The organism is Paraplanobispora takensis, from assembly GCF_016863195.1.
GTDB classification, from domain to species: domain Bacteria; phylum Actinomycetota; class Actinomycetes; order Streptosporangiales; family Streptosporangiaceae; genus Planobispora; species Planobispora takensis.
On the sequence record NZ_BOOK01000034.1, the window covers coordinates 1 to 115,343 of the forward strand.

The 115,343-nt window shown below is 70.9% G+C and carries 98 protein-coding genes and 1 pseudogene (1 of these 99 running past the window's edge); 49 read left to right on the forward strand and 50 right to left on the reverse strand.

Annotated features, from left to right (window positions below):
* From Pta02_RS22865 to Pta02_RS22885, 5 genes and pseudogenes are all read right to left on the reverse strand, one after another.
* Positions 1-471, reverse strand: a pseudogene (locus Pta02_RS22865) (trypsin-like serine peptidase); the annotation flags it as partial.
* A 510-nt stretch (positions 472-981) separates the two neighbouring features.
* Entirely contained in the window at positions 982-2,610 is a 1,629-nt protein-coding gene (locus Pta02_RS22870) for a trypsin-like serine peptidase (protein ID WP_203876956.1), read from the reverse strand.
* Positions 2,611-3,113: 503 nt separating this feature from the next.
* Complete coding sequence (locus Pta02_RS22875; RefSeq protein ID WP_203876957.1) at positions 3,114-4,274, reverse strand: trypsin-like serine peptidase; 1,161 nt, start codon at positions 4,272-4,274, stop codon at positions 3,114-3,116.
* Between the two features lie 168 nt (positions 4,275-4,442).
* Positions 4,443-5,597: a trypsin-like serine peptidase gene (locus Pta02_RS22880; RefSeq protein ID WP_203876958.1), complete on the reverse strand. Its 1,155-nt coding sequence runs from the start codon at positions 5,595-5,597 to the stop codon at positions 4,443-4,445.
* A 244-nt stretch (positions 5,598-5,841) separates the two neighbouring features.
* On the reverse strand, positions 5,842-7,437 hold the full coding sequence (locus Pta02_RS22885; RefSeq protein ID WP_203876959.1) for a trypsin-like serine peptidase: 1,596 nt from the start codon (positions 7,435-7,437) through the stop codon (positions 5,842-5,844).
* 286 nt (positions 7,438-7,723) lie between these two features.
* On the opposite strand from Pta02_RS22885, the gene Pta02_RS22890 reads away from it, so the two are divergent.
* On the forward strand, positions 7,724-8,236 hold the full coding sequence (locus Pta02_RS22890; RefSeq protein WP_203876960.1) for an SSI family serine proteinase inhibitor: 513 nt from the start codon (positions 7,724-7,726) through the stop codon (positions 8,234-8,236).
* A gap of 173 nt (positions 8,237-8,409) precedes the next feature.
* Here Pta02_RS22890 and Pta02_RS22895 read toward each other — a convergent pair whose 3' ends face one another.
* The 4 genes from Pta02_RS22895 to Pta02_RS22910 all read right to left on the reverse strand — a co-directional run bounded on the left by Pta02_RS22895 (position 8,410) and on the right by Pta02_RS22910 (position 11,232).
* Positions 8,410-8,925 carry a DUF6461 domain-containing protein gene (locus tag Pta02_RS22895; RefSeq protein WP_203876961.1) on the reverse strand — a complete coding sequence of 172 codons (516 nt, stop codon included), beginning with the start codon at positions 8,923-8,925 and terminating at the stop codon, positions 8,410-8,412.
* A 185-nt stretch (positions 8,926-9,110) separates the two neighbouring features.
* A complete protein-coding gene (locus tag Pta02_RS22900; protein ID WP_203876962.1) occupies positions 9,111-9,446 on the reverse strand; it encodes a helix-turn-helix domain-containing protein in 336 nt (111 codons plus the stop codon).
* Positions 9,446-9,811 (reverse strand): type II toxin-antitoxin system RelE/ParE family toxin, encoded by a 366-nt coding sequence (locus Pta02_RS22905; RefSeq protein WP_203876963.1) that lies wholly within the window; start codon positions 9,809-9,811, stop codon positions 9,446-9,448. Before Pta02_RS22905 ends, Pta02_RS22900 begins: the two co-directional genes overlap by 1 nt.
* A gap of 305 nt (positions 9,812-10,116) precedes the next feature.
* Positions 10,117-11,232 carry a trypsin-like serine peptidase gene (locus Pta02_RS22910; protein WP_203876964.1) on the reverse strand — a complete coding sequence of 372 codons (1,116 nt, stop codon included), beginning with the start codon at positions 11,230-11,232 and terminating at the stop codon, positions 10,117-10,119.
* 556 nt (positions 11,233-11,788) lie between these two features.
* Here Pta02_RS22910 and Pta02_RS22915 point away from each other — a divergent pair.
* Together Pta02_RS22915 and Pta02_RS22920 are read left to right on the forward strand one after the other, a co-directional pair.
* Positions 11,789-12,676, forward strand: coding sequence for a hypothetical protein (locus tag Pta02_RS22915; RefSeq protein ID WP_203876965.1), 888 nt, complete (start codon positions 11,789-11,791; stop codon positions 12,674-12,676).
* Positions 12,677-12,801: 125 nt separating this feature from the next.
* On the forward strand, positions 12,802-13,758 hold the full coding sequence (locus Pta02_RS22920) for a zinc-binding dehydrogenase (RefSeq protein WP_203876966.1): 957 nt from the start codon (positions 12,802-12,804) through the stop codon (positions 13,756-13,758).
* Between the two features lie 251 nt (positions 13,759-14,009).
* On the opposite strand, the gene Pta02_RS22925 is transcribed toward Pta02_RS22920, so the two are convergent.
* The 9 genes from Pta02_RS22925 to Pta02_RS22965 all read right to left on the reverse strand — a co-directional run bounded on the left by Pta02_RS22925 (position 14,010) and on the right by Pta02_RS22965 (position 26,596).
* Positions 14,010-14,741 (reverse strand): PadR family transcriptional regulator, encoded by a 732-nt coding sequence (locus tag Pta02_RS22925; RefSeq protein WP_203876967.1) that lies wholly within the window; start codon positions 14,739-14,741, stop codon positions 14,010-14,012.
* Positions 14,738-15,535 (reverse strand): DUF4097 family beta strand repeat-containing protein, encoded by a 798-nt coding sequence (locus tag Pta02_RS22930; protein WP_203876968.1) that lies wholly within the window; start codon positions 15,533-15,535, stop codon positions 14,738-14,740. The genes Pta02_RS22925 and Pta02_RS22930 overlap by 4 nt, the downstream gene beginning before the upstream one ends.
* A gap of 77 nt (positions 15,536-15,612) precedes the next feature.
* Complete coding sequence (locus tag Pta02_RS22935; RefSeq protein ID WP_203876969.1) at positions 15,613-15,789, reverse strand: DUF6104 family protein; 177 nt, start codon at positions 15,787-15,789, stop codon at positions 15,613-15,615.
* Positions 15,790-15,870: 81 nt separating this feature from the next.
* Positions 15,871-19,533: a multifunctional oxoglutarate decarboxylase/oxoglutarate dehydrogenase thiamine pyrophosphate-binding subunit/dihydrolipoyllysine-residue succinyltransferase subunit gene (locus Pta02_RS22940; protein ID WP_203876970.1), complete on the reverse strand. Its 3,663-nt coding sequence runs from the start codon at positions 19,531-19,533 to the stop codon at positions 15,871-15,873.
* A 235-nt stretch (positions 19,534-19,768) separates the two neighbouring features.
* Complete coding sequence (locus Pta02_RS22945; RefSeq protein WP_203876971.1) at positions 19,769-20,434, reverse strand: B3/B4 domain-containing protein; 666 nt, start codon at positions 20,432-20,434, stop codon at positions 19,769-19,771.
* A gap of 5 nt (positions 20,435-20,439) precedes the next feature.
* Complete coding sequence (locus Pta02_RS22950) at positions 20,440-20,889, reverse strand: hypothetical protein (RefSeq protein WP_203876972.1); 450 nt, start codon at positions 20,887-20,889, stop codon at positions 20,440-20,442.
* A gap of 141 nt (positions 20,890-21,030) precedes the next feature.
* Complete coding sequence (locus Pta02_RS22955) at positions 21,031-22,743, reverse strand: GH39 family glycosyl hydrolase (RefSeq protein WP_203876973.1); 1,713 nt, start codon at positions 22,741-22,743, stop codon at positions 21,031-21,033.
* Between the two features lie 249 nt (positions 22,744-22,992).
* Positions 22,993-25,536, reverse strand: coding sequence for a glycoside hydrolase family 9 protein (locus Pta02_RS22960; protein WP_239131167.1), 2,544 nt, complete (start codon positions 25,534-25,536; stop codon positions 22,993-22,995).
* A gap of 166 nt (positions 25,537-25,702) precedes the next feature.
* A complete protein-coding gene (locus tag Pta02_RS22965) occupies positions 25,703-26,596 on the reverse strand; it encodes a glutathione S-transferase family protein (RefSeq protein WP_203876974.1) in 894 nt (297 codons plus the stop codon).
* 80 nt (positions 26,597-26,676) lie between these two features.
* Here Pta02_RS22965 and Pta02_RS22970 point away from each other — a divergent pair, with 80 nt between their 5' ends.
* From Pta02_RS22970 to Pta02_RS23000, 7 genes are all read left to right on the forward strand, one after another.
* Positions 26,677-27,729 carry an MBL fold metallo-hydrolase gene (locus Pta02_RS22970; protein WP_239131168.1) on the forward strand — a complete coding sequence of 351 codons (1,053 nt, stop codon included), beginning with the start codon at positions 26,677-26,679 and terminating at the stop codon, positions 27,727-27,729.
* 371 nt (positions 27,730-28,100) lie between these two features.
* Positions 28,101-29,120 carry an ABC transporter substrate-binding protein gene (locus Pta02_RS22975; protein WP_203876975.1) on the forward strand — a complete coding sequence of 340 codons (1,020 nt, stop codon included), beginning with the start codon at positions 28,101-28,103 and terminating at the stop codon, positions 29,118-29,120.
* Positions 29,121-29,191: 71 nt separating this feature from the next.
* A complete protein-coding gene (locus tag Pta02_RS22980; RefSeq protein ID WP_203877075.1) occupies positions 29,192-29,983 on the forward strand; it encodes an ABC transporter ATP-binding protein in 792 nt (263 codons plus the stop codon).
* Positions 29,976-30,989, forward strand: a complete 1,014-nt coding sequence (locus Pta02_RS22985; protein WP_239131169.1) for an ABC transporter permease subunit — start codon at positions 29,976-29,978, stop codon at positions 30,987-30,989. Before Pta02_RS22980 ends, Pta02_RS22985 begins: the two co-directional genes overlap by 8 nt.
* The gene (locus Pta02_RS22990) at positions 30,989-32,338 is read left to right on the forward strand and encodes an LLM class flavin-dependent oxidoreductase (RefSeq protein WP_203876976.1); all 1,350 of its coding nucleotides are present in this window, start codon (positions 30,989-30,991) and stop codon (positions 32,336-32,338) included. Before Pta02_RS22985 ends, Pta02_RS22990 begins: the two co-directional genes overlap by 1 nt.
* A complete protein-coding gene (locus Pta02_RS22995; protein ID WP_203876977.1) occupies positions 32,335-32,931 on the forward strand; it encodes an NADPH-dependent FMN reductase in 597 nt (198 codons plus the stop codon). The genes Pta02_RS22990 and Pta02_RS22995 overlap by 4 nt, the downstream gene beginning before the upstream one ends.
* Complete coding sequence (locus Pta02_RS23000) at positions 32,928-33,536, forward strand: flavin reductase family protein (RefSeq protein ID WP_203876978.1); 609 nt, start codon at positions 32,928-32,930, stop codon at positions 33,534-33,536. The genes Pta02_RS22995 and Pta02_RS23000 overlap by 4 nt, the downstream gene beginning before the upstream one ends.
* Before the next feature lie 88 nt (positions 33,537-33,624).
* Here Pta02_RS23000 and Pta02_RS23005 read toward each other — a convergent pair whose 3' ends face one another.
* Positions 33,625-34,683 carry an NAD(P)H-dependent amine dehydrogenase family protein gene (locus Pta02_RS23005; protein ID WP_203876979.1) on the reverse strand — a complete coding sequence of 353 codons (1,059 nt, stop codon included), beginning with the start codon at positions 34,681-34,683 and terminating at the stop codon, positions 33,625-33,627.
* Between the two features lie 238 nt (positions 34,684-34,921).
* Here Pta02_RS23005 and Pta02_RS23010 point away from each other — a divergent pair, with 238 nt between their 5' ends.
* The 6 genes from Pta02_RS23010 to Pta02_RS23035 all read left to right on the forward strand — a co-directional run bounded on the left by Pta02_RS23010 (position 34,922) and on the right by Pta02_RS23035 (position 42,100).
* A complete protein-coding gene (locus Pta02_RS23010; RefSeq protein ID WP_203876980.1) occupies positions 34,922-35,818 on the forward strand; it encodes an SDR family oxidoreductase in 897 nt (298 codons plus the stop codon).
* A 290-nt stretch (positions 35,819-36,108) separates the two neighbouring features.
* Complete coding sequence (locus Pta02_RS23015) at positions 36,109-37,614, forward strand: sugar ABC transporter ATP-binding protein (protein ID WP_239131170.1); 1,506 nt, start codon at positions 36,109-36,111, stop codon at positions 37,612-37,614.
* Between the two features lie 53 nt (positions 37,615-37,667).
* The gene (locus tag Pta02_RS23020; protein WP_203876981.1) at positions 37,668-38,771 is read left to right on the forward strand and encodes an ABC transporter permease; all 1,104 of its coding nucleotides are present in this window, start codon (positions 37,668-37,670) and stop codon (positions 38,769-38,771) included.
* Positions 38,772-38,862: 91 nt separating this feature from the next.
* Positions 38,863-39,930 carry an ABC transporter substrate-binding protein gene (locus Pta02_RS23025; protein WP_203876982.1) on the forward strand — a complete coding sequence of 356 codons (1,068 nt, stop codon included), beginning with the start codon at positions 38,863-38,865 and terminating at the stop codon, positions 39,928-39,930.
* Positions 39,927-41,093: a Gfo/Idh/MocA family protein gene (locus tag Pta02_RS23030; RefSeq protein WP_239131171.1), complete on the forward strand. Its 1,167-nt coding sequence runs from the start codon at positions 39,927-39,929 to the stop codon at positions 41,091-41,093. The genes Pta02_RS23025 and Pta02_RS23030 overlap by 4 nt, the downstream gene beginning before the upstream one ends.
* Positions 41,093-42,100 carry a sugar phosphate isomerase/epimerase family protein gene (locus tag Pta02_RS23035; protein ID WP_203876983.1) on the forward strand — a complete coding sequence of 336 codons (1,008 nt, stop codon included), beginning with the start codon at positions 41,093-41,095 and terminating at the stop codon, positions 42,098-42,100. Before Pta02_RS23030 ends, Pta02_RS23035 begins: the two co-directional genes overlap by 1 nt.
* Before the next feature lie 206 nt (positions 42,101-42,306).
* Here Pta02_RS23035 and Pta02_RS23040 read toward each other — a convergent pair whose 3' ends face one another.
* A complete protein-coding gene (locus tag Pta02_RS23040) occupies positions 42,307-43,143 on the reverse strand; it encodes a dioxygenase family protein (protein WP_203876984.1) in 837 nt (278 codons plus the stop codon).
* 252 nt (positions 43,144-43,395) lie between these two features.
* Here Pta02_RS23040 and Pta02_RS23045 point away from each other — a divergent pair, with 252 nt between their 5' ends.
* Positions 43,396-44,331: an AraC-like ligand-binding domain-containing protein gene (locus Pta02_RS23045; protein ID WP_203876985.1), complete on the forward strand. Its 936-nt coding sequence runs from the start codon at positions 43,396-43,398 to the stop codon at positions 44,329-44,331.
* Positions 44,332-44,484: 153 nt separating this feature from the next.
* Here Pta02_RS23045 and Pta02_RS23050 read toward each other — a convergent pair whose 3' ends face one another.
* From Pta02_RS23050 to Pta02_RS23060, 3 genes are read right to left on the reverse strand one after another with little or no spacing between them, the layout of a single operon-like run.
* On the reverse strand, positions 44,485-45,570 hold the full coding sequence (locus Pta02_RS23050) for an alcohol dehydrogenase catalytic domain-containing protein (protein ID WP_203876986.1): 1,086 nt from the start codon (positions 45,568-45,570) through the stop codon (positions 44,485-44,487).
* 12 nt (positions 45,571-45,582) lie between these two features.
* Positions 45,583-45,777 carry a ferredoxin gene (locus Pta02_RS23055; RefSeq protein WP_203876987.1) on the reverse strand — a complete coding sequence of 65 codons (195 nt, stop codon included), beginning with the start codon at positions 45,775-45,777 and terminating at the stop codon, positions 45,583-45,585.
* A gap of 10 nt (positions 45,778-45,787) precedes the next feature.
* The gene (locus Pta02_RS23060) at positions 45,788-46,261 is read right to left on the reverse strand and encodes a pyridoxamine 5'-phosphate oxidase family protein (RefSeq protein WP_203876988.1); all 474 of its coding nucleotides are present in this window, start codon (positions 46,259-46,261) and stop codon (positions 45,788-45,790) included.
* A gap of 77 nt (positions 46,262-46,338) precedes the next feature.
* Between Pta02_RS23060 and Pta02_RS23065 the strand changes: the two genes are divergently transcribed.
* Positions 46,339-46,986, forward strand: coding sequence for a class I SAM-dependent methyltransferase (locus Pta02_RS23065; protein WP_203876989.1), 648 nt, complete (start codon positions 46,339-46,341; stop codon positions 46,984-46,986).
* A 72-nt stretch (positions 46,987-47,058) separates the two neighbouring features.
* On the opposite strand, the gene Pta02_RS23070 is transcribed toward Pta02_RS23065, so the two are convergent.
* From Pta02_RS23070 to Pta02_RS23085, 4 genes are all read right to left on the reverse strand, one after another.
* On the reverse strand, positions 47,059-48,390 hold the full coding sequence (locus Pta02_RS23070; protein WP_203876990.1) for a DUF1702 family protein: 1,332 nt from the start codon (positions 48,388-48,390) through the stop codon (positions 47,059-47,061).
* Positions 48,391-48,540: 150 nt separating this feature from the next.
* Positions 48,541-49,590 (reverse strand): prenyltransferase, encoded by a 1,050-nt coding sequence (locus Pta02_RS23075; protein WP_203876991.1) that lies wholly within the window; start codon positions 49,588-49,590, stop codon positions 48,541-48,543.
* Positions 49,591-49,678: 88 nt separating this feature from the next.
* Complete coding sequence (locus Pta02_RS23080; RefSeq protein WP_203876992.1) at positions 49,679-50,392, reverse strand: class I SAM-dependent methyltransferase; 714 nt, start codon at positions 50,390-50,392, stop codon at positions 49,679-49,681.
* A 28-nt stretch (positions 50,393-50,420) separates the two neighbouring features.
* Positions 50,421-51,665 (reverse strand): glycosyltransferase family 4 protein, encoded by a 1,245-nt coding sequence (locus Pta02_RS23085; RefSeq protein WP_203876993.1) that lies wholly within the window; start codon positions 51,663-51,665, stop codon positions 50,421-50,423.
* Between the two features lie 307 nt (positions 51,666-51,972).
* On the opposite strand from Pta02_RS23085, the gene Pta02_RS23090 reads away from it, so the two are divergent.
* The 3 genes from Pta02_RS23090 to Pta02_RS23100 all read left to right on the forward strand — a co-directional run bounded on the left by Pta02_RS23090 (position 51,973) and on the right by Pta02_RS23100 (position 54,404).
* Positions 51,973-53,001 (forward strand): GDP-mannose 4,6-dehydratase, encoded by a 1,029-nt coding sequence (locus Pta02_RS23090; RefSeq protein WP_203876994.1) that lies wholly within the window; start codon positions 51,973-51,975, stop codon positions 52,999-53,001.
* A 386-nt stretch (positions 53,002-53,387) separates the two neighbouring features.
* Complete coding sequence (locus tag Pta02_RS23095) at positions 53,388-53,882, forward strand: excisionase family DNA-binding protein (protein WP_203876995.1); 495 nt, start codon at positions 53,388-53,390, stop codon at positions 53,880-53,882.
* A 219-nt stretch (positions 53,883-54,101) separates the two neighbouring features.
* Positions 54,102-54,404 carry a YciI family protein gene (locus tag Pta02_RS23100; protein ID WP_203876996.1) on the forward strand — a complete coding sequence of 101 codons (303 nt, stop codon included), beginning with the start codon at positions 54,102-54,104 and terminating at the stop codon, positions 54,402-54,404.
* 92 nt (positions 54,405-54,496) lie between these two features.
* Here Pta02_RS23100 and Pta02_RS23105 read toward each other — a convergent pair whose 3' ends face one another.
* Positions 54,497-55,114: a hypothetical protein gene (locus Pta02_RS23105; RefSeq protein ID WP_203876997.1), complete on the reverse strand. Its 618-nt coding sequence runs from the start codon at positions 55,112-55,114 to the stop codon at positions 54,497-54,499.
* Between the two features lie 199 nt (positions 55,115-55,313).
* Between Pta02_RS23105 and Pta02_RS23110 the strand changes: the two genes are divergently transcribed.
* A complete protein-coding gene (locus tag Pta02_RS23110; RefSeq protein ID WP_203876998.1) occupies positions 55,314-56,303 on the forward strand; it encodes a polyprenyl synthetase family protein in 990 nt (329 codons plus the stop codon).
* A 71-nt stretch (positions 56,304-56,374) separates the two neighbouring features.
* Here Pta02_RS23110 and Pta02_RS23115 read toward each other — a convergent pair whose 3' ends face one another.
* A complete protein-coding gene (locus Pta02_RS23115) occupies positions 56,375-57,580 on the reverse strand; it encodes a cytochrome P450 (RefSeq protein ID WP_203876999.1) in 1,206 nt (401 codons plus the stop codon).
* A gap of 444 nt (positions 57,581-58,024) precedes the next feature.
* Here Pta02_RS23115 and Pta02_RS23120 point away from each other — a divergent pair, with 444 nt between their 5' ends.
* The 7 genes from Pta02_RS23120 (at position 58,025) to Pta02_RS23150 (ending at position 65,711) form a co-directional block, all read left to right on the forward strand.
* Positions 58,025-58,867 carry a fumarylacetoacetate hydrolase family protein gene (locus tag Pta02_RS23120; RefSeq protein ID WP_203877000.1) on the forward strand — a complete coding sequence of 281 codons (843 nt, stop codon included), beginning with the start codon at positions 58,025-58,027 and terminating at the stop codon, positions 58,865-58,867.
* Positions 58,864-60,210, forward strand: coding sequence for an L-fuconate dehydratase (locus Pta02_RS23125; protein WP_203877001.1), 1,347 nt, complete (start codon positions 58,864-58,866; stop codon positions 60,208-60,210). Before Pta02_RS23120 ends, Pta02_RS23125 begins: the two co-directional genes overlap by 4 nt.
* Positions 60,203-60,949 carry an SDR family NAD(P)-dependent oxidoreductase gene (locus Pta02_RS23130; RefSeq protein ID WP_203877002.1) on the forward strand — a complete coding sequence of 249 codons (747 nt, stop codon included), beginning with the start codon at positions 60,203-60,205 and terminating at the stop codon, positions 60,947-60,949. The genes Pta02_RS23125 and Pta02_RS23130 overlap by 8 nt, the downstream gene beginning before the upstream one ends.
* A gap of 75 nt (positions 60,950-61,024) precedes the next feature.
* Positions 61,025-62,080, forward strand: a complete 1,056-nt coding sequence (locus Pta02_RS23135; protein ID WP_203877003.1) for a sugar ABC transporter substrate-binding protein — start codon at positions 61,025-61,027, stop codon at positions 62,078-62,080.
* Positions 62,080-63,600 carry a sugar ABC transporter ATP-binding protein gene (locus Pta02_RS23140; RefSeq protein WP_203877004.1) on the forward strand — a complete coding sequence of 507 codons (1,521 nt, stop codon included), beginning with the start codon at positions 62,080-62,082 and terminating at the stop codon, positions 63,598-63,600. Before Pta02_RS23135 ends, Pta02_RS23140 begins: the two co-directional genes overlap by 1 nt.
* Positions 63,601-63,727: 127 nt before the next feature.
* Positions 63,728-64,747: an ABC transporter permease gene (locus Pta02_RS23145; protein WP_203877005.1), complete on the forward strand. Its 1,020-nt coding sequence runs from the start codon at positions 63,728-63,730 to the stop codon at positions 64,745-64,747.
* A 31-nt stretch (positions 64,748-64,778) separates the two neighbouring features.
* Positions 64,779-65,711 carry an aldo/keto reductase gene (locus tag Pta02_RS23150; RefSeq protein WP_239131172.1) on the forward strand — a complete coding sequence of 311 codons (933 nt, stop codon included), beginning with the start codon at positions 64,779-64,781 and terminating at the stop codon, positions 65,709-65,711.
* 116 nt (positions 65,712-65,827) lie between these two features.
* Here the strand turns inward: Pta02_RS23150 and Pta02_RS23155 are convergent, their stop codons facing one another.
* The 4 genes from Pta02_RS23155 to Pta02_RS23170 form a co-directional block, all read right to left on the reverse strand.
* On the reverse strand, positions 65,828-66,502 hold the full coding sequence (locus Pta02_RS23155; protein WP_203877007.1) for a FadR/GntR family transcriptional regulator: 675 nt from the start codon (positions 66,500-66,502) through the stop codon (positions 65,828-65,830).
* A gap of 36 nt (positions 66,503-66,538) precedes the next feature.
* Positions 66,539-67,603, reverse strand: coding sequence for an MBL fold metallo-hydrolase (locus tag Pta02_RS23160; protein WP_203877008.1), 1,065 nt, complete (start codon positions 67,601-67,603; stop codon positions 66,539-66,541).
* A 17-nt stretch (positions 67,604-67,620) separates the two neighbouring features.
* Complete coding sequence (locus Pta02_RS23165; RefSeq protein WP_203877009.1) at positions 67,621-68,778, reverse strand: steroid 3-ketoacyl-CoA thiolase; 1,158 nt, start codon at positions 68,776-68,778, stop codon at positions 67,621-67,623.
* A 135-nt stretch (positions 68,779-68,913) separates the two neighbouring features.
* Positions 68,914-69,633 (reverse strand): TetR family transcriptional regulator, encoded by a 720-nt coding sequence (locus Pta02_RS23170; protein ID WP_203877010.1) that lies wholly within the window; start codon positions 69,631-69,633, stop codon positions 68,914-68,916.
* Between the two features lie 188 nt (positions 69,634-69,821).
* On the opposite strand from Pta02_RS23170, the gene Pta02_RS23175 reads away from it, so the two are divergent.
* The 6 genes from Pta02_RS23175 (at position 69,822) to Pta02_RS23200 (ending at position 76,716) form a co-directional block, all read left to right on the forward strand.
* Positions 69,822-71,666 (forward strand): AMP-binding protein, encoded by a 1,845-nt coding sequence (locus Pta02_RS23175; protein ID WP_239131173.1) that lies wholly within the window; start codon positions 69,822-69,824, stop codon positions 71,664-71,666.
* Positions 71,666-72,790: an acyl-CoA dehydrogenase family protein gene (locus Pta02_RS23180; RefSeq protein WP_203877011.1), complete on the forward strand. Its 1,125-nt coding sequence runs from the start codon at positions 71,666-71,668 to the stop codon at positions 72,788-72,790. The genes Pta02_RS23175 and Pta02_RS23180 overlap by 1 nt, the downstream gene beginning before the upstream one ends.
* Entirely contained in the window at positions 72,790-73,944 is a 1,155-nt protein-coding gene (locus Pta02_RS23185; RefSeq protein ID WP_203877012.1) for an acyl-CoA dehydrogenase family protein, read from the forward strand. Before Pta02_RS23180 ends, Pta02_RS23185 begins: the two co-directional genes overlap by 1 nt.
* A complete protein-coding gene (locus Pta02_RS23190) occupies positions 73,941-75,014 on the forward strand; it encodes a bifunctional MaoC family dehydratase N-terminal/OB-fold nucleic acid binding domain-containing protein (RefSeq protein ID WP_203877013.1) in 1,074 nt (357 codons plus the stop codon). The genes Pta02_RS23185 and Pta02_RS23190 overlap by 4 nt, the downstream gene beginning before the upstream one ends.
* Positions 75,014-75,421: a MaoC family dehydratase gene (locus tag Pta02_RS23195; protein WP_203877014.1), complete on the forward strand. Its 408-nt coding sequence runs from the start codon at positions 75,014-75,016 to the stop codon at positions 75,419-75,421. The genes Pta02_RS23190 and Pta02_RS23195 overlap by 1 nt, the downstream gene beginning before the upstream one ends.
* Positions 75,422-75,543: 122 nt before the next feature.
* Positions 75,544-76,716 carry a lipid-transfer protein gene (locus tag Pta02_RS23200; RefSeq protein WP_203877015.1) on the forward strand — a complete coding sequence of 391 codons (1,173 nt, stop codon included), beginning with the start codon at positions 75,544-75,546 and terminating at the stop codon, positions 76,714-76,716.
* Between the two features lie 33 nt (positions 76,717-76,749).
* Here Pta02_RS23200 and Pta02_RS23205 read toward each other — a convergent pair whose 3' ends face one another.
* Positions 76,750-77,133, reverse strand: a complete 384-nt coding sequence (locus tag Pta02_RS23205; RefSeq protein WP_203877016.1) for an STAS domain-containing protein — start codon at positions 77,131-77,133, stop codon at positions 76,750-76,752.
* A gap of 181 nt (positions 77,134-77,314) precedes the next feature.
* Entirely contained in the window at positions 77,315-78,871 is a 1,557-nt protein-coding gene (locus Pta02_RS23210) for an RNA polymerase sigma factor (protein WP_203877017.1), read from the reverse strand.
* 275 nt (positions 78,872-79,146) lie between these two features.
* On the opposite strand from Pta02_RS23210, the gene Pta02_RS23215 reads away from it, so the two are divergent.
* The 5 genes from Pta02_RS23215 (at position 79,147) to Pta02_RS23235 (ending at position 83,179) form a co-directional block, all read left to right on the forward strand.
* A complete protein-coding gene (locus Pta02_RS23215) occupies positions 79,147-80,250 on the forward strand; it encodes an ABC transporter ATP-binding protein (RefSeq protein WP_203877018.1) in 1,104 nt (367 codons plus the stop codon).
* A complete protein-coding gene (locus tag Pta02_RS23220) occupies positions 80,243-80,917 on the forward strand; it encodes an ABC transporter permease (protein ID WP_203877019.1) in 675 nt (224 codons plus the stop codon). Before Pta02_RS23215 ends, Pta02_RS23220 begins: the two co-directional genes overlap by 8 nt.
* Positions 80,866-81,585, forward strand: a complete 720-nt coding sequence (locus Pta02_RS23225) for an ABC transporter permease (protein WP_203877020.1) — start codon at positions 80,866-80,868, stop codon at positions 81,583-81,585. Before Pta02_RS23220 ends, Pta02_RS23225 begins: the two co-directional genes overlap by 52 nt.
* Positions 81,586-81,622: 37 nt before the next feature.
* The gene (locus Pta02_RS23230; RefSeq protein WP_203877021.1) at positions 81,623-82,549 is read left to right on the forward strand and encodes an ABC transporter substrate-binding protein; all 927 of its coding nucleotides are present in this window, start codon (positions 81,623-81,625) and stop codon (positions 82,547-82,549) included.
* Between the two features lie 150 nt (positions 82,550-82,699).
* The gene (locus Pta02_RS23235) at positions 82,700-83,179 is read left to right on the forward strand and encodes a flavin reductase family protein (protein WP_203877022.1); all 480 of its coding nucleotides are present in this window, start codon (positions 82,700-82,702) and stop codon (positions 83,177-83,179) included.
* 59 nt (positions 83,180-83,238) lie between these two features.
* On the opposite strand, the gene Pta02_RS23240 is transcribed toward Pta02_RS23235, so the two are convergent.
* Both Pta02_RS23240 and Pta02_RS23245 read right to left on the reverse strand, forming a co-directional pair.
* Complete coding sequence (locus Pta02_RS23240) at positions 83,239-83,427, reverse strand: hypothetical protein (protein WP_203877023.1); 189 nt, start codon at positions 83,425-83,427, stop codon at positions 83,239-83,241.
* A gap of 89 nt (positions 83,428-83,516) precedes the next feature.
* Complete coding sequence (locus Pta02_RS23245; RefSeq protein ID WP_203877024.1) at positions 83,517-84,356, reverse strand: sulfurtransferase; 840 nt, start codon at positions 84,354-84,356, stop codon at positions 83,517-83,519.
* Positions 84,357-84,475: 119 nt separating this feature from the next.
* Between Pta02_RS23245 and Pta02_RS23250 the strand changes: the two genes are divergently transcribed.
* A complete protein-coding gene (locus Pta02_RS23250) occupies positions 84,476-84,940 on the forward strand; it encodes a MarR family winged helix-turn-helix transcriptional regulator (RefSeq protein ID WP_203877025.1) in 465 nt (154 codons plus the stop codon).
* 114 nt (positions 84,941-85,054) lie between these two features.
* Here the strand turns inward: Pta02_RS23250 and sppA are convergent, their stop codons facing one another.
* The 6 genes from sppA to Pta02_RS23280 all read right to left on the reverse strand — a co-directional run bounded on the left by sppA (position 85,055) and on the right by Pta02_RS23280 (position 93,038).
* A complete protein-coding gene (gene sppA, locus Pta02_RS23255; RefSeq protein WP_203877026.1) occupies positions 85,055-86,755 on the reverse strand; it encodes a signal peptide peptidase SppA in 1,701 nt (566 codons plus the stop codon).
* Between the two features lie 30 nt (positions 86,756-86,785).
* Positions 86,786-88,876: a S8 family peptidase gene (locus Pta02_RS23260; RefSeq protein WP_203877027.1), complete on the reverse strand. Its 2,091-nt coding sequence runs from the start codon at positions 88,874-88,876 to the stop codon at positions 86,786-86,788.
* Positions 88,877-89,144: 268 nt separating this feature from the next.
* Entirely contained in the window at positions 89,145-89,891 is a 747-nt protein-coding gene (locus tag Pta02_RS23265; RefSeq protein WP_203877028.1) for a hypothetical protein, read from the reverse strand.
* 6 nt (positions 89,892-89,897) lie between these two features.
* Positions 89,898-90,473, reverse strand: a complete 576-nt coding sequence (locus tag Pta02_RS23270; RefSeq protein WP_203877029.1) for a signal peptidase I — start codon at positions 90,471-90,473, stop codon at positions 89,898-89,900.
* Positions 90,474-90,703: 230 nt separating this feature from the next.
* Positions 90,704-92,350, reverse strand: a complete 1,647-nt coding sequence (locus tag Pta02_RS23275) for a glycosyl hydrolase family 18 protein (RefSeq protein ID WP_239131174.1) — start codon at positions 92,348-92,350, stop codon at positions 90,704-90,706.
* Positions 92,351-92,687: 337 nt separating this feature from the next.
* Positions 92,688-93,038 (reverse strand): winged helix-turn-helix transcriptional regulator, encoded by a 351-nt coding sequence (locus Pta02_RS23280; protein WP_203877030.1) that lies wholly within the window; start codon positions 93,036-93,038, stop codon positions 92,688-92,690.
* Positions 93,039-93,086: 48 nt separating this feature from the next.
* On the opposite strand from Pta02_RS23280, the gene Pta02_RS23285 reads away from it, so the two are divergent.
* On the forward strand, positions 93,087-93,977 hold the full coding sequence (locus tag Pta02_RS23285; RefSeq protein WP_203877031.1) for an NAD(P)-dependent oxidoreductase: 891 nt from the start codon (positions 93,087-93,089) through the stop codon (positions 93,975-93,977).
* 68 nt (positions 93,978-94,045) lie between these two features.
* On the opposite strand, the gene glgB is transcribed toward Pta02_RS23285, so the two are convergent.
* The 6 genes from glgB to Pta02_RS23315 form a co-directional block, all read right to left on the reverse strand.
* Complete coding sequence (glgB, locus tag Pta02_RS23290; RefSeq protein WP_203877032.1) at positions 94,046-96,259, reverse strand: 1,4-alpha-glucan branching protein GlgB; 2,214 nt, start codon at positions 96,257-96,259, stop codon at positions 94,046-94,048.
* A 166-nt stretch (positions 96,260-96,425) separates the two neighbouring features.
* Positions 96,426-97,589: a copper amine oxidase gene (locus tag Pta02_RS23295; protein WP_239131175.1), complete on the reverse strand. Its 1,164-nt coding sequence runs from the start codon at positions 97,587-97,589 to the stop codon at positions 96,426-96,428.
* Positions 97,590-97,591: 2 nt separating this feature from the next.
* Positions 97,592-98,257 (reverse strand): hypothetical protein, encoded by a 666-nt coding sequence (locus Pta02_RS23300; protein WP_203877034.1) that lies wholly within the window; start codon positions 98,255-98,257, stop codon positions 97,592-97,594.
* A 141-nt stretch (positions 98,258-98,398) separates the two neighbouring features.
* Entirely contained in the window at positions 98,399-99,709 is a 1,311-nt protein-coding gene (locus Pta02_RS23305) for a maltokinase N-terminal cap-like domain-containing protein (RefSeq protein ID WP_203877035.1), read from the reverse strand.
* Positions 99,710-99,711: 2 nt separating this feature from the next.
* Complete coding sequence (treS, locus tag Pta02_RS23310) at positions 99,712-101,415, reverse strand: maltose alpha-D-glucosyltransferase (RefSeq protein ID WP_203877036.1); 1,704 nt, start codon at positions 101,413-101,415, stop codon at positions 99,712-99,714.
* Between the two features lie 100 nt (positions 101,416-101,515).
* Positions 101,516-103,663 carry an alpha-1,4-glucan--maltose-1-phosphate maltosyltransferase gene (locus Pta02_RS23315; RefSeq protein WP_203877037.1) on the reverse strand — a complete coding sequence of 716 codons (2,148 nt, stop codon included), beginning with the start codon at positions 103,661-103,663 and terminating at the stop codon, positions 101,516-101,518.
* A 346-nt stretch (positions 103,664-104,009) separates the two neighbouring features.
* Between Pta02_RS23315 and glgP the strand changes: the two genes are divergently transcribed.
* Complete coding sequence (gene glgP, locus Pta02_RS23320) at positions 104,010-106,592, forward strand: alpha-glucan family phosphorylase (protein WP_203877038.1); 2,583 nt, start codon at positions 104,010-104,012, stop codon at positions 106,590-106,592.
* Between the two features lie 137 nt (positions 106,593-106,729).
* On the opposite strand, the gene Pta02_RS23325 is transcribed toward glgP, so the two are convergent.
* The gene (locus Pta02_RS23325) at positions 106,730-108,727 is read right to left on the reverse strand and encodes an N-acetylmuramoyl-L-alanine amidase (RefSeq protein ID WP_203877039.1); all 1,998 of its coding nucleotides are present in this window, start codon (positions 108,725-108,727) and stop codon (positions 106,730-106,732) included.
* Between the two features lie 187 nt (positions 108,728-108,914).
* Between Pta02_RS23325 and Pta02_RS23330 the strand changes: the two genes are divergently transcribed.
* The 6 genes from Pta02_RS23330 to Pta02_RS23355 all read left to right on the forward strand — a co-directional run.
* Entirely contained in the window at positions 108,915-109,472 is a 558-nt protein-coding gene (locus Pta02_RS23330; protein WP_203877040.1) for a hypothetical protein, read from the forward strand.
* A gap of 107 nt (positions 109,473-109,579) precedes the next feature.
* Entirely contained in the window at positions 109,580-111,691 is a 2,112-nt protein-coding gene (locus Pta02_RS23335; RefSeq protein ID WP_203877041.1) for an amylo-alpha-1,6-glucosidase, read from the forward strand.
* 57 nt (positions 111,692-111,748) lie between these two features.
* Positions 111,749-112,855, forward strand: coding sequence for a glycosyltransferase family 4 protein (locus tag Pta02_RS23340; RefSeq protein ID WP_203877042.1), 1,107 nt, complete (start codon positions 111,749-111,751; stop codon positions 112,853-112,855).
* A gap of 52 nt (positions 112,856-112,907) precedes the next feature.
* Entirely contained in the window at positions 112,908-113,681 is a 774-nt protein-coding gene (locus Pta02_RS23345; RefSeq protein WP_203877043.1) for an enoyl-CoA hydratase/isomerase family protein, read from the forward strand.
* Positions 113,682-113,723: 42 nt separating this feature from the next.
* Positions 113,724-114,158, forward strand: coding sequence for a hypothetical protein (locus Pta02_RS23350; RefSeq protein WP_203877044.1), 435 nt, complete (start codon positions 113,724-113,726; stop codon positions 114,156-114,158).
* Positions 114,155-115,343, forward strand: the 5' portion of a protein-coding gene (locus tag Pta02_RS23355; RefSeq protein WP_203877045.1) for a DUF6395 domain-containing protein. Its footprint extends 35 nt past the window's final position; only the first 1,189 of its 1,224 coding nucleotides appear in the window; its start codon is at positions 114,155-114,157; its stop codon lies beyond the right edge, outside the window. The genes Pta02_RS23350 and Pta02_RS23355 overlap by 4 nt, the downstream gene beginning before the upstream one ends.

Genomic DNA, 115,343 nt, shown 5'->3' on the forward strand with positions numbered 1-115,343 from the left:
GAGGGTGTGGCCGTTGTTGGCGGTGTCGTAGACGCAGTGGCCAGCGGTGGCGACCAGGTTGCGGTACTTGGCCTGGATGGAGGTGGCCGAGCACCACTTGTAGTCGCCCTTGGCGTCGACGAAGAACACCTTGCCGATGGTCTTGGGCAGGTTGATGTTCTTCACCACGGAGGTGGTGGCCTTGCCCTCACCGGTGGGCAGGACCGCGCCGGCCTTGCCGTCGGGGGAGTAGGCGCCGCCGGACTTCAGAGCCGGAACGTCCTTCTGGTCCCAGTAGTAGGCGGTGGCCTTCTTCAGGGCGTCGTTGTTGGACGCGCTCCAGAACTGCGCGACCGACTGAGCCTCGGCGGTGTTCTTCGCCATCGGGTCGGTGGCCCAGTCCGGGGCGGCCTGGGCGGTGCCGGCCAGACCAGCGGCCAGCAGACCGGTGGCCAGAACGGCACCACCGGCGGGGAGGAGGATGCGCTTCAAGGTAACTCCTGTGTCAAAGACGTGCCTTGCGCTGATGCGAAACGCATCTTGCGTCCCATTCATCAGCAAAGGATGGCTAAAACATACAGGGGTGATCTTGAGGATCAATAGCCTCTTACGGAACAAATGCCCCATAAGATCCAATGAGACCTTCCCGTGACTTCTGTGACGTGTGGTGCAGAACATCACTGTTATCCGAGTTTCCGCAGATCAGGGCGGGCGTACGGCGGGCCGACCGGAGAGGGGGTGACGGCGTGGACGCGGTCGGTAGGAGATCCGATGTGACGAGGATCACGTGGAGATGAGGGCACCGATCCGGAGCGGTGTGCGTCAAAGGCGCTCCGTGCCCGGGTGGAGCATAAAGGCCGAAGCGCGGGAGAACGTCGAGGAGTTCGAGCAAGGTCCGGGCATGACAAAGGGACCCGGTCCGAAGACCGGGCCCCTTCGCTTGGAGCTGGGTCGAACTAGAGGTTTGGACCCCCTAGCCCGGGATCGTCAGATCCGTACGGCTTACTTGTACAGCTCGCCGTTGGCGCCGACGATGCGGCCCGACCACACGTTGGCGGCCTTGGCGTAGATGGCGGCGGTCTCGCCGTCGAAGTACGCCGAGGTGCTCAGGTCGTAGCGGCCGTTGGCGTCCTGGTCACCGAACAGGCTGGTGACACCGTTGACCAGGCCGAGACGCTTGGCGTTGTTGTACTTGATGAGCCACGGGGAGCCGTCGGCACCCGGGGTCATCGAGCACTTCAGGCCCACGTGCTCCTCGACCTTCTGGGCCGCGGAGACGTACACCTTGCCCGAGGGCTTGCCGTAGCACCACTTCGGCGTGACACCGGTGAAGGGCTTGTTGCCGTCACCGTGGGCAGCCGCCGGGTAACCGAAGATGTAGACCGGCTGGCCGGTCTTCTGGTTCCACGCGAAGCCCTGGCCACCGACGTTGTCACCCAGACGACCGGCGTCCTTGGACAGCTCGATGTGGTAGGTCTTCAGGTACCACTTGGTGGTGGAAACCGTGCTGGACTTGATCCACTTCTTGACGAAGTACTGGACCGAGTACCACTCGATGTCCACGCCGTTGGCCTGGACAGTCTTCAGCTCACCGAGGAACTTGCCGGCAGCCTTCTCAGCCTTGAGCTTCTCGTAGGTCTCCTTGCTGATGGACTCCCACTTGCCACCGAAGGGCAGAACGGGGTACTGCTCGCCGTTGTTCCACTTCTTCGAGTGCGGCGCGGCCTTGTCGTAGTCGTACTTGGTGACCTCGAAACGGATGAGCTTGACGTCCTTGTAGCCGTCCTCGTCCGTGTACTTGTCGATGTCGTTGCCGTTGAACTCGAGCTGCGGCGGGTTCACCGTCTCGACGTTGTTGGCAACGGTGGTCTCCGAGTAGTACGGGCCGTCGTCGCCGTACTTCGAGTGACCGGCCTTGCCCTCCTCGGCGGAGACTTCCTTGATGTCGATGTACTTCGGGCCCACGAACTTCTTGTACTCGTCGGCGGTGACGGTCTTGTCGCCGTTGTAGTGCACACCGTTGTAGACGGTGACGAACGCGTAGTCGCGGTCGTAGTCCTCGTAGACGTCGAAGTCGTAGTGCGTCCACGCCTGCTTGCCGACGTAGATGCCCCACGGGGTCTTGCCCTGGTAGTAACCGGGGACGAAGACCCACTTGTCAAGGGTGTGCCCGTTGTTCTCCACGTCGTAGACGCAGTGGCCGGCCGTGGCGACCAGGTTGCGGTACTTGGCGTGGATGGAGGTGGCCGAGCACCACTTGTAGTCGCCCTTGTTGTTGACGAAGAACACCTTGCCGATGGTCTTCGGCAGGTTGATGTTCTTCACCTTGGGCGTGGTGACCTTGGCCTCGCCGGTGGGCAGGACCGCGCCGGCCTTGCCGTCGGGGGAGTAGCCGCCACCGGAGACCAGCTTGGGCAGCTGCTTCTCGTCCCAGTAGTAGGCGGTGGCCTGCTTCAGGGCCTCGTTGTTGGACTTGGTCCAGAACTGCGCGACCGACTCGGCCTCGGCGGTGTTCTTCGCCATGGGGTCGGTGGCCCAGTCCGGAGCGGCCTGGGCGGTACCGGCCAGACCAGCGGCCAGCAGACCGGTGGCCAGAATGGCGCCACCGGCGGGGAGGAGGATGCGCTTCAAGGGAACTCCTTGGTCTGTCGTGGAACGCATCTTGCGTCCCATGCGTCAGTAAAGGGATAGCCAGGAACATACAGCCCGGATCTTGAGAAGTGGAAGCCGCTTCGGAGGTCCAGACGATCGCCCGGGACCCCGTGACCTTTCCGTTACTTACTTCGAGGTTTACGGCGACGCGGACATTGGTGGTGAACGCCACTTGTTTCCGCAGATCAACATGGACCCGGTGCGAGTGGTACCGATGTGACGTAAGTGTCATCACTCGGAACATCGGCCTCAGTGGTGTGACGCAGATCACATGGAACCGATGGCACCGATTCGGGCCGAGTCACGTCTAACGAGCCCGCACCGAACCGGACGTTGTTCCGAAACTGCGCAAAACAGGCGCTTCCCGCTCCGGGGGTTCCCGGCGCCGGAGGGGTTCCGGTCCGGAAAATCTCCGGAAAACGCGAACGGGACCCGGCCTGAGCCGGGTCCCGCGATCTACGTGAAGAGCCTGAGGGGTGCGCCTACTTGTAGAGCTCCCCGTTCGGGCCGACGATGCGGCCGGACCAGACGTTGGCCGCCTTCTTGTAGATGTCGGCCGTCTCACCGTCGAAGTACGGCGAGGTGACCAGGTCGTAGCGGCTGTTCTGGTCCTGGTCGCCGAAGAGGCTGGTCACGCCGTTGACGTAGCCCAGGCGCCGGCCGCTGCTGTACTGCGTCACCCACGGGCCGCCGTCGGCGCCCGGCGTGAAGGAGCCCTTGAGGCCGACGTGCTCCTCGACCTTGTGGGCAGAGGAGACGTAGACCTTGCCGGACGGCTTGCCGTACAGGTACTTGGGCGTCACGCCGGTGTAGGGCTTGTCGCCGTCGGGGTGCGGGGCCTGCGGGTAGCCGAAGACGTAGACCGGCTTGCCGGTCGGCTGGTTCCAGCTGAAGCCCAGCCCGCCGACGTTGTCGCCGAGACGGCCGGCGTCCTTGGACAGGCCGATGTAGTAGTGGCCGCCGCCGGTCCACTTGGGCCCGGTGAAGCCCTTGTACTCCGACGCGGTGACCTGCTTGACGCCGTTGAACAGCACGCCGTTGAAGACGGTGACGAAGGCGTAGTCCTTGTCGTAGTCCTCGTAGACGTCGAAGTCGTAGTGCGTCCACGCCTGCTTGCCGACGTAGATGCCCCACGGGGCCTTGCCCTGGTAGTAACCGGGGACGAAGACCCACTTGTCCATGACGTGGCCGTTGCTGTCCGGGTCGTAGACGCAGTGACCGGCCGTGGCGACCAGGTTGCGGTACTTCGACTGGACCGAGGTGGCCGAGCACCACCGGTACTCGCCGTTGACGACGAAGAACACCTTGCCGATGGTCTTGGGCAGGTTGACGTTCTTGGCCAGGCGCGGCGTGGGCTTCTCGGCGCCGGTCGGGGAGACCGTGCCCGCGCGGCCGTCGGGGTTGTAGCCGCCGCCGGAGTTCAGCTTCGGCCCGGTGATGTCGGGATAGAAGGCCGTGGCGCGCTTCAGCGCCGCGAAGTTGGAGGAGGCCCAGAAGTCGACGACGGAGACCGCGTCGGCGTTGTTCCTGGCCATCGGGTCGGTCGCCCAGTCAGGGGCGGCCTGGGCGGTGCCGGACAGGCCCGCCGCCAGAAGACCGGTGGCGAGTACGGCGCCGCCGAGGGGAAGAAGGGAGTGCTTCACGAGGTGCTCCTTGCACAGCAATGTTTCCCGATCAATCGGGAGATCGCGGGGAGAACAAGGAAAGAACCTACGCAGAGGGGCGGGGGGTCAAACGCGGTCTAAGGCTGACTTAAGGTCCATTTAAGGTTCCTTTAAGGTCTGCCTAAGGTTCGGCGGTAAACCTGAAGATCAGGGAGCGCGACGGGTGGACGCCCACTGGTACACCGTGTAGGTCGAGGCGACGAAGTACGGCGAGGAGAGCAGATCGTACTTCTTGTCGGTGTTGACGTCCCAGGTGAAGCTGTTGACGCCGTTCAGATAGCCGAGCGCGTTCTTGAAGTCGTAGTCGACCAGCCACGGGCCGCCGCTCGCCCCGGCGGTGAAGGTGCACCTGATCGCCAGGCCGTACTCCACCAGGCGGGTGGGCGCCGGGCGCTTGGTCGTGCGGTCGTCGCAGCGCTTGAGCTCCTGGCCGTTGTAGGGCCGGGTGCCGTCGACGTTGGCGGAGGCGGGATAGCCGAAGGCGAAGGTGAGCAGGCCGACGCCGCGCCTGGTCGTCAGGCCCTGCCCGCCGACGTTGTCCTCCAGGCTGCCGACGCTCTCCATCTCGTAGGTGCCGGCGGTCTTGCCGGGCTTCCAGTGGAAGCCGTTGTGCACCGAGACGAAGGCGTAGTCGTAGTCGTAGTCGCCCCAGCCGGGGAAGCGGTCGTGCAGGTTGATCGAGTGGCCGACGTAGATCCCGTACGGCGTGGCGCCCTTGTCGTAGCCGGGGATGAAGATCCAGTACTCGGCCGCCTTGCCCTGCTTGGGGTCGTAGGCGCAGTGGCCTGCCGTGGCGACCAGGTTGCGGCCGGCCGAGGCCACCGACGAGGCGGAGCACCAGTAGTCGGCGTTGCCGATCCTGAAGAACACCTTCCCGACGGTGATGGGGAAGGTGCCGGTGCCCGGGGCGCGCTTGGTGGGAAGCGAGGGCCGGACGGTCTGCAGACCGGTCTTCGCGGGGGCCGTCGTCGTTGTCGTCGTGGTGTTCTTGCCGCCGGAGGCCGTGGTGGCGGTACCCCCGCCCGTAGGCGTGGCGGAGGCGGTGGAGGAGTTGCCCTCGGTCGGCTTGACCTCGGGGGTGGCCGGGGTGTTGTCCTGGGCCTTCTGGAGCCGGGCCGGGTTCCAGTACTCCGCGATCCTCTTCATGTCCGCGCTGTTGCGGGTCAGCTGGATGGAGGTGACGCTGCCCGGCACGTAGTAAGGGCTGGCAGCGGCGCTCCCCGTGAACCCGGACACCGCCGTCGCGCAGGCAGCGATCATCGCGGCGAATGCGGCCGCGAGGCGCCGTGCGCGGGGGGGCATGGGGGAGATTCCTCTCAGGATCGGAAGACTATAGATAGTTGCAAGGGGTGATTTTTCCAGATCAACTTAGTTTTAGGCAGCTTGCCGTACGAACTGCTCTGACGTCATCGTCCGGTCCATCATGTCTGGAGATACGTAAGCACCCCGTCAAGAGGTCGAAGGACCCGAGAGGAATCTCGGGTCCTTCGACGTCATTCAGGGCTCACGGCCCGGCCGAGCCGGGCCGTGAGCCTCCTGGGAGCTCCTAGGAGACGGGGAACTTCCCGGTCCAGAGGTTGGCGGCGTACTTGTAGATGCCGTAGGTCTCACCGTCGAAGTACGGCGTGGTGACCCGGTCGTAGCGGTCGTTGCCGTCGCTGTCGATCGTGAGGCTCACGACGCCGTTGAGGTAGCCGGTCCGCTTGCTGTTCTTGTACTGCAGCAGGAACGGGCCGCCGCTGGCGCCGGGGGTGAAGGCGCACTTGATCGCCTGGTGCTCCTGCGCCTTGTAGGCGGGAACGTCCGGGGCGTTGGAGGTGGCACCGTAGCACCACTTCATGGTGTGGCCGCTGTAGACCTTGTCGCCGTCCAGGTGGGCGGAGGCGGGGTAGCCGAACGCGAAGACCTTCTTGCCGGTCTTCTGGTTCCACGCGAAGCCCTGGCCGCCGACGTTGTCGCCGAGGCGGCCGGCGTCGGCCAGGAGGATCACGTAGTAGTGGGTGAGGAAGTACAGCTCCTTCACCGTGGTCTTGACCCACTTCTTGATGAAGTACTGGGTCTTGTACCAGGCGATCTCGGTGCCGTTGACGTCCTTGACGGCCTCGAGCTTGCCGAGGAACTTCCCGGCGGCCTTCTCCTTGATCAGCGCGTCGTACTGCTCCTTGCTGATGCCGACCTTGCCCTTTTCGTCGCTGAAGCGCTCGAACTTGGCGTTGTTGTCCAGGCCGGTGGGAGCCTTGGCGTAGTCGTAGGAGGTGACCTCGACGGCGGTCAGCTTGACGCCGTTGCGGCCGTCCTTGATGTAGTCCTCGATGTACTTCTCGGCGTCGGCCGGCTTGCCGACCGTCTCCACGGTCGGGTCGGACAGCTTCTTCCAGTACGGGCCGAGCTGGCCGTACTTGGCGAAGCCCTTCTCGAACTCGTCCTGGGTGATCGGCTCGTCCTCGGTGTACTTGAAGCCCTTGGCCTTCTCGTACTCCGGACCGGTGATCTCCTTGACGCCCGTCTGCTTGATGCCGTTGTAGACGTTGACGAAGGCGTAGTCGCGGTCGTAGTCCTCGTAGACGTCGAAGTCGTAGTGCATGTTGACCTTGGCGCCGACGTAGACGCCCCAGGGAGCCTTGCCCTGGTAGTAGCCGGGGATGAACACGAAGTTGCTGTAGGGCTTGTTCGTGTCGGTGTCGTAGACGCAGTGACCGGCGGTGGCGACCAGGTTGCGGTAGTTCGACTGGACCGCGCTGCCGGAGCACCAGCGCTCCTGGCCCTTGTCGTCGAGGAAGAAGACCTTGCCGACGGTGATCGGCAGGTTCACGTTGCGGGACTTGCCGGCGGACTTGCCGCCCTCGCCGGTCGGGGCGACGGCGCCGGGCTTGCCGTCGGCGGAGGCGCGCGAGGCACCGGAGCGGAACTCGCCGGAGGCGGTCGACTCGGTGACGTAGGTCTTCGCCGACTTCAGCTTCGTGGGGGTCCAGTAGCCCGCGATGGCCTTCGCGTTACCGGACGAGGCGAGGGTGACCGACTTGCGGTCCGGGGCGCTCTGCTGGGCGGCCTCGGCGGTGCCGGCGAGGGAGACGCCGATCATGGAAGAGGCCACCAGGGCGCCACCGAGGGGGAGGGTGAGGCGCTTGGCTCGGGAGTTCAATGGAGCTCCTTCTTTGTCATGAGTCACTCGGGACGCAACTCACGCATGCGTAAAGAGACAAGAGGAGACCGTAGCCGGTAAAGAACCCCTAAAGAGGCATAAATCAGACATCCATGAAGACCGTTACGAATCCGTTACCAAGTTGGTGGAACCGGAGTCGGTCCGCCGACGTCTGATTTACCTTAGCTTGATCGCGTTTTGAGATTACCGTGCTGACCTGGGGAAACGCCGCAGCGGGTGATTGCCCCCGAGCCCCGGCCGGTGGAGCATTGGAACGGTCGACGTCATGCGAAAGCTGGGGGGCTCCATGCGACGTCTTTTCGCCCTGCTCACTGCCGGGCCCGTTCTGCTCGCCGGTACGGCACTCCTGTCGGGTACGGCCTCGGCCGCGCTCCTGTCGGATGCGACCGCCCGCGCGGACCGCCCGGGTTCCTGGGCCTCCGCGATGGGGACGAGCCGGCCGGAGGCTCAGATGCGGGCCTTCACCCTCGCCGTCGCCGAGGGCGCGACGCGCCTGTCCCCGATGACGTCCATGTCCTCGATGAAGCAGGCCGTCCTGCGCTGCCACCCGGACGGCGGCACCCACCCGCGGGCGGCCTCGGCCTGCGGCGAGCTGGAGCGGGTCGGCGGCGACCCCTCCGCGCTGGACCCGGCCTCCGTGATGTCGTGCACGATGGAGTACGACCCGGTGACCGTGCTGGCGGTCGGCACCTGGGACGGCCAGGCGTTCCGGTATGAGGAGACGTTCGGGAACCTCTGCTCGATGTACTCCGAGACGGGCAACGTCTTCGCTTTCTAGGAGAACCTGCGAGAGGCGGCTGCGCCGGGCGAGCCGCCTCCACCCACCCGTGGAGTACGCTTCTTGGCTGGGCGTCTGTTGCCCGCCCCTGCCCGTCCACGCCACTGGGCGACCAGAGGGCCGACGACCGCGCGGAATGCGGATCGCGCCGGCCCGGTCCGACCGGCGGCGGATCAGTAGTGTTCGAAGACGGCGTGGGCGGCCACGACGTCGCTGGAGGCGTCCGGCCGTACGCCGGTGACGCGCTCGGCCAGCTTCAGCGTGGCGTCGAGCCCGCCCTCGGCCTCTTCGCCGACCAGGCCGAGCTCCTTGCGGTCGGCCAGGTAGTCCTGCGGGAGGTCGTCCTCGTCGTCGGGGAGCAGCGGGTCGAAGGACAGGACCTCGCGGCCGTCGGCGTAGTGGACGAAGGACGACACCCTGTTCACGTTGACGAAGACACTCGCGGTGACCGTCCCGGCGGACAGAGGGCGCAGCACCTCGGCCAGCGTCCCGGCGAAGCCGTTGTCCTCACTCAGGATGGTGCCTCCCTCGGCCGGGCGGGCGCAGATGAGGCCATCCTCGAGCTCGCCCTCCTCGTCGTCGCCGTCGAACACCTCCACGCCCAGCCGGGCCAGCGCCTCCTGCGGAGTGAGGTCGCGCACGAACGTGGCGCAGAACGCCATGTCATCAAGCCAGTCGTAGTCGCTCATGGGAATCCTGCTCTCAGCGGGTACGGATCGCAGGAAGCTTGGCATGCGGGGCCGACGAAAACCGCACGCGACCCGGAGACGTGCCTTTCGGCAGGGTTCCGATGGCGGTCCGCAGGCATGTCACCGGCCACGAGCAGGATGCGCCGGTCGCGATGTCGCAGCCTGTACTGATCGCGAAGCCGTACTTACGCGGCGTGCGTGTCGGCGCCGCGCAGAATGTACGAGTCGTCGCCGAACACGGCGGCCAGCTGGATGTGTCCGCCCAGCGCCTGTACATAACGAGCGATGGCATCGATGGTGGACACCTCGCCACGTTCGATCTGCGATACGCGGCTCTTGGTGACGCCCATACGCTCGGCCAGTTCAGTCTGAGTGAGACCGCGTTCCTTGCGACGTTCGGCCAGCCGGTAGCCGTCGATGTAGGCCTGGTTGCGCTGCTTGGCGGCGGCAACGGCCTCCTCGCCACCCGAACGCTCAACAAGATCAGCACGAATATCCGACCACTTCGGGAAGTCTGTCATCAGCTCGTCTCCTCGGCCTCTCGTTCTTTCAGGTATGTCCTGTATAGCTCCTCGGCATGAGGTATGGCCTGGCGGTACCACCCTGACCAATCACCGGATTTGTCGCCGACCAGCAGGATGGCTGAACGCCAGGGATCGAATACGAACAAGATTCGGAGTTCGGAACGGCCAGCCGAGCCGGGGCGTAGCTCCTTGAGGTTATGGATCTCTGATCCTTCGACCTTGTCGACGAGCGGACGCCCCAGCGCGGGGCCGATCTCAGCTGGTCGGTCGATAGCGTCAATGACCTGCACCCTGGAACGCTCTTCCAAGTCGTAGATCCATTGCCGAAACTCGTCGGTGACGCGGATCTCCCACTCTTCCACTCGATAGAGTGGAGCAAATCCTTTACTTCGGTGACATGGATCTCTTGATGCGGCCGCTGCGCATCTTCGTTCAGGAGTCGCTTGAGGATTCTTCGCCGGCCCTCAGGTGCTCCGCTGGGCCGAATCGGCGTTTTCCGTGATCTCGGCTGTACGTACATCCATCCTGAGCGGAGCGAGGAGCTCATCGAACGCGGGAAGCCGTACGGCATGGGCGGGGGCCCGGTCCTCGGTGGACCGGGCCCCCTGGCCGGGGCGCCGACCGAATGGCCTGACAGCCGGCGATTCCCTACTGCTTGTGCATGTTCCTACTTGGTCCAGCGGTTGGCTGCGACCTTGTACACCTTGTAGGTGTCGCTGTTGAAGTACGGCGATGAGATCCTGTCGTAGCGGTCGTTCTTGTCGGTGTCCCAGGCGACGCTGTTGACGCCGTTGAGATAGCCGGTACGCGAGGAGTTCTTGTACTTCAGCAGCCAGGGGCCGCCGCTGGCGCCCGCGGTGAAGGCGCACTTGAAGCCGACGTGTTCCTGGATGTTGTAGCGCGGGGCGGCCGGCATGGCGCCGGTCGTGCCGTAGCACCACTTCATCGTGCGGCCGGTGTACGGCTTGTCGCCGTCGGGGTGGGGGCCGGCCGGGTAGCCGAAGGAGAAGACCTTCTGCTTCAGCTTCTGGTTCCAGGCGAAGCCCTGCCCGCCGACGTTGTCACCGAGCCGGCCGACGTTCTTGAAGACCGGCTTCCACTTGCCGCTGCTGTCCTTCTCCCAGGTCACCTTGAAGCCGGAGTGGACGTTGACGAACGCGTAGTCGAAGTCGTAGTCCTCCTTCACGACGAAGTCGTCGTGGGCGTTGAACCACTTGGCCGCGTAGATGCCGTAGGGGTTCTTGCCGTTCCAGACCTGGTCGCCGTCCCAGTAGGAGGGGATGAAGACCCAGTTGTCGTAGAACTGGTTGGTCTTGACGTCGTAGACGCAGTGGGCCGAGGTGGCCACGACGTTGCGGTACTTGCCCTGCACGGAGCTGCCGGAGCAGTACTTCCAGCTCTTCGGGTCCATCGGGTTGGACTTGGGCAGGGTGAAGAAGACCCTGCCGACCGTGTTGGGCAGGTTGACCTGCTTGCTCTTGGACGACTTGCCGCCTTCCTGGCCGATCGGCGGGACCGATCCCGGCTTGCCGTCGGGGCCCGCGGCCGGGGAGGCCTTGCCGCCCTTGACGCTCAGGTCGACGTCGCCGGTGGCGTCGGTGGCCTTGCGCATCCGCTCCGGCGACCAGAAGGAGGTGGCCTCGGCGGGCGTCTCCGAGGCGGTCGAGGTGACCACGTCGGGGGGTGTGGCGGCGCTCGCGCCGCCGCCGGTGGCGCCGATCGCTCCGGCGACCATGAGGAGGCCGGTGAGGGGGATCGTGAGGCGCCGTGCTCGGGAATTCAATGGAGCTCCTTTCGTTCTCGGCGCCGGGCGGGACTTCCCGTCGCCAGGAAAACGATCGGAACGCTACTGAATGGATCATGTATTCGGCCAGGAAACGACGTGAAAAAGTCTGGGACGGTTCCCTTTGATGCCGTCCCGTTATTGAAATAACCGCTGGTTATTATTTAACGAATAAGTATCCTCGCAGCTCACCCGGGTTGTACGGCGTGCTGTGAGGCACCTGGGGCATCACCGGTAACAATTACCACCAATGGTTTCTCCGGCATCCCGGGAAACTCTGGGCGAGAGCGTTGCCCGGCGTTCCCGCCGGATGGCCGCGAGGGCGGTGATCCTTGGAGGGCGATTCTTGAAGATCCGTGCAATCCCGGTGTTCCCGTCCGTTCCCGCCCGTCCCCACGCGCCGCCCGATTCGCCGCACCGCCCGGCCCGCCGTACGCGAATGTCGCGGTTCCGTGGCCGACCGATCCGAATTCGTGACCGGTGGGGCATGGATACTCCGGCGGGGAAGACCCGAAGATGGGCCAAAGCCCAACTCTCGTGTGAGGCGGCCGGGGACGTGGTCAGCGGTCGGTACGACATCATCGAGGCGGAGGAGCCGAAGGGGCCCCGGCGCTGGATCGGGGCCGTGGTGCTGGCCGCGCTCGTGGCCGTCCCTGTGGTCAGCATGCTGACCAGCAGGCAGCCCGCGGCGACCACGCCGTTCCCGACCTCGGTGCCCGTGCCGTCGGCGTCGATGGGTGAGCAGGTGCCCAACGTCCTGCATCCCCCCGTACGGCGCCGCGACGGCTGGGAGACCGTGCGCGCGGTCTTCCCCGACGGCGGCAAGGCCGAGCTCCGCTATCCCGCCGAGCTGCGCATCGCCCAGCTGGGCGTGCGACCGGCGCAGGGAGGCTGGCTGGAGGGCTACTTCGGCCTGTTCCGCTGGCTGACCACGCCCGGCGGCGGGGCGGCCGAGCTGTCCGGGAGGCGCCCGATGATCCGGGAGATGGGGGAGAAGGTGACCCTCTGGCCCGCCAGGAACCCGGACGACGGGCAGGTCATGGTGTTCGACTTCGCGCCCTGGTCGCTGGCGCTCCAGGACGGCCGGGAGGGCATGACCTTCGAGCAGCGCATGCTCTGGGCCGAGAACCTGAAGGGCAAGGTCACCAAGGACGGCTATCTGGTGCTCGCCCCCCGGCTCCCGGTACGGCTGGCCGCGCCGGGCCAGATCTTCGGCAAGGAGCTGGTCGGGCCGCAGCTGTGGTTCGGCGGCGCCCGGGAGACGCTGATCGTGCTCGCCCCGATCCCCGGCTGCGACATCACGTCGATCGAGCTGCCCATGATCGAGCAACGCCGCCGGTTCTCCGCGGAGATGTGCCAGAACGGGTTCTACGTCGCGGCCTCCGGCTCCCGGGGAAGCGTGGAGCAGATCATGGCCGGCCTGCGGGTCACCCCGGCGAAGTGACCGCCCCGGCGAAGTGACCGCCCCGGCGAAGTGGCCGCCCGCTGGACCCGCTGCCCGTGACGCGCTCACGGCCGCCCCGCCGGGGCGGTAGCGGCGGGCGGGCGGGGCAGGCGTAGGGTGCGGCCATGTTCGCCGTAACCGCAACGCAGACCGATCCCGACAACCCTCTGGCCGGGCTGACCCTCGGGGAGCACCCCGAGCCCAAGGTGCCGGACGGCTGGACCACCGTCACGGTCAGGGCCGCCGCGCTCAACCACCACGACCTGTGGACCCTCAAGGGCGTCGGCATCCGCCAGGACCGGCTCCCGATCGTGCTCGGCTGCGACGCCGCCGGGCTCGACGAGGACGGCAACGAGGTCATCGTGCACTCGGTGATCGGCACCGGGGCCGACGAGACGCTCGACCCGAAGCGGTCCCTGCTGTCGGAGACGCACGACGGCACCTTCGCCGAGCGGGTGGTCGTGCCCCGGCGCAATCTCGTGCCCAAGCCGGCCGCGCTGAGCTTCGAGGAGGCGGCCTGCCTGCCCACCGCCTGGCTGACGGCCTACCGCATGCTGTTCGAGAAGTCCGGGCTGGAGCCCGGCTCGACCGTGCTGGTGCAGGGGGCCGGCGGCGGGGTGGCCACCGCGCTGATCGCGCTGGGCCGGGCCGGCGGCTACCGGGTCTGGGCCACCAGCCGGTCGGAGGACAAGCGGGCCCGGGCGCTGCAGCTCGGCGCCGACCAGGTCTTCGAGCCCGGCGCGCGGCTGCCCGAGCGGGTGGACGCGGTGATGGAGACGGTCGGCCAGGCGACCTGGGACCACTCGCTGAAGTCGCTGCGGCCCGGCGGCCGGATCGTGGTCTCCGGCGCGACCAGCGGGGCGGTCCCCCCCGCCGATCTCAACCGCGTCTTCTTCCTGCAGCTGTCCGTGGTCGGCTCCACCATGGGGACCCGGGACCAGCTGGGCAGGCTCGCCCGCTTCCTGGAGCAGACCGGCCTGCGCCCGATGATCGACCGGACCCTCCCGCTGGCCGGGGCCCGCGAGGGGTTCGCGGCCATGCACGGGGGCGACGTCTTCGGAAAGATCGTTTTCACCCTGTGACGGGACGCCATCGGTTCACGCTGTGACGGTGCTTCGTCCCAGGGGATCCGGCTCCGGCGGGTCGGACTCCCGCGGATCCGGATCCCCGGGCGCGTCCGGCTGGGGCGCGAGGGCCACGGGCATGGCCGGCTCGGGCACGGGGACCACCGGCGCGGCCGGCTCCGGTCTGCGGGCGGGGGGTACGGCCGGCCCGGGCGTGCGGGACAGGGGTCCCGAGCGGAGGAGGGGCGGGCGCTGGCCGTACAGGGCGATCATCGCAGGGCTTCCCTGATCCGGCGGGCGGCGTCGTAGAGCGCGTCCTGGGCGGTGGCGAGGGTCTCCTCGGTCACCTGTCCGCCGGCCGCGTCCGTGCGCACCTCCTCGACGAACTCGGCCAGCATCTGCCCGAGCCGCGCGTCGCCCTCGGGAGACCAGTCACCGGTGAAGCCCTCGGCCCAGATGCGTTTCCACTCCTGCTTCCAGCGGCCGGTCTCCTGCTTCCAATCCGCCTGGTGCCGCTTCCACTCGGCCTTGTGCTCGCGCCAGGCCTCGCGCTGCTCCTGCTTGGCCCGCCGGAAGGACTCCTTGGCCTCGCGCTCGTCGTGCCTGGCGCCCTGGCGCACCTCCCTGGCCATCTGGGTGAGCTCCTCGCGCAGCGACTTGACCGTGTCGCGCACGTCCTCCTTGACCTCGCGGGCGATGTCGCGGACGGAGTCGGAGATCTCCTGCTCCAGCTCGGCCAGTTCGTCCATCCGCGCGTTCAGCTCCGCGCGGCCCCGGTCGGTGAGGGTGAAGACCTTCTTGCCGTCGACGACCTCGTGGGTGACCAGGCCCTCCTCCTCCAGCCGGGCCAGGCGCGGGTAGATCGTGCCGGGCGAGGGCGAGTAGACGCCCAGGAAGCGGTCCTGCAGCAGCCGGATGACCTCGTAGCCGTGGCGGGGGTTCTCCTCCAGCAGCTTCAACAGGTACAGGCGGAGTCGTCCGTGGCCGAAAACCGGGCTCATGCCGGCTCTCCTCTCAGGAGCGTGACGTCGGCCGAGAGGGTGGTGGCCGACAGTGAGGCCATGCCGCCGCCGATCCGGCCGGAGATCGTCTTCATCCCCGGCTGGCTGCCGATGGACAGTTCGGGGAAGGCCGAGCCGACCCTCCCCGAGGTGGAGCGGATGGTCACGTCGCTCTCCACCGTGTGCGGGAGCCGTACCACGATCTCGCCCGAGACGCTGTTCAGCGTGACGTGACCGGTCGGCGGCAGCTCCAGGTCGGCGGTGATCCGGCCGGAGACGGTGGAGGCCTTCAGCCGGCGGGGCGTGCCCTTGGCCACGGTCAGCTCGCCCGAGACGCTCTTGAAGGACAGGTCGCCGACCAGGCCGCGGCTCTCGACGTCGCCGGAGACGGTGTCGGCCTGGATCTCGCCGCTGACCCCGTCGAGCACGACCTCCCCGGAGACGCTCTTGACCGAGGTGCGGCTCTCGAACCCGGCGACGACGGCCGAGGCGGAGACCACCCCGGCGTTGACCGGGCAGTCCTTCGGGACGGTCAGCGTGAGCGTGGTACGGCGCCGCCCGGCGCGCAGCCAGCCGAGCAGGCCGTCCCAGGTCAGGTCCTTGTAGGCGACGGTGAGCGTGCCGTCGTCCTCGTGGGTCACCATGAGCGGCGGGTCGCTGATGTCGGTCACCTCCAGGGTGGCCGGGCCGTCACTGGCCAGCACCGCCAGCCTGCCCGCCACCACCCGGACGTTCAGCCTGCTCACCCCGTCGAAGACAAGCTGCTCGGGTTTGTCGATGGTCCATTGACGCATGTCATGACCTCCTCTGAAGACACGATATATCGCGTTGAAGGGAAGGTCAAGATATATCGCGTTCTAGGTGCGGAGGATCACTCGTCCTCGTCGTCGAGACGCGCCAGCCAGGTGGCCAGGCGCTCCACCGGGGTCTCGAAGTCGGGGTTCAGGTCGACGAACTCGCGCAGCCGCTCGGCCAGCCACGCGATGGTGACCTCCTCCTCGCCCCTGCGGGTGACGAGCTCCTCGATGCCCCGATCGGTGAAGTACATCGTTCTCCTTGTTCCTCATGCCTTATGACGAGGAAGTCCCCCGCAGATGTTCCTGCGGGGGACTTCCGGGGTGGTACGGGATCAGCCGAAGGCCTCGTCGAGGATCTTCTGCAGCTCGACCTCGTGCGCGGAGTGCGAGCCGGTCGCGGGCGAGGAGTTGGCCCCGCGGGAGACCCGCCTGATCGGACGGCCGCCGAAGCTGTCGGGCTTCTCGGCCAGCCTGAGCGTCAGGAACGGCCACGGGCCCATGTTGGCCGGCTCGTCCTGCGCCCAGATCAGCTCGATGCCGTCGCCGTAGCGGGACAGCTCGGCCGCCAGGGGGTTGGCCGGGAACGGGTAGATCCGCTCCAGGCGGACGACCGCCACGTCGGTGCGGCCCCGGGCGTCACGGGCCGCGGCGAGATCGTAGTAGATCTTGCCGGAGCACAGGACGACCTTGCGGACCTCCGCCGGGTTCACCGTGGTGTCACCGATGACCGGCTTGAACGAGCCCGAGGTGAACTCGCTGACCGCCGAGACCGCCGCCTTGTGCCGCAGCAGCGACTTGGGCGTGAAGACCACCAGCGGACGGTGCCGGTTGGACTTGGTCTGCCAGCGCAGCAGGTGGAAGTAGTTCGCCGGCAGGGTCGGCTGGGCCACGGTCATGTTGTCCTGGGCGCACATCTGCAGGAAGCGCTCGATGCGGGCCGAGGAGTGGTCCGGGCCCTGGCCCTCGTAGCCGTGCGGCAGCAGCAGGGTGACGCCGGAGCGCTGGCCCCACTTCTGCTCGCCCGCGGTGATGTACTCGTCGATGACGGACTGGGCGCCGTTGACGAAGTCGCCGAACTGCGCCTCCCAGCAGACCAGGGCGTCGGGGCGCTCCACGCTGTAGCCGTACTCGAAGCCGAGCGCGGCGTACTCGCTGAGCAGCGAGTCGTAGACGTAGAACTTCGTGGTGCCCTGGTTGAAGGTCTTGAGCGGGGTGTGCTCGGCGCCGGTGACCCGGTCGACCAGCACCGCGTGCCGCTGGACGAAGGTGCCGCGCCGGGAGTCCTGGCCGACCAGGCGGACCGGGTGGCCGTCGATCAGCAGCGAGCCGAAGGCCAGGGTCTCGCCCATGCCCCAGTCGATGCGGTCCTCGGTGACCATCTGGCCGCGGCGCTGGATGACCGGGAGCAGACGCGGGTGGACGGTGAAGCCCTCCGGCAGGTTGAGCTGGGTCTCCACGATCTGCTTGATGGTCTCCTCGGAGATGCCCGTCGGGGTGTCCTCGTGGGACCAGGGCACGACCTCGGGGTCGGACGGGCGCTGGAACTCGCCGGTCGGCTCCCTGGTCGCCCCGCGGGTCTCGGAGAAGGCGTTCTCCAGCTTGGCCTGGTAGTCGCGCAGCGCGCTCTCGGCCTCCTCGACCGTGATGTCGCCCCGGCCGATCAGCGCCTCGGTGTAGAGCTTGCGGGTGGACCGCTTGGCGTCGATCAGGTCGTACATCAGCGGCTGGGTGAAGCTCGGGTTGTCGGCCTCGTTGTGACCGCGGCGGCGGTAGCAGATGAGGTCGATCACGACGTCCTTGCGGAACGCCTGGCGGTACTCGAAGGCCAGGCGGCCGACCCGGACCACGGCCTCGGGGTCGTCCCCGTTGACGTGGAAGATCGGGGCCTGGATCATCCGGGCCACGTCGGTGGCGTAGACGGAGCTGCGCGAGGAGGCCGGCGAGGTGGTGAAGCCGACCTGGTTGTTGACCACGATGTGCACGGTGCCGCCGGTGCGGTAGCCGCGCAGCTGCGACAGGTTCAGCGTCTCGGCCACCACGCCCTGGCCGGCGAAGGCCGCGTCGCCGTGGATGAGCACGGGCAGGACCGAGAAGCCCTCCTCGCCGCGCTCCAGCAGGTCCTGCTTGGCGCGGACGACGCCCTCCAGGACCGGGTCGACCGTCTCCAGGTGGGACGGGTTGGCCACGACCGACGCCTTGAGCTTGGACCCGCTGGGCGAGACGAAGTCGCCGGTGGCGCCCAGGTGGTACTTCACGTCGCCGGAGCCGTGCGCCGTGCGCGGGTCGATGTTGCCCTCGAACTCGCCGAAGATCTGGCCGTAGGACTTGCCCACGATGTTGGCCAGCACGTTGAGGCGGCCGCGGTGGGCCATGCCGATGACGGCCTCGTCGAGATCCTCCTCGGCCGCGGCGCACAGCACCGAGTCGACCAGCGGGATCAGCGACTCGCCGCCCTCCAGCGAGAAGCGCTTCTGACCGACGAACTTGGTCTGCAGGAACGTCTCGAACGCCTCGGCGGTGTTGAGCCGCTCCAGGACGCGCAGCTGCTCCTCGCGGTCGGGCTTGGCGTGCGGGCGCTCCACCCGCGCCTGGATCCAGGCCCGCTCCTCGGGGTTCTGGATGTGCATGTACTCCACGCCGATGGTGCGGCAGTAGGAGTCGCGCAGCACGCCGAGGATCTCGCGCAGCTTCATCAGCGGGCGCCCGCCGAAGCCGCCGGTGGCGAACTCGCGCTCCAGGTCCCACAGGGTCAGCCCGTGCGACTTGATGTCGAGGTCGGGGTGCTTGCGCTGCTTGTACTCCAGCGGGTCGGTGTCGGCCATCAGGTGACCGCGGACCCGGAAGGCGTGGATCAGTTCGAGCACCCGGGCGGACTTGGCCACGTCGTCGTCGTGCGTGGTCGAGATGTCCTGGACCCAGCGGATCGGCTCGTACGGGATCCGGAGCGCTTCGAAGATCTCGTCGTAGAAGCCGTCCTCGCCCAGCAGCAGCCGGTGGATCTGGCGCAGGAAGTCGCCCGACTGGGCGCCCTGGATGATCCGGTGGTCGTAGGTGCTGGTGAGCGTCATGACCTTGCTGACCGCGAGGCGGGCGAGCGTGTCGGGGGAGGCGCCCTGGTACTCGGCGGGGTACTCCATCGCGCCGACGCCGATGATCGTGCCCTGGCCCTGCATCAGGCGCGGCACCGAGTGGACGGTGCCGATCGTGCCCGGGTTGGTCAGGGAGATCGTGGTGCCGGAGAAGTCGTCGACGCCGAGCTTGCCCGCCCTGGCCTTGCGCACGACCTCCTCGTACGCGATCCAGAACTGGCGGAAGTCCATCTCCTCGGTGGCCTTGATCGAGGGCACCAGGAGCTGGCGGGTCTCGCCCTTCTGGATGTCGATGGCCAGGCCCAGGTTGACGTGCTCGGGCTTGACCAGCACCGGCTTGCCGTCGATCTCGGCGTAGGAGTGGTTCATCTCCGGCAGGGCCTTGAGGGCCTTGACGACCGCGTAACCGATGATGTGCGTGAACGACACCTTCCCGCCGCGCCCGCGCGACAGGTGGTTGTTGATCACGATGCGGTTGTCGATGAGGAGCTTCGCCGGGACGGCGCGCACGCTGGTCGCCGTCGGCACCACGAGGCTGGACTCCATGTTGGCGGCCGTTCTGGCGGCCGCCCCCCGGAGTCGGACTTCCTCGGCACCGGCGGGCAACTGGATCTCCTGCTTGGGCTTGTCAGCCTGAGCCTGCTCGGCCTTCGGCGCGGGGGTGGTGGTCGTCGCGGCGTCCGGGGTTGCCGGGGCCGTGGCGGGTGTCGGGGGCGCGGCGGTGGCCGCCCCCTGGGCCGCGGCTCTGCCGGACCCGGAATCAGGGGTGTAGTCAGCGAAGAAGTTCCACCAGGCGCGGTCCACGGACTCGGGATCCTGGAGATACTTCTGGTACAGCTCGTCGACAAGCCATTCGTTTTGACCAAAGGCTGCCAGCGGGTTTGTCCGCGACGACTCAGACGACACGGCGGAAATCGCCCTCTTCCGCAGATCGGCGTTGATGATAGAGAACCTGTCCAAGGCTACTCTCCTGGACCCGGAGCTGCGCCCGTCTGGCCGCAGCTCCCCGCCCGATCCTCCCAGAACCCCTCAAAACGGTCTCCCCCGGGGGTCTGTCCGGGGGTGAGGGCGTGGTCACGGGGAGGAGATGTGACCGATCGCACACTGTCCGGGGCGGTCATCCGCCCCGATCGGGGCCCGCTCAGGAGGCGGAGACGACCCTGGACTCCACCCGGATGCCGGGGGTGACCTGCTCCAGCAGGGCGGTCAGCTCCTCGCCGGCCGCCTTCAGCTCCTCCATGGACATGGGCTCCAGCCGCTCCAGCAGGAACAGCGCGTCCACGGTCTCCTCGGTGATCCGGGTCCGCACGCACTGCCGCCAGTTCCACCGGCGGCAGGTGACGCCCCGGTCGTCGCGCCAGACCACCTCGCCGGCCTCCGGGTGGTCGATCGCGGGCTCGCCCTTGTCGATCACCTCGAACGTCTCGTCCCCGCCCGCGCGGACCAGCCGGGCCGTGCCCTCGTAGTGCGCCAGGTCCTCGCCGCCGATCGGCAGCCCGTGCCGGACGCTGACGGCGTTGTAGGCGTCGACCACCAGGTTGATCTCGGGCAGCGGCATCCGCCGCACCAGCGCGTCCACCGAGGGCCTGGTCCGCTGGGGCTTGGTCCCGAACGCCCGGTAGGCCTCCCGCCACGCCTCGACCTTCGGATGGTCGCCCGCCACGGCGTCCTGCGCCGCGGCGGCCAGCCAGGCCCGGGACCTGTCGTCGGTCGGGCCGTTGCGCAGGCCGTAGACCCCCATGGCCAGCACCGCGAAGTCCGGCCTGAGCGCGCTGACGGCGGGGTCGACCCAGATGTCCTCGATCACGGACGTCAGTTTACGGTTGCCCGCTGTCCCGCCGCGTACCGCGTGACGTACTGCGCGAGCCGGCCGTGGGCCACCACCGCCGCCGCGAAGGCCACGGTCAGCAGCGCGATGAGCGGCATCTGGCTCTCGTCGGCCAGCAGCAGCACCTTGGCGTCGGCGAACCCGTTGCGCGCGGCCCCCCATCCGGTCACGACCGCCGTCACCCACCGGCCCGCATGCCTGATCGCGGGCCGCGCGGTCGCGGTCGCGGCGGCCGGTACGGCGAGCACGGCGAAGGCGACGAGGACCCCCGCCGTGCCCCCGGCCGTGAAGGAGGTCGGCATGTCGACGGCGAGCAGGATGGCGCGCATCAGCAGCCGGGCCACGACGCCGACGACGATCCCGGCGGCCAGGGCCCCGCCGAGCACGGCCGCGACCAGGCGTACGATTCCACGCCGCTTTCCGGATTCCTGCACGACATCCCCCTATTTGCTCTGAAAGAGGGTTATAGGGGGATATGTCGGAACAGGGCAACGGCGGGCGCGTCCCGGAACCGACTCGTTATGTCGGCGCGGGCCGTACGGCCGTGCGCGCGGCCGGCCGGGACGCGGAGCCGGTCAGGAGCGGCCCCCGCTCTCCAGCAGGACCGGCCTGCCGTCCACGTTGATCGCGGTGGGCGAGGCGGTGCGGGAGCCGCCGGACAGCGGCTGCCAGCGGGTGACGCGCCAGTCCGCGGGGACCTTGAAGGTCGCGACGGCGCGCTCGTTCCAGACCAGCCGCGCGGCGGAGCCGCCGGAACGGGCGAGCGTGACCACGTGGGTGCCCGCGCCGTCCACCGTGTGGCCGGTCATCCGGGCCCCGCGCAGCCAGGTGACGGTCTTGGCGTAGGCCCTGCCGGCCGTCGAGGGCGTGCGGTCGTCCGCCTCGGCCAGATCGAGGACCTGCTCCCCGTGGCGGTCCCAGGTGTACCAGTCGAAGCCGGAGACGCCGTACGCCCAGAACAGCACCAGCGCGCGCGAGACCGCGCCCGCGGCCGTGCCGGAGGAGGCGCGGCCGAGCGGCGCCCCCTCGGTGACGCGCAGCGGCAGCTTCTCCAGGCCGTGCGCCTTCATGACGCCGCGCACGTTCCTGACCCGGGACAGCACGCTCTCCGGGCGCAGGCCGAAGTAGATGTGCGAGCCGACGACGTCGAGGTGCTCGCCGGCCCCGGCGGCGAGGTACTGGTCGAGCCAGTTCAGGCCGTTGGTCGTGATGCCGGGAGAGACGATCCTCGCGGCGGGGTCGGCCCTGCCGATCTCCTCGGCGGCCACCCGGGTCAGCTCGGCGAGCTGGGCGGGGGTGCCGTTCCAGAACTTGGCGTAGTCGGGCTCGTTCCACATCTCGTACATCCCGATGCGGCCCTTGTAGCGGGTGGCCACCGTCCGGACGTAGCGCCGCCAGTCGTCGATCCGCTTCGGCATCGCCGCGCTCCCCGGCCCGTAGGCGCCCTCCTTCTGGTTGGAGGCGGCCCACGAGGGAGGCATGCCGAGGGTGTACAGCACGGAGACGCGGTTGTCGGTGGCGGACTTCACGAAGTAGTCCATCATCTTGAAGTTCCACTCGCCCCTGCGGGGTTCGAGGTCGCGCCAGCGCACCCCGTTGTCCCACATCCGCCACAGGCCGAACCCCACGGACGGCCAGCTGTCGCCGTAGCACCCCCGGCACAGCAGGTGCATGCCGAAGTAGTCGGCCGGCACCGGGCCGGAGGCGGGACGCAGGTCGGGGGATCCGGCGGCGGAGACCTCGGTCAGGCTCGCGTCGTCCACCAGGACGGCGCCGGGCCCGCCCAGGAAGATCCGGAAGGAGCCGGACAGGTCGTGCGGGGCCGTCCCGACGGCCTCGATCCGCTGCCACTGCGTGCCCACCCGGGTCGTGTGGACCGCGAAGGCCTGGTAGAAGTCCTTCTTGAAGTCGTCGCTGCGCACCTGCAGGGTGACGGTGACCGGGGAGACGGCCTTCACCCACACGGAGGCGCGGTAGGTCCGCCCGCCGGTGAACCGGTGGGCCTGGACGAGGTGGACCCGGGAGGGCTCGGCGTCGACCTGGAAGCGCTGGGCCCGCCGCCCCCCGTGCGCCTGCTCCGTCTCCGGCGCGAAGCGCGCCTCCGGCGCGGGGGCGCCCCAGGAGTTGGACCGCCAGCCCGAGGCCACGGTGGCGTGCCCGCCCTCGAAGCCGGGGTTCCTCAGCAGTTCGGCGGCGGTCCCCGTGATCCCCGCCGCCGGTCCCTGCGGTATGACGGCCGCCAGCACCAGACCCGCGGTCAGTACGGCGGTCGCTCTTCTCCACACCATCGGAACCTCCAGCCCCATCGGTTACAGGTGCGAGTAAGGCAGCCATGGTGCTACAGGTGCGCGTGCCAGATCACCAAGTCAGGAAATTTGCGGCTTTGGGGGACATAAATGTCCGCATGCCGGCCGGATGCGTCCGCACACGAAGGCGCCGCCCCCTGACAGGAGAGCAGGGGACGGCGCCGGGGAGGGCGGCCACTGGAGGAGAGCGGCCGCCCCGGTCACGGGGTCACTCGCACGCAGTCGTGCCGATCACTTGCACAGCGTGCCGTTGAGCAGGAAGCGCTCCGGCTTGGGGTTGGGGCCGGGGGCCTCGGCGCCGAGGAAGCCGAGGGTGACCGAGCCGCCGGGCTTGATCACCCGGTTCCACCCCAGGTTCCCGGCGGTGACGGTCGCGCCGTCCTGGGACAGCTCGGCGTTCCAGTGCCTGCGGACCTTCTGCCCGCCGAGGAAGGACCACTTCAGGCTCCAGCCCTCGATGGGCTTCTTGCCGGTGTTGGTGATGGTGATCTGGGTGTTGAACCCGTCGGGCCACTGGCCGTGGTTGGTGTAGGTCACCTTGCACACGCCCGCGGGGACCGGGTCGGCGACGAAGGAGGCGATCCACGCCAGCGGGGAGTTCCAGTTGATGGTCAGCTCGTTGGTCGACCACGACTCGATGTCGTCGATGTAGCAGAACTGGGGCTTGCAGCCGCGGAGCTTGGCCTGGGCCACCGGGTCCTGGATGGCGGAGTTGGGGCCGCCGGACAGGGTGCCCCTCGGCGGGTTGGGCAGGGACGGGTCGAGCTGGCGGGCGTACCAGCGGCTGTGCTGGTTCTTCGAGGCGACCTCGCCGTAGCCGGTCACGTAGGACTGGTTGAGCGCGTTGCGGCCGAAGACGTAGTCGAGCCCCTCCAGCACCCCGTCGCGGTACTCGGCCCGGCCGCTGATGTCGTGCGCCACGGCCATCACGACCATGTTGTTCAGGATGAGGTTGTTGGAGCCCCAGTCGAAGTCCGGCGGGTTGTACGGCAGGCCGTACGGGTGGGCCTTCTGGATCGCCAGATACTTGTCCGCGCCCTCCAGCACCGACTGGCGCACCCGGGCCCGGTCGGGCAGGGCGTTGGGCACGGTCGCCAGCTGCAGCCGGCCCAACTGGGCGGTGTTGCCCCAGTCGAAGCCCCGCTCGCGCCAGATGTCGGCGGTGTGCTGCGGGGAGGCCAGGACGTAGTCCCTGAACTCCTTGTCACCGGTGGTGATGTAGAGCTCCGCGGCGGCCCAGTAGAACTCGTCGGTCACGTCGTTGTCGGGGTAGGCGCCGCCGCCCGTGCCGTCGGCCGGGTCGGCGTAGCGGGCCGGGTCGGCCTTGGCCGCCGCCCACGCCTTCTTCGCCGCCGCGAGGTTCCTGGCGGCGAACTCGGGGTCGTAGGGCGCGAACAGCCGGGCCGCCTGGGCCGCGGTGGCGGCCAGGTTGAGGGTGGCGGCGGTGGAGACCGGGTGCAGCTCGCGCTTCTGCGGGTCCAGGTGGGGCATGAGCGGCAGGCCGGTCCACGCGGCGTCGTGGATCTTGTGGTGGGCCATCCCGGCGTGCGGCTCGCCGTCGGGGACCTGCATGCTCAGCAGGAACTCCTGCTCCCAGCGGGCCTCGTCGAGGATGTCGGGCACGCCGTTGCCGCTCTCGGGGATGTTCAGGTCCCCGTCCTTGTGCGTGCCGTCGGTCTTGGCGCGTTCGAAGGTCGACATGACCTGGTGGGCGGAGATGCCGCCGTTGACCACGTACTTGCCGTGGTCGCCCGCGTCGTACCAGCCGCCCCTGACGTCGAGCGTGTAGTCGCAGACGCCGGGCTGGCACGGCACCTCGACGTCGCCCTGGTTGGGCGCGACGCCCACGTGGCCGGCGGGCCTGCCGTACCCGGGGCGCAGGCTGTCGAGGATCTCGATGCCGCTGCGCTGGGTGTAGTAGAACTTCAGCGCGTCGGTCTTCAGCTCGTCGTAGAGGTCGGCGCCGATGTCGAACGGGCGGCTGGTCTCACCGTCGGCCTCCAGCGTGTAGCCGGTCCCGGGGGCCTTGACCGAGCCGAAGTCGATCGAGTGCACGTTCTGGCCGGAGCTGGCGTCGACGCCGCGCGGGGTGGTCTCGCCCTTGGCGACGGTCTGCCCGTCGCGCCGGAGCTTCCAGGCGACGGGTTCGGTCTTCTCCGTCACCAGGGTGGCGTTCTTCGGGCCGGCCGGCAGATAGCCGACCATGTTCACCCGGACGCGGGGGCCGGTGTCGGGGACGTAGACGTCGGGTTCGGCGCCTCCCTTGAGAGAGACGTTGTCCACGCAGAACCTCCAGGGGGTCGCACTCCCGCCGACCTGGAAGGCCACCTGGGCGTTCGGCAGGTCCACGGGAGAGGTGAAGGTGTACGAGTAGTCGTTGCCGGACACGCTCAGCTCGGGGTTGACCGCCAGGAACTGGGTCCACGGATCCACCGGGAGCTGGATCAGCGCTCTGGCGACCCGGCCGGGGTCGGCGACGCCGAAGAACGAGAACTCGTACGTCTCGTCCTTGACCAGGGCGATGTCGTTCTGGCCGACGATGACGTCCCAGGGGTTGGCGGTGCCGCCCGGCACGTCGGCGCAGAGCCGCCCGTCGGCGACCTCCGGCGTGGTGTTGGCGGTGCTCCACCACGGAGCCGTACCGGTGTCGAAGGTGCCGTTGACGATCTGCTCGGGTCCCTCCGCCACGGCGGGGGACGACGGGGTCAGCGCGACCGCGGCGGCGGAGACGGCGGCCGCCAGGGTCAGATTGAACCAGGAGGGCGGTCTGAGCACGGGGGGTCCTTCTGGAAGGTGACGCAGCGATGTGGGAGCGCTCCCACGTCTGAGTGCGCCGATTGTTTCCAGGGGGTCGCCGAACCGTCAACGATCCGACCTCTGCGCCGCCGGTTCGACCAGCTGGATGTCCGATTTGTCCGATGAAACTTTCACGCCCCGGAGATCACGGGGCCGTCCAGTCCAGTTCCGGGCCCTTTGGCACGATCCCGGTCGGGTTGATGTTCGTCTGGGTGATGAAGTAGTGCCGCTTGATCTGGTCGAAGTCGGTGGTGTCGCGGAAGCCGGGGATCGCGTACAGCCGCCGGGCGTAGGCCCACAGCGCCGGATGGTCGACCAGGCGGCGGATCGAGCACTTGAAATGGGAGTAGTAGACCGAGTCGAACCGGGCGAGCGTGGTGTAGAGCCGCACGTCGCTCTCGGTGAGCGCCTCGCCGTGCAGGAAGGCCCGGCCGGCGAGCCGCTCCTCCAGCATGTCGAGCGTCGCGAAGACCCGGGTCACCGCCTCGTCGTAAGCCTCCTGGGAGGTGGCGAACCCGGCCTTGTAGACCCCGTTGTTGAGCCCGTGGAAGATCGTGTCGTTCAGCTCGTCGATCTCCCGGCGGAGCCCGGCCGGATAGAGGTCGGGGGCGCCCTCGGCGTGCCAGGGCCGGAAGGCGGTCTCCAGGGTGAGGGTGATCTGCGGGTAGTCGTTGGTGGCCAGGCGCCCGGCCGTACGGTCCCAGACGGCGGGCACGGTGTAGCGGCCCTGGTAGTCGGGGTCGCTGGTCAGATAGAGCTCCGAGAGGTACTCCGCCCCGGTCACCGGGTCGCCGCCCGGCATGCGCCAGCCCCGCTCGTCCCTGATCGGGTCGACGACGGTCACCCCGATGACCTCCTGGAGGCCGAGCAGCTCGCGCACGATCAGCGAGCGCTGCGCCCACGGGCAGGCGTAGGAGGCGTATATCTGATAGCGGCCGGGCTCGGGCGGGTGCTCGCCGCCGTCCTCGATGCGGGCGGTGAACCGGTTGGGCTGGCGGACGAAACGTCCGTCGCCGGCGATCTCGTTTCCCAGCTTCATGGACCCACGGTACGCGGGCCCCGAGTAGAACATGATTCGGTACAGGGGGCACAATCGGGGGCGTCGAAGGGAGTACGGGGATGACCATGGTGACGCCGGCCAGCGAGGCGCAGCGGGAGGCCTGGAGGAGCGGGGGGTTCCCCGAAGTGGAGCGGGTCAGACCCGGACTGTGGTCGATCCCCGTGCCGCTGCCGGCCATCCCGCTGCGGTACGTGCTGGTCTACGCCCTGGAACTGCCCGACGGGGTGGCGATCGTGGACGCCGGCTGGAACACCGATGAGGCGTACGGCGCGCTGGCCGCGGGGCTGAAGACCGCCGGATACGAGATGACCGACGTCAAGGCGGTCCTGGTCACCCACATCCACCCCGACCACTACGGGCTGGCCGGACGCATCCGCGAGGTCTCCGGGGCCTGGATCGGGCTGCACCCGGCCGACTCGCGCCTGCTGCGCGACCGCTACGACGACGACGCGGTGGACGCGCTGGTGGCGCAGGAGCGCACGCTGCTGGTGCGCTCGGGGGTCCCCCGGGAGACGCTGGACGAGCTGGCCGGGGCCTCGATGATGATCCGGCACTACGTGACCATGGCCAGGCCCGACCGGCTCATCGAGGACGGCGACCGCATCGACCTGCCCGGCTGGGACCTGCGGGCGATCTGGACGCCCGGTCACTCGCCGGGGCACCTGTGCTTCGTCGAGCCCGGGCGGCGCCTGCTGTTCTCCGGCGACCACGTGCTGGCGAAGATCACACCGATCGTGGCCGTGCACCCGCAGTCCGCGCCCAACCCGCTGGCCGACTATCTCGACGCGCTGGCGGCGGTGCGCAAGTTCGACGTGGACGAGGTGCTGCCCGCCCACGAGTACCGCTTCCTGGAGCTGGCCGAGCGGGTCGACCACGTGATGGCCCACCACGAGGAGCGGCTGGCCGAGATCGAGACGGCCGTCCGCGCGGCGGACGGGATCACCTGCTGGGACACGGCGACCGGGCTGACGTGGTCGCGGCCGTGGGAGACCATCCCGTCGTTCATGCGCCGGGCGGCCAACAACGAGACCCTCGCCCACCTGGTCTGGCTGGAGGCCCGCGACCGCCTCCGCCGCATCCCGGGCGAGCCCGACCTCTGGTACCCCGCGTAGCCGCCGCGCCCGGACGCCGGCGGGGGTCCGGGCGCCCGCGCGCTATTTTCCTTTAAAACCAGTAGGAAATATTGACTTAGTGGGCGGGCGGCCGTACCTTCGTGGACATGGGCCTTTACCTGACCCGGTGCGCGCACGTGGACTTCTGTCGCGTCGTCAGCGCTCAGTGTCGTTGATCGCGGATCACTGACCTCCGCCGTACCCCGGCGAGGGTGCGCGGCCGGACTCCCGCCGCGTCGTGAACCCTCGCGCCTTCTCTCCGCGTGGCCGACGGCGCCCACGCTCCCTTCGCGAAAACCGTTCATCTCCGGCGTGCCCGCCTCCGGCAAGGGGGCGCGTGAGCATGCCCTGCCTCCACGAGGACCACTTCCGTGATCAGAATCAGACATGCCCTCCTGGCCGCGCTCCTGGTGAGTTCCCTCACCGCGTGCGGCTCGGCCTCGGGATCCGCCAAGTCGGACGGCCCGGAGGTCACCGAGCTCCGCTACCAGGGCAGCGTCGGCGCCGTCACCTTCCCCGAGCTGGCCGAACACCTGGGCTACCTCGCGCCCGTCAAGCTCAAGTGGATCGGCAACACCATCTCCGGGCCGCAGGACATCCAGGCCGCCGCCACCGGTCAGACCGACTTCGGCGGCGCGTTCAACGGCGCCATCATCAAGCTCGCCGCGGCCAAGGCCCCGATCAAGGCCGTGGTCGGCTACTACGGCAGTGACGAGAAGAGCTACATCGGCTACTACGTCACGGAGGGCTCGCCCATCAAGGGCCCGCGCGACCTGATCGGCAAGAAGATCGGGGTCAACACCCTCGGCGCCCATCTGGAGGCCGTGCTCAAGGAGTACCTCAAGCGCGGCGGCCTGACGCCCGAGGAGATCGAGAAGGTCGAGCTGGTGGTCGTGCCGCCGGTCAACACCGAGCAGGCCCTGAGGCAGGGACAGATCGACGTGGCCGCGCTGTCCGGCGTCCTGCGTGACAAGGCGCTGGAGCGCGGCGGCATCGATCCGCTGTTCAAGGACATCGACCTGCTCGGCCCCTTCACCGCCGGCAGCGTCGTGCTCACCGAGCGGTTCATCGAGGAGAACCCGCAGACGACCAAGAAGTTCGTCGAGGCCTACTCCAAGGCGATCGAGTGGACCCAGACCCACTCCCGCGAAGAAGTGATCGCCGAGTACAAGAAGATCATCGCCGCGCGCGGACGCAACGAGGACGCCTCGACCATCGAGTTCTGGAAGAGCAGCGGCGTGGCCAACAAGGGCGGGGTGATCGACGCCAAGGAGTTCCAGACCTGGGTCGACTGGCTGGAGCGCGAGGGCGAGATCAAGCCCGGCCAGGTCAAGACGGAGGACCTCTTCACCAACGAGTTCAACCCCTTCAAGGACGGGAGCGCCTCGTGAGCCTGCAGACCGCCGGACACAACCTCCTGGAGGAGAGCGTCGCCGAAGCCGGCGAGGCCTCCGCGAGGCCGGTGAAGATCGGGATCCGGAACGTCGGCAAGGTCTTCCAGATCCGGGGATCCGACCGGCCGTTCACCGCGGTCCAGGACGTCAGCCTGGACGTGCGCGAAGGGGAGTTCCTCACCCTGGTCGGCCCCAGCGGCTGCGGCAAGTCCACCCTGCTCGACCTGATCGCCGGGCTCACCTCGCCGACCGGCGGTGAGCTCCTCATCGACGGCACGCCGATCGACGGCCCCGGCCTGGACCGGGGGATCGTCTTCCAGCAGTACGCGCTGTTCCCCTGGCGTACGGCCCTGGCCAACATCGAGTTCGGCCTGGAGGCGAAGGCCGTACCGAAGCGTGAGCGCCGCGAGCGGGCCCGCCACTATCTGGACCTGGTCGGGCTGGACGGCTTCGAGCACCGCTATCCGCACGAGCTGTCGGGCGGCATGCGCCAGCGCGTGGCCATCGCCCGCAGCCTGGCCTTCGATCCGGACGTGCTGCTGATGGACGAGCCGTTCGCCGCGCTCGACGCCCAGACCCGCGAGTCCCTCCAGGAGGAGCTGCTGCGCATCTGGGAGAAGACGAACAAGACGATCGTGTTCATCACCCACGGCATCGACGAGGCCGTCTTCCTGGGCCAGCGGGTCGCGGTGATGACCTCCCGGCCGGGCCGGATCAAGAGGGTCCTGGACATCACGTTCGACTCGCGCGAGGGCGACCTGCGCGCCGACCCCCGTTTCGGCGAGTACCGCCATCACATCTGGACCCTGCTGCGCGACGAGGTCGCCGCGGCTCAGGAGCAGGAGCGGACCATTGGCTGACGAGACCACCCTGACCGCCGCCCACCCCGCGCAGGAACGCACCGCGCCCCCTCCCGCCGGCCCGGCGCGGACAGCGGCGCCGGAGGCGGGACCGGGCCAGGCGGAGCCCTCGGGCGCAGCGACCGGTTCCGCGGTCCGGGGCGAGACGGGCGGGACGCGGACCGTGACGGCGGCGCGGGGGGACGCGCCCACCGACGACGACAGGGTCACCAACTTCTTCAAGGTCGCCGGCGGGAGGCGGACCTCGGCGGCCTCGCGGCTGGCCACGGTGGTCAAACGGTCGCTGGCGCTGGTGCTGCTGGCCGCGCTCTGGGAGGTGCTGCCCCGGGCCGGGGCGGTGGACCCGGTGTTCGTGCCGCCGCTGTCGGAGATCCTGGTCGCCTGGTACGACATGCTGCTCGCCGGGCAGCTGCCGGAGCACTTCCAGGCCTCGCTGGTCCGCTCGCTGTCCGGCTTCGGCCTGGCCATCGTGCTGGCGATCCCGCTCGGCCTGGCCATCGGCTGGTACCGGCCGGTGGCCGACTTCCTCAGCCCGGTGCTGGAGCTGTTCCGCAACACCTCGGCCGTGGCCCTGCTGCCGGTCTTCATCCTGATCTTCGGCCTGGGGGAGACCTCGAAGATCGTCTTCGTGTTCTACGCCTGCGCCTGGCCGATCCTGCTCAACACGGTCAGCGGTGTGAAGACCGTGGAGCCGCTGCTGATCAAGTCGGCCCGGTCGATGGGGCTCGGACCCGTCCGCCTGTTCCAGAAGGTGATCCTTCCGGCGGCCGTGCCGACCATCTTCACCGGTATCCGGCTGGCCGGCGCCTACTCCATCCTCGTGCTGATCTTCGCCGAGATGGTCGGGGCCAAGGCCGGTCTCGGCTATCTCATCCAGGACGCCCAGTTCAACTTCCGCATCCCCGACATGTACGCCGGAATCATCACGATCTCCGCCCTGGGGCTGCTGTTCAACTTGCTCCTGCTCAGCGTGGAGCGCCGCTTCTCGACGTGGAGGACCTCCTGATGACCACCCGCACCCTTCACCTGAACGCCTTCCTGATGGGCGTCGGCCATCACGAGGCGGCCTGGCGCCACCCGCGCACCGAGCCGGCCCGGCTCACCGACGTGCGGCACTATCAGCAGCTGGCCAGGGTCGCCGAGCGGGGCAGGCTCGACTCGCTCTTCCTCGCCGACGGCCTGGCCCTGCAGGGCGACGTCCGGCACAACGCGCTCGGCGGGCTGGAGCCGCTGACCCTGCTGTCGGCGCTGGCCACGGTCACCGACCACATCGGCCTGATCGCCACCGTCTCCACCACCTACAACGAGCCCTTCCACGTCGCCCGCAAGTTCGCCTCGCTGGACCACATCAGCGGCGGCCGGGCCGGCTGGAACATCGTCACCTCCGCCGCCGAGGCCGAGGCCCGCAACTTCGGCATCGAGCGCCCGGCGCACGCCGACCGCTACGCGCGGGCCACCGAGTTCCTGGAGGTCGTCACCAAGCTCTGGGACAGCTGGGAGGACGACGCCGTCGTCGGCGACCGCCGCGCGGGCCTGTACGCCGACGCCGGCAGGATCCACCCGCTCGACCACGACGGCACCCACTTCCGGGTCCGCGGCCCCCTCAACACCTCCCGCACGCCGCAGGGTCACCCGCTGCTGGTGCAGGCCGGATCGTCGCAGGACGGCAAGGAGTTCGCCGCCCGCTTCGCCGAGGCGGTCTTCACCGCGCAGCAGACCCTGGCCGAGGGCCAGGAGTTCTACGCCGACCTCAAGGGCCGCATGGCCCGCTACGGCAGGAACCCCGGCGAGCTGCTGGTCCTGCCCGGCATCTCGCCGATCATCGGCTCCACCGAGCGCGAGGCGCTCCGGCTGGAGAAGGAGCTCGAGGACCTGATCATCCCGGCGTACGGCCTGGCCCAGCTCTCCCACATGACGGGCATCGAGCTGTCGCACGACGACCTGGACCGTCCGCTGCCCGAGGTCTCCGTCGAGACGGAGGGCGCGCAGAGCCGCCGCAAGCTCGTCATCGACCTCGCCCGCCGGGAGAACCTGACCGTGCGCCGGCTCCTCGGCCGTCTGGCCGGCGGCCGCGGGCACCGGGTCGTGGCCGGCACCCCGGAGCAGATCGCCGACGAGATCCAGGTCTGGTTCGAGAACGGCGCCGCCGACGGCTTCAACATCATGCCGCCGACCCTGCCGGGCGGGCTGGAGGACTTCGTCGACCACGTCGTACCGGAACTGCAGATCAGGGGCCTGTTCCGGAGGGAGTACGAGGGCCGCACGCTGCGCGAGAACTACGGGCTGGCCCGCCCGGCCTCCCGCTACGCCGCGCCCGCGCGGGACGAGGAGCTGGACGCGGTGGTGGCCTCATGAGCACTCCGGTGACCGACGCACGGCAGAACGCCGGCACCCCGGTGGGCGGCGGATCGGCCGGCTCCATCGTGACGCTGGTCGGCAACCCCCGCGAGGGCTCCAGGACGCGGACCGCGGCCGTGGCCGCGGCCGAGGAGGTCGGGCGGCGGATCGGGCACGGCGGGTCCCACGAGATCGTGGACCTGGCGGCGCTCGGGCCGCACCTGCTGGCCCCCGGCCCGTCCGCGGGCGTCGAGGTGGCCCTGGAGCTGGTCACCGGGGCGAGCGTCCTGGTGGTGGCCAGCCCCACCTACAAGGGCACCTACACCGGCCTGCTCAAGGTCTTCCTCGACAAGCTGCCCTCCGGCGCGCTGACCGGGATCGTGGCGCTGCCGCTGCTGGTCATGGGAGACCCCGCCCACTCGCTCGCGGTCGAGGTGCACCTGCGGCCGCTCCTGGTCGAGCTGGGCGCCACCGTGGCGACCCCCGGCCTGGCCCTGCTCGAATCCCAGATCCCGCAACCGGAGCAGATCCTGTCCGCCTGGGCCGACCGGGTCGCCCCGCAGGTGGCCGCGGTGCTGGGCGAGGCGGAGAAGGGAAGGGCGAGGACATGACGGAGACCCTGCCCGGCAGGGCGGAGGCGGCGGTCGGTGGGATCCGGTCCGGGACGGACGCGGCGGGCGGTGGGATCGGGTCCGGGACGGACGCCGACGCGGTGAGCGGCGGGATCGCGTCCGGGGTGGACGCCGAAGGCTACCGGCGCGCCCTCGCGGTGCACGCCGCGGGCGTCGTGGTGGTCACCGCGCAGGCCGAGGGGATACCGGTCGGGCTGACCGCCACCTCCTTCTCCTCGGTCAGCCTGGAGCCGCCCCTGGTCTCCTTCTACGTCGACAGGAGCTCCACCACCTGGCCCTGGCTGAGCCGGGCCGACCGCTTCGCGGTCAACATCCTGACCGCGGACCAGGCCGACCTGGCCGCGCGGTTCGCCCGCAGGGGCATCGACCGCTTCGCCGCTCCCACCCGCTGGCGGCCGGGGACCCTGGGCACCCCCCTGCTGGGCGAGGTGTCCGCCAACCTCCTGTGCACACCCCACTCCACCATCGAGATCGGAGACCACTTCCTCGTGGTGGGCCTGGTCAACGAGACCCACCTCGGCCCGGCCACCCGTCCCCTCCTCTATCACCAGGGCCGCTTCGGCCGCTTCCTGCCGCACTCGTGATCACCGGCCCCCGGGAGAACCCCTCCCGGGGGCCTGCACGCGGGCACGGCCGTACGGCGGGCGGCGCCGGCCCCGCCGTACCGGACGCTCAGGCGAGGCGGACGGTGCCGTGGCCGGTGGCCAGGGGCAGGTCGAGCAGGGTGCGGATGCCGGGCGGGGCGGCGCAGACGGAGGGGATGGCGTTGACGGCGTGGGAGGCGGCGCCGGTCAGGCCGTGGGAGATCTCCTCGATGTTCAGCATCATCTGCGGGACGCCCTCGATGTGGATGGTGAAGCCGGGGACGGTCCAGCGGCGGACCTTGGTGGCGTCGGCCTTGTAGACGCACTCGACGGTCATGAAGGGCCGGCCGCGGACCAGGCCGGAGAACGTCCAGCGGGAGGCGCACACCGTGCCGGGACGCACCACGCCCGCGGCGATCTCGAACTCCTCGGACGCGATCTCGAACTCGTCGCTCTCCTCCACCTCGTCCAGCGCGACGCCGAGGGCGTCGGCCACGAACTGGACGCTCTCGGCGAACAGCGAGCGCTGGAAGGCCCGGAACGGGCGCACGCTGGCGGTGTAGTCCTTGGCCGAGCGGGTGAAGCCGAACAGGTCGACCACGATCTGCCGCGAGGGGTGACCCTTCAGGTCGGAGGACTCCCGGACGTAGAGATGGTCGATCCGGCTGGACAGCCCGGTCAGCGCGAGGGGGAGGAAGTCGCTGACGAACCCGGGGTTGATGCCGGTGCCGTGCAGGGACGTCCCCCCGGTCCGGCAGGCGCTCTCCAGGCGCTCCACCACGCCGGGGCCGTAGCACTTGGGATAGACGAAGCCGGTGGTGGTGATCACGTTCTTGCCCGAGGCGAGCAGGGCGCAGATCGTCTCGACGTCGCCGGCGTGGTCGTTGCCGAAGTAGGAGGCCGGCAGGGGCATGTGCAGCACGCAGTCGGCGTCGAGGGCGAGGATCCGCTCCACGTCGTCGGTGCAGGTCACCCCGGTCTCGGCCAGGCCGACGATCTGCCCGGCGTCCCTGCCCACCTTGGCCGGGTCGTAGACCAGCACGCCGGCGAGCTCGAAGTCGGGCCGGGTGATCAGGTTGCGGAGCGCGTAGCGGCCTACGGCGCCGGTGGCCCACTGAACCACGCGGAGCGGTCGGGAAAGGGGCATGCGGGGTCTCCAGCCCGGAATCGTGGGCGGGGCCGTACTGGAAAGTGCGTCGTCGTTGACCCACGCCAGGTACGAGTCAAAAACCCTAGCAGCAACATCCCCGGCTGATCACTATCCGCGACGACCCAATCTCCTGGCGTTCGGTCGCGGCCCGCATCACCCCGGCTCATGGCCTCGGAGGGGCGGGCAGGTTATCCTTCAGCAGACTAGAACTTTATTCTCGTGGAGAGGGTCGCTGATGTCAGAGCTGCGTTTCGACGGCAAGGTCGCGGTCGTCACCGGCGCCGGGCACGGTCTCGGCCGGTCCCACGCGCTGGCGCTGGCCGAGCGCGGGGCGAAGGTGGTCGTCAACGACCTCGGGGGCGCCCTGGACGGCACCGGCGCGTCCACCGGGCCGGCCGCCGATGTGGTCGAGCTCATCACCAAGAACGGGGGCGAGGCGGTCGCCAGCACCGACAACGTCGCCACCCCCGAGGGTGCCCGGGCGATCGTCCAGTCCGCGGTCGACGCCTTCGGGCGGGTCGACGTCGTCGTCAACAACGCGGGCATCCTGCGTGACAAGTCCTTCGGCAAGATGACGGTCGAGGAGTTCGACTCGGTCCTCGCCGTCCACGTCCGCGGCTCGTTCCTGGTCAGCCACGCGGCCTTCCCCTACCTCAAGGAGCAGGGCTACGGCCGGATCGTCAACACCTCCTCGCCCGCCGGCCTGTTCGGCAACTTCGGCCAGGCCAACTACTCCACGGCCAAGATGGGCCTGGTCGGCCTGACCAAGACCCTGGCCATCGAGGGGGCCCGGGCGGGCATCAAGGCCAACGCGATCGCCCCGATCGCCTGGACCCGGATGACCGAGGCGCTGTTCCCGGCCGAGTTCGAGTCCAAGTTCACCCCCGAGCGGATCAGCACGCTGGTGACCTTCCTGGCCCACGAGTCCTGCGAGACCACCGGCGAGGTCTTCAGCGTCGGCGCCGGCCGGGTCGCCCGGGTGTTCGTGGCCGAGGGCCCAGGCTGGAAGCGGGAGGGCCACACGGCCGAGGACATCAGGGACAACTGGGAGGCCATCATGGCCGAGCAGCCGTACCTGACCCCGACCACCCTCGGCGAGCAGGCGGGCGCCTCCATGAAGGCGATGTTCTGATCCCCCGGGTTCTGATCCCCCGGGTTCTGATCCCCCGGGTTCTGACCTCCCGGTTCTGATCGCCGGACCCTGAGCTCCGGGTTCTGGGCTCGGGGCTCTGGCCTGCGGGTTCCGGCGACGGAGGGCGGCCCCTCACCGCGACGCGGTGGGGGGCTTCTTCGTGGCCAAGACTTTTGCATAAATCGGCGAAAGTCTGTCGGTTCATCGATAAAAGGTCTTCCCAAAGCGGCAGAACAGAGTTAGCTTCTGCATCACCAGCTCCGAATCCGGATGTTGAGACGGAGGTTTCCGTGGTCGCAGACCCTCCTCTGCTGCTGATGCGTGGGATCGTCAAGCAGTTCCCCGGCGTCCGCGCGCTCGACGGCGTCGACCTGGAGGTGCGCCGCGGCGAGGTGCACTGCCTGCTCGGCCAGAACGGCGCGGGCAAGTCCACGCTCATCAAGATCCTGGCCGGCGCGCACCAGCCCGACGAGGGCGTCATCACCCTCGACGGCGAGGAGGTGCGCCTGGTCACCCCGACCGCCGCGATCAAGCTCGGCGTCTCCACGATCTATCAGGAGCTCGACCTGGTCGACGGCCTGAGCGTGGCCGAGAACATCTTCCTCGGCCACGAGCCCGGCCGGCTCGGCTTCATCCGGCAGAGCGACGCCAACCGGGCCACCCGCGACCTCATGACCAGGCTCGGGCACCCGGAGATCCGCCCGACCACCGAGGTCGGCCGCCTGTCGCCGGCCGCCAAGCAGGTGGTCAGCATGGCCAGGGCGCTCTCCCACGACACCCGGCTGATCATCATGGACGAGCCGTCGGCGGCCCTGGCGCACGACGAGGTGGCCAACCTCTTCCGGATCGTCCGCGAGCTGACCGCCCAGGGGGTCGCGGTCGTCTACATCTCCCACCGGCTGGAGGAGATCCGCGAGATCGGCGACCGGGTCACCGTCCTGAAGGACGGCCGGACCGTCGCCGTCGGCCTCCCGGCGAAGGAGACGCCCACCTCGGAGGTCGTCTCCCTGATGACCGGCCGCACCGTCGAGTACGTCTTCCCGCCCCGCCGCACCGAACCCGCGACCGGGCCCGAGGTGCTCCGGGTGGAGGGGCTGACCGTGCCCGGCGTCGTCGCCGACGTCTCCTTCGTGGTCCGGGCGGGGGAGATCGTGGGACTGGCCGGGCTGGTCGGCTCCGGCCGTTCGGAGATCATCGAGGCGGTGTACGGCGCGCGCCGGTCCTCCGGGAAGATCGTGCTCGAAGGCCGCCCGGTACGGCGCGGCACGGCGGACACGGTCAGACGCGGGATGGGCCTGGCCCCCGAGGAGCGCAAGGCGCAGGCGCTGCTGCTCGACCAGAGCGTCGCCCACAACATCACCCTGGCCGGGCTCGGCAGGTACGCCCGGTTCGGCTGGATCGACCGGCGACGCGAGGCCGCCGAGGCCCGCACGCTGATCGAGACCCTCGACATCCGCCCCGGCGACCCCGACCGCCCGGTCAAGACGCTGTCCGGCGGCAACCAGCAGAAGGCGGTGCTGGCCCGGTGGCTGGTCGACGACCGCAAGCTGCTGCTGCTGGACGAGCCCACCCGCGGTGTGGACGTGGGCGCGCGGGCCGAGCTGTACGCCGTCATCAGGAAGCTGGCCGACCAGGGCATCGGGGTGCTGCTGGTCTCCAGCGAGGTGCCCGAGGTCCTCGGCCTGGCCGACCGCGTGCTGGTCGTCCGCGAGGGCCGGATCATCCACCAGTCCGCCGCCGACGACCTGGACGAACACCAGGTCCTCGACATGATCATGGAGGGGAGCGCGCTGTGACCGAAGCCCGCGGGCCGAAGGCCCACGAGAGATCTCCCGCGGGAGCGGAACCGGTGGACCCGGCACGCCCCGCCGACCAGACGCCCGCGGAGGCGTCCGGCACACCGTCCGCCGGCGGGCACCCGCAGGCCGAGACGCCCGACGCGCCGCCCGCCGACGAGCACCTGCGGGTCGAGTCGCAGGCCCGCAAGCCCGCCGCGTCGCAGGGGCCGCTGGCCCGGTTCGGCCAGGCCCGGCACCTCGGCCTGGTGGCGGCGCTGGTGCTGCTGGCGATCGTCGGCCTGATCACCCAGCCCGACAGCTTCGCCACCGCCTCCAACCTGGTCAACATCCTGTCGCTGGCCTCCACCATCGGTGTGATCACCGTCGGCATGACCTTCGTGATCATCGGTGGCGGCATCGACCTGTCGGTCGGCGCCCTGATGGCGCTGGCCTCGGTCTGGGCCACGACGCTGGCCACCCAGTCCTACGGCCCGTTCGTGATGATCCTGTGCGCACTGCTGGTCGGCGCCGGGGCGGGACTGGTCAACGGCTTCCTGATCTCCTACGGGCGGATGGTGCCGTTCATCGCGACGCTGGCCATGCTGGTGGCCGCCCGCGGACTGGCCCAGCGCATGTCGGACCGCAAGACCCAGCTCATCCAGCAGGGCAACGAGCTGATCGTGGAGCTGTCCACGACCAGGGTGCTCGGCCTGCCGGTGCTGGTCTACATCTTCGCCCTGGTGGTGGCCGTCGGCTGGGTCCTGCTCAACCGCACGACCTTCGGCCGCCGCACCTACGCCGTCGGCGGCAACCCCGAGGCGGCCCGGCTGGCCGGCATCGACGTGCGCCGCCACACCCTGCTGCTGTACGCGCTGTCCGGCCTGTGCTGCGGCATCGCCGCCGTGCTCATCATGGCCAGGACCACCACCGGCTCCTCCACCCACGGAGACCTGTACGAGCTGGACGCGATCGCCGCCGTCATCATCGGCGGCACGCTGCTCACCGGCGGTCGCGGCACGATCATCGGGTCCATCCTCGGCCTGCTGATCTTCACCGTGATCACCAACCTCTTCATCCTCAACGGCCTCAACACCAGCGACCAGCTGATCGCCAAGGGCCTGATCATCGTCGTGGCCGTGCTGCTCCAGCGGCGCAGCCTCGAATCGAGAACCTGAGACCCGCGTCCCGCGGACCGGTCAGGGGCCCGCGGGACGCGCCCACCCCTCACGACACCTCTCCCTTCACGCCATCAGAAGGAGCACGGCCATGTCCAACCCACTCGCCCGCCGGGGATTCCTCGTCGGAGGCGCCGTCATCGGGGCGGGGGCCCTGGTCACCGCCTGCACGAGCAACGAGCCCGCCGCCCAGCCCACCGGCGCGGGCACCCAGCCCGCCAGCCCGCCGGCCGCGGGGAGCGACAACGACCAGCCGGGCAAGCAGATCACCATGGGCTTCTCCGCCCCGGCGGCCGACCACGGCTGGATCGCCGCGATCGCCAAGAACGCCGAGGCGACCGCGAAGCAGTACAGCGACGTGGAGTTCAAGCCGGTCGAGCCGACCAACGACATCAACGCGCAGATCTCGGCGGTCGAGTCGCTCATCGCGGCCAAGGTCGGCGTGCTGGTGATCCTGCCCAATGACGGTCAGCAGCTCAACCAGGTCGCCCGCCAGGCCACCGACGCGGGGATCCCCGTGGTGAACCTCGACCGGATCTTCCCCGACAAGCTCTCCTACCGGACCTGGATCGGCGGGGACAACTACGGCATGGGAGTCGCGGCCGGGCACTACATCGGCAAGAAGCTCAAGGACAAGGGCGTGTCCAACCCGGTGATCCTGGAGATCCAGGGCATCGCGACGCTCCCGCTCACCCAGGACCGCAGCAAGGGCTTCGCCGACGCGCTGAAGGCGTACGGCTTCAGCGTGACGGCCCAGCAGGACGCCCAGTTCACGGTGGAGACCGGCAACGAGGTCGCCAGCAACCTGCTCCAGGCGCACAAGAAGATCGACGCCATGTGGAACCACGACGACGACCAGGGCGTCGGCGTGCTGGCCGCGATCAAGGAGGCGGGCCGCAACGAGTTCTTCATGGTCGGCGGCGCGGGCTCGGCCAACGCGATGCGCGAGATCCAGTCCGGCGGCAGCGTGCTGGAGGCCACGGTGACCTACAGCCCGACGATGGCCTCCTCGGCCGTCCGGCTCGGCCGGCTCATCGCCCAGGCCAAGGGCATGAGCGACCTGGTGGAGAACCAGGTGCCGCAGTCGATCACCCTGGCCTCGGAGACCATCACCAAGGACAACGTCGCCCAGTACCTGCCGCTGGGGTTCGAATCGTGAAGCCGGCCATCGGGGTGGGCATGGTCGGATACGCCTTCATGGGACGGGTGCACTCCCAGGCGTGGCGGAGCGTCTCCGCGTTCTTCGACCTGCCGGTCGTGCCGTCCATGGCGGCGCTGTGCGGCCGTTCGCCGGAGCGCACGGCGGACGCCGCCCGCGAGCTCGGCTGGGCCGCGGCCGAGACGGACTGGAAGCAACTCGTCAAACGCGACGACGTGCAGATCGTGGACATCTGCACGCCCGGCGACTCGCACGCCGAGATCGCCATCGCCGCGCTGGCCGCGGGCAAGCACGTCCTGTGCGAGAAGCCGCTGGCCAACACCGTCGCCGAGGCGGAGGCGATGGCCGAGGCGGCGCGCGAGGCGGCGGAGCGGGGCGTGCAGGCCATGGTCGCCTTCAACTACCGCCGCGTCCCGGCCATCGCGCTGGCCCGCCGCCTGGTGGCCGACGGCCGGCTGGGCGAGCTGCGCCACGTGCGGGCGCAGTACCTGCAGGACTGGATCGTGGACCCGGAGTTCCCGCTGGTCTGGCGGCTGCGCAGGGACAAGGCGGGCTCGGGCGCGCTGGGCGACATCGGGGCGCACATCGTGGACACCGCCCAGTTCGTCACCGGGCAGAACCTGACGGGCGTCTCGGCCCTCACCGAGACCTTCGTCAGGGAGCGCCCCCTGGCCGAGGAGTCGGCGGGGCTGGGCGGCGAGAGCCGTACCGGCGAGAAGGGGACGGTCGACGTCGACGACGCCGCGCTGTTCATCGGGCGCTTCGAGGGGGGAGCGCTGGCCTCCTTCGAGGCGACCCGGTTCGCCGCGGGACGCAAGAACGCGCTGCGGATCGAGATCAACGGCTCGAAGGGGAGCCTGGCCTTCGACTTCGAGGCGATGAACGAGCTGTGGTTCCACGACCACACGCTCGACGGGGCGGAGGCGGGCTTCCGCCGGATCATCGTCACCGAGCCCGGCCACCCGTACGCGGGGGCCTGGTGGCCACCGGGGCACGGGCTGGGGTACGAGCACACCTTCACCCACGAGGTGAAGGACTTCCTGGAGGCGGTCGCCGCCGGGACCGCCCCGTCGCCGTCCTTCGAGGACGGCCTGCGGGTGCAGCGGGTCCTGGCGGCGGTCGAGGCGAGCGCGGCCGACGAGAGCCGCTGGACGGTGGTGTGATGAGCAGACCGATCACGTTGTTCACGGGCCAGTGGGCGGACCTCCCGTTCGAGGAGGTCTGCAGGCTGGCCGCGGAGTGGGGCTACGACGGTCTGGAGATCGCCTGCTGGGGCGACCACTTCGAGGTCGACAAGGCCCTGGCCGACGACTCCTACGTCGAGCGGAAGCTGGAGGTGCTGGCCAAGCACAACCTGAAGGTGTGGACGATCTCCAACCACCTCGTCGGGCAGGCGGTCTGCGACCATCCGATCGACGAGCGGCACAAGGCGATCCTCCCCGCCCGGATCTGGGGCTCCGGGGACGCCGAGGAGGTACGGCGGGCGGCGGCCGAGGAGATGAAGGACACCGCCAGGGCCGCGGCCAAGCTGGGCGTGAGCACCGTCGTGGGGTTCACCGGCTCGTCGATCTGGCACACGGTCGCGATGTTCCCGCCGGTGCCCGCGTCGATGATCGACGCCGGCTACCGGGACTTCGCCGACCGGTGGAACCCGATCCTGGACGTGTTCGACGAGGTCGGCGTGCGGTTCGCGCACGAGGTGCACCCGAGCGAGATCGCCTACGACTACCACACGACGGTGCGGACGCTGGAGGCGATCGGGCACCGGGAGGCGTTCGGTCTGAACTGGGACCCCTCCCACATGGTCTGGCAGGAGGTCGACCCGGTCGGGTTCATCCTCGACTTCGCCGACCGGATCTACCACGTGGACTGCAAGGACTCCAAGGTGCGCTGCGGCGACGGCCGGCGCGGGCGGCTCTCCTCCCACCTGGCCTGGGCGGACATGCGGCGCGGCTGGGACTTCGTCTCCACCGGGCACGGCGACGTGCCGTGGGAGGACTGCTTCCGCGCGCTGAACTCCATCGGCTACGACGGTCCCATCTCCATCGAGTGGGAGGACGCGGGGATGGACCGTCTCGACGGCGCCCCGGAGGCGCTGCAGTTCGTCAGGAGGCTGAACGCCATCACGCCCCCGGCGGCGGCCTTCGACGCCGCGTTCGGCGGGGAGTGAACGCCCGCGGGCGGTGAAGCCGTGCCGCGGCGGTACCGAGACCGTACCGCGGCCGTGCGAGGGGACGCCGGACGTCCCGCCGTCCGAGTAGGCGCCGGGCGGCGGGATCCGGCTCGCCGTCATCCGGTGCGCCGTCCTCCGGCGCGCGTGCGGACGGCGGCGCGCGTACGGGCAGCGGCGGGTCCGGGGTCAGGCGGGTCCGGGGCTCAGAGGCGCTGCCACAGGGCGGGGACGTTCGGGGGTTCCCAGCCGACCGCGGAGGTGTGCGCCTGCAGGCACCGGTAGGTCGCGCCGCCGTAGGTGACCTGGGCGCCGGCCGCGTAGAAGGTCCCGGCCCGCCAGGTGTCGCCCCCTCCGGTGGACGTCGGCGTGGGGGTGGGCGTGGGGGTGGGCGTGCCCGTGCCGGCGACGTCGAGCACGAAGTCGAACGTCCCCTCCCGCCCGGAGCCGACCGTGCGCACGTTCATCAGCAGCGACGGGTCGTAGATCGTGTCGGTGCTGTTGCGCGGCTCGCCCGGGAAGTAGAGCTGCGTGGTCAGGATCCGCTGCTGGCCCGGGGCCTGGAGCTTGACGTGGATGTGCCGGGTCCGGCCGGGATAGAGGCCGGGGACGACGGTGGTCAGCCGGTAGGACCCGTCGGCGCCGGTGTACAGGTGACCGCGCAGCCGGTAGCCGGTGTTGTCGTAGGCGCCCATGGTGTCGGCCTGCCAGAAGTCCATCAGCACCCGGGCCAGCGGGCGGCAGGCGCGGTCGAAGACGTGGCCGGTGACGACCAGGCGGACGCCGGACGTCCCGGCGGTCAGGTCGTCGCGCTGGGGCGAGTTCGGCTTGAAGTACGGCCCCTCCGTCTGCGCGACGGTGGTCCTGCCGGGAGTGCAGGCCAGCAGCTCGTTTCCCGGCGGGGCGGACGCGGCGTTCGCGGTGGCTCCCACCACGGCCGGGACGGCGAGGGCGCCCACCCCGACCGCGGTGATGAACTGCTTACGGCTGAGGCCGGGCTCCTCGCCGGGCACGTAGGGGCTCTCCGGGGGGTTCTCGGGCATGCGTGTGCTCTCCTTCGGACAGCGGAGGCCGGCCGCGCTGGGGGATCGGCGCGGCCCGTTCCGTCCTGACGTGTATATCCACGCCTCCCGCCGGAGACCTGACCGCGCGTGCCAGGCTCCGGGCACGCAGCGCCAGGTTGCCCGCCGTGCGGCGGCGGCGGGCATAACACGGTGCCGACGACGCGGATGAGATTTCCGCCGGGGCCGCCCGTGAGGGGAGGCTGGGGCCGTCATCGTGACGAGGAGACGGTCATGCCCACGTTCGTCAGCACGGCGGAACAGCCGGCCGAGGACCAGGCCGCGTTCTGGCGGCACCTGGTGTCACAGGCCTTCGGCCCGCTGGAGCTGCGGGCCGAGGAGGCCCGTGCGGGGTTCGCCGGCCGGATCGTCGGCCGCACCCTCGGCCCGGTCCAGGTGAGCGACGTGCGAGCCCCGGCCCACGTGGTCAGCCGGGCCGCGCGGCACGTCGTGCGGGACGGCCGGGAGCACTACAAGCTCTCCCTGGTGCTGCGGGGCTCGGGCGTGGTCGAGCAGGCGGGCAGGTACGCCGTGGTCACCGCCGGGGACCTGGTGCTCTACGACCTGGCCCGCCCGATCCGGTTCGCGCTGGAGGACCATCGCCTGCTGGCCCTCACGATCCCCCGGTCGGTGATCCCGCTGCCGCCCGCCCACGTGTCGGACCTGGTGGGCACGGTGCTGGGCAGCAGGCAGGGACCGGGCAGGCTGGCCGTGTCGTTCCTGAGCGCGCTGGCCGACGACGGCGACGCCGCGGAGGGACCGCACGGCGCGCATGTCGGGGAGGCGCTGGTCAACGTGGTGACCGGGGCGATGCGGGAGCGGCTGGACGGCCTGCCCCCGGTGGCGGGCGCGCACGCCGAGCTGTTCGGGCGGATCGGGGAGTGGATCGAGCGGAACCTGCACCGCCCCGACCTGTCCCCGGCGGTGATCGCCGGGGCCCACCACGTCTCGGTGCGCCAGCTCCACCGGATCTTCCAGGCGGCGGGCACGACGGTGGCCGCGCATGTACGGGCCCGGCGTCTGGATCGCTGCCGCAGGGAGCTGTCGGCGGACCCGCGGACCGGCCGGGTGGGCGTGATCGCCGCCCGCTGGGGGTTCGCCGACGCCACCTCCTTCAGCCGCGCCTTCCGCCGGGCCTACGGGATGGCGCCGCGCGACTATCGGGGCTGACCTCCGGGACCGACCGGCCGGAGCACCTGGGGGGTGGCCGGTCGGGTACGGCCCGCGGGTCCGTCATCCGGGATCCGCGGGCCGTACGGGACGCGAGGATGCCGACGCGGGCGGATGGCCACCCGTGCAGGCCGCCCGGCGGCATCTCGCGCGTCAGTCCATGACGACGACCTGACGCAGGACCTCGCCGTTGCGCAGCGCCGTCACGGCGTCGTTGAGGTCGGCGAGCTTGATCCGCGCACTGATCATGCTCTCCAGATCGAGCTTCCCGGCCTTGTACAGCTCGGCGAAGAACGGGAAGTCCCGCCGGACGTCCGATCCGCCGTACAGCGAGCTGAGGATGTTCTTGCCCTCGAACAGCAGCTGGAAGGCCGTCAGCGGGACGGTGTCGTCCATGGCGCCCGCACCGACGATGACCACGTCGCCGCCGCGGCGGGTCGCCTGCCAGGCGGTCATGATGGCCGCGGACTTGCCCACGGCCTCGAAGCCGTAGTCGAAGCCCTTGCCGCCGGTCAGCGTGCCGAGCGCGTCCATGAGCTGGTCGGGCGTGATCGCGTGGGTGGCGCCCACCTTCTTGGCCAGCTCGTGCTTGGACTCCAGCGGGTCGATCGCCAGGATGGTGGTCGCGCCGGAGATCCGGGCGCCCTGGATGATCGACAGGCCGATGCCGCCGGCGCCGACCACGGCCACGGTCGAGCCGGGGCGGACCTTGGCGGTGTTGAGCGCCGCGCCGACGCCGGTGGTGATGCCGCAGCCGATCAGCGCCGCCGCCTCGAACGGCACCGCCGGGTCGACCTTGATCGCGCCCTGCCAGGGCACGACGATCTCCTCGCTCCAGGTGCCGCACCCGGCCATGCCGAAGGCCGGGGTGTCGCCGCCGTAGCGGAAGCGGGCGTTGACGAAGCTGTCCATGACGTAGGTCATGCACAGGAACGGCTGGCCCACCAGGCAGTTCGGGCAGGAACCGCACGCCGGCGTCCAGTTGACGATGACGTGGTCACCCGGCTGGAGTCCGGTCACGTGGTCACCGACCTCGACGACCTCTCCGGCTCCCTCGTGGCCGGGGATCACCGGCAGGGGCATGGGCAGCACGCCGTTGAGCACCGACAGGTCCGAGTGGCACACGCCGGTCGCCCTGACCTTGATCCGGACGTCGGTCGGACTCATGGGGGCGAGGGTGAAATCATCGCGGATGTCGAGCTTGTCGTCGCCGACGGCATGCAGAAGCGCACCACGCATAGGGGGTCCCTTCTAGTTCTCCTCCAGGGAGAGGGCGGCTTTGGGGCAGGACCGGACGGCGTGCCGCACGCGGTCCATCATCTCGGGCGGCGGCTCAGGCAGCAGCAGGTGCAGCTGGTCGTCGTCGTCGAGCTCGAAGACCTCCGGGGCGAGACCGGTGCAGACGGCGTTGGCCTCGCAGACCAGATAGTCGACTTTGACTTTCATGTGAGCCTCCTCAACCGGGCTGGACCTGAGTGGCGAGCTTACGGTGATCCCAGGAGATCACCCGCGTCGGCTCCACCACGAAGGCGACCCGCTTGCGGCCGGTGTAGGTGACGTACTCGGTCAGGAGCTCGTCGGAGTCCGGCATGCCCGCCATCCGTCTGGCCACGTTCATGCCGACGTCGAGGATGCCCTCAGGGTCGTCGATCCTGCGCGCCACGCCGTACACCAGGACCCCGCGCAGGTCGGAGTACTCCTCTCCGGCCTCGATCAGGCAGCTCACCCTGGCGTCCCGCTCGATGTTGCGCGTCTTCTGGGCCTTGCCGTAGGTCCAGAACGAGATCCTGCCGTCGGTCAGCCCGTAGAACATGGTCACCATGTGAGGTGTGCCGTCCGGGTTGATCGTGCCGAGCTGGAGCTTCCGCGACTCGCCGATGAAGGCGGTGACTTCGTCGTCGGACATCACGATGCGGGCGCGCTGGTTCACGGTGCAAAGTAGAACACGTTCCATAAGGCCGGGCAAGGGCCGTACGGAATGTTGTTCGGGATGGGTAGTCTGCTCCGATGAGCAACGCCATCATGCCCCCCGACCTGCTGGGCGCCGCGCAGCGGGCCAAGGGGTTCATGCCCCGCGCCGAGGGTCTCGCCCTGTTCGAGACCGCGGTCGCGTACGGCCCGCGCGGGCCGATCTGCGAGATCGGGACCTACTGCGGGAAGTCCGCGGTCTATCTCGGCGCCGGCGCCCGCCAGTCGGGTTCCGTGGTCCTGACCGTGGACCACCACCGGGGCTCGGAGGAGATCCAGCCGGGCTGGGCGCACCACGACCCCACCCTGGTGGACCCGCGCTTCGGCAAGATGGACTCGCTGCCCACCTTCCGCGCCACGATCGCCTCCGCCGGGCTGGAGGAGGAGGTCATCGCGATCGTCGGCAGGTCCGAGCGGGTCGCCCGGTTCTGGAACACCCCGCTGGCCATGCTGTTCATCGACGGCGGCCACTCCGAGGAGCCGGTGACCCAGGACTACGAGGGCTGGGCCCCGCACGTCATGATCGGCGGCGCCCTGGTCTTCCACGACATCTACCCCGACCCCGCCGACGGCGGCCAGGCGCCGTACCGGGTCTATCAGCGGGTCCTCGCCTCCGGCGCGTTCAAGGAGGTCAGGCAGGAGGGCTCACTGCGGGTGCTGGAGCGCGTCGGCCCCGGCATCGGCTGAACCCGCGCGCCCCGAGGCCGGGGCGTGCGGGCCGGAGGTGATTTCCAGGCGCGGTCCGGGCGGGGCGCGGCCTCAGGTGGCGCGGTCGCGGCGGGCCCAGGTCTTGCGGATCCCGGCGCGCCAGGCCTGGTAGTGCTCGCCGCTGTGCGCGTTGTGGCCCAGCGCGATGAGCGCGGTGTCGGTCCAGCCCGCGGCCTCGTCCGCCTCCGCCCCGCACAGCACGGGAGCGGCGGCGGCGGTGTGCGCCGGGACGCCGCCGGAGATCAGCCGGACGGCGCAGGCGAACGCGCCCCCCTGGGCGAGGTGGGCGCGGAAGCCCTCCGCGGCCGCCGCCTCGGCCAGGCGTCCCAGGTCCTGCGGGGTCGCGCCCCCGGTGTAGGCCGCGGCCATGCCGACGCCGCTCCACAGGTCGGCGCGGCGGCCCGCGGGGAACTCGGCCAGGCGCAGTACGACGCCGTCCACCCCGGCGCACTCGTGCAGCCAGAGCGCCCGGCCCAGGCCCTGGTCGAAGATCGCCCACCGGGCCCGGTCCATCAGCCGGGGCGTGCGCTGCAGCCCCACGGTCCTGTCGGCGGCGAACACGCCCCGGTGGAAGCCGAATCCGTCGAAGGCCAGCCAGCGCAGCAGCGGATGGACCGCGCGGATGCCCCACATCGGCCGCAGCCGCAGCCGGGCGTAGGCGCAGCCCGCACCGGAGTGGATCAGATGCGGATAGCGCACGCCCTGCCCGCTGAGCAGTTCCCGCAGCCGCCGGCCGCCGGTCATCGTGAGCAGGTCCAGCGCCGCGCAGGCCATGCCCGCGCCCTCGTAGGCGAATCCGCGAACGTCCTCGTCGAGGTCGTCGATCCGCTCGGTCTCGCCCCCGACCACCGCGTTGAACCCCGCGAGGAACGCCACGAGCGAGGTCTCCAGATGCCCGCGTGCGGGGCCCAGCCGGAAGCGGAGCCTGCCGAAGTCGGCCCGGTCCGCATCCTGGCGCAGCGTGCCGTTCAGCCCCCGCAGCGCCGTCCTCAGGGCTCCGGTGAGGCCGGGCCCGCGGGTGTCCGCCGCGGCGGGGGAGGGGTGCTCCCGCGCCTGCGAGGGTTCGGTCTCCGGGCCTGCCGGCCGGTGCTCGGACTCGGACGCCTCCCGGTGCCCTCCGGGCGTCTCGGGGTCCTCCGCCGGCGCCTGGGGATCCTGTCCGGATGCTGCGTGGCCCCGTCCAGGTGTCCGACGGTCCCCTCCGGGTGCTCCGCGGTCCCGCGCGGGCGCCTGGGGGTCCTGTCCGGGCGACGGGCGCGCCGCCGTGGGGGCCTCGGGCGGTCCGAGAGCCTCGGATGCGGTGTGCTCCAGGCCGGAGACGGCCGGCGCCTGCTCGCCGCCGTCGCGCTGAGCCACTGTCTGGGTGCCCTCCGCGTTGCTCACGGGCCGACCGTAGCCAGCCGTACTCCGGCCCTCAAGCACCGCTTCCGGCCGCCCGGGCAAAGAACCGGGCAAGGAACCGGGTGAGGAGCCGGGCAGGAGGACACCGGCGGGCGGAGGCCGTACGGCACCCCTGAGAGCGGCGGGGCGCGGTCAGCGGGAGCGGGCGTGGCTGCAGCCGCAGGCGGCGGTGGGGCGGTCCGTCCGGTAGGCGCCCGCGTCCCGGAAGACGCCCGCGGCCGGGGTGCGGTCGCTCAGCGCGTCGGCGGCCAGGATGACGGCGGCGGCGGTGTAGGCCGAGCGCTCGTGCGGGAACCACTTCTCGTTCACGAACTGCCAGCCGGTCCAGTACGAGCCGTCGTCGTGCCGCAGGTGCTGCATGTCGGCGAAGAGCTTCAGAGCCCGCTCGCGGTCGCCGAGGGCGTCCAGCGCCAGCACCAGCTCGCACGTCTCGGCGCCGGTCACCCACGGCTGGTCGGAGACGCAGCGGATGCCCAGGCCGGGCTCGACGAAGGTGTCCCACTCCTCGGCCAGCCGGGCCAGGGCCGCCGGGCCGCGCAGCGCGCCGCCGAGGATGGGGTAGTACCAGTCCATCGAGAAACGGCTCTTGTCGGCGAACGCCTCGGGGTGGGCGGTCAGCACGTGGCCGAGCTGGTCGGCCGCGAGCTCCCAGTCGGGCTGCGGGTCGCCCAGGTGCTCGCCGAGCAGCACGCCGCAGCGCAGGCCCTGGTAGATGGAGGAGCAGCCGGTCAGCAGGGCGTACGGCGCCGGCCGCCCGTCGGCCGCGCGCTCCCAGACGATCTCACCGCGGGTGGTCTGCAGCCCGACCACGAAGTCCAGCGCGGAGCGGACGACCGGCCACATCTTCCCGGCGAAGTCCTCGTCGCCGGTGACCAGCAGTTCGTGCCAGACGCCGACGGCGACGTAGGCGGCGTGGTTGGACTCCCCGCCGTGCTCGACCGCCCGGCCGCCGACGAGCTTCATCGGCCAGGAGCCGTCGGCCCGCTGGGTGCGCACCAGCCAGTCGTAGCCCCTGCGGACCGGCTCGGACAGCCCGGCCACGCTCATCGCCATCAGGCACTCGACGTGGTTCCAGGCGTCCACGTGCCCCTCGGGCCACGGGATGCCCCCGTCGGGCTCCTGAACGGCCGCGATGCTCCGGGCGGTCTCGACTATCCGATCCCATTCCACTGGGTCGCTCACCGCTCCTCATTCGCTGCGCGGGCGGCCTCGTTCCTCGCCCGACCGCTACGCTCACTGCGTCGGGTTCGCTCCCACGGGAGGGGGAGACTCATGCGGGCTTCCGGACGTAGAGCACCACGCTCTTGCCGATGATCGGGTTGAGCAGGGCCTCGGCCACGCGGGTGGCGGCGGGGCGCTTCATGATGTCCCAGACCAGGATCTCGTGGTAGGCCTTGGCCAGCGGGTGCTCGTCGTTGTTGACGCCGACCGCGCACTTGATCCACCAGTACGGCGCGTGCAGCCCGTGGGCGTGGTGGTGCGGGCCGATGACGAACCCGGTCGACTTCAGCTTCGCGCTCAGCTCGGCGAGGGTGTAGATGCGCACGTGCCCGCCGGGGGCCGTGTGGTAGGCCTCGTCCAGCGCCCAGCAGATCCGCTCGGGCAGGAAGCTCGGCACCGTGATCGCGGCCTGGCCGCCCGGCTTGAGGACCCGGAAGATCTCGCGCATCGCCGTCATGTCGTCGGGGATGTGCTCCAGCACCTCGGCGGCGATCACCCGGTCGAAGCTCGCGTCCTCGAACGGCATGTCGAGCGCGTCCCCGGTCACGGTCTCGGCCGTCGCGCCCGTGGGCACCTCGCCGGCCTTGTCCATGGCGGTGAACATGCTCGCCACGCCCTCGAGCTCCTGGGCGTCCATGTCGAAGGCGACCACGTCGGCGCCGCGGCGCAGCACCTCGAACGCGTGCCGCCCGCCGCCGCAGCCAAGATCGAGAACTCGGTCGCCGGGCCCGACGGGCAACCGGCCGAAGTCGACAGTCAGCACGTGCCGCTCCTCGTGAGGGTGGTGGTGATCACTTTGCGCGCCGGGCCTCGATGGCCTCGCGGTAGGCCTCCACGGTGCGCTGGGCGACGACGTTCCAGGTGAAGCGCTCCATCACCCGGTCGTAGCCCTTGCGCCCGACGGCCGCACGCTCCTCGGGGGAGTCGTGCAGGCGGCGCAGTACGGCGGCCAGCTCCTCGGGGTCGCCCGGGGTGACCTGGATCGCCGCGTCGCCCACGACCTCGGGCAGCGCCCCGGTCCTGGAGGCGACCAGCGGGGTCCCGCAGGCCATGTGCTCGACGGCCGGCAGGGAGAAGCCCTCGTAGAGGGAGGGGACGACCGAGATCTCCGAGGTGGCGATCAGCTCGCCCAGCTCGTCGTCGGAGATCCCGTGCACGAACCGCACCCGGTCGTGCAGGGACAGCTCGGCGACCAGCTTCTCGGTCGGGCCGCCCGGGGTCGGCTTGCTGACCACGGTCAGGTTGACGTCGCGCTCGGTCGCGAGCTTGGCGACCGCGCGCAGCAGCGTCGCCACGCCCTTCATCGGGGAGTCGGCGCTGGCCACGGCGACGATCGAACCCGGCCGCTTGGGCAGCTCCGGGCGCGGGTGGAAGTAGCGGGTGTCCACGCCCAGCGGGATGAGCCGCATGTTGGCCTGGGGCACGTTGAAGTCGCGGTGGATGTCGGCCAGGGAGGACTCGCTGACGGTCAGGATCGGGTTCAGCCGCGGGGCGACCTTGGCCTGCATGCGCACGAACCCGTACCAGCGCCGCATCGAGAACTGCTTGCGCAGCGGCGCGGCCTTGAGCTCGATGCGCCGGTCCACGCTGATCGGGTGGTGGATGGTGCCGACGACCGGGAACAGCTTCTGGATGCCCAGCAGGCCGTACCCCAGCGTCTGGTTGTCCTGGACCACGTCGAAGTCGCCGACGCGCTTGGCCAGCTCGCGGCGGGCCCGCAGGCTGAAGGTCAGCGGCTCGGGGAAGCCGGCGGTCCACATGGTCGCGACCTCGAGCAGGTCGATCCAGTCGCGGTACTCGCCGAGCCGGGGGGTCCTGAAGGGGTCCTCGTCGCGGTACAGGTCCAGGCTGGGGACCTTGTTGAGGATGACGCCCTCGTCGAGCTCGGGGTACGGCTGGCCGGAGAACACCTCGACGCGGTGCCCGAGCGCGACCAGTTCACGACTGAGGTGGCGCAGGTAGACGCCCTGGCCACCGCAGGTCGGCTTGCTGCGGTAGGACAGCAGCGCAACCCGCAGCGAGTGCTCACCTGGCACGGCAACCCCTTCCTCACCCTGTCCGGATGAGGACAGGTACCGTGAAAGATGACCTTAGTCCTCGGACCCTACCATCCGGTAGTTCTTGCCTATCTAATGTGGAATTGTGCTCAATGCCACTTCTACCCGGCGCGAACTGCGGCGTTAGTCCGGCCGGGCGTCGCCTGATGGAACAAGTTCTACCGCCGCTGTGACGGGCGGGGTGCTCACATCGGGGCAGGGCGGTACATTCGCGAATCACACGGCACACTGTTCGGGTAGAACACCGTTCGGGTAAGGACTCCACCCGACGAGCGAGGAGGACGCGTTGGCCAGGCGCGCGCTGATCACCGGCATCACCGGACAGGACGGTTCCTACCTGGCCGAGCACCTGCTGAGCGAGGGCTACGAGGTCTGGGGCCTGGTGCGGGGGCAGGCCAATCCGCGCGTCTCCCGGGTGCGCAAGCTCCTGCAGGACGTCCAGCTCGTCCGGGGCGACCTGCTCGACCAGGGCTCGCTGATCTCGGCCGTGGAGAAGGTCCAGCCGGACGAGGTCTACAACCTGGGCGCCATCTCGTTCGTGCCGATGTCGTGGGAGCAGGCCGAGCTCACCGCCGAGGTCACCGGCATGGGCGTGCTGCGCATGCTGGAGGCCATCCGGGTCTGCTCGGGCATCTCCTCCACCCGCACGGCCAACGGGTCCGGCCAGATCCGGTTCTACCAGGCCTCGTCATCGGAGATGTTCGGCCAGGTCCGCGAGACCCCGCAGGCCGAGACCACTCCCTTCCACCCCCGCTCGCCGTACGGCGTCGCCAAGGCCTACGGCCACTTCCTGACCCAGAACTACCGCGAGTCCTACGGGATGTTCGCCGTCTCGGGCATCCTGTTCAACCACGAGTCCCCGCGCCGCGGCGCCGAGTTCGTCACCCGCAAGGTCTCCCTGGGCGCGGCCCGCATCAAGCTCGGCCTGGCCTCGGAGCTGCGCCTGGGCAACCTGGAGGCGCGCCGCGACTGGGGCTACGCCGGCGACTACGTGCGCGCGATGCACCTGATGCTCCAGGCCGAGACCCCCGAGGACTACGTGATCGGCACCGGCCGCACCCAGTCGGTGCGCGAGCTGGTCGAGGCGGCCTTCGGAGCCGCCGGCCTCGACTGGGAGCAGTACGTGGTCTGCGACCAGGCCCTGCACCGCCCGGCCGAGGTCGACCTGCTGTGCGCCGACCCGAAGAAGGCCCGCGTCCAGCTCGGCTGGGAGCCGTCGGTCTCCTTCGAGGAACTGGTGGCGATGATGGTGGAGTCCGACATCAAGCTCCTGTCCGAGGGCGGCGACCCCGACCAGGACTCCTCCTGGCCCTGAGTCTGTCGACGGCCGGGTCGGGCGGTGCCGGCCGCTCGTGACGGAGTGGTTCCAGGGCGCGTGGATGCGGGGTCGCGCCGGGGCCGTGGGGGCCTGGGCTGTGCCGGCCCACCCGTGAGGCGGCCGCTCCGGTTGGGCGCCCGTCGCCCACCCGGCTTCCGCCGTCGCGAGCACGTGGCGTCCCGGCGAGCCGGAGGAGGTCCGGCGGACCTGCCCGCATCAGCCGTACCCGCTGTTCAAAGGCCGGAATGCGGGTCTTGAAACAAGCTGGTGCAGCGGCGATCGCGGGCTCGCCCGGTGGTGCCGCGGTCCCTGCCGGCGGACATCACGGGAAGCTATTGCGTTTATTTCGTTCGTTGCGGATATTGCGATAAGGAGGTAGGGCGATGACGGATGTGCAGGCCAAGCGGGTGCGCCCCGGGAGCATCGATGCCGAGATGGCCGGTCGTGCTGTGCGTCGCATCAAGGACTACCTCATGCGGTCTCACGAGCAGTCGGCCATCCGTGTTGTCGGGGAACACGGTGCCGAGGACCCATTGATCCTGCCTCGGGAGGCTGTGAGCCTGTTGGCCTTCATCCTCGCCCAGGCGGCTGAAGGACGAGGGGTGACGGTCATCCCCTCTCATGCCGAGCTGACGACCCAGCAGGCGGCGGACATGCTGAATGTTTCGCGCCCCTACCTGATCAAGCTTCTGGAAGAAGGAGAGATCCCCTTCCGTTTGGTCGGCAAGCACAGGCGTGTCACGTGTGAGGACCTTCAGGAGTACAAACGTCGCGATGATGCCAGGCGCCGTACGGCTGCCGCGGCCTCGGTGGCGGGATCAAGAGTCAGATCGATCATGCGACAGCGTCGCACGCGGCGCCGAGCCGCTCGCCACTGAACCGGTGAGCACGTGCACCCGGCCATCCTCAGGATGCGGATCTCGCTACGGCCGGTGGAACCTGGTCGCGGTTCCCTCACCTCAGGGATCTTGGAGCTCGTGATGAGGAGTTCGGTTTCCTGATCGAGGAGACGGACCCAGTCGACGGCATCGAACGCTGGGCCGCCGACGCCGAGCTGATGCTGGGCGGTCCGGAGCTCCGGGTTAGCCTTGACGGTCATGTTCATCCTCGAGATCACCTATACCGCCCCCATCGAACGTGTCGACGCCGTTCTGGAGGACCATGGCGCATGGCTGGACAGGCAGTACGAGGCCGGAGTGTTCCTCGCCTCGGGGCGTAAGGTTCCACGCGACGGCGGGGTGATCGTCGCTGTCGGCGAGGACCGCGCTGCCGTCGAGGCCCTCGTGGCGACCGACCCCTTCAGCGTCGAGGGGGTGGCCACCTACCGGGTCATCGAGTTCCTCGCCGTCAAGACGGCCCCGGTCCTGTCCTCGTACCGCCAGGAGCTCCCGCCGGCCTGACACCGGACCCTGCCGGCCGTCACCTCGGACGGGCTCCACGGGTGGGGCCGTCACCGGCTAAGCGGGCACCGCCGTACGGAGAAGCGCGCCGGTCAGGAGCCGAGGATCAGGCCGGCGAAGCAGACCAGGAGGGACAGGGCCGACACCGCGAAGGCACCGATCACCGAGGCTCTGCGGCCGTGGCGGATGCCGAAGCCGTACAGCACCATGGCGGGGATGAAGGCCAGGCAGAGCGGGACGAGGGCGAGCAGGGCCACCGAGGTCCAGACGCCGCGCTCGCCGGTGGGCACGACCCGGTCGCCCTCGGGGGTGAGGGCGGCGGGGAAGACCTCGCCCGCCTCCGCGTCGGGGACGGTGTCGATGACGATCGGCTCGCGTGCCGGGTCGTCGAAGGTGAACCGGGCCTGGCAGTCGTAGCGTCCCTCGCCGAGGCTCTCGCAGGACAGGACCTCGGCGGTCCCGGGCGTGCCCCGGTTGCCGAGCGCGATCTCCAGGCCGGGACGGGTGGTGTCGATCACGGTGTAGGCCAGCAGGAGCATCAGGCCGATCAGGAAGAGCATCCCCACCGGCCCGCGCACCCGGCGACCGGGTTTGCCCGCGGGAGGCCTCGCGGCCTGCGTCCGCCTGCCGGCGGGCACGGGGCCTGAGGACTGCCGGACGGGCTTCTTCTTCGAGCGCCCCTTCCGGTTGGCGTGTGACATGCGCGTCATGCTCCTGACCGTGCCGGATGGCACTTGAGAACCGCCTGCAGCCTGTTTACAGGACGACGCCGCCCGAGCCGGGCCGATCGCCGTACCCGGGAGCCGGCCTCTCAGCGTGCGCTCAGGCAGGCTCAGCGTCTCCTCAGGCGGGGTCGGGCAGCGTGGTCCATGATCCCTCGCGAAGGGTCCTCGTACGGAGGAGTCCGTCATGCCCGTCCACGCCACACGTCCGCAGCACCCGGAGGAGCTCCTGGCCGGTCCGGCCCTCTCCGAAGGGCTGCGCCGGGTGGAGCGCCGCCTGAACCGGCTGAGCACCTCCTCGCGGCTGCCGCTCATCAACCGGGCGGCCGGGCGGATCACCGCGGCCGGGGGCAAGCGGCTGCGGCCCGCGCTGACCCTGGCGACGGCGCTCGCGCTGGGCGGGCGGATCGACCGGCGGACGGTGACCGCGGCGGCGTGCGTGGAGCTGATCCACGCGGGGTCGCTGGTCCACGACGACCTGATGGACAACGCCGCCGAGCGGCGCGGCGTGCGGACCGTCAACGCCGAGCTGGGCGGCGGCGGGGCGCTGGTCGTGGGCGACTTCATGGTGGCCAGAGCCTGGCTCGCCGCGCTGTCGTCGACCTCCAGGACGGTGGCCGAGGCGCTGGCCGCCACGCTGGTCGAGCTGGCCGAGGGCCAGTTCCAGGAGACGGCCGACCTCTTCGACGCCGGCCGTACCCCGGCCGACGCCCTGGAGTCGGTCCGCCGCAAGACCGCCTCCCTGTTCCGGACGAGCTGCGTGGTCGCGCATCCGGACGGGCGGGCCATGGCGGAGTACGGCGAGCGGTACGGCATGCTGTTCCAGGTCCTCGACGACCTGCTCGACCTGGCCTCCACCGCCGAGCGGCTCGGCAAGCCGGTCGGCAACGACCTGCGGCAGGGCGTCTACAGCTTCCCGCTGCTGACGGCGGTGGGCCGCGACTGCGAGGACCTGCGCCCGTTCCTCGGACGGCGGCTGACCGAGGAGGAGATCACCGTCGTCCTGGCACGGCTCAGGAACAGCTCCGTGGTCGACGACACGATCGAGTACTGCCGGGGCCTGGCCGCCGACGCGGTCGCCGCGCTGCCGGTGGTCGACCACCCGGAGGCGGCCGCCGTCCTGTACGGCCTGCCGATCGCCACCGTCGACCACGCGCGGGCGCTGCTGGCCGGGTGAGCGCGGTCGGATGAGCGGCCCCGCGCCGCGCCGTACGGGGACGGGGGGCGGGGACGCGCTCCCGGGCGGTCTCAGGTGAGCGTGACGGGCAGCTCCTTGATGCCGTTGATGAAGTAGGAGCGCAGGCGGCGGGCCGGGCCGGCCTGGGCGATCTTGGGCAGCCGGTCGGCCAGGACCTCCAGCATCACCCGCAGTTCGAGCTTGGCCAGGTGGTTGCCGAGGCAGAAGTGGGCCCCGCCGCCGCCGAAGCCGATGTGCGCGTTGGGGTCGCGGCCGACGTCGAAGACGTCCGGCGAGTCGAACACGGCCTCGTCGCGGTTGGCCGAGCTGTAGAACACCACGACCTTGTCGCCCTCACGCACCGGCTGGCCGCCGATGACCGTGTCGGTGGTCGCCGTGCGGCGGAAGAGGTTGACCGGGGAGACCCAGCGGACGATCTCGTCGGCCGCGGTGGCGGCCAGGGAGGGGTCGGCCACCAGCCGGGCCCACTGGTCGGGGTGCTCGAAGAGGGTGAGCATGCCGCCGGAGGCCGCGTTGCGGGTGGTCTCGTTGCCCGCGACGAGCAGCAGCAGCACGAACAGGTCGAACTCGTCCTCGCTGAGCGCCTCGCCGTTCTCGGCCGGCTGCAGGAGCTTGGTGATGATGTCGTCGCGGGGCTCCGCGCGCCGCCGGGCCGCCAGCTCGTTGGCGTAGGCGTAGACCTCCATGGCCGCGGCCTGGCCCTCGGCCGGGTCGGTGGCGTAGTCGGGGTCCTCGGCGCCGATCATCCGGTTGGACCAGGAGAAGATCTTCTCCCGGTCCTCGACGGGCGCGCCGAGCAGCTCGCAGATCACGTACAGCGGGAGCGGGGCGGCGATGTCCCGGACGAAGTCGGACGACGGGCGGCCCTTGGCCTCGTCCACCAGGTCGTGGCAGATGTCGCGGATGTGCTGCTCCAGCTTCCCGATGATCCGCGGCGTGAAGCCCCGGTTGACCAGGGAGCGGCGCCGGGTGTGCTCCGGCGGGTCCTGGTTGAGCATCATCAGCCGCTGCATCTCGCGCTCGGCCTCGGGGATCTCGTTGAACAGCGCGAGTTTGCGGCTGGAGGAGAACAGGTCGGAGTGCCGGGAGACGTGGACGACGTCGGCGTGCTTGGTGACCGCCCAGAAATCCGGCCAGTCGTTCTCGGCGTCGCCGTGGTGCCGGTAGACCGGGGCGTTGGCCCTGAGCCAGGCGAGCTGGTCGAGCGGGGGACCGTTGCGCGCGTACGAATCCTGGTCGACGAGATCGATGTTCATGAGCCCTCCTGCGTGAATCGTACGTGCCGGGGGGCGTGGACCGGGTCGGGCACGGCTCACGGCCAGGCACTTGATCAAGCGCTTGGTCGGATACGTTTCTGGAACATGTTCTATTGCGTGCGGGCGCAACAGTCAAGGGAACGGGTCGGTGGCCTTACCGAAACGCCCGGGCAACGCCGCTAGTAATCCGATGTATCACCTCCATCGACCGAGCCTGCGGGAAGCGGTACGGCCGTGCCCGGATGCCCACCTCCCGGCTGACAAAATCCGATGACTGACAGAAGAAGTGCGGCGTATATCCGAGAAATCGGTACAGCCTGCGCGTTCTTCCATCTAACAGATCGGATGTATCTCACGGTGAGGCATTGACAGGCGCCCATAGGTCCGCCAGCATCACGAGACAAGACATCCGATGTATGAGCTGTATGACCCAAAGGATGCGGTGTGAAGCTGCTGCGCGTTGGACCTGTCGGCCGGGAACGGCCCGCCGTGATGGACGAGGCCGGTGACCTCCGTGCGATCTCCGAGGAGATCGACGGGACCTTCCTCGCCTCCGGGGGAGTGGCACGCGTCCGCCAGGCGCTGGAGAGCGGGACGCTGCCCGTCCTCGACGCCGGGGGCCTGCGCGTCGGCGCGCCGGTCGCCCGGCCGGGGAAGATCGTGTGCATCGGCCTGAACTACCGTGACCACGCCGAGGAGACCGGCGCGACGCCCCCCGCCGAGCCCGTCGTCTTCATGAAGGCCGCCAACACGGTCGTCGGGCCGTACGACGAGGTCCTCATCCCCCGCGGCAGCGTGAAGACCGACTGGGAGGTCGAGCTCGCCGTGGTCATCGGCGAGACGGCCCGCTACGTGGAGACGCACGAGGAGGCGCTGGCCAAGGTCGCGGGCTACGCGATCTCCAACGACGTCTCCGAGCGCGAGTTCCAGCTGGAGCGCGGCGGCCAGTGGGACAAGGGCAAGTCCTGCGAGACCTTCAACCCCCTCGGCCCCTGGCTGGTCACCGCCGAGGAGGTCCCCGACCCGCAGGACCTGGGCCTGAGGCTGTGGGTGGACGGCGAGCCGTACCAGAACGGCTCCACCAAGAACATGATCTTCGGGGTGGCGGAGGTCGTCCGCTACCTCAGCCGGTTCATGGTCCTGGAGCCCGGCGACATCATCAACACCGGCACCCCCGCCGGCGTCGCGCTCGGCCTGCCCGGCACGCCGTACCTGCGCGAGGGCCAGGTCATGGAGCTGGAGATCGACGGGCTCGGCCGCCAGCGCCAGACGGTGGGGCGGGCATGAGCGGGTCCACGGGAGCCCGGGAGTACGCGGCCCCGGCCGGTACGGCGGGCGCCGGTTACCGGATCGTCTCGCTGGACAGCCACGACATCCGCTTCCCCACCTCGCTGGAGCTCGACGGCTCCGACGCGATGAACCCCGACCCGGACTACTCGGCCGCCTACCTGGTGCTGCGGACCGACGACGGGTTCGAGGGCCACGGCTTCGCCTTCACCATCGGCCGGGGCAACGAGGTGCAGACCGCCGCCATCAAGGCGCTGGAGCCGTACGTGATCGGCCGGGACGTCGAGGACCTCGGCGCGCTCTGGCGGGACATGGTCCACGACTCGCAGCTGCGCTGGCTCGGGCCGGAGAAGGGCGTCATGCACATGGCGATCTCCGCCGTGGTCAACGCCCTGTGGGACCTGAAGGCCAAGCGCGAGGGCAAGCCGCTGTGGCTGCTGCTGGGCGAGATGTCCCCCGAGGAGATCGTCGCGCTGGTGGACTTCCGCTATCTCACCGACGCGATCACCCCCGAGGAGGCCCTGAACATCCTGCGCGCAGCCGAGCCCGGCCGGGCCGCGCGGATCGCGTACCTGCGGGAGCACGGCTATCCGGCCTACACCACCTCGCCCGGCTGGCTCGGCTACGACGACGACAAGCTCCGCCGCCTGTGCAAGGAGGCGATGGACGAGGGCTTCACCCAGATCAAGCTCAAGGTCGGCGCCGACCTCCAGGACGACCTGCGCCGCATGCGCATCGCCCGCGAGACCTGCGGCGAGGACTTCCCGATCGCCGTCGACGCCAACCAGCGCTGGGACGTCGGCTCGGCGATCACGTGGGTGAACGCCCTGGCGTCGTTCCGCCCGCACTGGGTGGAGGAGCCGACCAGCCCCGACGACGTGCTGGGCCACGCCGCCATCGCCCGCGCCATCGCGCCGATCCCGGTCGCCACCGGCGAGCACGTGCAGAACAGGACGGTCTTCAAGCAGCTCCTGCAGGCCGGCGCGATCTCCTACCTCCAGCTCGACGCGGCCCGCGTCGCGGGGGTGAACGAGAACGTCGCGATCCTGCTGCTCGCGGCCAAGTTCGGCATCCCGGTCTGCCCGCACGCGGGCGGGGTGGGCCTGTGCGAGCTGGTGCAGCACCTGTCGATGTTCGACTACGTCGCGGTCAGCGGCTCGATGGAGAACCGGGTGATCGAGTACGTCGACCACCTCCACGAGCACTTCGTCGACCCGGTGGTGATCAGGAAGGGCGCCTACACGGCCCCCAGCCGGCCGGGCTTCGGCGCGGAGATGCACGCGGAGTCGATCGCCGACCACACCTATCCCGACGGCCGGATCTGGAGGTCCCTCGATGGCTGAGTTCGACGGTCTGCGCGCGCTGGTCACCGGAGGCGGCTCCGGGATCGGCCTGGCCGCCGCGACCCTGCTGGCCGGGCGCGGGGCGGCGGTGGCCTGCCTGGACCTCGACCCGCCCGGCGAGCCGTTCACGGGGCTGAAGGCCGACGTCACCGACGACGCGCAGGTCCGTACGGCGGTCGCCGCGGCGGCCGAGCGGCTGGGCGGGCTGGACATCCTGATCAACAACGCCGGCATCGGCGCGGCCGGGACGGTGGAGGACAACCCCGACGAGGAGTGGCGGCGGGTCCTGGACGTCAACGTGCTGGGCATGGTCAGGGTGACCAGGGCGGCCCTGCCGTACCTGCGCCGCTCGCGGCACGCGGCGATCGTCAACACCTGCTCGATCGCCGCCACCGCGGGGCTGCCCCAGCGGGCGCTCTACAGCGCCTCCAAGGGCGCCGTGCAGTCGCTCACGCTCGCGATGGCCGCCGACCACGTGCACGAGGGCATCCGGGTCAACTGCGTCAACCCCGGCACCGCCGACACCCCGTGGGTGCAGCGGCTGCTGGACGCGGCGCCGGACCCGGTCGCCGAGCGCGCGGCGCTGGAGGCCCGCCAGCCGATGGGCCGCCTGGTCAGCGCGGAGGAGACCGCCGCCGCGATCGCCTATCTGGCCAGTCCGCTGGCGGCCTCCACCACCGGAACGGTCCTGGCCGTGGACGGGGGCATGCAGGGGCTCCGGCTCCGGCCCCGATCGTGACGGGTCCCCGTGCGGGACGAGATGACTGGTCAGGCAATAATCACCCCCCATATGGTTCGAAACGAGGCAAAAGGCATGAAACTCGGAACCGCGGCGGCCGGCGCGGCGCTGCTCGCGCTCACTCTCACCCTCACCGCGTGCGGCACGTCGCAGGGCACCGGCGGCGGGACCACGTCCGCCGGTGAGACCGGGGCCGCCGGCGGCAAGGTCGGGATCGACTTCCCGCGCGCCGACTCCGACTTCTGGAACTCCTACACCAAGTACGTCCCGGACATGGCCGAGGAGCTGGGTGTCGACCTGATGCCCGGGACCAACTCGCAGAACGACGTGGCCAAGCTGGTGGCCAACACCCAGGCCCTCGTCGGCCAGGGCGCCAAGGCGATCGTCATGGCCCCGCAGGACACCGGCGCGATCGCCTCGACGCTCTCGAACCTCGAGAACAAGAACATCCCGGTCGTCTCCGTCGACACCCGCCCGGACAAGGGCAAGGTCTTCATGGTCGTGCGGGCCGACAACAAGGCCTACGGCACCAAGGCGTGCGAGTTCCTCGGCGAGAAGCTCGGCGGCAAGGGCAAGGTCGTCCAGCTGATGGGCGCGCTGTCGTCGATCAACGGCCGCGACCGGGCCGAGGCGTTCCGCTCGTGCATGAAGGAGAAGTTCCCCGGCATCACGGTCTTCGAGGAGCCCACCGAGTGGGAGGGCACCAAGGCCGCCTCCATGCTGCAGACCCGCCTGGAGCAGCACCCGGACATCAAGGGCGTCTACATGCACGCCGGCGGCGTCCACCTGGCCCCGACCCTGCAGGTGCTCAAGGCCAAGGGCCTGATCGTGCCCCCGGAGGACCCCGGGCACGTCTTCGTGATCTCCAATGACGGCATCCCGCAGGAGTTCGAGGCGATCCGCAAGGGCGAGATCGACGCCACGGTCTCCCAGCCCGCCGACCTGTACGCCAAGTACGCGCTCTTCTACGCCAAGGCCGCCGTCGAGGGCAAGACCTTCCAGCCGGGGCCGACCGACCACGACAGCACGATCATCCAGCTGCCGAACGGCCTGGAGGACCAGCTCCCGGCCCCGCTGGTGACCAAGGAGAACGTGGACGATCCCAAGCTCTGGGGCAACCAGGTCAAGTGATGAAATCTCAGGAAAAAGCGTCGGCGGCCGGGGGCGTCCCGGCCGTCGAGGCCCGTGACATCGTCAAGCGCTTCGGCCCGACGACCGCGCTGAACGGCGCCGGCATCGCCATCGCCGAGGGGGAGACCCACGCGCTGGTCGGCAGGAACGGCGCGGGCAAGTCCACGCTGGTGTCGATCCTGACGGGCCTGCAGCGCCCCGACGAGGGAGAGGTCAGGTTCGCCGGGGAGCCCGCGCCGCCGCTCGCCGACCGGGACGCCTGGCGGCGGCGGGTGGCCTGCGTCTACCAGAAGTCGACGATCATCCCCACCCTGACGGTCGCGGAGAACCTCTTCCTGAACCGGCAGACCGAGCGGGGCGCGATCAGGTGGCGGGCGCTGCGGACCCGGGCCGGGGACCTGCTGGAGCAGTACGGCGTGGCCGTCGACGCCGAGGCCATGGCCGGCGACCTCGGCGTCGAGCAGCGCCAGCTGCTGGAGATCGCCCGGGCCCTGTCGTTCGGCGCCCGGTTCATCATCCTGGACGAGCCCACCGCCCAGCTCGACGGTCCGGCCATCCAGCGGCTCTTCGAGCGCATGCGCGCGCTCCGCGAGCAGGGCGTGACGATGATGTTCATCTCGCACCACCTGGAGGAGGTCTACGAGATCTGCCAGAGCGTCTCGGTCTTCCGCGACGCCCGGCACATCGTCACCGCCCCGGTCGGCGAGCTCCCGCACCAGCGGCTCGTCGACGCGATGACCGGCGAGGCCACCGCCGCCTACGCCTACCGCTCCCGTACGGTGCCCGCCTCGGCCCCCGTGGTGCTCGCCGCCCGCGGGCTCACCCTCGCCGGCCGCTACGAGGCGGTCGACCTGGAGGTCAGGGCCGGCGAGGTCGTCGGCCTGGCCGGCTCCGGCAGCAGCGGGAAGGTCGGTCTGGCCGAGACGCTGGTCGGCCTGCGCAGGGCCGACGCGGGCACGGTGAGCGTCGGCGGCGCCGCGGTCCGGCCGGGCGACATCCCGGCCGCACTGGAGGCGGGCCTGGGCTTCGTGCCCCAGGACCGGCACCGCGAGGGCTTCGTCCCCCTGCTGTCGATCGCCGAGAACGCCACGATGCCGATCGCCCGGAAGCTCGGCCGCTACGGGGCGGTCTCCCCGGCGCGCAGGCGCGAACGCGGCGCGCGCATGATCGCCGAACTGGACATCAAGACGACCGGGCCCGACCAGCCGGTGGGGGACCTGTCCGGCGGCAACGCCCAGAAGGTCGTGCTGGCCAGGGCGCTGGCCGACGATCCGAGGGCGCTCGTCATGATCAACCCGACCGCCGGGGTGGACGTGAAGGCCAAGCACGCGCTCCTCGGCGCGGTCGAGGACGCGGCCGGCCGCGGCGCCGGCGCCGTACTGGTCTCCGACGAGCTCGACGACCTGCGGATCTGCGACCGGGTCCTGGTCATGTTCCACGGCAGGGTCGTCAAGGACGTGCCGCGCGGCTGGACCGACACCGAACTGGTGGCGGCCATGGAAGGTATCGAGGACCGATGACACGCCCGACTGCCGGGAGAGCCCCTATGAACCGCACCCGCCCCGTGAACCCGACGACGAACCCGGTGACCGGCCGGCGAGGCGAGGCCCCGGGCGCGACGGCCCTTCCGCTGCCGGGAGGTGCCCGGTGAGCACTCGGACCTCCCCGCCCCTGGCCGGGGCCGGCGCCGTACCCGCGCGGCGCGGGCTTCGCCTGGGCCGCTTCCGCGACCTCACGCTGGTCCCGGTGATCATCGTCCTGCTGGTCGCCGGATCGTTCGTCGACCCGGTCTTCCTCACCCCCGGCAACCTGACGAACGTGCTCCAGCAGCAGTCGGCGCTGGCGCTGGTGGTGCTCGCCGAGGCGCTGATCCTCATCGCGGGCAAGTTCGACCTGTCGCTGGAGTCCACCGTCGGCATGGCGCCCGCCGTGGGCGTGATGCTGGTGATCCCGACGGCGGCCGGCGGATTCGGCCTGGAGCTGCCCGCGGTGCTGGCGATCCCGCTCTGCCTGCTCATCGGCGGCCTGGTCGGCGCGTTCAACGGCTTTCTGATCATGCGGTTCCAGCTGTCGGCCTTCATCGTCACGCTGGCCATGATGATCGTCGTGCACGGCCTCCAGCTCGGCCTGACCCAGGGCAAGAGCCTGTTCGAGCTGCCCGAGTCGTTCCTCTACCTGGGCAGCGCCACCTGGCTGGGCATCCCGGCGGCCATCTGGATCACCGGCGCGTTCTTCGCCGCGGGCATCACCGCGCTCGGCTACTTCCGGGCCGGCCGCGCGCTGTACGCCATCGGCGGCAACGCCGACGCCGCCCGCGCGGCCGGCATCCGGGTGGAGCGGGTCGTCTGGGCCGTCTTCGTCATCGGCGGTGTGATCGCCGCCCTCGCGGGCGTGCTGGAGACCGGCCGGCTGGGCGGCATCAGCGCCAACCAGGGCGTCGGCTGGATCTTCATGGCCTTCGCCGCGGCCGTCATCGGCGGCGTCAGCATGGACGGCGGCAAGGGCACGATCCTGGGCGCCCTGACCGGTGTGCTGGTCATCGGCCTGGTGGAGAACATCCTGACCCTCAAGGGCGTGCCCGGCGAGTGGAAGCAGCTCGTCTACGGTTCGATCATCCTCGTCGCGCTGATGATCAGCCGCCTCGCGGGGGGCAAGGCACAGGATTGACGTTCTCGTGGAAGCGTGGAATGGAGCGCGTGTGGAGCTCAGCAGGTACGGCTTCGGCGGTGCCCCGATCGGCAACCTGTTCACCGCGGTGGACGACGCCACGGCGACGGCGGCGGTCGAGGCCGCCTTCGACGCCGGGATCCGGCTGTTCGACACCGCGCCGCACTACGGGCTCGGCCTGGCGGAGCGGCGGCTGGGCGCCGCGCTGGCCGGGCGTCCCCGCGACTCCTACGTCCTGTCGACGAAGGTCGGACGCCTGATCGTGCCCTCCCCGGGCGGAGGCGGCAGGGACGAGGAGGGCTTCGACGTCCCGGCGGACCTGCGCCGGGTGCGCGACTACTCGCGCGAGGGGGTACGGCGGTCGCTGGAGGAGAGCCTGGAGCGCCTCGGCCTCGACTCGGTGGACATCGCGCTGATCCACGACCCGGACGACCACTGGGAGCAGGCCGTCTCCGAGGCGTATCCGGCCCTGGCGGAGCTGCGCGAGCAGGGGGTCGTCAAGGCGATCGGGGCCGGGATGAACCAGTGGGAGATGCTCGCCGGGTTCGTCCGGGAGACCGACGTGGACGTGGTCATGCTCGCCGGGCGCTACACGCTGCTCGACCAGTCGGGCGGGCGCGAGCTGCTGCCCCTGTGCCTGGAGCGCGGCGTCCGGGTGCTGGCCGCCGGGGTCTTCAACAGCGGCCTGCTGGCCACCCACGAGCCGTCCGGCACCTACGACTACGCGCCCGCCCCCGGCTCCCTGCTGGCCCGCGCCCGCGGGATCGCCGCCGTCTGCGGGCGCCACGGCGTCACCCTGCCCCAGGCGGCGCTGGCCTTCCCGCTGCGCCACCCGGCGGTCGCCTCCGTGGTCGTGGGGACCCGCTCGGCCGGGGAGGTGGCCCGCAACGCCGCCCTGACCGCCCGTCCCGTGCCCGAGGACCTGTGGACCGACCTCGCCGCCGAGGGCCTTCTCCCCACCTGACCGGGTCCGATACGGCGGCCGCCGTACCCGACGGAAAATCGCACCGGACGGTCGCCGTACCGGACGGACACCGGGCCGGGCGGCCGCCGTACTCGACGGTCCCGGACCGGACGCGCTCAGGCCAGGGCGTTGCGGAGCCACTCCTCGACGCCGGCGATGTGGACGGTGGCCCAGGCCCGGGCGACCTCGGGCTGGCGGGAGGCGATGGCCTCGCAGATCGCGGCGTGCTGCTCGCGGGTCTTCTCCAGGGCGTTCTCCTGGGTGAGGCCGCGCCAGATGCGGGCCCGGGTGGTCGGCCCCGACAGGCTCTCCAGCAGCGAGCACAGCACCGCGTTCCCCGAGCCCTCGGCGATGCGCTGGTGGAAGCGCAGGTCGTTGGCGACGAGCTGCTCGACGCTGGGGTCCTCGGGCAGCGCGGAGAGGATCCCGCGCAGCTCGTCGATCTCGGGCTCGGTCATCGAGGTCGCGGCCATGGCGGTGGCGGCCGGCTCCAGGATCCGCCGTACCTGGAAGAACTGCAGCACCGTGTCGTCCTGGTGGAAGTCGACCACGAAGGACATGGCGTCCAGCAGCAGCCGCGGCTCCAGACTGGTCACGTAGGTCCCGTCGCCCTGGCGCACGTCCAGCACGTTGATCAGCGCCAGGGCCCGGACGGCCTCGCGCAGGGAGTTGCGCGACAGCCCGAGCCGCTCGGCGAGGTCGGCCTCCTTCGGCAGCCTGCTGCCCGGCGTGAGCTCACCCGAGAGGATCATCTGCTTGATCTTGTCGATAGCGGCGTCGGTGACCGCCACGCTTCACCATCCCGGGTTCGCTCAGACATCGGATGTCTAGGAGTGTAGGGCGAACCGGACAGGCTCCGTTCCCGCGTGAGTCCAGGACTCCGGCGCCGCCTCCTGCGACTCCGGCTCCGGAGTGCGGCGGACCACGCCGCGCGCCTCCAGCGCCCGCAGGTGCGCCGCCGCCTCCCCGGCGGCCATGCCGCGCAGCATCCCCGACAGCTCAGGCCAGGGGCGGTTCCACGTCATCCGCTCGGCGACCTCCCAGATCGTCAGCGGCCGGTCGGCCTCCGCCAGGAGGGCGGCCAGGTCCGTCAGCTTCTCCTCGTGGTGGGCGCGGATCTCCCGGGCCCGTCCGGCGGCGTCGGGGAAGGTCCACTCGTGGGCGGGCAGGGCCTCCAGCTCACCCAGCCCGGCGACCTTCTCCAGGGAGAGCAGGAAGTCGCCGAGCGGGTCGACGTCGGTGCGGTCGTAGGGGTAGACGCCGACGTGCGGGGTGATCCCCGGCAGCACGTGGTCGCCGGTGAACAGCCGGTCGGCGTCCTGCAGGCGGAGGCAGAGATGACCCGGGGTGTGGCCGGGCGTCCAGATCGCCCGCAGATCGCGCCCGGGCAGGTCGACGAGCTGCCCGTCGCGCAGTTCCCGGTCGGGCAGGGCGGGGGGACTGGGCCGGTTCGCGGTCACCTCCTCGACCTCGACCGCGCCGGCCCCCGCACGCCGGAGCATGCCGGCCTGGAAGTCCCGGTGCGGGCCGTCCCCGAACTCGCGCATGAGCCTGACCAGGGCCGCGTCCGCCTCGTGCATGGCGATCCACGCGCCGGACTCCTCCCGCACCCGCCCGGCGAGCCCGGCGTGGTCGGGGTGGAAGTGGGTGACCACGACGCCGCGCACCTCGCGCACGTCCACGCCCAGCGAGGCGAGCCCGTCGCGCAGCGCGAGCCAGGCGTCGGGGTGGTTCCAGCCCGCGTCGATCAGGACGGGCCCGGCGGGCGACTCGATGGCGTAGACGAGCGTGTAGCCGAGCGGATTGCCCGGGATGGGCACAGGAACGCTCCACACCCCGCCGCCGAGGTCGGTCGGGCGCTGCTCGCTGTACGGCCTGCGGCGGGTCTTCACCAGGGATTCTCCAGTGTTCAGAGGCGTTCGAGGATGGTGGCGGTGGCCAGGGCGCCGCCGGCGCACATCGACACCAGAGCGGTCGAGGAGCCGGACCTCTCCAGCTCGTGCAGTGCGCTGGTGATCAGCCGGGAGCCGGTCGCGCCGACCGGGTGGCCGATCGCGATGGCCCCGCCGTTGACGTTGACGCGGCTCATCTCCGGCTGGTGCACCGACGCCCACGACAGGACGACCGAGGCGAAGGCCTCGTTGACCTCGAAGCGGTCGACGTCGTCGACGGTCATGCCCGCGGCGGACAGGACCCTGGCGGTGGCGTCCACCGGGCCGTCCAGGTGGTAGTACGGCTCGGCGCCCACGAGCGCCTGGGCGAGGATCCTGGCCCGGGGGCGCAGACCGTGCCGGGCGGCGGCCTCCCGGCTCATCAGCAGCACCGCCGCCGCACCGTCGGAGATCTGCGAGGAGGTGCCCGCGGTGTGCAGGGCGCCCTCGCCCATCACCGGCCTGAGCGCGGCCAGCCCCTCGGCCGTGGTCTCCCGCAGCCCCTGGTCCCGGTCGACGGTGCGGGTCTCGCCGGTCGGCAGGCCGTCCTCGCCGAGGACCGGCGCGGTCACCTTGACGATCTCCCGGTCGTAGCGGCCGTCGGCCCAGGCCTTGGCGGCCAGCTGCTGGGAGCGGGCCCCGAACCGGTCGAGCCGCTCGCGCGTCAGCCCGCGCCGTTGGGCGATGCGCTCGGCGGCGGTGAACTGGTCGGGCAGGTCGACCGACCAGTCGTCGGGCCTCGGGTTGGCCGGGAGCACGTTGCTGCCGAGCGGTGCACGGCTCATCACCTCGATGCCGCAGGCGACGGCGACCTCGACGACACCCGCGTCGATGAGGGCCGCGGCCAGGTGCACGGCCTGCTGGGAGGAGCCGCACTGCGCGTCGACGGTGGTCACGCCCGTCCGGTACGGCAGGCCGCCGTAGAGCCAGGCCTGCCGGCCGACGTGGCCGCCCTGCTCGCCCGCCTGGGTCACGCAGCCGGCGAAGACCTGGTCCACGATCGCGGGGTCGATCCCGGCCCGCTCCACCAGGCCGTTCAGCGCCGCGGCGAGCAGCGCCTGCGGTTTCAGGCCCGCGAGCAGGCCGCCCCGCTTGCCGATCGGCGTCCGCACGGCCTCGACGATCACTGCGTTCATCCGGAAATCCCCTCGTCGGGCGACGCCGAACCCCCGCCGGGGAGCGCACCGCCTGCGGGTCCGCTCCTCGCGGTCGCCCACGCGCCGCTCCAGAACATCGCTCCAGTCGCCTTCCGCAAGCGACTGTAACGCGTTCTATTTTGGTGCGGAAGGAGGGGCGTCGAAATCGGCGAGCAGGCGGGCGGAGGCGATCTCGATGCGGCGCTGGATCTGCTCGTGGGTGCGGCGCCCGCGCAGCATCTCCAGCAATTCCTGCACCCACACGCTGGACAGGGAGCCCACGAGGGCGAACTGCTCCTCGGTGGCGGTCCGCGCGGTGACGCCGCCGGCGGTGACGCGCAGCAGCAGATCGGTCATGCGGTCGCCGAAGGGCGTCTCCACCTCGGCCAGGATCAGGGAGCGGATGAGCGCGTCGGCCAGTTCCGGCTCGCGCATGAGGCCACGGGTGGCGCGCATGAGGACGTCCACGGCGCGGCCGGCGGGCGTGGTGGCGCTCGGCGGGCGGCGCTCGATGCTGCTCTCCAGGAGATCGATCTCCTCGCCGACCACCGCGACGACGAGATCCATCTTGGAGGGGAAGTAGCGGTAGAGCGTTCCCAGTGCGACGCCGGCGCGCTCGGCGACGGTGCGCATCTGCATGGCCTCCACGCCGCCGCGCGAGGCCAGGGCCGCCGCGGCCTGGACGATGCGCTTGCGCCGCTGGTGCTGGCTTCTCGTGCGGACACCGGTGGACGTCGTCTCGCTGTGCACGCCGGAGACCCCCTTGGTCGTGGACGGTCCGGCGGTGCTCGGAGCGGAGGTGCCGGCGGAGCGCCGGGTGGCGGGCGCCTCGGTGGTGGCATGCGGGATACGCATAAGAACACGTTATCTGATTTCTTGGTACTCCGGCTGGTTACTCATCAGTCACAAGAAGCCTGGTTTACGTGGCATATGCCGCATAACGCCATCTTCTGGATCGTTGATTCTGGACGTAGTCTGGACAAAGACTAGAATCCGTTCTAGTTTGCGGGCGGCTGACCTGAACACCCCCACCGGGAGGCGCGATGCCGCGGGAAGACTCCGGGGAGACACTGGCGGACCTGCTGGAACGGCGTGCCGGTGACGACCGGCCCGGCCTGCTGTCCGAGGACCGGGTGTGGAGCTGGCGTGAGTACGTCGCGGAGTGCCGGGAGCGCGCGGCCCGGATGGACGCCCTGGCCGTGGAGGGCGGGACCGGAGAGGGTCCGGCTGGAGAGGGCCGGACCGGGGAAGGCGCGACCGGAGACGGCCGGGCCGGGGACCGCCGGGCCCTGCACGTGGGCGTGCTGTTCGACAACGTGCCGGAGCTGCTGTTCCTGCTGGGCGGCGCCGCGCTGTCCGGTCACGTGATCGTCGCGCTCAACCCGACCCGGGGCGCCGCCGAGCTGGCCAGGGACGCCGACGCCACCGACGTCGACCTCATCCTCAACGACCCCGGCTACGCCGACCTCGCCGCCAGGGTCGCCGGCCTGCGGGCGTCCGCCGGAGAGGGCGGGCGGTCCGGGAGGCGGCCGGGGCCGGAGTCGCGCGGCGGCGCCGGGGCGCCGCCGGGGACCGGGCCCGGCGACCTCGTGATGCTCATCTTCACCTCCGGGACCTCGGGCCGGCCCCGGGCGGTGCGGGTCACCCAGCGCAAGATCGCGGTGCCGGGGACGAACCTGGCGGCGCTGCTGTCCCCGCGGGACGTCGTCCACTGCTCGATGCCGCTGTTCCACTCGGGCGCGATCATGGCGGCCTACGCGCCCGCCGTGGCCTCGGGGGCCGCGCTGGTGCTCAGGCGGAGGTTCTCCGCCTCGGGCCTGATGGACGACGTGCGGCGCTACGGCGTGACCTACCTGCACTACGTCGGCAAGGCCCTGTCCTACGTCCTGGCCACCCCCGCGACGCCCGGCGACCGGGACAACACCCTCAAGATCGCCTTCGGGAACGAGGGGAGCGCCGCCGCGACCAGGCGCTTCGGGGAGCGGTTCGGCTGCTACGTGATCGACGCCTTCGGGTCCACCGAGACGGCGATCGCGATCACCCCCGACCCCTCCGGCCCGGCCGGCTGCCTGGGCAGGCTCCCCGAGGGCGTCGAGATCCGCGACCCGGCCGGCGGCAGGTGCCCGCCGGCGGTCATCGAGGACGGCAGGCTGCTCAACGGGGACGAGGCCATCGGGGAGCTGGTCAACACCCGGGACCTGGGCCTGTTCGACGGCTACTACAACGACCCCGAGGCCGACCGGGAGCGGATCCGCGACGGGGCGTTCTGGTCGGGCGACATGGCCTACGCCGACGAGAACGGCTACGTCTTCTTCGCCGGGCGGGGCACCGAGCGGCTCCGCGTCGACGGGGAGAACCTCGCGGTGGCCCCGATCGAGGCGGCGGTCCGCGAGTTCCCCGGGGTGGTGGAGGCGGCCGTCTATCCCGTGCCCGACGCCGAGGCCGGGGACCAGGTCATGGTCGCCGTCGTCACAGGGCCGTCCACGGTCACAGGGCCGCCCGCCGTGACCGGGGAGGCCCAGTCATCCGAAGCCCTGTCGTCCGGGGGAGCCCCCTCCCCCGCGGGAGGTCGCGACGACACCGGCGGCGACTGGGACGGCGGATGGGACGCGGAGGCGGTGACGGCGTTCGCGGAGTTCCTCGCCGCCCGCGCGGACCTGAGCCGCAAGGCCCTGCCCCGCTACGTCCGCCTCAGTGCCGAGCTCCCCCAGACCCCGTCCCACAAGGTCGTCAAGCGCCTGCTCGTCGCGGAGGCGTGGCGGACCGGCGACCCCGTCTGGTGGCGCCCGCCCCGCGAGCCGGACTGGCGCCGGCTGACCCCGGAAGACGTCAAGCAGATCGAGAACGAGTTCGTCGCGAACGGCCGAGAACACCTCCTGGAGCGCTAGTGGACTTCAATCTTGACGAGACCCAAGACGACCTGCGCGAACTCGCGGCGAAGGTACTCGACCGCGAGACGACCACCTCCCGGCTCGACGCCCACGACGAGAGCGGCGCGCCGTACGACGCGGGCCTGTGGGGGTCCCTGGCCCAGGCGGGCCTGCTGGGCGCCTGCCTGCCCGAGGAGGCGGGCGGGGCGGGGCTCGGGCCGGTGGAGCTGGCCGTCGTCCTGCGCGAGAGCGGCCGGCACGTCGCCCCCGTCCCCCTCCTGCAGAGCCTGGTCACGGCGATGACCGTGGCGCGGTACGGCTCCCGCGAACAGCGCGAGGCGCTCGCCCCGCTGGCCGCCGGCGAGACCGTCCTGGCCTCGGCGCCGAAGGCGCCCGGCCGTGACCTCGGCGCGGCCCCGGCCGTCACGGCGCGGCGCCGGGACGGGGGCGGCGGGGACTGGGTGCTGGAGGGCCGTACGGGCACGGTGCCCTACGGGGCCGAGGCGGCGAGCGTGCTGGTGCCCGCGGTCACGCGGGCCGGTCCGGACGGCGCGGGGGGCGGCACCGGCGGGATCGGGCTGTTCCTGATCCCCAGGGGAGCCGCGGCCGTGACCGCCGTGCCGCTGTCCACCGGAGAGCCGGGGGCCGTGCTCACGCTGGAGGGCGTCCCCGGCGAGCCGGTCGGCGCGGCCGACGGCGAGGCGTTCCGCGGGCTGTGCCGGCTGGTGACGGCCGCAGCCGTGGCCACGGTCTCCGGCGTGCTGGCCGGCGCGCTCGCGCTGACCACCGAGCACCTGCGCACGCGCAGGCAGTTCGACCGGGCGCTGGCGGAGTTCCAGGCGGTGACCATGCAGGTCGCCGACGTCTACATCGCCGGACGGGCGCTCGACGTGGCCGTCTGGTCGGGGGCCTGGCGGCTGGCCGAGGGGCTGGTGGAGGAGGCCGAGGCGGACCTGGCGGTGGCCGCGCTCACCGCGACCGACGCCGCGGTCCAGGCGCTCTACACCTGCCAGCACCTGCACGGGGGGATCGGGGTGGACGTGAGCTACCCGCTGCACCGCTACTTCGCCTGGGGCAAGCACCACGCCCACCTGCTGGGCGGCGTGGAGGCCCGGCTCGACACGATCGGAGCGCTCGTCTGATGCTGATCGACCTGACCCCCGAGCAGAAGAGGCTCCGCGACGAGCTGCGCGAGTACTTCCGGGGCTGCCTGACCGCCGAGGACCGCAAGAAGATCGCCCACGACCCCTTCGGCGACGCCTACATGGAGCACTGCCGCAGGCTCGGCCGCGACGGCAAGCTCGGCATCGGCTGGCCGAAGGAGTACGGCGGCGGCGGGTTCGGCCCGCTGGAGCAGCAGATCTTCGCCAACGAGATCGCCAGGGCCGAGGTGCCCTACCCGATCATCACCGTGCAGACCGTCGGCCCCACCCTCATGCAGTACGGCACGCCGGCGCAGAAGGAGTTCTTCCTGCCCCGCATCCTGGCCGGGGAGTGCCACTTCGCCATCGGCTACTCGGAGCCGGAGGCGGGCACCGACCTGGCCTCCCTGCGCACCACGGCCGTCCTGGACGGCGACCACTACGTGGTCAACGGCCAGAAGATCTTCACCTCGGGCGCGCACTACGCCCACTACATCTGGCTGGCCGCCAGGACCGACCCGGAGGCGAAGAAGCACCGCGGCATCACGATGATGATCGCCGACTGCTCCGACCCCGGGTTCTCCTGGACGCCGATCGTCACCATGGACGGGCGGCACCACACCAACGCCACCTACTACTCCGACGTGCGCGTGCCGGTGGGCATGGTCGTGGGCGAGGTCGACAAGGGCTGGGACCTGATCGTCAACCAGCTCAACCACGAGCGGGTCACGCTCGGACCGGCGGGCAACATCGCGCACACCTACGACCGGTTCCTGCGCTGGGCGCGCACCACGGGGCTGATCGAGGAGCCCGCGGTGCGCCGGGCGCTGGGCCGGGTCTACGCCTGCTTCCGCACCAACGAGCTGCTCAACTGGCAGGTCGCGGCCAACATGGACCTGGGCTGGCTGGGCGCCCCCGACGCCTCCGCCACCAAGATCTACGGATCGGAGCGGATGCAGGAGGTCGGCAGGATCGTCGGCGACGTCCTGGCCCGCTTCGGCGACATGTCCGACCCGGAGACGGCGGAGTTCGCCGACCGGCTCGACCACGGTGTCAAGGGCGCGCTCGTGCTCACCTTCGGCGGCGGCGTCAACGAGGTGCAGCGCGAGCTGATCACCATGCTCGGCCTGAACCTGCCGAGGCCGCCCCGATGACGCTCATCACCGACCCCACCCTCCACGACCGGCTCATGGCCCTGGCCGAACGGCAGGCCGCGGCCGGCGAGGTCCGCGGGCCCGCGGCGGCCGACCCGGTCAACGTCCCGATGATCCGGCACTGGGCGGACGCCATGGGCGACGCCAACCCGCTCTACACCGACGCCGAGGCCGCCGCGGCGAGCGTGCACGGCGGGATCGTGGCGCCCCCGGCGATGATCCAGGTCTGGACCATGCCCGGGGTGAACCGCAGGGCCGGGCAGCGGCCCACCCCGGTCGACGAGGTGCTGGCCATGCTCGACGGCAACGGCTACACCGGCGTGGTCGCGACCAACTGCGAGCAGACCTACCACCGCTATCTGCGGCCGGGCGAGCGGCCGGTCCCGGCGACCCGGTTCGCCGGGCTGACGGGCCCGAAGCGGACGGCGCTGGGCGAGGGCTACTTCGTCACCTGGAACGTCACCTGGTACTGCGAGGAGGAGCCCGTGGCCGAGATGCTCTTCCGCGTGCTGAAGTTCCGTCCGCGCACGGGCCGCGCGGCCTCCGGGACGCAGGACGGCCGCGCGCGGGAGCAGGAGGCCGGGGCGCGGCGGGACTCCGGAGCGGGGGAGGGACCCGCCGGGGCGCGGCCGGACTCCGGAGCGGAGGAGGCACCCGCCGGGGCGCGCCCGCCGTACCCGCTCAGACCGGCCGTCAACGAGGACACCGCGTTCTTCTGGGAGGGGGCCGCCCGGGGCGAGCTGAGGATCCAGAAGTGCGCCGACTGCGGGCAGCTGCGGCACCCGCCCGGCCCGATGTGCCCCTCGTGCCGCTCGGCCGCCCGCACCTACGCCGTGGCGAGCGGGCAGGGCGAGGTCTACAGCTACGTCGTGCACCATCACCCGCCGGTCCCGGGGCGTCAGGCGCCTTTCGTGGTCGCTGTGGTCGAACTGCCGGAAGGGGTTCGCATCGTGGGCAACGTCGTGGACTGCCCGCCGTCGGAAGTGGGTATCGGTATGCCGTTGCGTGTGACGTATCGACAGATGGACGACGAACTCGTCCTCCCCATGTGGATCCCCCGGGAGTCGTGATGCGGACACTTACCGAGGACCAGGTCGAGATCGGATCATCCCTCCCCGAACTGTCGATCGAGCTGACCCCCACCGCGATCGTCTCGACGGCGCTGGCGACGATGGACTTCACCCCGGTCCACCACGACGTCGAGGGCGCCAGAGCGCAGGGCTCGAAGGACATCTTCCTCAACATCCTGACGACGATGGGTCTCGTCGAGCGCTACGTCACCGACTGGGCAGGTCCCGAGGCACTGGTCCGCGGGATCAACGTCAAGCTCGGCGTGCCCGCCTACGCCGGTGACACGCTGACCTTCACCGGCACCGTCGTCGGCCGGGAGGCCGGCGAGTTCACCGTCGAGGTCCGCGGCAGGGTCAGCCTCGGCGACCACGCCTCGGGGACCGTCCGCTTCGCCCTGCCGGAATAGCCGCCCGGAGCGCCGGAGCAGCCGCCCGGACCGCCGGCGGCCGGCCGGGGCCCGGGTTCCCGGCCGGCTCCTCACCGTCTCCGTCACCGTTTCCAGCCTTCACCCACGAGAGGTGCAGACACGTGTCCTCACTTTCCGGCCGTACGGCCGTCGCCGGCATCGGCGCGACCGAGTTCTCCAAGAAGTCCGGCCGGTCCGAGCTGCGGCTGGCCGCCGAGGCGGTGCACGCGGCGCTGGACGACGCGGGTCTGAGCCCGGCCGACGTGGACGGGATGGTCACCTACACCCAGGACGCCAACCAGGAGATCGCGGTCGCCCGCGAGGTGGGCATCGGCGACCTGTCGTTCTTCTCCCGCGTGCACTACGGCGGCGGGGCGGCCTGCGGCACGGTGCTGCACGCCGCCATGGCCGTGGCCACCGGGGTCGCCGGGACCGTGGTCTGCTATCGCGCGTTCAACGAGCGCTCCGGGCGCAGGTTCGGCCAGCCCGACGCCCGGCTCGGCGGCGAGCCGTCGTCCCAGGGACTGGAGATGAGCTGGCACGTGCCGTACGGGCTGATGACCCCGGCGGCCTGGGTGGCCATGTTCGCCCGGCGGTACATGCACGCGTACGGCGCCACCTCGGAGGACTTCGGCCGGGTGGCCGTGGCGATGCGCCGGCACGCGGCCACCAACCCCGCCGCCTGGTTCCACGGGCGGCCGATCACGCTGGAGGAGCACCAGGCCTCCCGGTGGATCGTGGAACCGCTGCACCTGCTCGACTGCTGCCAGGAGAGCGACGGCGCGGTGGCCCTGGTGGTCACCTCGGCCGAGCGGGCCCGCGACCTGCGCCGCTCGCCCGCGGTGATCCGGGCCGCGGCCCAGGGCTCGGGGGCGGGCCAGATGATGATGACCAGCTACTACCGCGACGACATGACCGGCCTGCCGGAGATGGGCGTCGTCGGCCGCAGGCTCTGGGAGCAGGCCGGGCTGGGCCCGTCGGACGTCCAGGCCGCCATCCTGTACGACCACTTCACCCCGTTCGTCCTGACGCAGCTGGAGGAGCTGGGCTTCTGCGGGCGTGGCGAGGCCCGGGACTACGTCGCCGGCGGCGGCATCGAGATCGACGGGCGGCTGCCGGTCAACCCGCACGGCGGGCAGCTCGGGGAGGCGTACATCCACGGGATGAACGGCATCGCCGAGGCCGTCCGCCAGATCCGCGGCACCTCGGTCAACCAGGTGCGGGACGTGCGAAACGTTCTGGTCACCGCCGGGACGGGCGTTCCCACGAGCGGTCTGGTCCTGTCGGCCGGCTGAGCCGGGCGCGGCGGGAGCGTGTCCCGGCGGGCGTCAGTAGGCGATGTCCCCGAGCTCCGCCGCGGCGAGCTCGACGCTGGGATATGTCTGGAACGACCTGTCCAGCCCCGTCACGCGCAGCAGCCGGGTGAAGCGCTCGCCGACGCCGCTGAGGACCAGGCGCCCGCCGGCCCGCTTCACCTCGTTGAGCGTCTTGACCATCAGATTCAGGCCGGAGGAGTCGCAGAAGCCGAGACCGGCCATGTCGACGACCAGGCGGGGCGGGGAGATGAGGCGGGCGGCCTCCGACAGCTGCAGGTGCAGGCGGGGGGCCGTGGCCATGTCGAGCTCGCCGGACAGGTGCACGATGACGACGTTGCCGTGCAGGCCCATGCTGGCGGAGAGGGCATCGAGTTGGTCGGGATCAATCGATCGCATCGCCGTTTCGCCTCTGCTCGCGCCCCTGAAGCGCGATATCGACTCCGCTCCGTGACCGTCCCGTCACCAAGCGCTTACCATATTTATCATCGCACACGGCAAAGGGGCAGCACGAGGGGGTCACGGGAGATCATTGCGCGGAACCCCGTTCGGGCCCGCGGATCCACGGGCCCGCGCCCGCTCACGGGGTGACGATGGTCGGGACCGCGAAGAAGACGATCATCGCGATCACCAGGCAGATCAGGAAGCCGACCACTTCCCAGGCCCAGTCGTAGTGGTGCTCGCCGCGCTTGACCGGCTTGGGTCTGCGGCGGGTCCCGCTCTCCGCCCGCTTCGGGTGGGCGGTCTCACCGGAGGCCGCGTCCGGGCCGGATCCGGCGATCGGCCGGGCGTCCGTCCCGGTGTCCGGGTCCGCGGTCCCGTCCGTCGTCCGGGGTTCCGCCACGGGTCCGGCGGAGGCGAAGAGGCCGCCCGTCCCGAGAGCGCCGCCCGTCCCGAGAGCGCCGTCCGCTCCGAAGGCGCCGCCCGGCCGGGACTCCCGGCCGTAGGGAGGTGCCAGACCGCCCAGCTGGTCCACCGGCAGGGGCCAGTCCGGGAGCGGTGGCTCCTCGGCCTGCCTCCCGGCCCGGCCCGGGGCGCCGGTCTCCTCCGGCGCGGGGCGCGGGGCGCGGGCCACGAGCTTGTCGGTGTAGGCCAGGGCCGCCCTGGCCTCCGGGGTCAGGGGACGGAACAGGTCGCCGGGGATCGGATAGTCCAGCCGGGGCGGGTTGCTCTCCAGGATGTCCGCCGGGATCGGCGAGGACAGGGGCATCGCCACGCGGGGCCTGGGCCGCTGCGGCCGGGGACGGCGCGGCGGCTGCAGGGCCGCGTCGTCGAGGGCGTTCAGCACCGAGTCGCGCAGCTTGGGCATGGGCTCGGTGGTCGCCTCGTGGGCGGAGACGGCCTGCGGGTCGCGCGGGGAGAAGAGGTCGGGCCCGGCCTGCGGCGCGGACGGGGCGCCGGGGCCCACCGGCCGGGTGGAGGGGGCGCCGATCCCCGCCGGCGGCGTGGGGACGTCGAGCCCGGCCTCGGTCACGGGCGGCGGCCAGCTGCCGGCGGTCGGCCAGAGCGCCTTCACCGGGAGGGACGTGATCATGGGGGCGGGGGGCGCGCCGACACCCGAGGCGGTGAGCACGGCGGCGCGCAGGGCGCCGGGCGGGGCGGCCCAGGGGGCGCGGGCCAGTACGTCACGGATCGGGGCGACGGCGAGCGCGCCGAACACCTCCTCGGCGCCGGCCGGGATCCGGGCCGAGGCCAGGGCCGAGCTGAGCGACTGGGCGAAGCGGCGGCAGGCGCTCACGGTGAGCTCGTCGGCGGTGTCGGCGGCCACGTCGAGCACCCAGGACATCTCGACGGTGTCCATCTCGCACACGCCCGACAGGTACAGCACCTCGCGCTGGTGGGGGCGCAGCTCGCGCAGGACCCGCTCGACGAAGGCGGAGGCGGGATCGGTCACGGAGGGGGGCGGGGCGTAGACGACGTCGCGCCGGTGGATCTCGCGGCGGGCCAGGGCGTACAGCGCGGCGCGCGGGGGCTCCACGGAGGTGACCGCGGTGAGGACGGCCACGAGGGTCGCCCCGGCGGTCTCGGGATCACCGAGCTGGTCGTGGCAGTAGGCGAACAGACCGGAGGCGTGGCGGTCGTAGAGCTCGGCGATCAACTCGCTGCGTGATCGCTGACCGAGGAGCGGCTGGGTCACGGCGGGAACCGGTTCCTCTGGGTACGGACGGGGCGGTGCGGGGCGGGTGAAGAATGTGACGCGTGGTGCGCGAGAGGGTGTCATGCCCACGATATGGGCAATGATGCCAAGTCAACGAGACCCTTCGCATCATTGGATACCTATTTGATGTCGAAGCCGTTTGACTGGGGGTAAGGGGACAGATCTGAAGCGGTCGCCGTAGTCTGGTCCGCGATAGATCATGGGGCGGTTGTGGCAGGGGGGCCGCGGCCCTGCCGGAGAGCCAGGGGTAGTGCATGATCACATTTGACGGTGTCACCAAGCGGTATCCGGACGGGACCGTCGCCGTGGACGATCTCAGTCTCGAGGTGCCCACCGGGGAGATCACCGTTTTCGTGGGTCCGTCGGGATGCGGCAAGACCACGTCGCTCCGCATGATCAACAGAATGATCGACCCCTCGGGGGGGCGGATCCTGCTCGACGGCGTGGACGTGACGACGATCGACCCGCCGACTCTGCGGCGCGGCATCGGCTACGTCATCCAGCAGGCCGGGCTCTTCCCGCACCGCAAGATCGTCGACAACGTCGCGACGGTGCCGTACCTGCTGGGCTGGGACAAGAAGAAGGCCCGCGACCGCGCCATGGAGCTGCTGGAGCGGGTCGGCCTCGATCTCCGGCTGGCCGGGCGCTATCCCTTCCAGCTCTCCGGCGGCCAGCAGCAGAGGGTCGGCGTGGCCCGCGCGCTCGCCGCCGACCCCCCGGTCCTGCTGATGGACGAGCCGTTCAGCGCGGTGGACCCGATCGTGCGGGCGAGCCTGCAGGAGGAGCTGCTGCGCCTGCAGGCCGAGCTCAACAAGACCATCGTGTTCGTCACCCACGACATCGACGAGGCGATCAAGCTCGGCGACCGGGTGGCCGTGCTCAGGGTGGGCGGCCGGCTGGCGCAGCTGGCCGACCCGGCGACGCTGCTGGCCGAGCCCGCCGACGACTTCGTCCGCGAGTTCCTGGGCCGCGACCGGGGCATCCGGCGGCTGTCCTTCGTCCCCGGCGACGGCCTGCGCCTGCGCGGGGACCTGACCGTGCCGGCCTCGGCCGAGGTCTCCTCGGTGCGCGGTACGGCGGAGGCCTGGCTGGTCGTGGTCGACGACGACGGCGGGCCGCTGGGCTGGATCGCTCCGAAGGACCTGCCGGACTCCGGCACGCTGGCCGGGGTGCCGGCGGCGCCGTACGGGACCTTCGTCAAGGGCCGCGACTCGCTGCGCTCCGCGCTGGACGCGGCGCTGCTGTCCCCCTCGGGGAACGCGATCGCCGTCGACGGGTCCGGCCGGGTCGTGGGGGTGGCGACCCGCGAGGCGCTGGACGAGGCGCTGGCCCGGGTCGCGGACGGTGCCCGTGGGTGAGGAGCCGCTGGTCCGCTGGGACTGGATCGGGCGCAACTGGCCGGAGATCCAGGAGCTGCTGGCCGACCACGTCATCATGGCCCTGGTCCCGGTGGTCGTCGGGCTGCTGCTGGCCCTTCCGCTCGGGCTGGCGGGCGCCCGCTGGCGCTGGCTCTACCAGCCCACGGTCGGCACGATGAACGTGATCTACTCGCTGCCCTCGCTGGCGGTCTTCATCGTGCTGATCCCGATCACCGGCCTGGCCACCCGGGCGACCATCATCGTGCCGCTCACCTTCTACGCGATGGCCGTGCTGATCCCGGCCGTCGTGGACGGGCTGACCTCGGTGCCCGACCACGTCCGCCAGTCCGCGGTGGCCATGGGCTTCACCCCGCTGCGGCGGCTGCTGCGGGTGGAGCTGCCGATCGCGGTGCCGGTGGTGCTGGCCGGCCTGCGGGTGGCGACGGTCTCCAGCATCAGCCTGGTCAGCGTGGGCGCGCTGGTCGGCCGGGGCGGGCTCGGCTATCTGTTCATCGACGGCTGGCAGCGGCAGTTCCCCACCCCGATCGTCGTCGGCGTCGTGCTGACCGCGATCCTGGCCGCGGTGGCGGATCTGCTGCTGGTCGTGGCGCAGCGATGGCTGACCCCGTGGTCCACGGCGAGGTCGAGGGTGCGGGAGGCGGCGTGAACTGGCTGGTCGACTTCTTCGGGAACGCCGCCAACTGGTCCGGCCCCGACGGCATCCCGCTGCGGGTGCTGGAGCACCTGGTGTTCGCCGGGCTCTCGCTGCTGCTGGCGGTGGTGCTCGCGGTCCCGCTGGGGCTGTGGATCGGGCACACCGGCAAGGGCGCGGTGCTGGTGGTGCTCAGCGCCAACGCGGCCCGTGCCCTGCCGACCCTGGGCCTGCTCGTGCTCGTCGTGCTGCTGATGGGCGTCGGCACCCTCGCGCCGGTGCTGATCCCGCTGGTGGCGCTGGCCGTACCGCCCATCCTGGTCAACACCTACGAGGGCATCCGCGGGGTGGACCCGGAGCTGCGCGACGCGGCGTACGGCATGGGCCTGCGCGGACGCCAGGTCCTGGGCGGGGTGCTGGTGCCGGTCGCGCTCCCGCTGATCCTGCTCGGCATGCGCACGGCCGCGATCCAGGTGGTGGCGACCGCGACGGTGGCCGCATACGTGGGTCTGGGCGGCCTGGGGCGCTACATCATCGACGGTCTGGCGACCAAGGACTACCCGCGCGCGATCGGCGGGGCCGTCCTGGTGGCCGCTCTGGCGCTGGCCGTTCAGGGGTTGTTCGCACTGGTCCAGAGGGTCACGGTGTCCCCCGGGGTGAGCGGGCGCCAGAGGATCCGATAAAATATGCATTACCCCCCGTTTTAGAAGGGAAAGCACGATGAAGCGCTTCTTCGGCACCGCGGCCGTGATCCTGTCCGCGGCGCTCACTCTCAGCGCGTGCGGTGGCGGCGGAGACCCGCTCACCAGCGCGTCGGCGAGCCCCGCGGAGTCCGGCGCCGCGTCGGCGCCCGCGTCCGGGGGGAAGGTCGTCGTCGGCTCGGCCAACTTCCCGGAGAACGTCCTGCTGGCCGAGATCTACTCCCAGGCCCTGACCGCCAAGGGCGTGCAGGTCGAGGAGAAGCTCAACATCGGCAGCCGCGAGATCCTCTACGACCAGATCAAGAGCGGCGGCCTGACGATCCTGCCGGAGTACATCGGCTCGCTGCTGGCCTACGTCGACAAGGAGGCGACGGCCAAGAGCAAGGACGACGTCGTCGCCGCCCTGAAGGAGAAGCTCCCGGCCGAGCTGGAGATCCTGGAGCCCGCCGCGGCCGAGGACAACAACTCGCTGACCGTCGCCAAGGCCACCGCCGAGAAGGACGGCCTGACCACGATCGAGGACCTGGCCAAGGTCGCCAAGAACTACGCGGTGGGCGGCCCGCCGGAGTTCCAGTCCCGCCAGGAGAAGAACTTCCAGGACACCTACGGCCTGGAGTTCAAGGAGTGGAAGAAGACCGGTGACGCCACCGCCGACGCCATCAAGGACGGCACCGTCCAGGTCGGCAACGTCTTCACCACCGACCCCAAGATCGTGATCAACGACCTGGTCTCGCTGCAGGACACCAAGAACGCCTTCGCCGCCGAGAACATCACGCCGCTGGTGAACAAGGCCGCAGTGAACGACACCGTCAGGACCACGCTGAACGCGGTCTCCGCCAAGCTCGACACGGCCGGCCTCGTCGCGCTCATGAAGCGCGTCGCGGTCGACAAGGAGGACGCCGACGCGGTGGCCAAGGACTGGCTGACCCAGAACGGCCTGCTGTAGTCCCCGCGGCTCCCCGCGCGCCGTGAGCGGGGGCCGCGGAGGCCGGACGGAAGGGTCCCCACCCGGGGTGGGGGCCCTTTTCCATGTCAGGGGCCCGGGACGGGGGCGGCGGCCCGTGACTTTAAAGTGGTTCGGCGTGAGGGAGGTCGGATGAGCGAGTTCACCGAGGCGATGGCGCAGGTCGCCGGGGCGGTCTCGGTCGTCACCGTGCGGGACGGCCGTGACGACGTGGGCACCACCGTGACCACCTTCGCCTCCGTCTCCCTAGACCCGCCGCTGGTGATGGTCAGCCTGGCGAGCGGGGGATACCTCAACGAACTGCTGCTGCGCCACGACCGCTGGGCGGTGAGCGTGCTGTCGGCGGAGCAGAAGGCGATCGCCAGCCGCTTCGCCACCCCCGGCCGCCCCGGCGCCCGGCTGCTGCTCGCGGGCACCGCGCACCACCGGGGCGAGCTGAGCGGGGCCCTCGTCGTGGAGAAGGGCGTCACCGCCCTGGAGGCCGAGACGACCCAGGTCGTCCCCGCCGGGGACCACACCCTCTATCTCGCCCACGTCCTGGCGGTCGACTATGTCGACGCCGCGACCGTCCCGCTCGTACGGCTCCGCGGCCGCTATCGCCCCGTCGGCTGACGTCCGCCGGCATCGCGCCGGACCGCGCGGAGGGCCGGAGGGCGGAGCCGTACGGTCCGTCAGGCCTTCTCCATCATCATGACGATGATGAGGCCGACGAGGTGGATCAGCACGATGAACACCATCAGGGCGACGAACATCCACTTGGCGGGGCCGTGCTCGAAGTGCTTGCCCTCCTTCAGTGGAGGCCGCTGCGCCTGACGGTCGGCGATCCGCTCTTCCAGGCTCTTTCGCTTCTGACGTTCCATGACCGTTCCTCGGTGACCGGTGCTGTCGGGATTGGTAGATTATGTGGTCCCCTGCCCGAATAGCGGCAAGAGAACCTCGACGGGAGGGGTCAGCGCTCGACGGGCACGCCGACCAGGGAGCCGTACTCAACCCAGGAACCGTCGTAGTTCTTGACGGCCGGCAGGTCCAGCAACTGGCTGAGGACGAACCAGGTGTGGGCGCTGCGCTCGCCGATGCGGCAGTAGACGATGGTCTCGCGGTTGCCTTCGGGCTGAAGGTCGACGCCGGCCTGCCCGTACAGGGCGCGCAGTCGCTCGTCGGACTTGAAGGTGCCGTCGTCGTCGGCGGCCTGCGACCACGGGACGTTCTTGGCGGTGGGGACGTGCCCGGCGACCTGGGACTGCTCCTGCGGCAGGTGCGCCGGGGCCAGGATCTTGCCGGTGAACTCGTCCGGGGAGCGCACGTCGACGATGGTCGCGGTGCCGATGGCCGCCACGACCTCGTCGCGGAAGGCCCGGATCGAGGCGTCGGGCTCGGCGGCCCGGTAACGGGTGGCCGGGCGCCGGACGGGTTCGCCGGTCAGCTTCCGGCCCTCCAGCTGCCACTTCTTGCGTCCGCCGTCGAGCAGGCGCACGTCGCCGTGGCCGTAGATCTTGAAGTACCAGTAGGCGTAGGCGGCGAACCAGTTGTTGTTGCCGCCGTACAGGATCACGGTGTCGCCTTCGGCGATGCCCTTGCGGGACATCAGGTCCTCGAAGGCGTCCTTGTCGATGAAGTCGCGGCGGACGGGATCCTGCAGGTCCTCGCGCCAGTCGAGCTTGACGGCGCCGCGGATGTGGTCGATGTCGTAGGCGCGGGTGTCCTCGTCGACCTCGACGAGGACGATCCCGGGGGTGTCGAGGTTGGCCTCCACCCAGTCGGCGTCGACCAGGACGTCTGCACGGCTCATGCGTGTTTCTCCTCAGGCGGCGGGCCGGGCAGACGACTGCTTCGACCACTAACTATTAGTACACTAATCGTTAGGATACTAAATGGGATAACGTGGCAGTAGACGCTGTGGAGGTCTGCATGAGTGACATTGGCGACACCGTCGACCCGCTGTCTCTGGAGAACCAGGTCTGCTTCGCCCTGGCGGTCGCCTCGCGATCGGTGATCGGCCTCTACCGGCCGGTGCTGGAGCCGATGGGGCTGACCCATCCGCAGTATCTGGTGATGCTGGCGCTGTGGCAGCACGCGCCGTTGTCGGTCAAGGAGCTCAGCCGGCTGCTGCAACTGGAGCCGGCCACGCTGTCGCCGCTGCTCAAGCGCCTGGAGACCGCCGGGCTCGTCGAGCGCCGGCGCGCCGCCGCCGACGAGCGCTCCCTGGCGGTGACCCTGACCGAGTCCGGCCGCGCGCTGCGCGGGCAGGCCGAGAAGATCCCCGCGGCGATCGTCGAGCGGCTCGGCATGGACCTGACGGAGCTGCAGGAACTGCACCGGGCGCTGACCCGGGTGATCGCCGCGGCCGGCGAAGCCCACCCCGCCACGGGCTGATGCGCGTCCCGTGCCGCCGTACGGCCTGGGCCGTCCTCAAAACGTGTCCCACGGGTGGGCGGCGCCCGGCCGTCGGCACCGCCGTACCCGCTTTCAGCCTGAGGGCCCGTCCGGCTAGTGGATCGTCCAGGTGCCGGGCAGGATGAGCGGGCCGTACGGCGACAGGCCCAGCTCGCCGGAGAGCCGGGCCAGCGGGCCCCAGGCCTCCAGCCGGACCCGGGCCAGCGCGGCGGACCTGTCCTCGCTGGACTCCGGCGGGCGCAGGCGCTCCAGCGGGTGCAGCTTGGGATAGCTGCGCACGGGGGCGTCGGCCGCCAGCCCGGCCCGCTTGCGGGCCAGTTCGAGGGCGTCCTCCAGGCCGCCGATCTCGTCGACCAGCCCGCCGGCGCGGGCGTCGGAACCGGTCCAGACCCGGCCCCTGGCCAGCTCGTGGGCGCGGTCTCGGGTCAGGCCGCGGCCCTCGGCCACCTTGCCGACGAAGTCGTCGTAGATCCGGTCCAGCCAGGCGTTGACCCGCGCCCACTGCGCCTCGGAGAAGCCGTGCGAGGGAGAGAACATCGCCGCGTTGGCGCCCTCGCTCACGGTCTCGGAGGTCACGCCGATCTTGTCCAGCAGCTCGCCGATGACGGGCTTGCCGCCGAAGACGCCGATCGACCCGGTGAGGGTGCCCGGCTGAGCGATGATCACGTCGGCGGCCATCGAGATGAAGTAGCCCCCGGAGGCGGCCAGGTCTCCCATCGAGACCACGACCGGCTTGCCCGCCTTGCGCAGGAGCACGACCTCGCGCCAGATCGTGTCGGAGGCGACGTAGGAACCGCCGGGGCTGTCCACCCGGAAGACGACCGCCTTCACGTGGTCGTCACGGCGGGCCGCGCGCAGGGCGGCGCTGATCGTGTCGGCGCCCACCGCGCCGCCGCCGCCCAGCGGGCTGCGCCCGCTGCGGCCGAGCCGGATCGCGCCGCTGGCCTGGATCAGGGCCACGACCTGCTCGCCCGGGTGCGGGAGCTTCTTGACCAGGCCGCCGCGGTGGTAGCGGGCGACGTAGAGCAGCAGGGAGTCCGGCCCGGTCTCCCGCTTGACCTCGTCGTAGACCTCGTCGCGGTAGGCGAGGCGGTCGACCAGCCCGGCGTCGACCGCCTCGGAGCCGATGAACGGGCCCTGGTCGATGAGCTCGCGGACCTTGGCCGGGTCGATCCCGCGCCCCTCGGCGACGCCGGCCACGACCTGCTCGGTGACGGACTCGGCGATGCGGGCGATCGACTCGCGGTGCGGCTCGGTCATGTGGTCCTGGGTGAACATGTTCGCGGCCGTCTTGTACTCGTGCCGCTGGCCGAGCTCGTACTCCACGCCGAGCTTGCCGAGCGCGCCCCGCACGAAGCGCTGCTCCAGCGAGACACCGGTCAGCCCGACGTCGCCCGAGGGCTGGAGGTAGACCCGCTCGAAGGCGCTGGCCAGGTAGTAGGGCACGGTGCCCGCGCCGAACTCGCCGAACGTCTCGGCGAACACCACCGTCAGCTTGCCCGCCGCCCGGAACCGGACCACCGCCTGGCGCAGCTCCTGCACCATGGCCAGGCCGAGCGGGTTCGTGCCGATCTTGACGATGAGTCCCTTGACCCGGCTGTCCTGCCGGGCCCGCTTGAGGCCCGACAGCACGTCGGTCAGCCGCGTCTTGCGCATGGACAGGACCGCGCCGAGCGGATCGGTCGGCGGCCTGTCCGTCAGGCCCTCGGTGAGGTCGAGCTCCAGCACCAGAGGGGCGGTCCGTCGCTGCCGGATGCGGTCGACGGTCTCGGTGATCACCTTGGTCGCGTCCATACGCCTCACCCTAAGCGACGCGTCCCGGACTCAGGCGATACGGCGGGCGTTCACATACTTTCGTAGGGTCGAGGTGGACTTGATGAGAGATGTTCCCTTGAGCCGGCGCTTCTCGGCGGCGGCGAGGGCGGTCTTGACCGTGGCCGTGCCGCCGGCCTTCGCGGTGAGGTTGACCGCGCCGTTCGCCCAGTTCAGCCAGGCGGCCAGCAGCTCGCTGTCGAACTCGGCCTTCTTGGTGTCCGCGGTCTTCGCGCCCGGCCTGAGCACCCGGTAGGCCGTGCCCAGCGTGGAGGCGCGCGTCACCTCGGGGAAGACCGCGCTGGCCTTGCCGATCAGGCGCAGATAGCAGCCGAGCGTCTCGTCCGGCAGGCTTCCCTTACCCCGGGTGACCTCTGAGGCCCACTGGGCGGCGGTCAGGGTCCTGGCCGCCCTGCCCCGGACGCACACCGCCGGCGTGCCCGCGGGGGGAGTGGCGGTCACGGTCACGGTGACGGTCACCGTGGGCAGCGGGACGGGCGCCGGGTCCGCCGGAGGCGGGGTGTCCCGCGGGCCGGGGCTCGGCTGCGGCCCGGAGCTGGGCTCCGGGCTGGGGGTGCCCGGGGTGTCCTCGGACGGGTCGTCGGTGGAGTCGTCCCCGGGCTCGGGCTCCTGGCTGACGCCGGGCTGGGGCTCGCCGCCCAGGACCGCGACGCCCAGGTCGAGGCGGGGCGTGGTCGCCCCGGCGTAGGTGATCGGGCGGCCGGCGGTCTTCAGCCTGCCGAGGAGGGCGTCCGGGGCCTCGCCGGGGAACTTCCCGGCCATGAGCGCGAACGCGCCGGCGACGTACGGGGTGGCCATCGAGGTCCCGCTGTAGACCTGGGTGCCGCCGCCGGGGACGGCGGAGTCGATCTCCAGTCCCGGCGCGAACAGGTCGAGCGTGGGGCCGTGGTTGGACCAGGAGGCCACGTGGTCGTCGTCGCCGGTGGCGCCCACGGTCACCGCCCCGGAGAAGCATCCCGGGGCCCCGCCGCCGTTCACGCCGTCGTTGCCCGCGGCGGCGGCGACCGCCACGCCCTTGGCGCGCAGCGCGTCGACCTTCTCCCTCATCGACTGCAGCTCCGCGACGTCGTCGCAGGTTCCCTCGAAGAGGCCGCCGCCGAGGCTGAGGTTGGCCGAGACCAGGCCGGGACGGGAGTCCTTGAGCCGGGCGACGTGGTCGAGGGCCAGCAGGAGCGAGGACTCGTAGGCGGTCAGGCAGACCTCCCCGCCGCCGTCGCCCAGGCAGTCGTTGTCCCGGCTGAAGACCTGGATCGCCACGATGTCCGCGTCCGGGGCGACGGCGTGGGCGATGCCCGCCACGTGGGTGCCGTGGTCGCAGAGGTTGGCGCCGTCGTGCACGCACTTGGCCGTCTCGGCGTCGGCGGAGCCGGGGTCGGCCGTCTGCCCGTTGGGGCACAGGGACTCCACCGTCCCGTCCGCCGCGGAGAAGCACGCCTGCTCCACGACCTTGCCGTTCAGCGCGGGGTGGTCGGCGTCGATCCCGGTGTCGATGATCGCGATCGTCTGCCCGGCCCCCCGCACACCCGCGGCGTGGACCCTGTCCGCGCCGATCACCTGGAGGCCGGAGGCGAGCGAGGCGGGGGAGTAGGTGCGGTCGCGCCGTACCGACACCACCCGGGGGTCCTCGGCCAGCGCGGCCAGGGCCTCGCCGGTCGCCTCGACCACGATGAAGGAGGTGCCCTGCGGCTGGAGCAGGACCTCGGCGTCCGGCAGGGCCTGCGCCTGACCGGCCACCGGGGCGGTCTCGGCGGGGGCGGTCACCTCGACGATGACGCGGGTCCCGTCCGGGTCGGAGGCGAGCCCGTCCTCCAGCTTCGGCGCGTCCCCGGGCGGCGTGTCCCCGGGCGGCGGGGCCTCGGTCTCGGCGGGCGGGGTCTCGGCCGGCGGGGCCTGGGCGGGAGGTGCGCTCTCGGCCGGCGGGTCCCCGGCGCCCGGTGCGGGACTCTCCTGCGCGGCCGGGGGTGGCGCGGCCGGGCTCTCACTGACCGCCGGAGGCGGCGCGGCGGGCTCCTCGGCGAGCGCCGGCGCGGCCGGGACGAGGGTGAGTATGGTCGCCAGGGCCGCGAGGGCTCGAATTCGCACACGTCCTCCGAGGGATGAAACGGGCGATTCGGAGTCTAGGCAGACGATCCCACTTGGTGAATACCTCAGCCCCCATTCAGGGGATCTTCTCAGCGGGCCCTCAGGCCACGGCTCGGCAGGTGATCAACCGTGCGCGCCGGACGAACCCGGCCCGGCGGATGTGAATCCTGCCGGGCACGTGTCCCGTGAGCGGCGCGGAAGAGCCTTCGTCCGGCGTGGACGCCGGAGGGAGGCTCTCGATCTCGATGCAGAGGGCTCGCGCATCCTGTTAGAGGGCCTGGGCCTCCCAGATGTACTTGACCTTGGCGGTCTTGCCCTGGGCGTCGTTGCTCTCCGGGACGGCGGGAAGCAGCCACGACAGCCGGTACCACCTGCTGTCGCCGGGCTGGGCGGTCCACACGTCGGTGTTGCTGTCGGCGAAGTTGCGGGGCAGGTCGGTCATGTGGAAGTCGGCGTTGTTCGCGCTGCCGAACACGTAGGGCGCCTCGGTGTCGCGGACGTAGTTCTCGCACTCGGGGTCGGCCTGGGCCCAGCCCATGTCGGTCTCGACGCTGTTGGTCCCGTGGTCGACGCTCGTCAGCAGGTAGGGGGCCAGGTCGTCCTGCACGTCGGCGTACAGCTTGACGCGGGCGGTCATGGTTCCCATGTAGGTGACCTTGATGCACGTCGATCCGCCCGCGTTGGGCCTGTCGGTCGCGACCACGCCCGTGTCCTGCAACTGCAGCGTCGGGTAGATGTCAGAGGAGTTGACGTTGTTGACGGTGAACGCCGCCGAGGCGAACCGGTCGTTGGCGATCTCGACGCTGCCGGCTTTCCATTCGCTGGTGGAGTTGTCGGTCTGGTCGCTGAAGGCCGCCTGGGAGGCGTTCCAGACGATGGCGGCGCCTCCCACCAGGCCCAGGATCGGGAAGATGCCGATCAGTCCCCGGCTCTTGCGGCGTCGTCTGGGGCGGCGGTGGCCGACCGGCGTGCGGGTGTCCGGCGTCTGAGTCTCACGCTCAGTGATGATGTCCATACTCACTTATCGGCGGCGACGGCCCCTCCGGTAGGAATTCGGCTGGGGCTTCTTCGTCACGGAGGGTACGCACATCAGGCCCAGCCCCAGGAGCGCGGCCACGGCGACGAGGCCGTACTCGCGCTCGTGCAGCCAGACGGCGGGCAGCCCGATGTAGGGGACCAGCAGCCGGGGCAGGCCGATGACCGAGGCCTCCGGCACCGGAGTGGAGTCGGCCTTCTCGTTGGCGTCGCCCTTGGTGATCAGGGGTTTGCCGGGCACGTGCTCGGTCACCCGGTGGATCAGCGTGCTCCCGGGACGGGCCGGGTTGTTCACCAGCACCATCACCCCGGGCACGGCCTGGTCGGCTCCGGTCGGTTCGACGATCACCAGGTCTCCGGGGCGCAGGTGCGGCATCATCGAGCCGGTCATGACGACCTGGCTCTGCCAGCTGAACAGCACGGGGACGAGGGAGACCAGGAGGAAGAGGATGACCGTCCCGCGCGTGAAGCGTGCGGCGATGTCGGCCACCCGCCAGACGGCTCGGCCCAGCCTGCGCAGGCCGGAGGGGAAGGTGGCGACGGGCACTGTGCGCGTGGTCACGATTCAACCGTTCTTTCCGATGGATGATGCCGTCTTATCGGCCGCTGCGGCATCGATCTGAAGAAGGCCCAGAAAAGGCCCGGGAAAGAAAGGACCCCTCATCGGGGGTGCGGCGTCGTGCGGACCGTGCCGGACGGACGCGGCCGGTTCGGGGCGGGAGCCGTACGGCCCGCGGGAACGGCTCGGCCCCCCGCGGCGTGACGCGCACGGAGGGCCGAGTGCCGGAAATATTACTTGAGGCCGTTGGCGATCGCGGTGATCAGCTCACCGTTGGTCGTGTCGCCGCTGGTCTCCCAGAAGAAGGCGCCGCCCAGACCCTGGTTCTTGGCGTAGGCCATCTTGCTGTTGACGGTGGCCGGGGTGTCGTAGCTCCACCACTGGCCGTTGCAGAAGCCGTAGGCCGTGCCGCCGACGGTGCCGGTGGCCGGGCACTTGGTCTTGAGGACCTTGTAGTCCTCGATGCCGGCCTCGTAGGTGCCCGGGGCCGCGCCGGTGGCGGTGCCGCCCGGAGCCGACTGGGTCACCCCGGTCCAGCCGCGGCCGTAGAAGCCGATGCCCAGCAGGATCTTGCTCGCCGGGACGCCCTTGCTCTTGAGCTTCTGGACGGCGGCGTCGGAGTAGTAGCCGGCCTTCGGGATGCCGCTGTAGGAGTTCAGGGCCGAGTGCGGAGCGGTCGGGCCCTTCGCGTCCCAGGCGCCGAAGTAGTCGTAGGTCATCGGCATGAGCCAGTTGAGGTTCGAGACCGCGCCGGCGTAGTCGGCGGCGTCGATCTTGCCGCCGTCGGTGCCGTCGGCGGTGATCGCCGCGGTGATCAGGGCGCTGGAGCCGAACTTGGCGCGCAGCGCGGAGACCAGGTTCTTGAACGCGGCCGGACCGCTGGTGTCACAGCTCAGACCGCAGGCGTTGGGGTACTCCCAGTCGATGTCGATGCCGTCGAACACGTCGGCCCAGCGCGGGTCCTCGACCAGGTCGTGGCAGGACTGGGCGAACGCGGCCGGGTTGGCCGCGGCCTGGGTGAAGCCGCCCGACCAGGTCCAGCCGCCGAAGGACCAGATGACCTTGATGTTCGGGTAGGCCTTCTTCAGCTTGCGCAGCTGGTTGAAGTTGCCGCGCAGCGGCTGGTCCCAGGTGTCGGCGACGCCGTCGACGCTCTGGTCGGCGGTGTAGGCCTTGTCGTAGTCGGCGTAGGAGTCGCCGATGGTGCACTTGCCGCCGGTGGTGTTGCCGAAGGCGTACAGGATGTGGGTCAGCTTCGAGGCGGAACCGTTGGTGACCAGGTTCTTGACGTGGAAGTTGCGACCGTAGACGCCCCAGTTGGTGAAGTAGCCGACGACCTTCTTGCCCGAGGGGTTGGGGTCGACCGTCGGCGTCACGGTGGGCGTCGCCGTCGGCGTGGCGGTGGGGGTCACCGTGGGCTTGACGGTGGGCGTGGCCGTGGGGGTGGCCGTCGGCGTCACGGTGGGCGTCGCCGTGGGGGTGCCGCCCGTGCCGGAGCAGGAGGCGCCGTTGAGCTTGCAGTTCGTCAGGCCGCTCAGCCCGCCCGGAGCGCCGACGAACCCGAAGCTCAGCGAGGCGCCGGCCGCGATGCCGCCGTTCCACGACTTGTTGACGAAGGTGTAGTGGTTGCCGCTCTTGGTCATGTCGGCGTCCCAGGCCGACGAGAGCGAGGTGCCGGAGGGGAGATCGAACTCGACCTTCCAGCTGCTCAGAGCGGTGCTGCCCGCCTTGACGGTGACCTTCCCCTGGAAGCCGGAGCCCCAGTCGGAGTCGGTGGCGTAGGTCGCGGTGGCGGGGGTCGCGGCGTCGGCGGTGCCGAGTCCCAGCGGGACTAACAGCGCGGTGGCCGCGAGCAGAGAGCCGATGGTGATGCGTCGCAAGGGTCGCTCCAGGTCAAAGAGTACTTGGCCCCCGTACTCATAGGAAAGTTTCCTATTAGTTAAGGAGAGTAAGACTCTGTTCGCGCAACGGTCAATGCCCTTGGAGGCGCCATAAGACGGATTTAAGGTCCGGCTAATCCACCGGATAAGCGAAGGGCCGGTCATACATAGGGTGATCGGCCGTTCACGGGAGGGCAGCCGCTCCGGTCCCCGGGCATGGCCACCTTTTTGTGGGTACTTGCCGGGCGGGTACGGCGGGCCGAAGCTTGGTCGTGGGCGGGCGGCCGTCGGGGCCCGGGGAAGCGGGGAGGTGGGTCGTGCTCCGGCCGGAGGGGGCTCAGGGAGCCGGTTGGGAGGCGGCCAGCTTCTCCAGGCGGCGGTGGCCCCAGTCGGAGAGGGGCTCCAGGGCCTCGGAGAGGTCACGCCCGAACGGCGTCAGGGAGTACTCCGTCCTCAGCGGCCACGCGTCGTGCGCCTGCCGGTGGACCAGGCCGTCGCCCTCCATCTCCCGCAGCGTCTGAGTCAGCACCTTCTCGGTGAGGCCCGGCAGCCGCCGGAGCAGCTCGCTGGGGCGGTGCGGGCCGGATTCCAGCAGCCACAGCAGGATCGTCTTCCACTTGCCGTCGATCACGGCGATCGCGGCGGTCACCCCGCAGACGTTCGGGTCCTGGGCACGGCTGCGCGTCATCGTCGTCTCCTCTGTCAGCGATCACTCATTCTTCCAAGGAGCTGAGGCATGCCCTCGACTACCGAACAGTCTGCCGTCACCGTGCTCGGCCTGGGGCCGATGGGCCGGGCGCTGGCCGGCGCCTTCCTGGACGCCGGACTGCCGACCACGGTCTGGAACCGGACCCCGGGCAGGGACCGGGACCTGGTCGCGCGGGGCGCGAGCGGCGCCGTCTCACCGGAGGAGGCGGTCGCCGCGAGCGGGCTGACCGTGGTCTGCGTGGTGAACTACGACGCGGTGGACGCCATCGTGCGGCGCGAGGCGGTCACCGCCGCGCTCAAGGGGCGCACGATGGTGAACCTGACCGCCGACGTCCCCGCACGGGCCCGGGAGAGCGCGGACTGGGCGGCCGGGCACGGCATCGGGTACCTGGACGGCGCGATCATGACGCCGACCGTGACCATCGGGACGCCGGGGGCGGTCTTCCTGCACAGCGGCCCGGAGGAGCTCTACCGCAGGCACCGGGCGGTGCTGGACGTCCTGGGCGGGACCCACACCCACCTCGGTACGGAGATCGGCCGGGCGGCCGCCTACGACATCGCGTTGCTCGACGTCTTCTGGACCGCGATGGCCGGCTACGCGCACGCGCTGGCCGTGGCCAGGGCGGAGGGCGTCACCGCGCGGGAGCTGGCGCCGTTCGCCAAGGGCATCGGGGCGATCCTCCCGCCGATCTTCGAGCAGGGGGCGGAGGAGGTCGACGCCGGCACCTTCTCCGGCGAGGGCAACCCCATCACCTCGGCGGTGTCGTCCATGGCCCACATCGTCCACGTCTCGGAGTCCCACGGCATCGACGCGGGCGTGATGCGCGCCGCCGAGGGCCTGGCCCGCCGCGCCGTCGGCCGCGGCCACGGCGCCGACGGTTTCCTGCGGATCACCGAGCTCCTGAACCCCCGCCGGTGAACCGCCGGGCTGAAGCCTCCCCCGGCCCCGGGGGCCCGGATCGGGCTTCCCGGGACCGGGCGGGGTGATCACTCCACCTCGTCCTCGGCCAGCAGGGGCTCCGGGGCGGACTCCGGGGCGGGCGCGGGCGGGGTGTGGCGCAGCCAGAGGGTGGCCAGGGGCGGGACGCGCAGGTGGACGGAGTAAGGCAGGCCGTGGTGGGGTTCCTCGACGGCCTCGACGGCGCCCATGTTGCCCACGCCGCTGCCGGCGTAGTCGTAGGCGTCGGTGTTGACGACCTCCTCCCACGCGCCGTCGTACGGCAGGCCGAGGTGGTAGTCCTCGTGCGGGCCGCCGGAGAAGTTGGCCACGCAGGCCAGGGCGGAGCCGTCGGCGTCGTAGCGCAGGAAGGAGAAGACGTTGCCGGAGGCGTCGTCGGCGTCGATCCAGCGGAAACCCTCGGGGGAGTGGTCCAGCCGCCACAGGGCGGGGGTCTCCCGGTAGATCCGGTTGAGGTCGCGCACCAGCCGCTGCACGCCCTTGTGCCCGTCGAACTCGAGCACCCACCAGTCGAGCCCGCGCTCCTCCGACCACTCCGAGCCCTGGCCGAACTCCCCTCCCATGAACAGCAGCTGCTTGCCGGGGTGGGCCCACATGAACGCGAACAGCGCCCGCAGGTTGGCGAAGCGCTGCCACTCGTCACCGGGCATCTTGCCCAGCAGCGAGCCCTTGCCGTGCACGACCTCGTCGTGCGAGAGGGGCAGCACGAAGTTCTCCGAGTAGGCGTACATCAGGGAGAACGTCATCTGGTGGTGGTGGTACTGCCGGAAGACCGGCTCGTGCCGGAGATAGGCCAGGGTGTCGTGCATCCAGCCCATGTTCCACTTGAAGCCGAAGCCCAGGCCGCCGAGGTAGGCGGGCCGGGAGACGCCCGGCCAGGCCGTCGACTCCTCGGCGATCGTGACGATCCCGGGGGCCTCGCGGTAGGAGACGGAGTTCATCTCCTTGAGGAACTCCACCGCGTCGAGGTTCTCCCGCCCGCCGTACTGGTTGGGCGTCCACTCGCCCTCGCGCCGCGAGTAGTCGAGATAGAGCATCGAGGCGACCGCGTCCACCCGCAGGCCGTCGATGTGGAACTCGCGCAGCCAGTAGGTTGCGTTGGCGACCAGGAAGTTGCGCACCTCGCGGCGGCCGAAGTCGAAGATGTAGGTGCCCCACTCGGGGTGCTCGCCCCTGGCCGGGTCGGCGTGCTCGTACAGCGGGGTGCCGTCGAAGCGGGCCAGCGCCCAGGCGTCCATCGGGAAGTGCGCGGGCACCCAGTCGAGCAGCACCCCGATCCCCGCCTCGTGCAGCTTGTCCACCAGGTGGCGGAACTCGTCCGGCGAGCCGAAGCGGGACGTCGGGGCGTAGTAGGAGGTCACCTGGTACCCCCAGGAGCCGCCGAACGGGTGCTCGGCCACGGGCAGCAGCTCCACGTGCGTGAAGCCCATCTCCTTGACGTAGTCGACCAGCTCCGTGGCCATCTCCCGGTAGGACAGGCCGGGCCGCCAGGAGCCCAGGTGCACCTCGTAGATGCTCATCGGCCCTTCCAGGGCCCTGCGCGCGGGGCGCTCGATCATCCAGGCGTCGTCGTTCCAGGTGTAGTCCGACCGGTCGACCACCGAGGCGGTCGCGGGCGGCAGCTCGGTGCGGCGGGCCATCGGGTCGGCCTTGTCCCGCCAGATCCCGTCCGCGCCCAGGATGGCGAACTTGTAGCGCTCGCCCTCCGCCAGGCCGGGGATGAACAGCTCCCAGACGCCCGAGCGGCCCAGCGAGCGCATGGGGTGACCGGACCCGTTCCAGTGGTTGAAGTCGCCGATCACCCGGACCCCGCGCGCGTTCGGCGCCCAGACGGTGAAGGCGACGCCGTCGGTGTCCTCGTGCCGCGTCAGCCGGGCGCCGAGCGCCTCCCAGAGCCGCTCGTGGCGCCCCTCGCCGATCAGATGGAGGTCCACCTCGCCCAGGGTGGGCCAGTAACGGTAGGGGTCGGGGGTCTCGTGCGGCTCACCGTCGCCGTAGAAGGCGCGGATCCGGTAGTCGGGGATCTTGTCCAGCCCGGGGACCGTCACCGCGAACACCCCGTAGGCCATGTGCTCCATGTCGTGGGCCTGACCGTCCACGACCGCCTGGACCTTCTCCGCCATCGGCCGCAGCGCCCGGACGGTCACCCCGCCGGGTCCGGGATGCGCGCCGAGGATCGAATGCGGATCGTGGTGCGCCCCGCCCGCCAACCGGTTCAGGTCCAGGTCCAGGTGCACGTTCATGGATCACTCCCGATAGATGGACGATATCCCCTAACCCTGCCCGCTCGGCGGCGTTCAACCCACCCCATCCGTGGCCTGGTGGGAAAGATGTTCTCATCGTCTTACGCCGTTCTCCCGGAAACGGGAAGATCACCCGGGCCCGGGACCCCGGGTGGGATTCCTCCGCTCAGCGCGGGTTCTCCGCCGTCACGTCACGCGGGGTGATGCGGAAGCCCTGCCAGTGGGTGGGCATGGGGTCGGCGTCCTCGTCGCGGGCGACGTGGTGGTAGCTCACGCCCACCCAGACGACCGGGTCGGTGAGCCGCTCGCCGTCGACGTAGCGGTCGACGCTCTGCGCGCAGTCGGGGGCGGGGTTGGTGGTGGCCAGGCGCTCGCAGGCGCGGTACTGGCTGACGTAGAGGTCGGCGCGGGTGAAGGCCTCGTCGTCGGGGCCGCGGTACTCGGCGCTGTCGGAGTTGCCGATCTCCCAGGAGACGCGGTGCCCGTCGGCGTTGAGGGTGCCGGAGTCGGCCACCCGCCACCAGCGCGTCCGCCGGTTGACGGCCGCGGTCTCCTCGGTGAGCACCTTGCGGCTGAGCGCGCGCCTGGCCGTCCCGGAGCCGGTGAAGTCGTACTGCTCCACGACGTCGCCGCCCCGGCCGGCGACGTCGAAGTCGAGTCGCCAGAAGACGTTGTGGCTGTGGCTCTGCTCGACGTGCGTGCTGCCCCGCTTGGTCGGCCAGCCGTACTCGGGCGCGGCGGTGAAGCCGGACAGCGACCCCGTGGCGCCCACCCGCGGAGTGATCGCGCCGTCGTCGGAGAAGGCCCACTCGACCAGGTAGGTGTACCAGCCGACCTGGAAGGCGGCGTACACCACGAGCTCGCTGCCCTGCGCCGAGAGGTTCGGCTCACCGGGGCGCGGCTTCAGGTAGGCGTGGCCGCGCGGCCGTACGCCCACGCAGACGAACTGCTCGCGGCGCTCGCCGCCGGGGCAGTCGGCCTCCTGCAGCACGACGGCGTTCTCGCCGAGGGTGCCGATGTCGTGGAAGCGGGGCTCGCCGCTGTCGTAGGGCACGTGGATCTGGGCCAGCGCGGTGCTGCGCAGCACGCTGATCGGGGCGCCGCCCACCGGGGTGTAGACGACGTCGGCCAGGGTCAGCCCCTCGATGGTGCGCATCTCCCAGCACAGCCGCCAGGCGGCTCCGCCCGGCAGGGTCCGCTCGATCCGGTACGGCGCGCCGCACGAGGGCGCCTGCGCCGCGGAGGCGTGCGCCCCCGGAGGGACGTGCGCCGCCCCGGTGAGGCCGGCGACGAGCGCGGCGCAGGAGAGGATCAGCAGGGGGAGCCTCACGGTCACCATTCCAGGGTCAGGATCTTCTTGGCCGACAGGTCGACGACGGTCCGGGTGGTGTTCAGCCACGTGCCGTCCGGGAGCCGGACGAGCAGCCGGACGCACCGGTGGGACGCGCAGTCCCGGGCGGCGCGGTCCTCGGGACGCGGGTTGAAGATCAGCGCCCGCAGGCCCAGCTCGGCGGGGGAGCGCAGCAGCCTGCCCGTCACCCCGGCGTAGGCCGCGCGGACCGCCCGGCCGTGCCGCGGGTCGGCCAGCAGGAGCTCGGCGGCCCTGGTCTCCTCGCTCCCGGAGGGCGGAGCCTGCACGCCCCTCCCCGCTCTTTCGGCCACGACCCGGCCCGAGCCGAGATCGACGGTGCGCACGATGAGCCGGTTGGCGCCGTAGTCGTAGATGTAGGCGTCGGCCCGCCGCCGGCCCGCGGCGGCCTTGTCGTCGTCGCGTTCGACGTAGAGGAACTCCACCCGCCCGCTCGTCATGCGCGTCCGCAGCGTCGCCGAGGCGACCTTCTCCGCCCGGGTGACCTCCTCACCGGTCAGCGGGTCGCCCGGCAGCGGGGACCGCGCCGGCGCGCCGGCGGCCTGCAGGTCCTTCCCGCCGCCCAGCAGGAACAACGATCCCGCCAGGGCCGCGGCCCCCGCGATCGCCGCCGTCCGCCCTCGCCCCATGGGCGCTCCTTACTCTTCGCTTTCGTTTGTATGCGAAGAGTAAAGCCTTTCGGGCCCATAGGAGGGGAGAACGCCGGTGTTCGCAGGGTGTCGGAGGGATGAGCGGGTCGGTGCCGGTGTCGGAAGGCGCCCGGCGGGATGTCAGTGCTGGAAGGCGGCCAGCGGGATGGGCAGCCAGGACGGGCGGTTGCGCGCCTCGTAGCCCACCTCGTAGACGGCCTTGGCCAGCTCCAGGGCGCGCAGCAGGACGGCGTCCTCGCCGCGCAGGCGCCCGCCGCCGGCCGAGTAGCCGGCCAGGAACGACGAGCGGTTCAGCTCGGCCCACTCGGCGGCCTGCGGCAGCAGGTTCTGCGCTTCGGGATGGTCGGCCAGCAGGTGGCGGGCGGCGTAGTCGAACGAGCGGAGCATCCCGGCCACGTCGCGCAGGGGGGAGTTCAGCGCCCGGCGCTCGGCCAGGGGCTGGCCCGGCTCCCCCTCGAAGTCGAGGATGACCCAGTCCGTCGGAGTGCGCATGACCTGCCCGAGGTGGTAGTCGCCGTGGACGCGCTGGACGGGGACCTCGTGGGCCACCTCGCAGACCCGCCGGTAGGCCTCCTCGGCCACGTGGGCGTGCTCGGCGAGCTGGGGGACCTCGGCGACGGTCTGCTCCAGGCGGCGGAGGTACTCCTCCATCAGGCGCCTGACCTCCGGCGGATCCATCACGCCGGTCGGGAAGGCGTCGGCCAGTTCGTGGTGCACCTCGGCGGTGGCGGTGCCGAGCCGGAAGGACTCGGAGCTGAAGTCGCCGCCCGCGTCGGAGGCCGACTCCTGGGGCCAGGCGTACAGATCGCGCACGCTCGCCAGGGCCAGGGCCCAGCCGTCGTTGGAGTTGGCCAGGAACTCCTGCGTCATCGCCAGCGTGGTGGGCTCGCCGTCGAGGTCGGTCTCGATCCAGCCGTACGGCTGCGCGATGTGCGCGGCCTTGCGGGCGGCCAGCGCGTTGACTATCTCCAGCTCCGGGTTGACGCCCGGGATCAGGCGGCGGAACAGCTTGCAGATGTAGGCGTCGCCGTACACCAGTGAGGTGTTGGACTGCTCGACGCCGAGGACGAGGCTGCGCAGCGAGGTGTCGATGTGCACGTCGTCCAGGTGGCGGAAGCGGAGCGGGCCGATGTCGCGGCCCTCGGCCATCGCCTCCAGCAGCGTCGTGGTGAGGTCGGCGTCGTGGGCCGCGTCGTAGAAGCCCGAGCCGATCAGCGCGTGCCGGAACTTGTCGGGCACGTCGTCGGCGCAGCAGCCCAGCAGGATCTGGTAGCGGTCGTGCGTGCCGGCCTGGTGGACCGAGACGATGAGGTGGCGAAGGCCCCGGGACAGTTCGATGTCGGAGTCGATGTCGAGCTTGTCGATCGGTCGCCCCTTACCGGCGAACCACCGCTGATGTGCTATCCAGCCGGTAAGGAGCTCCGTCAGCATGGCTACGCCTCCTGGGTCGCGGGTGGCAGGGTGAACCAATAGAACCCATGCCCAGGAAGCGTCAAAAGATACGGAAGTTCACCAATCGGAGGAAATGGGACCCCGCCCATGGTCTCCACCGGGACGGATCCTTCGAACCTCCGCAGGTCGAGTTCGACCGGCTGCGGGAACCGCGAGAGGTTGTTGACGCAGAGCATGCGGTCCTCGCCGAGTTCGCGCACGTAGGCGAGCACGCTCGGGTTGGAGGAGTTCAGCTCGGCGTAGGAGCCGAGGCCGAAGACCGGGTGACGCTTGCGGATCTCGATCATCCGCTTGGTCCAGTGCAGCAGGGAGCCGCTGCTCTTCTGCTGCGCCTCCACGTTGATCGCCTGGTAGCCGTAGATCGGGTCCATGATGATCGGCAGGTAGAGCCGGCCGGGGTCGCAGTCGGAGAACCCGGCGTTGCGGTCGGGGTTCCACTGCATCGGGGTGCGCACGCCGTCGCGGTCGCCGAGCCAGATGTTGTCGCCCATGCCGATCTCATCGCCGTAGTAGAGCACGGGGGAGCCCGGCAGTGACAGCAGCAGCGCGGTGAACAGCTCGATCTGGTTGCGGTCGTTCTCCAGCAGCGGGGCCAGGCGGCGCCGGATGCCCACGTTGGCGCGCATCCGGGGATCCTTGGCGTACTCGGAGTACATGTAGTCGCGCTCGTCGTCGGTCACCATCTCGAGCGTGAGCTCGTCGTGGTTGCGCAGGAAGATGCCCCACTGGCAGTGCTCGGGGATCTTCGGCGTCTGGGCCATGATCTCCGAGATCGGATAGCGGGACTCCCGGCGCACGGCCATGAAGATGCGCGGCATCAGCGGGAAGTGGAAGGCCATGTGGCACTCGTCGCCCCCGGTGGCCGGGTCGCCGAAGTACTCCACCACGTCGGCCGGCCACTGGTTGGCCTCGGCCAGCAGCACCCGGTCCGGGTAGAGGCGGTCCACCTCGGCCCGGACCCGCTTGAGGTACTCGTGCGTCCTGGGCAGGTTCTCGCAGTTGGTGCCCTCCTGCTCGAACAGGTAGGGGATGGCGTCCATCCGGAACCCGTCGATGCCCAGGTCCAGCCAGAACCGCAGCACCTCCAGCATCGCGTCCTGCACGTCCGGGTTCTCGTAGTTGAGGTCCGGCTGGTGGTGGAAGAAGCGGTGCCAGTAGTACTGCTGGCGCACCGGGTCGTAGGTCCAGTTGGACGTCTCGGTGTCGATGAAGATGATCCGGGCGTCCTGGTAGCGCTCGTCGGTGTCGGACCAGACGTAGAAGTCGCCGAAGGGACCCTCCGGGTCGTGCCGGGAGGCCTGGAACCACGGGTGCTGGTCGCTGGTGTGGTTCATCACCAGGTCGGCGATGACCCGCATGCCCCGCTTGTGGGCCTCGTCCACCAGCTTCACGAAGTCCCCGAGGTCGCCGAACTCGGGGAGGATCTTCATGAAGTCCGCGATGTCGTAGCCGCCGTCCCGCAGCGGCGACTCGTACAGCGGCAGCAACCACAGGCAGTCCACGCCCAGCCACTGGAGATAGTCCAGTTTCTGGATGAGGCCGCGGATGTCCCCGGTGCCGTCCCCGTTGGAGTCGGCGAACCCGCGGATCAGCACCTCGTAGAAGACGGCGCGCTTGAACCAGTACGGATCTCGCGGCTCTTCCTCGTCGAAGGTGTTCGGGATGGGTTCGGACAGATGGCTCACGCTGCCTCCCTCCCCGACAGCGCTCGCAGACTGCCGTGCTCGGTGGTTCGCTGACTCACGTAGGACTCCCCGCTGCTCTGCCGGAGTGCGCCCGGCCGTATCACCTGTGGTTGGCCGCTCCGCGCACGGTGAAGACATGCGCGGGGTGGACGTGGGGATCGAGACGTACGTAGTTCGACTCCCGCCAGCGGTACGACTCGCCGGACAGTTCGTCGTCCACGACGAACTCGGCTTGCCAGTCGAGGCCGAGGGCGGGCATGTCGAGGGACACCGTCGCCTCGTGGGTGTGGTGCGGATCGAGATTGACCACTGCCAGAACGACGTCGCCCAGGCCGTGCCGTCGTGAGGCCGTGTCATGGGAGCCCGCCAGGCGCTTGGAGAAGCAGACCATGTTCGGGTTGTCGACGTTGTGGAACCGTAGATTACGCAATTCCTGGAGTGCCGGGTGGGCTCTTCGGAACAAATTCAGCCGCGTGATGAACGGCGCCAGGCTGCGTCCCTCTCGCTCCGCTTCGAACCAGTTGCGCGGTTTGTACTGATATTTCTCGCTATCAAGGTATTCTTCACTGCCGGGCCGAACCGGGACATTCTCTCCCAATTCATATCCCGCATAAACGCCCCAGGTCGGCGACGTCAGAGCTGCGAGGACCGCTCTGATGCGGAATGCCGGAATCCCTCCCTGCTGAAGATATTCGTGAAGGATGTCCGGCGTGTTGACGAAAAGGTTCGGCCGCAGGAAGTGCGAGGTCTCCCGGGAGAGCTCCGTCAAATAGGTCTCGACGTCGTACTTGGAGTTCTTCCACGTGAAGTACGTGTACGACTGGTGGAACCCGACCTTGGCCAGCGCCTGCATCATCGCCGGGCGGGTGAAGGCCTCGGACAGGAACAGCACGTCGGGGTCGGTGGAGTGGATGTCGCCCAGCAGGCGCTCCCAGAACGCCACCGGCTTGGTGTGCGGGTTGTCCACCCGGAAGATCCGCACGCCGTGGTCCATCCACAGCTTCACCACCCGCTTGACCTCGGCGTAGATGCCCTCCGGGTCGTTGTCGAAGTTGAGCGGGTAGATGTCCTGGTACTTCTTCGGCGGGTTCTCCGCGTAGGCGATCGAGCCGTCGGCGCGGATGTTGAACCACTCCGGGTGCTCCTTGACCCACGGGTGGTCGGGCGAGCACTGCAGGGCCAGGTCGAGGGCGACCTCCATGCCCAGCTCGCGGGTCTTGGCCACGAAGGCGTCGAAGTCCTCGAAGCTCCCCAGATCCGGGTGGATCGCGTCGTGCCCGCCCTCCTCCGAGCCGATCGCCCAGGGCGAGCCCGGGTCGTACTGCTCGGGCGTCAGGGTGTTGTTGCGCCCCTTGCGGAAGCTGTTGCCGATCGGGTGGATCGGCGGCAGGTAGACGACGTCGAAGCCCATCCGCGCCACGGCGGGCAGCCGCTCGGCCGCGGTCCGGAAGGTCCCGGACTTCGGGGCGACGCCCGGCTCGACGACCGCGCCCTCCGAGCGGGGGAAGAACTCGTACCAGGACCCCACCAGCGCCCGGCGCCGGTGGACCACGATCGCGTGCCGGGGCGACTTGGTCACCAGGTCCCGCAGCGGGTGCGCGCGCAGCAGCTGCGCCGTCTCGGGAAGCTGGACCGCCGCGAAACGGGCCCGCGGGTCGATGGCCTCGTCGCGCAGCTTGGCCGCCACCGACAGCAGCGCCGCGCGGTGCCCGCACGCGTTGCCGTTGCCCCGCGCGCCGTTGCCGTTCTCGCCGTGACCGTTCCCGCCGGCGTGGGCGGCGGAGGCCTCGGAGCCCTCCGCGCTCTCGGCCTCCTCCTCGTCCGCGGAGCCGTACCTGGCCGTGCAGTCGGCCACGCGTACGGCCTTGGCCGCGCGCTCGAAGAGCCGGGCGCCCTCCTCGCACATCAGGTCCGCGTCCATGTCCCGCGGGATCTTGATGCCCGCGTCGTGCATCCAGGTGGCGATGGGATCACTCCACGCCTCGATGCGGAAGTGCCAGGTGCCCTCGGCGGGCAGGGTCACCTCCACACCCCATCGATCAGTTCCGGGGGCCAGCTCGCGCATGCGGAGCAGCGGCCCGCGCGTGCCGTCCGGGCCGATCAGCACGGCTCCGGCGGCCACCGCGTCGTGCCCCTCGCGGAACACGACGGCGGTGATCTCGAAGGTCTCACCCGCGGCGGCCTTGGCGGGACGGCGTCCGCACTCGACGGCGGGGTGAATGTCCTGGATAGGGATTCGTCCGATCATCGCGTCTCACGGTAGCGACGGCACACCCGGTACCGTCGGGAGATTTCGGGCAAGAAAGACCCCTTGCTTCTTCAAGCATCCCTTTGAACGTCACCGGGGCAAGACGGCGGGGCCGCCCCGGTGCGGACGGCAGGATGCAGGGACGGGCGGCCACAGGTTGGGTTGCCCCAATAGTCGTCTTTCATGCCTGGGATCGGAAGAGTCGCGAGTCCCGCTCGTCAATCCCGCCGGGACGCGCGGCAGTCACCTCGGCGCGCCGTGTTTGGAGGCAGGTCATAGCGGTGAGGGGGAGACGCGTGAGCATTTTGGTCGCCCGCGTGGCGCTGAGTACATAGGGTCTGGCAGCGTGAGAGCTATCCGCAGGTTCACCGTCCGAACCGTTCTTCCTTCGGAGCTGGCCTCCCTCAGCGAGCTCGTGCACAACCTACGGTGGTCATGGCACCCCGAGACACTCGACTTGTTCTCCGAGGTCGATCCGGAGACGTGGGAGCGGGTCGGCCACGACCCCGTGGCCCTGCTCGGCGCCGTCGAGCCCGAACGTCTCAGGGAACTGGCCGCAGACCGCCGGTTCCTGCGTCGGCTCGCCGACGCGGCAGACGACTTGCGTGAGTACATGACCGCCCCGCGCTGGTACCAGTCCCTCCCGGACGCCGCGCGGGCCATCGCCTACTTCTCGCCCGAGTACGGCATCGCGGCCGCCCTCCCGCAGTACTCCGGGGGACTGGGCATCCTCGCCGGAGACCACCTCAAGGCGGCCAGCGACCTGGGCGTGCCGGTCCTGGCGGTCGGCCTCCTCTACCGGCACGGCTACTTCACCCAGTCCCTCTCGCCCGAGGGCTGGCAGCTGGAGCACTATCCGTCACTCGACCCGGGCGGCCTGCCGCTGACCCTCCTGAAGGAGGAGGACGGCACGCCGGTCAAGATCGCGATCGGCCTGCCCGAGCACCGCACGCTCCACGCCCAGGTGTGGGTCCTGCAGGTGGGCCGCGTCCCGCTGCTGCTGCTCGACTCCGACGTGGCGGAGAACGACCCCGCCGCCCGCGACGTCACCGACCGCCTGTACGGCGGCGGCACCGACCACCGGCTGAAGCAGGAGCTGCTGCTGGGCATCGGCGGCGTCCGGGCCATCCGCGCCTACTGCCGCATCACCGGCCACGCCGAGCCCGAGGTGTTCCACACCAACGAGGGGCACGCGGGCTTCCTCGGCCTGGAGCGCATCCGCGAGCTCACCGAGGCCCGCCTCTCCTTCGACGAGGCGCTGGAGGCGGTCCGCGCGGGGACCGTCTTCACCACCCACACGCCCGTCCCCGCGGGGATCGACCGCTTCCCCTCCGAGATGATCGCCCGCCAGTTCGGCGGCGAGAACGCCTGGCCCACCGTCCCGGTGGACCGCATCCTGGCGCTGGGCGCCGAGGAGGAGCCGGGCAAGTTCAACATGGCCGCGATGGGCATGCGGCTGGCCCAGCGGGTCAACGGCGTCTCGGAGCTGCACGGCGAGGTCAGCCGGGAGATGTTCCAGCGGCTCTGGCCGGGCTTCGACGTGGACGAGGTGCCGATCGGGTCGATCACCAACGGCGTGCACGCGCCCACCTGGGTCGGCCGCGAGATCATGGAGCTGGCCGGGCGGGAGCTGCCCTCCCTGGTGGAGAAGGCCCAGGGCTGGGAGGGCGTCAGCAAGATCTCCGACGAGGAGATCTGGAGCATCCGCGGCAAGCTGCGCGCTCGCCTGGTCACGGCGGCGCGGGAGCGCCTGCGGCGCTCGTGGCTCGACCGCGGGGCCTCGCGGGCCGAGCTGGGCTGGATCGACGACGCCCTCGACCCCGAGGTGCTGACCATCGGCTTCGCCCGGCGGGTGCCCTCCTACAAGCGGCTCACCCTGATGCTGAACGACCCGGTGCGCCTGCGCGGACTGCTGCTCGACCCCGACAAGCCGGTCCAGATCGTGATCGCCGGAAAGGCCCACCCCGCCGACGAGGGCGGCAAGAAGCTCATCCAGCAGATCGTGAAGTTCGCCGACCAGGAGAGCGTGCGCCACCGCATCGTCTTCCTGCCCGACTACGACATGGCGCTGGGCCAGCTCATGGTCCAGGGCTGCGACGTGTGGATGAACAACCCGCTGCGGCCCCTGGAGGCGTGCGGGACCAGCGGCATGAAGGCCGCGCTGAACGGCGGCCTCAACCTGTCGATCCGCGACGGCTGGTGGGACGAGTGGTACGACGGCACCAACGGCTGGGCCATCCCCACCGCCGACGGCGTCGCCGACCCCGACCGCCGCGACGAGCTGGAGTCCGCCGCGCTGTACGACCTGGTCGACCACGAGGTGGCCGACCGGTTCTACGACCGCCAGGGCGACGGCCTGCCCCGCCGCTGGCTGGAGATGGTCCGCCACACGCTGACCTCCCTGGGCCCCAAGGTCCTGGCCGGCCGGATGCTCCGCGACTACGTGGTGAACCTCTACGTCCCCGCGGCGGAGTCGGCGCGCACCCTGCAGAGCGGGACCTACGAGCAGGCCAAGACCTTCGCCTCCTGGAAGCTGCGGGTCACCCGGGCCTGGCCGGGCGTGCGGGTCGAGCACGTGGAGGCCTCAGGGCTGGGCGACACCCCCGAGGTGGGGGCCAGGCTGGAGCTGCGGACCACGATCGCCCTGGGCGAGCTGGAGTCCGGCGACGTCCAGGTCCAGGTCGCCTACGGCCGGGTCGGGGCCCATGACGAGCTGCTCTCTCCCGCCTACGCGACCCTGAGCCTGGAGAACAGGGGCGACGACGGCAGGGCCGTCTTCGGCGGCACGCTCCCGCTGGAGAGCACCGGGGCCTTCGGCTACACCGTCCGCGTCGTCCCGCGGCACTCTCTGATGGCCTCCTCCGCGGAGCTCGGCCTGGTCGCCGTGCCCGAGGAGCCCGCCGGCATGACCAACGGCACCCTGCGCTGACCGGGTCGCGGGCGACCCGCCCGCGCGGGGACAGGAACGACCGGCCGTCGTGAGGGCCGGTGCGGACCGGGTTCCGGGGGATCTGCGTCCCCCCGGAGCCCGGTCCGTCCCATGAGGCCGTTCCATCAGACCGGGACTCACGAGGCCGAGACGACCACGTCGTCCGCCCTGACGAACATGACCCGGTGGCCGAACTGGATCTGGTAGTACCGCAGCTCGCCGCGGACCACGACGTGCTGCGAGGCGTCGAAGGTCACCGCCCGGTAGTACTCCCCCCGGGCGGCGAGCCCCAGGGCGTACTTCTCGCCGGCCGAGAACGTGTACTGCAACGGCGTGATCGCCTGCACCGGCACGCCCTCCGGATAGGCCGCGGGCTCGGGGTAGGCCCTGCCGTACACCGGGACGGTCGCCAGACCCGTCCTGGGGGTGACCACCGGGCCGCGCGCGGGGACGGCCGTCGGCCGGTCGGCGGGGTTGTGGAACCAGGCCTTCTGGCCGAGGTACCAGATCGCCGTCCAGTCCCCCCGCCGCTCGGCGACCGCGTAGCGCTGGCCGGTGGCGGCGCGGGCGCTGTGGTCGTAGACGCTGTAGAGCGACTCCCCGCTCGGGTGTTTGCCGATGTCCCTGACGAGCGGGGCGTCCTCGCGCGGCTCGGTGCGCAGCCAGACCGACGACGAGCCGTGCGGGGGGCACGCCGCCTGCGGGGCGGCCGGGTCGCAGCCGGAGTAGTACGGCCGGTGCGCATCGTAGTCCGGCAGGATCATCACCGATCCGGCGTCCGGGCCGCCCCGGCCGTGCAGCGGCCTGCCGAGCAGCTCGAAGTAGCGCGCCCAGTCCCAGTAGGGCCCGGGGTCCTCGTGCATGCCGCGCACCGTGCCCGGCAGGGTGCCCGGCACGTTGTCGTGGCCGATGACGTGCGCGCGGTCCAGCGGGACGCCGTGCCGCAGGGCGAGATAGCGCACCAGCCTGGCCGAGGCGCGGTACATCGCCTCGGTGTACCAGGCGCCGCCCCGGCCCAGGAAACCCTCGTGCTCCAGGCCGATCGCCTTGGCGTTGACGTACCAGTTGCCCGCGTGCCACCCGACGTCCTCGGTCCTGATGTGCTGGGCGATGTGGCCGTCGGCGGACCGCAGGGAGTAGTGCCAGCTGGCGGGGCGCGCCGGGTCGAGCACCAGGTTCACCGAAGGCTGGAAGTAGCCCTCCATGTCGTGGATGACGATGTATTCGACCTTCTGGTTGCGGGGCCGGTCCGACAGGTCGTGGTTGCCGTAGTCGCCCTCGCCCAGGTCGGCGTACGGCGCGGGGATCCACTCGCACGAGACGGTGACCGGGCACTCGGCGCCGTCGCGGCGCGGCGGGCGCAGCCCCAGTCTCTCCAGCCGGCGGACGACCTTCTTCAGGCCGGGCACCGCCTTCAGGGTGACCTTCTGCCCGTCGTCGGTGACCCGCTCGGCGCCCTCCCGGATCACGGCGTAGACCTCGTCGGCGAAGACCCCGGCGGCCTCGGCCTCGGCGGCGCCCGAGTAGCGGGCCACCGCGCCGTACCACTCGGCGGGGTCGCCGCCGAGAGGGGCGCCGAGCCGCCGCTGGTGGTCGGCCAGCAGGGCCGCCCCGCCCCGGATGTTGACGGCGGGATCGGTGCGCAGCGCCTGACGGCTCGCGCCGGTGAGCTCGGCGGCCCGCTCCAGCGTCCTGAGCGGGGCGGGGACCTCGGCGGGCGGCTCCGGCACGGTCTTCCGGGCCGGGCCGGGACGGCTCTCGTCGCCGCGGGGATCCTCCTCGCCGTCGTGGTGACCGGTCGCCCGGCCCGCCGACTCCGCGGCCAGGGCGGCGGCGTCGGTGAGGTGCATCGGGCCGAACCCGGCGGAGTTGCTCGGCAGGCCCGCGTTGGCGTCCCAGCGCGACTGCAGGTAGGACACGCCGAGCAGGACACTCTCCGGCACGCCGTACTCCCCGGCCGCCTCGGCGAAGGCGGCCTGCCGCTCGCCGGGATCCACCCGTGTGCCGGGCGCCCCCGCGACGCGGCCGTGCGTGGTGGGATGCCACGCGCGGGCCTGGGCCGACGGGGCCGCGAGGAGACCGCAGGCGGCCACGATGAGCGCGGCCGAGACCCGGAACGGCGCCGATCGTCGCATGGACGCTCCTCGACTGGGGGACCCGTCCCCGCCAGCGTGCGAAGTGGAGATCGGCCTGTCAATGACTTTCTTCATATTTGTCGACGACCAGGAAAGAAATCTTCATCAGTGATCACGGGGACGGCCGGTGTAGGAAGATTCCCCGCTTGAGTGGTCAATCCGCCGCATTCGAGGGAGACTCCGACATGTGACGATTGAACGTGTTCAACCAACCCGGGTCGCCGGCAGGACGCTCCTGGCGGGCGTGCTGGGCGGCGCCGTGGCCGGGGCGGTCACCGTCGTGTTCAGCCTCGTAGCCCTGCTCGTCATCGAAGCCGTCGCCCCCGGGCCCGATCCGGCGGCCGGCACCGGCTACGTCCGCGACGCCGACCCGGGCGCGGACGACGGCGGTGCCGCGGGCGCCGTGATCACGGGCGTCGCCGGTCTCGTGCAGCTGGGGGCGCTGGGCGGAGTCATCGGGCTGGTGGTGGGATTCGTCGTGGCGCTGCCCGTCGCGCCAGCCATCGCGCTCGCGGCCCCGTGGCTGGCCCCACGGCCCGCATGGGCGCGGCTGGTGTGCGCCTGCGCGTTCGCGGCCGCCGTCGCCGCGTTCGAAGCGCTGGTCATCCTGGTGAGCGGCGGCGGGGAGTCCTCTCCCTTCGGCGACTCTCTGATCATGGGACCTCCGCTGGTGGTCGCGGCGATCGTCGGCTGCAGGTACGGCCCGGCCCTGGTCGCCGGGGCGGGGCCGGAGGAGCCGCGCTGACTCGGGGGGATCCGCTCTGACGAGGTGAAACACTCCGATTCTTCGTTGTTTCCCGGCATATGGGGGGAAAGGAGGGAGAGGCGGAACTCACATCTCGGGGGAGAGCAGTGAACGCATGGACGTTCGAGAGTCAGCCCGGCGCACTCGGTGACAACGCGGTCACCCTGGTGGAGGGGGGATCCTTCTGCGTGTGCGCCGGCGGCGGCGACATCGTGCCGGGCGGGGCCCAGGGGGTCTACCACGCCGACACCCGCCTGCTGTCGCGCTGGGAGCTGCGGGTGGACGACGCCCCCGTCGAACCGCTCAGGGTGGTCGCCGCGGAGCCGTACCACGCGACCTTCCTCGGCCGGAGCGCGCCGCGGCCCGACCAGGTGGAGAGCACCATGCTGGTGATCAGGGACCGGTACGTCGGCGGCGGCCTGCGTGAGGACCTGACCCTGCGCAACCTGTCCGACGAGGCCGCGGGCTGCGTGGTCACCCTGCACGTCGCCTCGGACATGGCGGACCTGTTCGAGGTGAAGGCCGGACGGGTGCACCACGTGTCGGCCGTGGAGGTGACGCCGGATCCGTCGGGACTGCGGGTCATGGCCTCCGGGCGCTCACGCGGGGCCCGGGTCGTGGCGGAACCCGCGCCGGCGGCCGTGCCGGGCCTGCTGACCTTCCGGGCGCTGGTGCCCGCGCGCGGCGAGTGGGTCGTCACCCTGCAGGTCAACCCGATCCTGGAGGGGGAGGAGTCGCCCGCGTGGTTCTCCACCCACCATCCGCTGGAACACGCCGAGCCGGCCCGGCGCCGGGCCGACTGGGAGCGGCTCAGCCCGGTCGTCACCACCTCCAACCGCGTCCTCGGCCAGGTCCTGCGCCAGTCGAGGGAGGATCTCGGCTCCCTGCGGCTCTTCGAGGAGGAAAATCCCGACGAGCCGCCGTCGATCGCCGCGGGCGCGCCGTGGTTCATGACGCTGTTCGGCCGCGACTCGCTGCTGACCTCGTGGATGGCGCTCCCGCTGGACCAGTCCCTGGCCCTGGGGACCCTGCGCCGCCTGGCCCGGCTGCAGGGCAGGACCGACGATCCGCTCACCGAGGAGGAGCCCGGCAAGATCCTGCACGAGATCCGCTACGGGGCGCACACCGGGGCCTCGCCGTTCGCCAGCCAGGCCTACTACGGCTCGGTGGACTCCACCCCGCTGTTCGTGATGCTGATGGGCGAGCTGCGCCGCTGGGGCCTGCACGGGAGCACGGTCGAGGAGCTCATGCCGCACGTCGACGCCGCCCTCGACTGGATCACCAGGTCCGCCGACCCCTTCCTGTCCTACCGCCGCAAGACCGACCAGGGCCTGATCAACCAGGGCTGGAAGGACTCCTTCGACGGGATCAACTTCGCCGACGGCACCCTGGCCCGCCCGCCCATCGCCCTGGCCGAGGTGCAGGGCTACGTCTACGCCGCCTACATCGCGCGCTCCCACTTCGCCCACGAGTTCGGCGACCTGGCCGGGGAGGAGCGCTGGGCCTCCCGCGCGGCGCGGATCCGCGAGGCGTTCAACGAGCGGTTCTGGCTGCCCGACCGCGGCTACTACGCCATGGCCCTGGACGGCGGGGGGCGCGCCGTCGACGGGCTGGGCTCCAACATGGGTCACTGCCTGTGGACGGGCATCGTGGACGAGGACAAGGCGGCCTCGGTGGCCGAGCATCTGATGTCCCCGGCGATGTTCACCGGGTACGGCGTGCGCACCCTGGCCTCCACCATGGGCGCCTACAACCCGATGAGCTACCACAACGGCTCGATCTGGCCGCACGACAACGCCCTGGTCGCGGCCGGTCTGATGCGCTACGGCTTCGCGGAGGGGGCCAGGCGGATCACGTTCGGCCTGCTGGACGCGGCCGAGGCCTTCGGCTGGCGGCTGCCGGAGCTGTTCTGCGGGTTCGACCGGTCGGAGTTCTCCGTGCCGGTGCCGTACCCCACCTCCTGCTCCCCGCAGGCGTGGGCGGCCGCGGCCCCCATCCAGCTGGTGCGGACCCTGCTCCGGCTGGACCCCTGGGCGCCGCACGACCAGGTGTGGCTGGACCCCGTGGGGCTGAAGAACCTGCGGATCTCGGGGCTGCAGATCGCCGGGTCCGCGGTCACGATCACCGTCGGCGACGAGGGCGTGTCCGTCGCGGGGCTCCCGGAGGGAGTGACGCTCTTCAACCAGCCGCGCAGTCCGGTGACCGCCGCTCTGCGGTAGGTCCCCGGCGTCCGACGACCGCCGCCGGCGCGGGCCGGCTCCACAGACGAGGCCGACATGCTTTCTGCGAACGACGAGGTGCCGCGACGGACCGGGGGGATGCGCATCCTCATGATCGCTCCCCCCTGGTACGAGATACCGCCCGGAGGCTACGGGGGGATCGAGGCGATGCTGGCCGCGCTGATCGGCGGGCTGTCCCGGCGCGGGCACGAGGTCGTCCTGGTCGGCGCGGGCAGGCCGGGCACGCCCGCGCGCTTCCTGCCCACCTACGACCTGGCGCCGTCCGAGCGGATCGGCCAGGCGATGCCCGAGCTGCTGCACGCGGCGAAGGCCCGCCGCATGACCGCGGAGCTGGAGGTCGACATCGTCCACGACCACTCCATGGCCGGACCGCTGACCGCGGCCGTCCGCTCCGCGCCGACCCTGGTCACCTGCCACGGCGAGGTGGAGGGCGAGCTCGCGGAGTATTACCGCGCGATCGGCGGGGACCTGTCGCTGGTGGCCATCTCCGGCGCCCAGCGGCGGGCCGTACGCGATCTGAACTGGGTGGGGACGGTCCACAACGCCGTCGAGACGGGGTCCTTCCCGTTCCGGGCGGACAAGGAGGACTGGGTCCTGTGGCTGGGCCGCTTCAGCCACACCAAGGGCGCGCACACGGCCATCGACGTGGCCCGGGCGGCCGGGCGGCCGATCCTGCTGGCGGGCAAGCTCGTCGAGCAGAACGAGAAGGACTACTTCGACGAGTACGTCAGGCCGCGCCTCGGACCGGGGGTGGAGTACGTCGGCCAGGCCGACGACACCCGCAAGCGGGAACTGCTGGCCGCCGCGAGCTGCCTGCTGTTCCCGATCACCTGGGACGAGCCCTTCGGGATGGTCATGATCGAGGCGATGGCCTGCGGGACCCCGGTGGTCGCGCTGGACCGCGGCGCCGTTCCCGAGGTGGTCGTGGACGGGCTCACCGGGTTCGTCCGGGCCGAGGAGGACGAGCTGCCCGCCGCCGTCGACGCCGTCGCCACGCTGGACCCGCACGTCTGCCGGTCCCACGTCTGGCGGAAGTTCGACGTCGAGGTCATGACCGGGGGCTACGAGCGGATCTACCACCGGGTGGCCGCCGGGCGGGACCTGAGGCTGCCCGCCGCGGCCGACGGCCTTATGTTGGGGTGAGGAGTTCCCGGGTTTCTCGGCGCCCTCGGGCGCCCGCGCTGGAAGGACGGCCATGGGTGAGTTCGTGCGAGTCGAGACCGCCGACGGAGTGGCGACGATCAGGCTCGACCGGCCGAAGATGAACGCGCTCAACGGCCGGGTCCAGCGGGAGATCGGCGAGTGCGCCCGGCAGGTGGACGCCGACCCGGCCGTGCACGCCGTGGTGGTCTACGGCGGCGAGCGGGTCTTCGCCGCGGGCGCCGACATCAAGGAGATGGCCGAGATGTCCTACGCGGAGATGTCGGCGCACTCCTCCACGCTCCAGGACTGCTTCACCGCCGTGGCGGAGATCGGCAAGCCGGTCATCGCGGCGATCACCGGATACGCCCTCGGCGGCGGGTGCGAGCTGGCCCTGTGCGCCGACATCCGGATCGCCGGGGAGTCGGCCAAGCTGGGCCAGCCGGAGATCCTGCTGGGGATCATCCCCGGGGCCGGCGGAACCCAGCGCCTGCCCCGGCTGGTCGGCCCCGCCAGGGCCAAGGACCTGATCTTCACCGGCCGGCACGTCGGCGCGGCCGAGGCGCTGCAGATCGGGCTGGTGGACCGGGTGGTGCCCGACGCCGACGTCTACAGCGAGGCCCTCGCCTACGCCGCGAGGTTCGTCGGCGGCCCGTCGCTGGCCCTGCGCGCCGCCAAGCGGGCGGTCGACCACGGCCTGGAGGCCGATCTGGACACCGGCCTGGAGATCGAGCGCCTGCAGTTCTCGGGGCTGTTCGCCACCGACGACGCCAAGACCGGCATGCGCGCCTTCGCGGAGAAGTCACAGGCGAAGTTCACCGGCCGCTGATCTGTCCTGGTAGATCATGGTTTACCGGTATCGTGCCAGATTATGGTGCGGTTACTGAAGCGTGCTCTGGTCCCGGCGCGCCTGCGACGGGCGGTCCGCGGCCGGCTCGACGCCCGGTACGTCTTGAGGCCCGACCACCGCCGGGACCTCGCCGAGGTCCTGGGGAAGGTGCGGGAGCTGAGCGGCGAGGTCGCCGCGCTCCGCGCCGAGGGCGAGCGGCTGCGGGCCGAGGTCGAGCGGCTGCGCGGCCGGACGTCCGGGGTCACGGTGAGCCGGGAGCAGACCCGGCGGTGGGACGACGCCCACCGCCTGGCCCTGGAGACCGCGACCGCGATGGACCGGACGCTGCAGAACGAGGTGCTGCTCTGGCAGGCCGTCGACCGGGCGCGCGCCGAGGCGGAGGGGACCCTGGAGGCCGGGGACGCGCCCGCGGCGACGGGTCCGGGCCGGGCGGGATTCTCCGGGGGGCCGGCGTGAGGGTCGCCTGGGAGTCCGACGGAGGCGTCTGGCACCTCGCCTTCCGGCTGGACGCCGAGGACTCCATCACCGGCCTGTGCTCCGACGGCCAGGCGCTGAAGCTGGCCACGAACTCCATGCGGGTGGAGCTTCCGCGCGCGCCGCGCGAGATGCACCCCGACCTGCTCGCCCTGGCCGCCTGGACCGTCGTCGCCCCCTGGACCCGGCGGCGGATCGTCTTCGACCGGCCGGTCTCGCCCGAGTTCGCCGACGCGATCGAGACGGGCTGGGGGATCCAGGCCGGGCCGGTCGGCGGCTCCCCGCGCTCGGGGAGCAGGCTGGCGATCTCCTACAGCGGCGGGGCCGACTCCGCCGCGGTGGCGGCGATCCTGCCCGACGCGCCGTTCGTGCACTTCCAGCGGGTCCCGCACCCGCGCGTGCCCAACCGCTGGACGCACTACCGCGCCGACGTGCTGGCCGGGCTGGCGGAGCAGACCGGCAGGGAGCTCACCGTCGTCCGCTCCGACCTGGAGTTCACCCTCGCCGAGCCCCGCCCCGGCTATCCCGAGCACCACGCGGTCGCGGCGGGGGCGCTGCTGATGGCCGGCGAGCTCGACCTGGGCGCCCTGGCCTTCGGCTACGAGCTGGGCTCGCGCTGGCTGGGCGGCGGGCGCTACCTGCACCGCCACACCCCCGACAACCTGATGTGGTCCCAGCACGGCGCCTGGGGACAGGCCTTCGCCGCGGCCGGTCTGCACATCGTGCTCCCGGTCGGCGGGGTCAGCGAGGCGGTCACCATGCGCCTGGCGCTCGGCTCCCCCGTGCGCGAGCAGGTCCGCTGGTGCCTGCGCGGGACCGACGGCCCCTGCGGGACGTGCGGCAAGTGCCTGTACAAGGAGCTCATCCACGCCGCCGTCGAACGCCGCCCGCTGCGCACCTCGATCACCCTGGACCGCGGGGTCGCCCGCAAGTGGCAGCAGCCTCCGCCGTACGGCGGGCAGGAGATGATCGAGTACGGCTGCGCGCGGGTGCCGGGCATCGAGGAGACCGTCTTCGCCAAGGCGGCCGCGTTCCTGGGGGCCACCGAGGCCTCGACCGCCTGGCTGGAGCGGTGCTACCCGCCGGCGGTGGAGGAGGTCCCCGAGCCGTGGCGCAAGCCGATCCACGACTTCATGGCCACCGAGATCGGTTTCATGAGCGAGGATG

What these genes read in the sequence shown, in the direction of transcription:
- Pta02_RS23170 (WP_203877010.1), bottom strand. Translation starts at nt 69,633, where the DNA reads ATGCGTATCCCGCATGCCACCACCGAGGCGCCCGCCACCCGGCGCTCC.
- Pta02_RS22900 (WP_203876962.1), bottom strand. Translation starts at nt 9,446, where the DNA reads ATGACAGACTTCCCGAAGTGGTCGGATATTCGTGCTGATCTTGTTGAG.
- Pta02_RS23300 (WP_203877034.1), bottom strand. Translation starts at nt 98,257, where the DNA reads ATGGGGCGAGGGCGGACGGCGGCGATCGCGGGGGCCGCGGCCCTGGCG.
- Pta02_RS23315 (WP_203877037.1), bottom strand. Translation starts at nt 103,663, where the DNA reads ATGATCGGACGAATCCCTATCCAGGACATTCACCCCGCCGTCGAGTGC.
- Pta02_RS23165 (WP_203877009.1), bottom strand. Translation starts at nt 68,778, where the DNA reads ATGAACGCAGTGATCGTCGAGGCCGTGCGGACGCCGATCGGCAAGCGG.
- Pta02_RS23065 (WP_203876989.1), top strand. Translation starts at nt 46,339, where the DNA reads ATGAGCAACGCCATCATGCCCCCCGACCTGCTGGGCGCCGCGCAGCGG.
- Pta02_RS23095 (WP_203876995.1), top strand. Translation starts at nt 53,388, where the DNA reads ATGACGGATGTGCAGGCCAAGCGGGTGCGCCCCGGGAGCATCGATGCC.
- Pta02_RS22925 (WP_203876967.1), bottom strand. Translation starts at nt 14,741, where the DNA reads ATGAGCCCGGTTTTCGGCCACGGACGACTCCGCCTGTACCTGTTGAAG.
- Pta02_RS22895 (WP_203876961.1), bottom strand. Translation starts at nt 8,925, where the DNA reads ATGAGCGACTACGACTGGCTTGATGACATGGCGTTCTGCGCCACGTTC.
- glgB (WP_203877032.1), bottom strand. Translation starts at nt 96,259, where the DNA reads ATGAACGTGCACCTGGACCTGGACCTGAACCGGTTGGCGGGCGGGGCG.
- Pta02_RS23140 (WP_203877004.1), top strand. Translation starts at nt 62,080, where the DNA reads ATGAAATCTCAGGAAAAAGCGTCGGCGGCCGGGGGCGTCCCGGCCGTC.
- Pta02_RS22890 (WP_203876960.1), top strand. Translation starts at nt 7,724, where the DNA reads ATGCGAAAGCTGGGGGGCTCCATGCGACGTCTTTTCGCCCTGCTCACT.
- Pta02_RS23190 (WP_203877013.1), top strand. Translation starts at nt 73,941, where the DNA reads ATGACGCTCATCACCGACCCCACCCTCCACGACCGGCTCATGGCCCTG.
- sppA (WP_203877026.1), bottom strand. Translation starts at nt 86,755, where the DNA reads ATGGACGCGACCAAGGTGATCACCGAGACCGTCGACCGCATCCGGCAG.
- Pta02_RS23235 (WP_203877022.1), top strand. Translation starts at nt 82,700, where the DNA reads ATGAGCGAGTTCACCGAGGCGATGGCGCAGGTCGCCGGGGCGGTCTCG.
- Pta02_RS23325 (WP_203877039.1), bottom strand. Translation starts at nt 108,727, where the DNA reads ATGCGACGATCGGCGCCGTTCCGGGTCTCGGCCGCGCTCATCGTGGCC.
- Pta02_RS23175 (WP_239131173.1), top strand. Translation starts at nt 69,822, where the DNA reads ATGCCGCGGGAAGACTCCGGGGAGACACTGGCGGACCTGCTGGAACGG.
- Pta02_RS23035 (WP_203876983.1), top strand. Translation starts at nt 41,093, where the DNA reads ATGAGCAGACCGATCACGTTGTTCACGGGCCAGTGGGCGGACCTCCCG.
- Pta02_RS23240 (WP_203877023.1), bottom strand. Translation starts at nt 83,427, where the DNA reads ATGGAACGTCAGAAGCGAAAGAGCCTGGAAGAGCGGATCGCCGACCGT.
- Pta02_RS23105 (WP_203876997.1), bottom strand. Translation starts at nt 55,114, where the DNA reads ATGACGCGCATGTCACACGCCAACCGGAAGGGGCGCTCGAAGAAGAAG.
- Pta02_RS23135 (WP_203877003.1), top strand. Translation starts at nt 61,025, where the DNA reads ATGAAACTCGGAACCGCGGCGGCCGGCGCGGCGCTGCTCGCGCTCACT.
- Pta02_RS23230 (WP_203877021.1), top strand. Translation starts at nt 81,623, where the DNA reads ATGAAGCGCTTCTTCGGCACCGCGGCCGTGATCCTGTCCGCGGCGCTC.
- Pta02_RS22955 (WP_203876973.1), bottom strand. Translation starts at nt 22,743, where the DNA reads ATGGTGTGGAGAAGAGCGACCGCCGTACTGACCGCGGGTCTGGTGCTG.
- Pta02_RS22990 (WP_203876976.1), top strand. Translation starts at nt 30,989, where the DNA reads ATGACCACCCGCACCCTTCACCTGAACGCCTTCCTGATGGGCGTCGGC.
- Pta02_RS23110 (WP_203876998.1), top strand. Translation starts at nt 55,314, where the DNA reads ATGCCCGTCCACGCCACACGTCCGCAGCACCCGGAGGAGCTCCTGGCC.
- Pta02_RS23280 (WP_203877030.1), bottom strand. Translation starts at nt 93,038, where the DNA reads ATGACGCGCAGCCGTGCCCAGGACCCGAACGTCTGCGGGGTGACCGCC.
- Pta02_RS23185 (WP_203877012.1), top strand. Translation starts at nt 72,790, where the DNA reads ATGCTGATCGACCTGACCCCCGAGCAGAAGAGGCTCCGCGACGAGCTG.
- Pta02_RS23340 (WP_203877042.1), top strand. Translation starts at nt 111,749, where the DNA reads ATGCTTTCTGCGAACGACGAGGTGCCGCGACGGACCGGGGGGATGCGC.
- Pta02_RS22930 (WP_203876968.1), bottom strand. Translation starts at nt 15,535, where the DNA reads ATGCGTCAATGGACCATCGACAAACCCGAGCAGCTTGTCTTCGACGGG.
- Pta02_RS23010 (WP_203876980.1), top strand. Translation starts at nt 34,922, where the DNA reads ATGTCAGAGCTGCGTTTCGACGGCAAGGTCGCGGTCGTCACCGGCGCC.
- Pta02_RS22920 (WP_203876966.1), top strand. Translation starts at nt 12,802, where the DNA reads ATGTTCGCCGTAACCGCAACGCAGACCGATCCCGACAACCCTCTGGCC.
- Pta02_RS23305 (WP_203877035.1), bottom strand. Translation starts at nt 99,709, where the DNA reads ATGCTGACGGAGCTCCTTACCGGCTGGATAGCACATCAGCGGTGGTTC.
- Pta02_RS22935 (WP_203876969.1), bottom strand. Translation starts at nt 15,789, where the DNA reads ATGTACTTCACCGATCGGGGCATCGAGGAGCTCGTCACCCGCAGGGGC.
- Pta02_RS23350 (WP_203877044.1), top strand. Translation starts at nt 113,724, where the DNA reads ATGGTGCGGTTACTGAAGCGTGCTCTGGTCCCGGCGCGCCTGCGACGG.
- Pta02_RS22995 (WP_203876977.1), top strand. Translation starts at nt 32,335, where the DNA reads ATGAGCACTCCGGTGACCGACGCACGGCAGAACGCCGGCACCCCGGTG.
- Pta02_RS23125 (WP_203877001.1), top strand. Translation starts at nt 58,864, where the DNA reads ATGAGCGGGTCCACGGGAGCCCGGGAGTACGCGGCCCCGGCCGGTACG.
- Pta02_RS23040 (WP_203876984.1), bottom strand. Translation starts at nt 43,143, where the DNA reads ATGCCCGAGAACCCCCCGGAGAGCCCCTACGTGCCCGGCGAGGAGCCC.
- Pta02_RS23225 (WP_203877020.1), top strand. Translation starts at nt 80,866, where the DNA reads ATGGCTGACCCCGTGGTCCACGGCGAGGTCGAGGGTGCGGGAGGCGGC.
- Pta02_RS23215 (WP_203877018.1), top strand. Translation starts at nt 79,147, where the DNA reads ATGATCACATTTGACGGTGTCACCAAGCGGTATCCGGACGGGACCGTC.
- Pta02_RS23055 (WP_203876987.1), bottom strand. Translation starts at nt 45,777, where the DNA reads ATGAAAGTCAAAGTCGACTATCTGGTCTGCGAGGCCAACGCCGTCTGC.
- Pta02_RS23115 (WP_203876999.1), bottom strand. Translation starts at nt 57,580, where the DNA reads ATGAACATCGATCTCGTCGACCAGGATTCGTACGCGCGCAACGGTCCC.
- Pta02_RS23005 (WP_203876979.1), bottom strand. Translation starts at nt 34,683, where the DNA reads ATGCCCCTTTCCCGACCGCTCCGCGTGGTTCAGTGGGCCACCGGCGCC.
- Pta02_RS23265 (WP_203877028.1), bottom strand. Translation starts at nt 89,891, where the DNA reads ATGGACATCATCACTGAGCGTGAGACTCAGACGCCGGACACCCGCACG.
- Pta02_RS22880 (WP_203876958.1), bottom strand. Translation starts at nt 5,597, where the DNA reads ATGCCCCCCCGCGCACGGCGCCTCGCGGCCGCATTCGCCGCGATGATC.
- Pta02_RS23050 (WP_203876986.1), bottom strand. Translation starts at nt 45,570, where the DNA reads ATGCGTGGTGCGCTTCTGCATGCCGTCGGCGACGACAAGCTCGACATC.
- Pta02_RS23045 (WP_203876985.1), top strand. Translation starts at nt 43,396, where the DNA reads ATGCCCACGTTCGTCAGCACGGCGGAACAGCCGGCCGAGGACCAGGCC.
- Pta02_RS22965 (WP_203876974.1), bottom strand. Translation starts at nt 26,596, where the DNA reads ATGAAGCTGGGAAACGAGATCGCCGGCGACGGACGTTTCGTCCGCCAG.
- Pta02_RS23025 (WP_203876982.1), top strand. Translation starts at nt 38,863, where the DNA reads ATGTCCAACCCACTCGCCCGCCGGGGATTCCTCGTCGGAGGCGCCGTC.
- Pta02_RS23205 (WP_203877016.1), bottom strand. Translation starts at nt 77,133, where the DNA reads ATGCGATCGATTGATCCCGACCAACTCGATGCCCTCTCCGCCAGCATG.
- Pta02_RS23100 (WP_203876996.1), top strand. Translation starts at nt 54,102, where the DNA reads ATGTTCATCCTCGAGATCACCTATACCGCCCCCATCGAACGTGTCGAC.
- Pta02_RS23285 (WP_203877031.1), top strand. Translation starts at nt 93,087, where the DNA reads ATGCCCTCGACTACCGAACAGTCTGCCGTCACCGTGCTCGGCCTGGGG.
- Pta02_RS23250 (WP_203877025.1), top strand. Translation starts at nt 84,476, where the DNA reads ATGAGTGACATTGGCGACACCGTCGACCCGCTGTCTCTGGAGAACCAG.
- Pta02_RS23130 (WP_203877002.1), top strand. Translation starts at nt 60,203, where the DNA reads ATGGCTGAGTTCGACGGTCTGCGCGCGCTGGTCACCGGAGGCGGCTCC.
- Pta02_RS23245 (WP_203877024.1), bottom strand. Translation starts at nt 84,356, where the DNA reads ATGAGCCGTGCAGACGTCCTGGTCGACGCCGACTGGGTGGAGGCCAAC.
- Pta02_RS23195 (WP_203877014.1), top strand. Translation starts at nt 75,014, where the DNA reads ATGCGGACACTTACCGAGGACCAGGTCGAGATCGGATCATCCCTCCCC.
- Pta02_RS23345 (WP_203877043.1), top strand. Translation starts at nt 112,908, where the DNA reads ATGGGTGAGTTCGTGCGAGTCGAGACCGCCGACGGAGTGGCGACGATC.
- Pta02_RS23000 (WP_203876978.1), top strand. Translation starts at nt 32,928, where the DNA reads ATGACGGAGACCCTGCCCGGCAGGGCGGAGGCGGCGGTCGGTGGGATC.
- Pta02_RS22970 (WP_239131168.1), top strand. Translation starts at nt 26,677, where the DNA reads ATGACCATGGTGACGCCGGCCAGCGAGGCGCAGCGGGAGGCCTGGAGG.